This is a genomic window from Leptolyngbya sp. O-77 (genome assembly GCF_001548395.1).
GTDB lineage: Bacteria > Cyanobacteriota > Cyanobacteriia > Elainellales > Elainellaceae > Thermoleptolyngbya.
In genome coordinates, this window is sequence record NZ_AP017367.1 from 3,383,007 (window position 1) to 3,498,349 (window position 115,343).

Consider the following 115,343-nt stretch of genomic DNA (forward strand, 5'->3'; position numbering starts at 1 on the left):
GGGCCGATCGCCCAGCTCTTTGCAATAATCGGGCCAGGTTTTTGGCGCTGCCAATTTGCACGACGCGCTCCACGGGCTGAAAGTCTACACCCAAATCCAGCGATGAGGTGCAAACCACCCACTTGATGGCTCCAGTTTTCACGGCTGCTTCAATCGCCTCTCGCTCTTGCACGTCGATGGAGCCGTGGTGGAGTGCAATGCGGTCTGCGTGGTCGGGGCAGGGCAAAGGTGAGCGCCTGATACCACTTTTCTGCCTGGGGCGCGGGTGTTGGTAAAAAATTAGCGTGGGAGGTTTCGATATCCAGAGCATCTACAAGTTCCTGAAACATTCGCAGGCCCAAATGCCCCGCCCAGGGAAAAGTGTCTACCGAGTCGGGGCAGGATGCTGCGAATGATCGTTTGCCGCTGGAGGTTTGGTTTGAATCACCACGGGTTCGATATCTAGCCCCACGGCGACCTGGGCAGCTTCCTGAATATTGCCCAGCGTGGCCGACAGGGCCCAGGTTTGCAGCGACGGGCGCAATTGACGCAGTGCCGAAAGGCAGAGTTCGGTTTGGGTGCCCCGTTTGGAACTAAGCAACTCATGCCACTCGTCCAGAATCGCCGCCCGCAGGCTGCCAAAAAGCGTCTCTGCCCCGGCATAGGACAGCATTAGAGCAAGCGATTCTGGTGTGGTAATCAGAATCTGCGGCATATTTTTGAGCTGGCGGGCTTTGCGGCTAGCGCTGGTGTCGCCCGTGCGCGACTCGACCCGCAGATCCCAGCCCATGTCTTCGATAGGGCGGCGGATAGATTGCTCGATGTCGCGGGAGAGCGATCGCAGCGGGGTCAGGTACAGCAGTTGCAGCCCTGGCTTGGGGTCGTGCAGCATAGCGGCGATCGCCCCCATGACCGCTGCGTAGGTTTTGCCAGACCCAGTGGGCACCTGCACCAGCCCACTGCGCCCCGCCAAAAACGCCTCCCAGGTTTCCTGCTGAAACGACAATGGCTCCCAGCCTTGGTGCTGAAACCACGCGGCAACAGGCGCAAGACTGGGAGTGTTAAGTTGAGTCGTGCGGGGGGCGATCGCCTCTTCATAGGGCACAAAACGGGGCATAAAACGGGGCACAAGACGGGGCATAAAACAGGGCGTATCCTAGTTCTGCAAGTTTGCCCTCATCCCCCAGCCCCTTCTCCCAAAAAAAGGGAGAGGGGAGCCGGATTGGAAGTCCCTCTCCCGCCTTGGGAGAGGAATTTAGGGTGAGGGTTACAAAAGTGGGGTACACCCACAAGACGGGGCATAAACAGGATACTTTTTGCCCCACAACGGGGCGCTTCTGTCCATCAAGAATTGCCTCAAACCGTTTGCCGTCCTAGGATGCCTAACCCTAGATCGCCTTTGAACGGATCATAAATCACAGGCAATCTTAAGCTTTACACCGTTTGGCAAATCGCTGTGTAGCCGTTCCATGCAGTGATTTTCACGCTCTGTTGGTGTTTGGGGAGCATCCTTTGCCAACTATAACAGGCAACCGTTAGATTCTATTCCTTGCATCTTCAGTAATTACACGCGAATTCTCGCTGTAATTTTTCTATGAAGCACATAATTAACCGTGAGTTTCAGGACGCTAGGCCTCTACCGAAAGATAGATAGTCAAAATATGAGTTTAGGAGCGGTTTATACAAAATTGTCTTGTCTGTTTCTCGAAGGGTTCTATTGCAGCAAGTGCCTTCTGTAGCGTGTCTCGCTCTCTCTAAGGCTGAGTGGCTAAGTTAAAAATCTACTAACCGCTAGCCTTGCCGTAATTTTGTCTGGTTCGCTTCCTTAGAGCAGTTCCCATCACATCGAAGCGAGCAAGCCAAGCCGGTTTCCGATCAAAATACGCGCCTGCATCCCCGCCGCCTTGTTTCTCTGTCAAGGGGGTGCATCGTCGAGACAGTTGGCGCATTCTACAGCACACTTTCCCGTCGCCTGTTCTTGGCGCTGATTTTTGCACAGTTTGCATCTGTGTACCATACGTCTCTGCGATTGCAGAGCGGCAGAGCGCGCTGCCTCAAGCTTGCCCTGCTTTAGAGTCCAGTCCGTTGATTGGGGCTATTCATTTACCTGCTGTTTCATCCTTGCTTAGGAGCGATCTTAGCTATGTCCGCAGTTTGTCTTCCCTCCTCGGTTTCCAGATTGTCCTCATCTGCCTTGACCCACTCGACCCAGCAAGTTTTGTCGATCTCTAAGAGCGCCCACACGCTCGTCGTGTTTGATCGAGGCATTGCGGATCTAGAAACGCTGGTGGCGGGTGTTTCGGACGCTGCGGGCGTGCTGGTGCTGGATGCTCAGCAAGATGCGATCGCGCAAATTACAGCCGTTCTGACCCAATATCCACAGGTTAACCAGGTTCACCTCGTGTCTCACGGCAGCGAGGGCTGTTTGCGGTTGGGCGATCGCCCCCTCTCGCTGGAAACCCTCGACCGCTACGCCTGGGAGCTACAGTCCTGGTTTTCCGCCGCCGCAAACGCGCCGAGCCAGCCCATGCTAATCCTCTACGGCTGCCGTGTCGCAGCAGGCGAAGCCGGGGCAGAGTTTTTGCAAAAGCTGCACCAACTGACTGGAGCCACTATCGTCGCCTCCACCACCGACACGGGCAGCGCATCTCTGGGCGGCAATTGGGAACTGGAAGTCAGCTTTCCTCAAGGAACTGGAACCCTATCCCAGCCAGCCATTTCTGAAACTGCCAGACACCTCTATTCAGGAATTCTCAGTCCAGGCAACGACAACTTTGCTAATCGATTTTTCCTGAGCGGCACTAACGTCACCACTACAGGTTCCAACGTTGGCGCAACAGCAGAGATGGGTGAGCCAGCGCAAAGCGGCATCGTCAACTCTGCGTGGTGGTCTTGGACGGCTCCCACGACCGGGCAGTATGTTATCGACACCATCGGCAGTAGCTTTGACACATTTCTCTTTGTCTACACCGGATCGACGCTCGCCACACTCAATCTAGTGGCTTCGGACGACGACTCAGGGGGAAGCCTGGCAAGTCGCATCACCCTCAATACAACTGCTGGAACAACCTACCAAATTTCGGTTGATGGCTTTAATTCAAACACGGGGGCGATCGCGCTCAACATCAACCAAGTTGTGAACAATGCCCCAACGAATGTCAACCTCAGCAGCACCAGTGTTAACGAGAATGTTATCGCTGGTTTCACAGTGGGTGGACTTAGCACCGTTGACCCCGACGCAGGCAATACTCACACCTACAGCCTGGTAGCAGGGGCAGGAGACACCGATAACGCTACTTTCAGCATTGTCGGCAACCAGCTTCGGATCAACACCTCACCCGACTTTGAAACCAAGAACAGCTATAGCATCCGCGTCCGCACGACCGATCAGGGCGGATTGTTCTTTGAGCGCGTCTTCACTATCAACGTGAACGACGTGAATGAAACGCCGACCAACCTGACGCTGAGCAACACCACACGAGATGAAAATATTCCTGCCAATTCTCTAATTGGCAACTTCGGTACCGTTGACCCCGACACAGGCAACACCCACACCTACAGCCTGGTGGCAGGTGCGGGAGATACCGATAACGCTGCCTTCACGATCGTCGGCAACGAACTGCGGATCAATGCCTCCCCCGACTTTGAAACCAAGAGCAGCTACAGCATTCGGGTTCGCACGACGGATCAGGGCGGATTATTCACCGAGCGCATGTTCACGGTCAACATCAACAACCTGGAAGAAGCGCCAACCAATCTGCAACTCAGCAGCAATGAACTGTTGGAAAACGTCCCTGCCGATACCGTCGTCGGCACGCTAAGTACGGTTGACTCTGACCTGGGAGACACCCACACCTACAGCCTGGTCAGCGGCACAGGCGATGACGACAATGGTGCGTTCACGATTGTTGGCGACGAGCTGCGAATTAACACGTCACCCGATTTTGAAGCCAAGAACAGCTACAGCCTCCGGGTTCGCACGACCGACCAGACTGGGCGCTTCTTTGACCGCGTCCTGACGGTTTACGTCAACAGCGTAAATGAGGCTCCGACGGATATTATCCTGAGCAGCACCAGCGTTGAAGAAAATGTGGTGCCGGATACGGTGGTGGCCACGCTCAGCGCCGTAGACCCAGATGCAGAGGACGAGCATACCTATTTGCTGGTGGCAGGTGCGGGTGACGACGACAATGCCGCCTTTACCCTGGAGGGCAACGAGCTACGAATCAACGATATGCCAGACTTTGAAGCCAAGTCGGTGTATCGGGTTCGGATTCGCGCCATCGATCGCGATGGGCTGTTCTATGAAAAAGCCGTTCAGATCAACATCACGGATGTAGACGAGTCGGGCAATGCGCCGCCGACCAGCATTAGCCTCAGCACCGCCAGCATTGATGAAAACGTTTCTGCCAATACCGTCGTGGGCACGTTTTCGACGGTCGATCCCAACCCTGGCGATGTGCATACCTATAGCCTGGTGAATGGGGTCGGCTCGACGGATAACGCAGCGTTTACGATTGTCGGCAATCAGCTCCGAATTAACGTATCGCCTAACTTTGAGGCGAAGCCCAGCTACAACATCCGCGTGCGATCGCGCGACCAGAGTGGCGGCATTTTTGAGCGGCAGATGGTGATCACGGTTAACAACGTGAACGAAACCCCGACCGCCATCAATCTCAGCACGACGAACGTCAATGAGAACGTTCCTGCGAACAGCGCTGTTGCAATTCTCAGCACAGTTGATCCCGACACAGGCAACACGCATACCTATACGCTAGTGAGCGGCGAAGGTGACACTGACAATGCTGAATTTAGCATTGTAGGTAACCAGCTTCGGATCAATACTTCACCTGACTTTGAGACCAAGAATGGCTACAGCATTCGTCTTCGTTCGACCGATCAGGGTGGATTGTTCACCGAACGCACGGTCAACATCGGCATCAACAACGTCAACGAAGCACCGACTCAACTGGAGTTCAGCGCTACGAACGTGAATGAGAACATGCCCGCGAATAGTGTGATCGGCACGTTCACCACCACCGATCCCGATGCAGGCAATACCCACACCTACACGCTGGTATCGGGCGCTGGCTCGGCTGACAACACTGCCTTCACCATCGTTGGCAACCAGCTCCGCATCCGCAACGCTCCCGATTTTGAAACCAAGCCGAACTACACGATTCGCGTCCGCACGACGGATCAGGGCGGGCAGTTCTTTGAGCGGCAGTTTAGCATTACCGTCAACGACCTGAACGACGCACCCAGCAGCATCACCCTCAGCAACAACGCTGTGCGAGAAAACGATGCTGGCGTGGTGATTGGCCGCCTGACGGTTGCCGATCAAGATCGCAACCAAACTCACAGCTTTACGGTTAGCGATCAGCGCTTTGAAGTGGTGAATGGGCAACTGAAGCTGAAGTTTGGACAGAGTATCGACTTTGAACAGGAAAAGCAGGTCAATCTCAGCATCACGGCCTTTGACAACGGGTCGCCCAGCCTCAGCCGCACCCAGAGCTTCACGATCAACGTGCAGGATGTGCCAGAAATTGATGTGGAGAAGTTCCGCTCTGGCGTGACGGGAGCGCTGACCCAGCTAGCCGTAGTGCTGGACAACGACCTAGCGCGGAGTTCTCTGCCGATTCTGGGAACGCTGAGCGATCGCTATGTCCCTGCTTTCCTGAGGAACCTGACCAGCACCCTCGTCGGCGGCATGGCTAATGGGGAGCAACTGACCGTTAGCGAATTCCAAAACCGACTGAGCCGCAATCTGCCTGGTGTGCGAGTGCTGACCGACTTCAGTCAGGCGAAGCAGTTTGAAGTGACGCTAGACATGACCCAGACCTACAACCTGGGTTCCGTCGGGCTGAATAGCAACATGGGGCTGCCGATGCTGAGCATGAGAACCACGGGTTCTGCCAATGCCAGCGTCCTCGGCGGCATGAAGCTGACCTTTGGGTTCCATGATGACTTCGGCTTCTATTTCAACACCAACGCCAGCAAGACTTTCTTTGGGGCAGAACTGACGGCTGCGTTGTCGAACAACTTCAGCGCCCAGGCCACGCTGGGCTTCTTGCAGGCAAACCTGACCAATGATCTGTCCAATCCTACGCGGGTGACGGGCGGCTTTAAGGCGCTGTTGAAAGACATCGACAATATTCCGGGTGCGCCCAATGATGGCGATCGCCTCACCCTGACCGAACTGCGGCGACGCAACGCTAACTCCAGCTTCCGTGAACTGTTTGGCACCGAATTTGCCATCACGCCAAACCTGGGTATGAAAGCCCGCACGGGCATCGCCAACTTTGAGGGAATGCCCTCCATCAACTTTGACCTGGCGCTTAAGTGGAACGCCTTTACCTATCGCGATGGCCGCAGCTCATCGGGCAATCCCCAGCTTGAGTTCAACAACGTCACGCTAGATCTAGGTTCCTTTATCTCTGGCTTTGCCCGACCCGTCCTCACTCGCATTGACAACACCATCAGACCCTTCCGCCCGGTCATCAACTTCCTGAACGCTGACACTCGCATCCTTAGCAGCCTGGGCTTGACCGGCCCCTTTGACCAAAACCGCGACGGCCGGGCCACAGTCGTAGAAGTTGTTAGCACCCTCAGCCGCTGGCGCTTTGGCCGCGGCATCGACACTCGGTTCATCGATGCCATTAGCGCCCTGGATGCAGCCATCACTGCCCTCAACCAGCTCACCGCCAGCGACGGCAACCTGGCCATCAACTTTGGCTCCTACAGCATCGGCACTGTAGACACCAATGCTGCACCGGGCAGCCTGTCCCAGAGCAGCCCCCGCACCACCAGAGGGCAAAGCACAAACTCCCTGACCCAGGCTTCGAGCAACTCGCGCGTGCGGAACTTTATCAATGCGCTGAACCGGGTCGAAGGGCTGGGCTTCCCTATCCTGTCTGATCCCAACCAGGCGATTAACCTGCTGCTGGGCCGCACGGCGACACTGTTCCGCTACGACATGCCCGACCTGGACTTCAACCTCCACCTGGAGCAGAAGTTCCCCGTGATTTGGCCACTCGAAGGCAGGCTGTTCGGCGATCTCCGCGTGCGAAGCAATCTCGACTTTGGCTACGACACCTTTGGCTTCCAAGAGTGGCAGCGAGCGGGCTATTCCAGTTCTGCCGCCTCCAGGCTGATTGATGGTTTCTATGTCACCGACTTCCCTGGCGATGAAATTACCGTCGATGCGACGATTGGCGCAGGTTTTGGGGTGAATGTGGGCATTGCCGAAGGGCGCATTGACGGAGGTCTGCGAGGCAAGGCAGGCATCGACCTGATCGACGTAGGCGAAAATACTCGAAATCCAGTTTGGGATTCGGAGTATAGCCGAGTCTGGAACGAGATCAATCGGCAGATTGGCCATATCTCTTTTCTCCGTCCACTTGTTGGCGCACAAACGATTGCAACGCTCAATTCGCGGGGCATTCGCGAGTTTGTCAACCTTAGTGACGGCCGCATCCGCACCACTGAGATTACGTCTCGCCTGAGCAATCCGCTGAGCCTGTTCCAGATTCAGGGCGTGGTGAACGTGTTCCTGGATGCCTATGCGCGGGTTGGGGTGCGGATTTTGGGCAAGCTGATTGGCAAGGAATGGCGAAAGAACCTGGCGACGTTCAAGATTATGGAGTTCAGCGTGGGGGGCGGCGCTTCTGTAGGACGGATCAGCCAGAAATATATTTCAGGGGCCACGATCTTCCTAGATGCCAACAACAACGGCGTGCTGGACGAGAACGAGCCTTACACCATCAGCAGCTTCGACGGCTCCTACGAGCTGAAGTTTGCTACCGAACTGTTTGACAAGAATGAAAACGGTGTCATTGACCCCGACGAGGGGCAAATTCTGGCGGTAGGTGGCTACGACACGTTTACCAACGAAAAGATGGATGTGCCGCTGTCGGCTCCGGTGGGCTATAGCATGGTCACGCCAGTCACCACTATGATTAACGCGCTGGTGCGGATGGGTGATGTGGATGTAGCGACGGCCGCCGCTCAGGTGAAGGCGGCGCTGGGACTGCCTGCGGCTCTCGATCTGGGAACCTTTGATCCGATTATTGCTATGCGCGACGGCGACCCGAACGGGGCGAAAGTGATGGCGGCCCATGTGGCGATTTACACGTTAATGGATCAGGCGGCGACGCTGCTGCGGGGGGCAACGGGGCTATCGGGCGAAATGCTGAGTATGTTGGTAACAGGGGCGATCGCCGATGCGATTGAACCGGGCAAGCCGCTGGATTTGAGCAATAGCTCGGTGGTGGCGAATATCCTGAAGACGACCGTTGGCGCACTGGAAATGGTCAGCCCTGCGCCAGAGCTAGCCAAGGTGACGGCGATCGCCGATCAGGTCGCTACCATCATGGCAGAAGGCGTGCAGCGGCTCCAGGCGGTGTTGGCAAAACCGGGCAATGCGGCGGCGCTGCTGCGGGAAGTTAGCGAACTCCAGGGCTTCCTGGTCAACAACACCTCGAAGGATCTGGCGGCTGCGATCCTGGGTACGAAGACCATCGATCAGGTGCTAGATGCCAATACGGGCGATGGGCTGCTGGCCGGTCTGAAGCGCCGCGAAGCTATGAAGAACCGCGCGACCCTTCCGGGCACCAACGAAATCGACTTCCTCAAGGGCACCAACCAGAGCGAAATTTTGGTAGGTCTGAAGAAGGGCGATCGCATTCGGGCGCTGGGCGGCGACGACATGGTGGCCGGCGACCTGGGCAATGACTGGCTGCACGGTGGCACCGGCAACGACACGCTGAACGGCGGGCAGGATGACGACACCCTGATCGGCGGCGCGGGCGATGACGTGCTGATTGGTCGCAGCGGCAAGGATATGCTGATCGGCGGCAGAGGTCGCGACACCTTCCAGATCGCTGCCAACAAGAAGGGCAGCAACTTTATCCGCGACTTCAAAGCAGCAGAAGACCGCATCGAAATCACGCTGGGTCGAGAGTTTGCAGAACTGCCCACTGGCAAGGGCATCAGCGCCGACCAGTTCCGCCTGGGCAGCAGGGCAGCGACCGAAACCGAGCGGTTTATCTACAACCAAAGCAAGGGAGCGCTGTTCTTTGACCTCGACGGCAGCGGCGCGGGTCAGCAGGTGAAGATTGCTCAACTCAACGCTGGCGCGGCTCTGACCCATACTCAGATCTCGATTGCTTGAGAAAGCGTGATGGGGGACAGCGCAATGAAACGCTAGTGTAATATCAATTCTCTAAATACCCGCTACACATAGAGCATCGACAATCCAATCCCCCTGAGTCAGCGATCGCAGCGACTCAGCCGAAAGGCGACAAACCCACTGGCTGATGGCGGGCTGGAGTTGGCCAACATCATCAAAGTGAACCCAAGCTAGCTCCCGCTTGAGTTCCCGCCAGACCCGCTCAATGAGATTGACCTCAGGGCAATAAGGCGGCTGAAACACCAATTGAACCGTCAGCAGTCCGACGCGGCTCTCATCACTGCACCAATCGCGGATTCGCCCAGCATAGCGTTGTCTCAAGGCTGGCGGAAGCGACTGGCTGATCTGGGCTGCAAGGTTTGCTGAAAGGACTCGCACGCCCCAGGAGTCTGCTTCTGGGACACCGGACGGGCCACTTTGAGCTTCGCTTTGAGTCGATAGCGCACCGTCTTATGCACCGTCTTGTAGGGGACGGGTTGACCCTGCACCGCTGCAAGCCACTGCTGCACCGCTCCATAACTGCTAAAGCCTTCTGGATTTTGCAGTTCCCGCTCTAAAGATGCCAGGACTTCACCACTAATCGCTCGCGGTCGTCCACTGCGAGATGCTACCTCCACCAACCCTTCGAGTCCACTCTGTCGATACTGGCTCAGCCAACGAGACACGGTCGTCCGATGGCAACCGCTCAGTTGGGCTAACTGCTCAACACGCTTCGCTTGTCCTGTTTTTAACCACCACAACACCTGTACTTTACGGCGCTGAGATGACCGTTGCTGTTGTTCCAAGACGGCTTTTAGCTCTTCTGCTGTTTCAGCGATATCGATTTTGAGGACTCCACTCATGGCGGCTAGCTCTAACGTCTTCTTATATGTAGCAGATCTTTGGAGATTTGGTATTACGCACTTGCGATAAGGTTTCTGGGTTTTGGACGATTTCTCGCGGACGCAGCCCTCGAGAAATCGTCCAACTGCATAAGTCCTATCCCTCTGAAAATTGCTGAAAATTGCTCAATCCGACTTGCCTTCATAGCCGCGTTCCAGCGCTTCCAGGCTACGAAGCACGTTGAGCGTGGAATAGTAGGCTTCTTCGGTGAGTTCAATCTGCTCGTCGAGGTCTGTCACAATGCCATCGACCAACAGCCGCAGAGAGCCGATCATGGCGTTGAGCCGATTGCGGATTTCGTAGGAGCGGCGGGCTAGCTGGGTGGGTACGGCGCTGGCACTGGGGGCCATTTCGTCGGCAAACTGGAGGGCGCAGAGGCGGGCGTAATAGCCGTTTTGCCGCAGCAAGTCTTCGTGGGTGCCCAACTCCACCACGCGGCCCTGGTCGAGGACGGCGATTTGGTCGGCCCGCTGCACGGTGGAGAGGCGATGGGCGATGACCAGGGTCGTGCGATCGCGGCTGAGGGCTTCGATGGCGGCCTGCACGAGCCGTTCGGATACGGTGTCGAGGGCGCTGGTGGCTTCGTCGAGGATGAGGATTTCGGGATTTTGCAGCAGGGCACGGGCGATCGCCAGCCGCTGGCGCTGCCCCCCAGAGAGCAACACGCCGCGATCGCCAATCCGGGTATCCAATCCGTCTGGCAACTGCCGGATAAACTCATCGGCATAGGCGAGTTTTGCCGCCTGCCATACCTGCGCTTCGGTCGCATCGGGACAGCCATAGGCAATGTTGTCGCGCACCGAAGCGTTAAACAAAATTGTGTCCTGGCTGATAATGCCCATCGCCCGCCGCACGGTTTTCAGGTTGAACTGCCGCAGGTCGATGCCGTCTAGCTCCACGGTGCCCAGCGTCGGGTCATAAAAGCGGGGCAGCAGATCCGCCAGGGTCGATTTGCCCGCGCCAGATGCGCCCACCAGCGCCAGCGTCGTGCCCTTGGGCAGTTCCAGCGAGATGTGTTCCAGCACGAAGCAATCGGGTTCTGCGATGCTGTTGCGTTCTGGCTGTGCAACGCTAATACGATCGCTCGCTGCATAGCTAAAAGACACATCCCGAAACCGAATGCCCTGCCGCAGTCCGGTAAAGGGAATCGTGCCATTTTGCATAAACGGCTTGTCGCGGCGATTCAAAAAGGTCTGGGTCTGCTGAATGCTGGGCAGGGCATTGGCGAATTGGTTGCGGGCGGTGTTGAGCTGACCTAGCAGCGGCAGCATCCGAAACAGCAGCAGCAAAAAGGTCAGTAGCACGGTGGAAAGCGTCTGCATTTCTGTAGCCAAAAACGTGCGCCCAATCCACACGATTAAAATCAGCGCTACCACGCCGACGACTTCGCTGAGGGGGGCGATCGCCGCTGAGCTAGCCAAGGATTGATACTCGGCCCGTTCGCGATCGCGCACCCGCCGCCGCAGTCGGGCATATTCTTGGTCTTCCGTCGCCGCCGCCCGCACCAGCCGCATCCCAGTTAGCACGTCCAGCAGGGCGATTGAGTAATGCTTTGATGCTTCCGACAGGGCTTCTCCATACTGGCGCGATCGCGCGACGCTCATCTGATTTACCAGCGTCACCCCCGCCAGCAGCCCCGCCGCCACTAGTGTCAGCGGCCACGACAGCGCCAGCAGCAGCCCCAGAAAGACCAGAATCGTGATACCCGTAGTCAGGCCGCGCACCGCCGTCGCCACGGCCGTCGCCGAGCGATTCACCTCCACGTTGAGTTGGTTCATCACGTCGCCCAGACTGCTGCCTGCAAAAAAACTCAGATCCACCGACAGCAGCAGCCGCAGCCCCGCCTCGCGCCAATCCGTCACCAGCACTCGCTTCAGCGCCCCCGCCACCAGTGCATTGCCATAGGCCGCCAGATTTTTCAGCCCGATTAGCAGCACCACTGCCACCGTCATCACCCACAGCCGCTGCCCTTCCGGTAGATTTTCAAACGGACTCAGCAACCGCTGAATCGCCTCCGGCAGCCCCCGCAGCGGCACAGGCTGTCCCAAAAAATTCAGCAGCACGGGCGCAATCAGCGCCGTACTTACGCCATTAAACACGCCGCCCAACAGCCCCAGCAGCACCGTCAGCCCGATCCAGCCGGGGTATTGGCGGGCGATGTAGAAAAGGAAACGAGAGGGGGGCATGGGAGGGTGGGGGGATGGGAATGGGAGCATAGAAGGGAGAGCGACGTTCTGGGGGCTGCCTATTCTCCCTGATCTTCCCGCTCATAATCCCCTCCCGACCCATACTTCCAGGCATCTAGCCAGCGTGAGATGCGATAGCTCCAGGGGGGCGGCAGCGACTTGCTCCAGGGCCAGCGCGATATGCCTCCAAAATGCTTGTGCAACTGCCCGATTTGGTTTAGGCCCGCGTATAGCCCTAGGTTGGCATAATGCCAGAGCCAGTCCACAAGAGTGCCCAGCCCCACCTGCGGGATAATTTGCAGCACCACACGGGGATGCACCACCGAGGTTCGCAGCATGGCTTGGGCCAGCGCGGGAAACTGCACCACGTCTTGCAAAAAAGGCTTCAGCACGGGGTCGCCCAGGACTGCCATATCGGCAAAGACAGCCGAGAGTAGCTGGTTAATCTGATCGGGGGGCACAGTCTGGTTGACCCCAACGCTCATGGCGCGTTGGAACAGCCAAGTCACGGAGATGTTGGGCTGGTAGGGTTGCAACAGTGCTAGGGTGGAGCGGTGGAGTTGATCGGTTGCCAAGGCCTGGTGAATGCCGTCTGTCAGACGGGGCAGGTGGCGCAGCATCGCTCCAAAGCCGCCAAAGCTGAGGGGAGATTGGCCGCCGCTGCTGTCGCCGATGGGCAAAATCCGGCTCCACTTGGGCTGGAGCGGACTCTGGCGATAGCAGGGAAAAAAGCCATAGAGCGATCGCCCAATGTTTAGCGCCTCCAGCGCCACCCCCTGATACTGTGGCAATAGCCGAAAATACTCGTCAAACAACTGCTCCAGGCTGGGGCGGCTGGGGTGTGCATCCAGATAGGTAAAGAGATACGTCGTCCTGCCATCGCGGGCGGGAAAGGCCTCCCAAAAATACTGGCACTGATTTTCAATCGGCGTAATCGAAGCAAACAGGTCGCCCGTTTGGTTATGCGGAAAGCCCTGGGCGCAGGTGCCCACCACCATACAAACCGCGTCTGGCTTCTGCCCGCCTCTCGCCTGCTGACTAATGGGCGAAAAGTGCCCCATCGCGTCCAGCAGCAGGCGCGTTTTGAACCCGTTGCCAGCCTGTACTGCCACGCCATCCGGATGAACCGTCGCCGCCTCAAACCCGGTTTGCTCGAACAACTGCCCGCCCGCTGCCAGGAATTTTGCTTTCAGCGTTTCAAGCAACTGTCGGGGACTCACGCCCACATTCAGCACATCTCGCACCCAGAGTTCCGTGCCGCCGTGAAAGGCGATGCGGGCAGGGTTATATTCACTGGCGATCGCCCCCTCCAGTTCTGCCGGACTCAGCAGATGCCGGTTGACCAGCACCGCCAGTTCTCGCCGCGAAATATTCCACTCCTGGTCGCGCCCCTGCAAAATTCCCCGCTCCAGCAGCGCCACCCGCCAGCCCCGCCGTACGAGCGCACAGCCCATCAGCAGCCCCAGCGTGCCGCCGCAAATCACCACGTCCCACTCGGTTTCGCCCAGTGGCTCTGAGGATTCAGTTATGACAGTGGAACAGGGAATCCTGCCCTCTCGATAGGCTTGCCACAGGGCATCGGCTCGGCGCAGCCCCAGTAGCGGATTATTAGGCAAGGCAGACAGGAGGGTTTCGGCAAGTCCCATCGGTTGCTCACAGAATTAAAGTTCGCAGGAAAAAACCGTGTGCCCTTAGCCACCCGTTTTCAGATTTTCCAGCCCTGCGGTAACGCGGGCCGTCTCGATGCGATCGCCCTGCTGAATTTCGTCCACCACGTCCATCCCGCGGGTTACATAGCCAAACACAGCATACTGCCCATCCAAAAAGCCCAGATCCGCCAGGGTGAAATAAAACTGCGACGAAGCCGAGTCCGGAAACTGCGATCGCGCCATCGCCACAGCCCCCCGCATGTGTTTCAAGACCGGGGAAGTTCCAGGTTCCAGCGTTTTTCCATAAACGGGTTCTGCCGCACCCTCCGGCTTGATTTCTAGCGGAATGTAGCGCGGGCTAGAGGTGGCAGGGTCAATAAAGCTGCCCGTCCCCAGCATCCCCAAGGGCACGCTGGCATCCTTGCTCTGGGGGTCGCCGCCCTGCACCACAAATGGTTCCGGCTCACGCACCACCCGATGAAACATCAGCCCGTCATAGACCCCGCGATTCACCAAATCGACGAAATTTCCGGCGGTAATCGGCGCGTCCTGGCCATTCACCTGGATTTCAATGGGCGACCCCTTGACCCGAATTTCGACGGTTGCTTTGCCGTCCAGTCGGGCTAGGTTCGCATAGGGTGTTGTGGGACTGGGGGCGGGCGTGAGGCTAGGCGATTGGGCGATCGCCGAGTCGCTAGATACAGTACCAGAATTGGCGCTGTCCGTATTTGCCCCCGAACAGCCTCCAATTAGCATCAGGCCAACCAGCCCAATCAGGGCGAACCACCGCCCCATTTTCTGTCTCATTGCGCGTCTCCTAGCTCACTAAACTTGCTATAGCCCTTCGAGCGGCACACCCAGAAACCGCGCCAGTTCAGCACCTTCAGTTTCCAGCTCTGCCAGCGCCATTGGCTGTCCCACCCGCGTCAGGGGAATGTCGCCTTTACCCTTAATCCGCAAATAGAGCGATCGCTTCGGGTTGAGTCCTTCTTTAATCTGCACGCGAATCGCCTGCACGTCCTCTAGCCTATGGGTGATCTCAATCTTGCGGTTTTTACCCGGAAAGCCCCATCGGAAAATTGTCAGCATCCCCGTGTCCCGGTTGAATTCGTTGTAGCCACCGCCTACGTCCCACAAAATCACCAGCCACAGATAGGTCGCCAGCAGCAGTGCCGCCACGCCATAAAATCCCATCACCAATCCCTGCGGAATGAAGACGAGCTGCGTCGGATCAGAAAATGGCAGAAGATTCACTTTCAAATAGCTGGAAATGCTGGACAGCAAGAAGCCCAGTCCTCCGCCAAAAATTACCGTCGCCCACCAATAGTTGCTCAGGCGGCGAGACCCCACAACCATCTTCCGCAGCACGCGGCTCTCGGTGGACACACTGGATGCAGTCATACTCTAAGTTCCCAGATCATTTTTAATGTTTTCAGATTGATTTTGATATCTACTGGATATCTGGCTGAGAAGCAAAGCACCTCAATCTCGATTATGCTGCACATCTGGCCCATCAGCCGGAGCAAGCCTCTCCTCAGCAGCATTTGCACTAGCCTCGTCTAAATTGAGCACTTAACTCTCAAAACTCAGGCTCAGCACTAGCTCAGTTTACGACCTGCTTAATTTCCTTCCAGTCTCTCTCAGGTTTTTACAGCGTTCTTGGAGCTTCTCCGAAACCCAACATCCAGAGAAATTAAGCCATTTCGGGTTCAGCCAAGGACGCACAATCTGAAATGAGAGGTACGTATCGGATTGTAAAAATTTTCGTATGTACTTATCATATAGACAAATCTAAACTGGCTTGGTGAATTAAGAGCTGGGTACAAATACCTGCTTGGGGTTTGTTCCCCTAGAGCCAAGTTGAGTCACACCACTCCAATCGGGACGCTGATTTTGGTCAAACAGAGTCACACCGTGAGAGGATTGGATTTTGCGCCATATTAAGAGGTTATGAAATGACCATAGCAATGGGAAGAGCGCAAGCCCAGCGAGGATGGTTTGACGTTCTCGACGACTGGCTAAAGCGCGACCGATTTGTCTTCGTAGGATGGTCAGGCATTCTGCTATTCCCCTGCGCCTACCTGGCGCTGGGAGGCTGGCTGACCGGCACCACCTTCGTCACCTCCTGGTACACCCACGGCATTGCCAGTTCCTACCTAGAGGGCTGCAACTTTTTGACCGCCGCCGTATCCACCCCGCCCAACAGCCTGGGTCATAGCCTGCTGTTTTTGTGGGGCCCCGAAGCCCAGTGGAACTTCACCCGCTGGTGTCAGCTCGGCGGCTTGTGGACGTTCGTCGCCCTGCACGGGGCTTTTGGACTGATCGGCTTCATGCTACGACAGTTTGAGATTGCCCGTCTGGTTGGCATCCGTCCCTACAACGCCCTGGCATTTTCCGGTCCCATCGCCGTGTTTGTCAGCGTGTTTCTGCTGTACCCACTAGGACAATCGGGCTGGTTTTTTGCCCCCAGCTTTGGGGTTGCCGCCATCTTCCGATTCATCCTATTCGTGCAAGGGTTCCACAACTTTACCCTCAACCCCTTCCATATGATGGGAGTAGCGGGCATTTTGGGGGGTGCGCTGCTGTGCGCCATTCATGGCGCGACGGTGGAGAACACCCTGTACGAAGACGGCGACAAGGCGAACACCTTCCGCGCCTTCAACCCGACGCAGTCTGAAGAAACCTACTCGATGGTGACGGCCAACCGCTTCTGGTCCCAGATTTTTGGGATTGCCTTTTCCAACAAGCGTTGGCTGCACTTTTTCATGCTGTTTGTGCCGGTGACGGGTCTGTGGATGGCGAGCATTGGGATTGCGGGCTTGGCGCTGAACCTGCGGGCGTATGACTTTGTATCGCAGGAGATTCGCGCGGCGGAAGACCCAGAGTTTGAGACGTTCTACACCAAGAACATTCTGCTAAACGAGGGCATCCGCGCTTGGATGGCTCCGCAAGACCAGCCTCACGAACAATTTGTATTCCCTGAAGAGGTACTGCCCCGTGGTAACGCTCTCTAGTAACTCAATGGTTGCCGGAAACCGCGACCAGGAATCCTCTGGGTTTGCCTGGTGGGCCGGTAACGCTCGTCTGATTAACCTTTCTGGAAAGCTGCTGGGCGCTCATGTTGCTCACGCTGGTTTGATTGTCTTCTGGGCAGGCGCGATGACCCTGTTTGAAGTGGCTCACTTCGTGCCCGAAAAGCCCATGTATGAGCAAGGGCTAATTCTGCTGCCTCACCTGGCAACGCTGGGTTGGGGCGTGGGCCCTGGCGGTGAAGTGCTGGATACCTTTCCCTATTTTGTGGTGGGTGTGCTGCACCTGATTTCCTCTGCTGTTCTGGGTCTGGGCGGGATTTACCATGCCGTTCGTGGCCCCGAAACGCTGGAAGAGTACTCTTCCTTCTTTGGCTACGACTGGAAAGACAAGAACCAGATGACCAACATCATTGGGTATCACCTGATCCTGCTGGGTTTGGGTGCCTTCCTGCTGGTGTTTAAGGCTATGTTCTTCGGCGGTGTGTATGACACCTGGGCACCGGGTGGCGGTGACGTTCGCGTTATCACCAACCCGACGCTGAACCCAGTGACGATTTTTGGCTACCTGCTGAAGTCTCCCTTTGGCGGCGAGGGCTGGATCGTCAGTGTCAACAACATGGAGGACGTAATCGGTGGCCACATCTGGGTCGGCTTCATCTGCATTGCAGGTGGTGTGTGGCACATCCTGACCAAGCCGTTCGGCTGGGTGCGCCGCGCCTTTATTTGGTCGGGCGAAGCTTACCTGTCCTATAGCCTGGGCGCTCTGTCGCTGATGGGCTTTGTGGCTTCCACGATGGTTTGGTACAACAACACGGTCTATCCTAGCGAGTTCTTCGGTCCCACCGGCCCCGAAGCGTCGCAGGCTCAAGCTCTCACCTTCCTGATCCGCGACCAGCGTCTGGGTGCAAATGTGGGATCTGCTCAGGGCCCCACGGGTCTGGGTAAGTATCTGATGCGCTCTCCGACGGGTGAAATCATCTTTGGTGGTGAAACCATGCGCTTCTGGGATTTCCAGGGCCCCTGGTTGGAGCCGCTGCGTGGACCTAACGGCCTGGATCTGGACAAGATCAAGAATGATATTCAGCCCTGGCAGGCTCGTCGCGCCGCTGAGTATATGACCCATGCTCCGCTGGGTTCGCTGAACTCGGTGGGTGGTGTGGCGACCGAGATCAACTCGGTGAACTTTGTGTCGCCTCGTGCCTGGTTGGCAACGTCTCACTTTGTGCTGGCGTTCTTCTTCCTGGTTGGTCACCTGTGGCATGCGGGTCGCGCCCGTGCTGCGGCGGCTGGCTTCGAGAAGGGCATCGACCGCGAGTCTGAGCCGGTGTTGGCAATGCCGGATATCGACTAGTCTGCCGACTGGTATTGGCAATTAGTTGCTGACTAGTTGCTGAACTTTGTAAGCGCCCTCTGTGATTGCGGGGGGCGTTTTTTACGCTTTTCTTACTTTTTTCCTAGTTTTTTGCTATCCGCCTAATTCTCGCTGGAGTCGGTATATGACCGTGTCTTCGTCTACCTGGCTGAGGATGTCCTGAATCACTGTGTTGGGCCCGTCTGGGCCCCAGGTGCAGCCGCGCTCTAGGTAAGCTTGGGCGGCCTTGCCGACGCGGTAGGAACCGTATCCGGCGATCGCCCCTTGAGCTACCGCTGCACTGCCGTAGGCCATTAGCCCCCCGACGCTGTCGAACATCGCGCCCACCGCCGACGCACTCTTGCCCGCTCCCAAGAGCAAGCCGCTGCCCACTTCACCCAGCAGCAAACTGCCCGAACTCCACAAAATCGCCTGGAGCAGTTTGCCCGCCTCAAAGCTGGTCATGGGTAGGCCATAGAGCTTTGCCAGGTTGCGAATCATCACCAGATCGGTGACTGCACCGCCCGCCAAGTCGAGAATGGCGATCGGGTTCACGCCAACGGCGATCGCCTTCCATTTGGCAAACTTCCAGATCAGTTCCTCGGCTTGCTCTTGATTCAGCTTCAGGGCTTTGCGGGCGATGCCCTGTTCCGTTTCTCGTGCCTGCCGCAGCGCATTTAGCGCCAGCAGCGACTTGCCTTCCTTTTGGATAATGTCCACCAGCAGCGTCCGCAGTTCCTCCATCTGTGGCGGCGGTGATTCCCATTCGTGCGTCACGCTGCCGTCGGGCCACTCCACGCGCACTTGCACGGGCGCAGGTTCCGCCGACACGCGCACCACGTCTTCTGGCATGAGGAACGGCCGACCGCGATCGCCCCCCTCTGCAAACAGAATTTTCAACTTCTGGTAAATTGCGTCCCGATCCTGGTCAGGATACAAATCTGCCTTGTTAAACACTAGCAGCATGGGCTTATGGGCTGCCTGCAACTCTGCCAATGCCTGATACTCGGTGCGCGTAATATCGCCTGCAATGACAAACAGAATCAGGTCGGCCTGATTAGCCACGTCCCGCGCCATCTCAGCCCGCGTCTGTCCGCCCACTTCATCCAGCCCAGGCGTGTCGATGAGTTCCACCCGCAGGTCACTCTCCGGCAGCGCCCAATAGACCGATCGGGGATACTGCGTCACGCCGTTGATCGGCCCGGTCGGCAATAGCTTTTGCCCGATGAGTCCGTTAATCACCGCTGACTTGCCCCGGCTCACCAGACCAAACACTGCAATCCTCAGCAGGCTGCAATTCAGCTTGTCCAGCGCCGCTGAAAGTTGGTTCAAATCGGTTTTGAGGGAGGCCTGAAGCTCCACATCTCCTGCGCCTCGTCGGGGCGATCGCGCCTTTTGGGTATAGCGCCCGATGGCTTGCCGCAGGCTGGCCCGCGCCCGCTGAAAATGTGTATCTTGCATTCCCAAGGGAATCAAGCCAACATGCGGCGCAGCAGATGAGTCGCGAGGCGGAAACTGAGTCACAGCAGAAAAGAAATTCTTCAGTTATATTTTGGACGATTCTACCCATCGCAACGATCGGAGATCGGGAGCAGTGGAGGCGAAATTGCCGTATCCCCCCGACCAATCTGGAAAAATCCAGCCGAACCCATAGCCAAAGCGTCATCAAAGTCACAGCAATGTCCCAATCATCCAGGCTTCGATAACAGCATTCCGCCAGTCCTAACTCCTCGCTCGCCGCCATGCGCTATTGGATTCGCCACACAACAACTTATCGATACGATCGCCCCGTGACGCTTGCTCCGCACTGGGTTCGGCTGCGGCCCCGCAGCGATGTCACACAAATCTTACATGATTTCTCCCTGACGGTAGAGCCAGCGCCAGAGCGTATTGCTGAGAATTTAGATTTAGAGGGAAACAGCGTCCTCAAGCTGACGTTTGGCGATGAACCGCTAGAGCAGTTCCAGCTCACAACGATTTCAAAAGTAGAAACCTTTCGCACCAATCCCTTTGACTTTTTGCTAGAACCCTGGGCTAGCCGCCTGCCCATCGACTATCCCATTTCGCTACATCGACAGCTTCAGCCCTATCTAGCCACCTCGACGGCTGGACTGCCCGCCCTTGACCCGATCGCCCTCCAGTTGGCCAACGACCTGTGGCTGCAAACAGACGGAAACCCCGTTACCTTCCTTTGGCAGTTGAACCAGCAAATTCATGCCAACTGTCGCCACATCATTCGGGAGACAGGCGAGCCATTTCCGCCCAGCATCACCTGGGGCAAAGAGGCGGGGTCTTGCCGCGACCTAACGGTGCTATTTACGGAAGTGTGTCGGGCTGTGGGGTTGGCGGCACGGTTCGTTAGCGGCTATCAGGAAGCCGACGCAGGCAACGATCCCGAACTGCATGCCTGGGCAGAAGTGTACCTCCCTGGCGCGGGCTGGCGCGGCTATGACCCAACGCAGAATCTCGCAGTGGGCGATCGCTACATTGCCCTGGTGGCCAGCTCCAGCTACCGAGATGCAGCCCCTCTTAGCGGCACGCTGAAAACCGGCATCGGTGCAAGCTCAGAACTTCACACCACGTTAGAAATTGAGGCTCAGACGTAAGCCCGCAGGCATCGTTTGGAATCTGTGTCTGGCAACTGGTAGATGGAGGTGGGTCTTCTCCAGCCTACTTTTTCTACCTAAAAGGTGACACGCACCCTAGGCCAGGCTTCGCATTAGCCAGGATATTTTTACATTCTTAACATTACATGTCCTGAAACTGGGTGAGTAGCCAGCGGATGACTTCGCTTTGGGGAGTTTCGCGGGTACGGCGGAGGGTATCTTCCAGTAGGGATAAATTTAGACCAGGAAGCACTTGAGATTCGGTGATGCGCTTGCTGCCGCCGTCGGCGATCGCAAATGCCAGAATTTGCACGTTGGCAACATCGACTACCCAGTATTCGCCAACGCCCAACGCTTCGTAGAGCAGTCGTTTCTCGCCTTTGTCATCGGCTAAAGAGGTGTTGGCAATTTCAATCACCAGGGTTGGCGCGGGATATTGATCGAGGTCAATAATCGTGGTTCCCCAGGGAATTGCGCTGGCTGCATCGCCGATGTAATAGGACACGTCGGGCTGCGCTTCGCTATGCCCCGTTTTGCGGTAGGTGCAGTTGTCTCTGCCAGTGAGGGTGATGTTTCGAAGCGCTGAAAACAGCCCTACAGCGACGATAACAACAGTGTGATCGCAAGCATGGTCATTTCCAATTGGTGTCATTTCAAGTCTCATTCTGCCATCGCAGTAGTATCCTTTTGCTTTTCCTAAAGCTGGATCTTGAATGAGACATAGGTATTCATCCCAGCTTGCGGAAACCCAGGTGTTAGTTGGCAGTTTTGTTTGCATAGTGTAGGTCAGCTCGTGAGAATTGTTTGACTGGTTTGCGGGGTGAGCGGCTGCTCACCCCGCTAGTCATCTACTGCTCTGCACCTTCGATCGGAGCGAAGCCCTGCCGCTGGATGTTTTCGCTGATGTGGCGAGGCTCCAGGAATTGCAGCAGGTAGTCTGGGCCGCCCGCCTTGGAGCCAACGCCAGAAAGCTTGAAGCCGCCGAAGGGCTGACGCGCCACGATCGCCCCGGTGATGTGGCGATTGATATACAGGTTGCCCACTTCAAACTCCGCCTTGGCGCGATCGAGGTGGGACGGTGTGCGCGAATAGATACCGCCCGTCAGCGCATAAAGCGTGCCGTTGGCAATGTCCATCGCTTCGTCAAATGTCGTCGCTTTAATCACCGCCAGCACCGGGCCAAAGATTTCCTCCTGGGCAATCTTGGCGTTGGGCGAGACGTTGGTAAAGATCGTCGGGCCAACGAAATAGCCATTGTCGGGCGCAGGCATTTCCAGCGCCAGCGTGGCTTCCTCTTTGCCCTTTTCGATATAGGCTTTGATGCGGTTTTGCGCTTGCGCGTCGATCACGGGGCCGACCTTAGTATCGGGTGATTCCGCAATGCCAACGTGCAAGGATTTAGTCGCTTCGATCAGCCGATTCACGAACGCATCATAGATGGGTTCCAGCACGATCACGCGAGAGCAGGCGGAACACTTCTGACCACTGTAGCCGAACGCAGAATAGACCACGCCCTGCACGGCTTGATCCAGATCGGCGCTTTCATCGACGATAATGGCGTTCTTGCCGCCCATCTCCGCCACCACGCGCTTGAGATGGCGCTGACCCGGTTGCAGGATCGCAGCATCGGCATAAATGCGACAGCCAACTTCCTGCGAACCTGTAAACGTGATCATGTGAATATCCGGATGCTTGACCATGTGTGCGCCCACGGTGGAACCTTTGCTGGGCACGTATTGGAACACGCCAGCGGGAATGCCTGCATCAATCAAAATTTCCGTCAGCTTGGCCGCAATTACGGATGAGGTTTCCGCAGGTTTCAGCAGCGTGCAGTTGCCCGCGACCAGGGACGCAACCGTCATGCCGGTGGGAATGGCCAGCGGAAAGTTCCAGGGCGAAATGATCAGCGAAATGCCGCGCGGCTGATAATGATAGCGGTTGGTTTCGCCCACCACGTCGAAGTTTACGCCTGCGTCCAGCCGCTCCATCTCGTCGGCATAGTAGCGGCAAAAGTCGATCGCCTCCGACACTTCCGGGTCTGCCTGGCCCAGCACCTTGCCCGTTTCCAGCACCATCCAGGCGCAGAGTTCGGCGCGGCGCTGTTCCATCAGATCCGCAGCGCGGCGGAGAATAGCGGCGCGTTCCGTCGCAGGCGTGTTTTTCCAGGCAGGGAAGGCAGCTTTGGCAGCGGCGATCGCCCCATCTGCCTGCTCAATGCTCAGCAGCCCCACCTTGCCCACCACCTCCGACGGGTTCGACGGGTTCAGCGATTCGATTACTTCCAGCGTATTCAATCGCTGCCCGTTCACCAGCGGCAGATAGGTTTGCCCCAACTGCTGACGCACGGTTTGGATGGCGGCCAAGGCGCGATCGCGCTTTTCGGCAATCGAAAAATCCGTGTCGGGGGCATTGGTAAAGGCATGGGGAGATGGCGGGCTGGCGGATTGAGGCGCTTTCTGATCCCACTCATCCTTCATCTGCGGCACGGCCAGCAGTTCCTCCACCGGACGCTCCTCCAGGTTTTGGCGCAGGAAGGAGGTGTTCGCCGTATTTTCCAGCAGGCGGCGGATCAGGTACGCCATGCCGGGAATCAGGTCGCCGTAGGGGCAATAGACGCGGACGCGGTAGCCCTGATTCACCATTGCCTTGGCCAGCTTGTCGCCCATGCCGTAGAGGACTTGAAACTCGATGCGGCGGCGGGGGATGTTGAGTTCCTGGGCGATCGCCATTGCGTGGGCCTGCGATCGCACGTTGTGGCTACCAATCGCGGCGTAGAGATATTCGTGATTCTCCAGCAGCAGGCGCGTTAGTTTCTCAAAGTTGGCATCGGTCGATTCCTTATGCTGAAACACGGGTACGTCCCAATGGTGCTGGACGGCTTTGATGGTTTCCTGATCCCAGTAGGCTCCTTTCACCAGGCGAATCGTGATCGGCGTGCCACGTTCTTTTACCCACGCGATCAGCCCTTTCAGGTCGGCTTCCGTGTCCTTCAGGTATGCCTGGAGCGTTACGCCAATGTCGCTGCGGCTGCGAAACTCCTCTTCCATCAAGATTTGCTTGAGGATGGAAATCGTCAGGTCTTTGTAGGCGTATTGCTCCATGTCAAAGTGGACGGCGGCACCGAGTTCCTTGGCGCGGCGCAGCAGGGTACGAGCGCGATCGCTCACCTGCTCCTGGCTGCCCTTCGCGTCCAGCGGGTCAAACTGCGAATAAAACGCCGTCAGCTTCACCGACACCTGCACCTTGGGCAGCGCTTCGCCATCGGCCTCATCGATTTGCGGAATCGTGGGCCAAGACTTGGCGGCGGCGGTCAACTCCTCCATCAGCTCCAGATAGCGATCGAGGTAGGACTGCGCCTCCGCTTCGGTAATCACCGCCTCGCCCAGCAGATCCACGGTAAAGCACATTTTTTCTTTGCGAAGCTGCTCCAGGGTTTTGATCACCTGTTTAATGGTTTCGCCAGAAATGTACTTGTGGGCGAGGGTTTCGACAGCGGTGGAAACGGTCGTCGCGGCCACCTGGCCGGGCATCGAGTCCGGGCTGGCAAAGTTCAGCATTCCCTTCAGCGCGGCGGGCAGTTCCACATTTTCCTTGCTGAGATACTCCTGGAGATGGCGGGCAATTTCGGGTTTGCTTTGCAGGGCGGGCAGCGCGTCGATGAAGTGAAACAACTGCACCCGCAGCCCTGGGTTGCCCATCGTCCAGCCCAGCAGTTTTTCGCTCATGTTCATCTGGTCGCGCATCTGGGCAAAAAAGGAGCGGTTTTCCCGCGTGGCGCTGAGCAATTGGCGGGCGATCGCCTGGGTCTTGGTTTCGTATTGGGTTTGGGCAATATTGCTTACCACAGGTAAACACTCCTAAATAAGTTTGGTGTGAAGGCGGCGTGTCGCTTTAAGAAACCCCTCATCCCCCAGCCCCTTCTCCCAAGCGGGGAGCCGGACGGATCGGAAGTCCCTTTCCCGCTCTGGGAGAGGGATTTAGGGGGAGGGCGGTTAGGTAAAGCTACACATCAAGAACTTAAGGGTTTGTCGGGGGCTTTAGAAACGGCTATCTTTCCATTGTCTGATCTGGGGATCAAAGCGGGGGAGGGCCTTAAATTAAGGTAACGACTTTGGGGCAGGGCGAACGCGAATCAAGTTCAGAATGCCTGACGATTTTGTTAGGTCATGCTCAAACACGCTGGAAAAACCTTAGGGGCGATCGCCCTTTCCTCTACCCCGCCTGCCTTTATGGTTAGACCAGGGTGCATCGTAGCCCAGCACACAATTTTTCCTATTTGCAACCTCCTAACCTGACGATCAGCAGGTTCTTGACATCACAGGGTTCGGCAAACCGGAGGTACGTTTTGGAACAGCACTATCCCGTCATTGTGGTGGGGGGCGGTCAGGCTGGATTGTCCATGAGCTACTGCCTGAAGCAGCGGAGCATCGCCCATCTGGTGTTTGAAAAGCACAAAATCGGGCACGCCTGGCGGGAATATCGCTGGGATTCGTTCTGCCTAGTCACGCCCAACTGGCAGTGCCAGCTACCGGGGTTTCCCTACGCGGGCGACGACCCACACGGCTTTATGGTCAAAGACGAGATTGTGCAATACATCGAAGCCTACGCCGCCGCCTTCGACCCGCCAGTGCTGGAAGGCGTGGAGGTACGCCATCTGCGAAAAGAGGGCGATCGCTTCTCGATTAGTACCACCAGCGGCGACTTCACCGCCGATCAGGTCGTGGTGGCCACAGGCGGCTACCACAAGCCCAAAATTCCGGCGATCGCCCAGCGCCTTCCTGCCTCCCTCCAACAACTCCACTCGTCGCAATATCGCAACCCAGAGCGACTGCCCGACGGCGCGGTGCTGGTGGTGGGCACGGGCCAGTCTGGCTGCCAGATAGCCGAAGACCTGCACCTGGCCGGGCGAAAAGTTCACCTGTGCGTGGGCGGTGCGCCGCGATCGCCCCGTCGCTATCGTGGCAAAGACGTGGTGGACTGGCTGCACGAGATGGGCTACTACGACCTGCCCGTCGATCAGCATCCGCAAAAAGAAGCCGTGCGCCACAAGGCCAACCACTACGTCACCGGGCGCGACGGCGGCCGCGAGATCGACCTGCGCCAGTTTGCGCTCGAGGGAATGCAACTACACGGGCGCTTGAAGGACGTGGACAATCGCGGCGCGTTTCCTCAGGAAAATTGCCAGCTTTCTTTTTGGGACGACCTGAAGCAAAATCTCGACCACGCCGATGAAGTCGCCGAAAGCATCAAGAAAACCATCGACGGCTACATCGAGAAAAACGGCATCGACGCACCCGTTGAGCCTCCCTTCCGCCCTGTCTGGGAACCAAACGACGAACCGCTGACCATCGACCTGGAAGCCGCGAATATCACGTCTGTCATCTGGTGTACGGGCTACCTCTCCGACTTTAGCTGGATCGAGATTCCCATTTTTGACGGCAAGGGCTATCCGGGGCACGAACGGGGCATCGTCCTGGGGGCACGGGGGCTGTATTTCCTGGGGCTGCCGTGGCTCTATACTTGGGGGTCGGGTCGTTTTTCTGGCATAGCCCGCGATGCTCAGTATTTGGCAGAACAGATTCTCTCTCGCTACAAGATGACGCAGGCCAGCCCACCAAGCTACATGAACGTGGCGGCGTTCGGCTCCTGAGTTTAGGGGTCAGGCAGAATTTCCCCGTCCCTGATCACCTGTCTAAATCGATAGGTGCTGTCGCAAAAGCGAATAAAGCCTGACAACAAAATTTTTCGTACTACCTGTATGGATAGTCCTGGATGCTTGGTATGAAGAGATACAAACTGATCTGGCCAAAACCCCGTAACGTGGCAAGTCAAGCGCCCGGTTACTAGTGCTACGTTACGACTAGAGCTTAGGTTGGTAGTAAGCGCTTTAGCGCTGAAGCGCTTACTACGAGCCAAGGTATCACCCTAAAGCTAAACCATGACACTGCACCAGCAAAGTTTCGAGTAAATAGCTTAACAGCGGGCGATCGCCAATGGGTTCCTGCATCAGGCGAGTATAGATGCTTCACGATTTTTCTGAGGTTCGACAGCCCGCTCAACTGCGTCCTAGCCTTTCATGAGCATCTAAAGATTCCCTCTCATACCTATCTCGGATTGCGTCATACAGCCATAGCCAGCTTTTCACTGTTTTCAAGGAGGATCGTATGCCCGAAGTTACTACCCCTGCCCATCAGCCAGGCGACTATTTTGTTGATTTTGAAGAAAAAGTGTTTCCCGATGTCAAAGCTGATCCAGGGGAAAAAGCACTGGTCACGTTCCACACAGTCGCCTTTGAAGGCTCGATCGGTCTGGTGAACCTGCTGCAAGCGCTGCGGCTCCTGCGGAAGGGGTTTGAAACCTCAGTGCTGCTCTATGGGCCGGGCGTAACGCTGGGCGTACAGCGCGGTTTTCCAAAGATTGGCGACGAAGCGTTTCCGGGCCATCAAAATTTCAACAACCAGCTCAGCAAGTTCATGGCGGAAGGCGGCAAGGTCTATGCCTGCCGATTTGCGCTCCAGGCACTCTACGGACACGGTGAACCGTCGCTAATTCCTGGCATTCGCCCCATTAGCCCGCTCGACGTGCTGGATCTGATCCTGCTGCACCGCAAGGACGGCGCATTCATCCTCGATACCTGGACGGTTTAGGGATTAGGGATTGGGGGTTGGGGGTTAGGGGCGATCGGAAGATCCCCCTAAATCCCCGCGCTAACGCGCCGCTGCGCTAGAAACAAGGGGGACTTTCGAGCCGTAGCCACCCAGTTTCTCCAAGGGCGTTCCGGTTCCCCCCTTACTAAGGGGGGCCAGGGGGGATCGGGTCGGACGCTTTAAGCGCATTCACGTTCTCAAAGCAGTTTCCTGTTCTCCGGCGATTCCAAGCTTTTCTATCTCGCATTCTTTTAGAACATCGGCGCAGAGCATCGCTCCTATGCGTCTTGTTTTGGGCGGCTGAGTTTCGGACGCTGATCCAGTTTGTTGCGGCAGTGAGAGCAGCAGTTAAAACCGTGGGGTTAAAGGCAATGGATGATTCCCGCATTGTTCGAGCAGCAGCAGTACAAATCAGTCCGGTTTTGTTTAGTCGGGACGGCACGACGGAGAAGGTGTTACAGGCGATCGCCCAGGCTTCTGACGCGGGCGCACAGCTCGTTGTCTTTCCCGAAACCTTTGTCCCGTACTATCCTTACTTTTCCTTTGTGCAGCCGCCCGTGCTGATGGGCAAGGAACATATGCGGCTGTATGAGGAAGCGGTGGAAGTGCCGGGCCCGGTGACGGATGCCGTCAGCCGAGCGGCTCGCTCCTACGGCATTGTGGTGGTGCTGGGGGTAAACGAGCGCGATCGCGGTTCGCTCTACAACACGCAGTTGGTGTTTGATGCAGACGGAACCTTGCTGCTGAAGCGCCGCAAAATTACGCCGACCTATCACGAGCGGATGGTGTGGGGACAGGGCGACGGCGCAGGGCTGACGGTGCTGGAAACAGCGGTGGGTCGCCTAGGGGCGCTGGCCTGCTGGGAGCATTACAATCCCCTGGCGCGGTATGCCCTGATGGCGCAGCACGAGCAGATCCACTGTGCCCAGTTTCCCGGCTCGATGGTGGGGCAGATCTTTGCCGACCAGATGGAGGTGACCATTCGCCACCATGCGCTGGAGGCGGGCTGCTTTGTGGTGAACGCAACGGGCTGGCTGTCGCCGGAGCAAATCGCCCAGATTACGCCCGACGAAAAGCTGCAAAAGGTGCTGACGGGCGGCTGCTATACAGCAATTATCAGCCCCGAAGGCGTACCGCTGTGCCCGCCAATTACCGAAGGCGAAGGAATGGCGATCGCCGATTTAGATTTCTCCCTCATCACCAAGCGCAAGCGCATGATGGACTCGGTGGGGCATTATGCTCGTCCCGACCTGCTGCAACTCCATCTCAACGCCAGCGCTTGGTCGGTGATGCAAGGCAATGGCAGCGCAGCGCTTGCGCTGCCCGAACCGCTGTCTGCTGAGGCTGGCTCTTTCACGACGAACCATAGGATTCATGAACAAACAGCAGTTGATTACGGCGCTTCAGTCTCAGGGTCTGAAGCTGGTTGAAGACCGCGTGGGGGCATCGGGGCGCAGGGGCGGCGCGGGCCCGTCGGATCACAAAGCGGTGACGGTGGACGGCACAACCATCATGGTGCCTGTGTTCACCGATGCAGCAGCGCGATCGCCCTTCTCGGTGTCCCTGGACGACCCCGCCGACCTGCCCCTGCTGCGCGTGGATGACGAGGCGATCGCCCCGCTGCACTTTCCCCAGCAGCCCAAGTTTTATGGGCTATCCACCGCCGACGGCGTTCCCTATTGGAAAATCGCCCTGCTGCATAGCCACGACGTGCTGGCAACGACCGTCTTGCAAACCTGCCGCCGCTATCGAGATGAATCCACCGTTTGCCAGTTTTGTGCGATCGAGAAATCGCTAGAAGCTGGTCGCACCATCGCCCGCAAAACGCCCGCCCAGCTAGCGGAAGTGGCGGAAGCAGCGGTGCGACTGGATGGCGTGAAGCATATGGTGATGACCACTGGTACGCCCAACACGGGCGATCGCGGGGCGGCATACCTGGCGGAGTGTGCGCGGGCGGTAAAGCAGCGGGTGGATTTGCCGATTCAAGCCCAGTGCGAACCGCCAGACGACTTTGCCTGGTTTGCCAAGCTGCACGCGGCGGGCGTAGACAGCCTGGGAATGCACCTAGAGGCAATTACGCCGGAGGTTCGCGCCCGCATCATGCCTGGAAAAGCAGACGTGCCCGTGGACTATTACTTCCGGGCATTTGAAGCGGCGGTGAAAGTATTCGGGCGCGGGCAGGTTAGCACCTACCTGCTGGCGGGACTGGGCGACACAGTAGAAGCGTTGGTGCAGGGGTGCGATCGCCTCATCCAGCTTGGCGTATACCCGTTTGTTGTGCCGTTTGTGCCGATCACGGGAACGCCGCTGGCTCAACATCCTGCACCCAGCAGCGAATTCATGATGGCGGTCTATCAGCAGGTCGGGGCATTGCTGCGGCAAGCCGGACTGTCTTCCCGCGACATGAAAGCCGGATGTGGAAAGTGTGGCGCTTGCTCAGCGCTGTCTACCTTCGAGTAATCACCTTCGAGTAAACAGAATTCACACATCAAACGAACACCCAAAATCCAAAATCTAAAATCCAAAATCAAAGCTATCAGGAACGCAGTATGGACAGTAATCGATACCATTTTGAACTGGCGCGATCGCCCTATGAAGTGAACGAATATTTCAACCTGCGCCGCATGATCTTTTGCACAGAGCAGGGCTTGTTTCAAGATAGCGATGTGGACAGCATTGACGACATCGCCTATCCCATCATTGCAATTGAAAATGCAACGGATCGAGTCGTCGGTATTGTCCGCATCTACGAACCCGAACCGGGGCTGTGGTATGGCGGACGGCTGGGCACGCACCCCGACTATCGGCGCGGCTGGCAGATTGGCAAAGGGCTGATTTACAAAGCAGTCACCACCGCCAACACCTGGGGCTGCCATCGGTTTTTAGCGACGGTGCAACTGCAAAACGTGCGTTTCTTTCAGCGGCTGCACTGGCAAACCCTGGAGGAACTGACCCTGTGCGATCGCCCCCACCATCTCATGGAGGCTGATTTGCACCATTACCCAGCGGGAACCGAGGTGCGGCCTGCAATGCCCTACAATCTCTACAGCACGGTGCAGTACGAGCGGGCGAGCTAGGCGCGTGAGCGAGGCAGGACAGTTTCAAACGCTGATCAAAAAACTTCGAGCATCGCTGGGTATTTTGCACAAGCAAGACATCCAGGCGATCGCCCATTCGTTTCGTCTGGATGCGTCCGATATTCTCCTGGGCGACGACTGTGCCGCGATTCCCGATGGCGACGGCTATCTGCTGCTAGCGGCGGAGGGCATGATGCCATTTTTTGTGGAGAACGACCCGTGGTTTGCGGGCTGGTCTGCGGTTATGGTGAACGTCAGCGATGTGTACTCGATGGGCGGTCGCCCAATCGCCGTGGTGGACACGCTCTGGAGCCAGTCTGCCGAACGCAGTCAACCCCTGATCGACGGCATGAAAGCCGCCGCTGCCGTGTATCAAGTTCCCATTGTCGGCGGACACACCAACTGCCACAGCGTTTATGACGCGCTGAGTGTGGCGATTTTAGGACGGGCTAAGCGGCTGCTGACCAGCTTTTCGGCAACACCGGGCGATCGCCTGCTGATGGTCGTAGATCAGCGCGGCAGGGCCCATCCCCGCTATCCCTTCTGGAACGCCAGCACCGATGCCGACCCTGCCCGCCTCCGCGCCGACCTAGAGCTGCTGCCCCAGCTTGCCGAAGCGGGCCTCTGCGACACCGCCAAAGACATTAGCAACGGCGGCATCATTGGCACAATCCTCATGCTGCTGGAAACCTCCGGCTGTGGCGCGGCAATCGACCTGGATGCGATTGTGCCGCCCTGTGACATTGCGCTGGACTGGTGGCTGACCTGCTTTCCCAGCTACGGTTTCTTACTCAGCGTCCGTCCAGAGCAGGTCGGAGCAGTGCAGCAGCAGTTTGGCGATCGCCATCTCACCTGTCAAATCATTGGCGAAATCCAGCCCACAACTCAACTCGTTCTGCATTCTCAAGGAGAATCCGTCGCATTCTGGGATTTTGCCCAGCAGCCTCTCACTGGATTTTCGCCTGCGCCATGAGTCTAGATCGTCCGCTACGCATTGCCCTCTTCACCTATTCCACCAAGCCCAGAGGCAGCGTCATCCACACGCTAGAGCTGGCGGAGGCGTTGCATCAGCAGGGGCACTTTGTTTGTGTGTATGCGCTGGATAAGGATGACCAGGGATTTGATCGAGATCTATCCTGTTTGCATTATCGAATTCCATCTCTACCTGTGCAGGGAGATGTGGATAATCTGATTCGTCAGCGCATTCAAGAAGTTGTGAATTTCTTGAATGATGAGCATCTTCAGGATCATCATTGCGAGATTTATCATGCACAAGATTGCATGACAGCAAATGCGCTGATTTTGCTGCGAGATCAAGGCAAAATCTCGTCCGTTGTACGAACCATTCACCATGTCGAGGCATACAATAGTCTATACCTGCGGGAATGCCAGGATCGATCCATCTATCAGCCGGATCTGTGTCTGTGTGTGAGTCAATACTGGCAGAATGAAGTTCGGCAGCAGTACCAGATTATTCCCGATCGCGTGATGAATGGCGTGAAGGGCGATCGCTTTTCTCCCATTTCCACTGTTCGTAAAACCGAGATTAAACAGACCTTTGGGCTACACGGTTCCCCGATTTACCTAACTGTCGGCGGCATCGAACCCCGCAAGAATTCGATTACCTTACTCCATGCCTTCGCGCAGGTTTTATCTGATCAGCCCCAAGCGCAACTTGTGATTGCGGGCGGCGCAACGCTGTTTGACTATCAGTCCTATCGAGATGAGTTCTTTGCGCGGGTGCAGGCGTTGGAAATCGAAATTGGGCGATCGCTCGTCTTGCCCGGTGTGGTTTCAGATGCAGACCTACCCGCCCTCTATCGCAGCGCCGATGCGTTTGTGTTTCCTTCCACCAAAGAAGGCTGGGGACTCGTCGTGCTGGAGGCGATCGCCGCTGGGCTGCCCGTCCTCACGGCAAACCGTCCGCCCTTTACCGAATTTCTCACCGCTGAGCAGGCGCTCCTGGTTGACCCAGAGGATGCGGGGGCGATCGCCCAGGGGATGCTAGAACTCAGCCAACCCGCCGTTGCCCAGCGCCTCGTCCGGGCCAGTCAGCCCATTCTCCAGCACTATACCTGGGAGCGCTCTGCTCACCTGCATGTGGCAGCTTACCGCAAGCTGCTCCGGGCAAAGCCATAAGCTGACAAAGCCATAAGCTCAGGATCGCCGTTTTCGGGAACGAGTCGTGCGTTGTTTCGATTTCCTAGATTTTGGTGTCTTGGGCAAAAACGCCCGCCAGCCTTGCGTCTTGAACCGCTTGCTGCTAGAAACGAAATAGTCGGCAGCGGAGTGGCTCAAGGCCCCCAACTCCAGCCCGCCGCAAAACGCCAGCCAGGCCCAGGCATGTTTTTGGAGCGATCGCCCCATCACGCCACCAATGTCGCCCCACGTCCAGCCAAGCTGCCAGATTTGATTCAGCAGTGCCAGTCCGAAAAAACTGGCAAATCCCACCCATGCCAGCAGGTACAAAATCCGCAAAACAGTTCCCGTGATGGGCGCGTGCGAGAGGGGCGATCGATGCTTCAGACTGCCCCGATAGGGAATCCAAATCCACCGAAACCAGCCCCACCGCTTGAACTGCACCGAATGGATGTCTAAATCGGGCCCAAACAGCAGCCCGCCCACCAAAAAACCCGCACACAAAATCAGTGTCAGGCTGCTGCTGCGCGTCAGTCCCAGCGCCAGCCCGCCCACTACAGGCAGCGTCCAGAGGGTAATGCGATCGTGGGTGCGGCCCGACGGCATGGTGTTTGCCAGAGTTTCAGAACAGAAATACTGTTATGAATCCTAGCAGGTGTTGCGAATTCTGCTATAATTGACTTTCATGGTTGATGAAGCAATGCTGCATTGCAGCGCTTTCGTCGGGCGGTTAGCTCAGTTGGTAGAGCGCCTGCCTTACAAGCAGGATGTCACTGGTTCGAGTCCAGTACCGCCCATAGGTTTTAGGAATATGGAGTAAAAAATTTCCCAAAATATTACCCACTACTGAGGGTTGGGGAAGTTTTAAGCTTTGAGTTAGAAATTTTCCTTGTTACGTTGTTACGTTGTTACAGATTTACCCAAAAGCCTTGATATTTAAGGGTTCTGGGGTGTAACAAGACCCGTAACAAGGGTGTAACAGGACAAGTCGCTTGTTGCACTCCGTTTTGATCTAAAAAGCATCATCATCACGAACATCTAGAATCGAATTAACCCCCAGCGGGGAAGCCCTTCACCGCCCCGCTACCATCAGCAAGCTCTAATGTTGATTGAGCAGTACGTCACATCCCTGCAAGCCGAAGACCTCAACGCCGCCTATGACCGGGCTGCGAGGAACCTTTTTGTGTTCCTGCGTGAGTATGGTTGCAGCAATGATCAGATCGCGCTGGCTTGCTCAATCATTCAGCAGCACACGGGCTATTACCCTAGCCAGATCAGAACCTTGCGAGACACCGAAACCGTCACGACAGCGCTGTATGGTGCCCTCAACTCTGAGGCGTTGGGACGCAGAAAAGCACCTGACCAACTGCGAAACCCATCCCGGTGGGCAATTAAAACCGTAGACTTTGGCTTTGGTGGGGAGGTCGATCCAGATGAACAAAGCTGAGTTTTTAGCTCAAGTCGCCTATGCGCGGCGCTTCTCTGCTGAGGATGTGTTCTTTGGGGACACACACTCAGAGTATCCAGACCTGGCGATCGCCACCCTTGAGCTTCTAGAGAATGGCGAAACCGCCTGGGGTGTACCGGAATTTGAGCAGTGCCTCTATCAGGCATTTCTGGGCTGGGCATCTCAGGGGCAACTGATCCGGCTCTGGCTAACGGGCAAGTGGCTGCTAGGGTCAGCACCGCCTTCCTCGCGGGCATGGTTGCAAGACCTGTTGGCTGGCGAGTTCTGTCAACACCTGGATGGGTTTGAACTTCAGGGCGATCGCCTGGGGCCTAGCCAGGTCTACCTGTATCCGTTCAACTTCAGGATGTTGGTTCAGTCACAGTAGCGCCGCGATCGCCAGACCGATGAACGGCAGGCCAGGGCGATCGCACTTGTAGGCAAGTAGGGAGGGGCGATCATGACAGAACAAACCAGCGTCACCCGTGACGAGTCTGAGCAGATCAAGACCCTGCTGGCATCAGCGGCGCGATATACCGAGACGGCTAATGCCGGGTTGGGGCGATTGGAAGCGGCCCAGCAGCGCAGCCAGTTCCAGATCGACCAACTCACCTTGCTGATTGATCAACTCACCTTGCGGGTAGATCAGCTACTCGAAGCCCAACGCAAGACAGAGCAGCGATTTGAAGCCTTTATGTTTGCGTCGCAGCGCCTCATGACGGGCCACGCAGAACGCCTTAATAAGCTCGAAGGCATCAGCGAACGGCTGGAAGGCATCCCGTCGTGTTTGGTACGTCAAGAGGGCAGAGGGGAGTAGGGAGAATCGCCATGACGCAGACCCAAAACAAGACCCTAACGATTGCAGAATATCGAGAATTTTGCGCTCAGTCTGACGAGCGCTATGAATTGGTGCGAGGGAGACTAGCGAAATTGACCCCACTGACCTGGGCCCACATCTTCATTGCGGATTTTCTGGTAGGGATTTTCAACGCCGAATGCGCCCGCTTGCAAAATGGCGATCGCGCGATTCGCGAAGGCGGGCAACGGACGGAAGAAAACTCCGCCCGGTTGCCTGACGTGATGGTGGTGTCGTTGCGGGCGATCGCCCCCTATCTCAATGAGGTGGCGCTGCTGGAAGATGCCGCCCGGTTGGTTGTCGAGATCGTTAGCCCCAGTTCGGCGCGTGAAGACTATACCGACAAGCTGCGAGAGTATGAGGCGAAAAGCATCCAGGAATACTGGATCGTGGATTATGAAGCCTTGGGCGCTGGGCGCTATATTGGCTTGCCCAAAGCCCCAACCATCAGCATCTACAGCATGGTGGATGAGGAATATGAGGTCGCAACTTTTCGGGCGGGCGATCGCCTGGTGTCTGCGGTCTTCCCAGCGCTAGAGCTAACGGCGGATCAGGTGTTCGCGGCTGCCTATCCCAATGGATCAGGAGAATCGCCATGACGCAAGCGAAACCAAGATTTTCGAGCTTTGCAGAGTATCTCGCCTACAGCGACGGGCTGGAAGGGCGCTACACGTTGGTCAATGGGGAGCCAATTGAGTTGCCGCCAAAATCGCCAGAAAACGACTTCATCGCCCGTTTGCTACTGCTCAATCTGGCGACTAGCGGTATCGCGCCCTTGGCACTCGTCACGATCCACACACTTCAGATTCAGGTGTCGGTTTTGGAGCCAGGCGACCCAGCCAGCCGCTATCCCGATTTGGCGGTATTGCGACCCGAACATTTAGAGCTGATGCAGCGCCGCCTAGCCATCACGCTGGATATGCCGCCGCCGCGTCTGGTGGCCGAAGTGATCAGCCCTGGCAACCGCAATCGCGATTTTGAACGCAAGCGGGCGCAATATGCGGATCGCGGCATTCCTGAATATTGGCTGATCGACCCGGAAGACAAGACCGTGACGGTGCTGCTGCTGGAGGGTGATGAGTATGGGGTATTTGCGGTCTATCGGGGCAACACCCCGATCGTCTCGCCTGCCCTCGGTACGCTGGCGATCGCCCCGGCTCAACTGTTTGGAGCGGAGTAGCACCATGACCACTACGGAGTAGCACCATGACCACTACAAAGACCAGATGGACGCTTGACCAGTACCACCGGATGGTTGATGCAGGCGTACTGGAAGATGAGCAGGTTGAACTATTGAGAGGAGAGATCGTCCTGATGTCGCCTGAAGGGATTCCCCATGCCAACAAGCGCATCAAAGCGGGCGGGCACTTGCAAAAGCTGTTGGGCGATCGCGCTCAGGTGCGCCCCGCAGCCCCCATTACCCTGAGGGATGGTTCAGAGCCAGAACCCGACCTGGCGATCGCGCAAATGCCAGAGGAGCGCTATGACCAGCACCATCCCTATCCAGAAGACCTCTACTGGGTCGTGGAATACAGCAACGCCAGCTTAGAAAAAGACCTGGGCATCAAGGCAGAAATCTACGCCGCCGCCAATATCCCTGAATACTGGATCATCAACCTGCGGACAGGCGTGCTGATTGTGTTGCGAAACCCTGTGGATGGGCAATACCGCGATCGCCAGGAATTCACACAGGGGACTATTTCACCCCTAGCGTTTCCTGACCTGCTCATCCCGGTCGAACTGTTGCTCTAGCGAGGTAGAGAATCGCCATGACGGTCAAGACAGCAAAATTCACGATTGACCAATATCACCGGATGGTTGAGGCGGGCATTCTAGAAGGCTTGCCAGTCGAGCTACTGAATGGAGAAATCATCGAGATGCCCTCAGAGGGGACAGACCATGCGGATCTCAGCACCGAGACCAGAGATTACTTGATTGCACTGCTGGGCGATCGCGCCCAAGTGAGAGAGGGGCATCCCATCACGCTGCTAGATACAAACTCAGAGCCAGAGCCAGACCTGGCAATCGTGCGACGGCGGCAAGGCGGCTATCGCGATCGCCACCCGCAAGCGTCCGACATTTTTTGGCTGATTGAGTTTGCCGACAGCAGCCTGACGAAAGACCTGGAAGAAAAGAGCCGCGCCTATGCAGCTTCGGGCATCGCAGAATATTGGGTCGTAAACCTGCGACAAAGGACGCTAGTGGTGAAGCGCAACCCTTTCGAGGGAGACTACCGCTCTACCATCACGCTAGAGTCTGGCGACCTTAGCCCGCTGGCGTTCCCTGATGTAACGGTGTCGGTGGATTGGCTGCTCAGGCGCTAGGACACTCTCAGCAGGGGCGATCGCCCAACATCTCCAAAGGAGGATCACCATGAGTGACAACCGACCGAATATTGATGAACGCCTCGACCGCGTAGCCGGGCTGCTGGAAACCTCGACCCAGCAGATCGGCTATCTGTCGGAGCTAATCGTCAGCAACAGTCAGGCAGCAGCAGAGCGCGATGCCGCGCTAAATGCCAAGCTTGACCGCATCGCTGAGGCGATCGCCATGCTCACTCACCAGATGGGCGTGATGACCGAAACCCTGACGCGGGTCGATTTGCAGCTAGAGCGGCTGGCAACTGTCGTAGAGAACCAGTCGAGGATCAGCGCAGAGCAGGCAGCCACCACCGCCGCTCTCGTGCGCTTGGTCACGGTGCTGACAGAGCGCAGCGCCTAGATCAAAGCCTTCCCCATCCGCAGCGGCTCAAAGTCCTCACAAGCGGCATTATCCACCTGAATCAGATGTAAATCATCGGGGAACTGAGCCGCAAAGCTGTGCAAAAACGCCTCAAAACAGGAACTGTCGAGATGAGAGCACTCGACTCTCCACGAGGCACCGCTCAGCGGTTCCACTAGACCGTACAGCCACCGATACACAAACTCCCATTGAATTGAACCCATCGGCTGCACCCCAAAGCCCGTCAACTTGCGATGTTGAACCGTCAGCAGTCCGACGCGGCTCTCATCACTGCACCAATAGCGGATGCGCCCGGCATAGCGTTGTCTCAAGGCTGGCGGAATCGACTGGCTGATCTGGGCTGCAAGGTTTGCTGAAAGGACTCGCACGCCCCAGGAGTCTGCTTCTGGAACACCGGACGGGGCACTTTGAGCTTCGCTTTGAGCCGATAGCGCACCGTCTTATGCACCGTCTTGTAGGGGACTAGTTGACCCTGCACCGCTGCGAGCCACTGCTGCACCGCTCCATAACTGCTAAAGCCTTCTGGATCTTGCAGTTCCCGCTCCAAAGCTGCCAGGACTTCACCGCTAATCGCTCGCGGTCGTCCACTGCGAGATGCCACCTTCACCAACGCTGCGAGTCCACTCTGTCGATACTGCCTCAGCCAACGAGACACGGTCGTGCGATGGCAACCGCTCAGTTGGGCTAACTGCTCAACACGCTTCGCTTGTCCTGTTTTTAACCACCACAACACCTATACTTTACAGCGCTGAGATGACCGTTGCTGTTGTTCCAAGACGGCTTTGAGTTCTTCTGCTGGTAGTACCCTTTAATAAAGGACGGAGAAAATTAGGAGTCGATATTATAGAGATTATAGAGCAGCCCTGATTGTGTACCCACTCACGAACTTGATCCATCATGAAGCCGTATCTCCTCTGCCCGAGCTGTGATTCCGATGACATCATGAAAAATGGCACAACTCGTCGGGGCAAACAAAACTATAAATGTCGCGATTGTGGTCGTCAGTTTGTGGAGAATCCTCAATGGAAACCGAAAGACAAGGACACCTGTGCGCTGATTGATTGCATGCTGCTCGAACGCATTCCCCTTGCTGGCATTGCCCGGGTGCTGCAATTGTCCGAGAGTTGGTTGCAACAGTACGTGAATGCTAGCTATGCCGAGGTACCTCAGCAAGCGGAGGTGGTTGCCAAACCAACGTGCCGACTGGTGGTGCAGATGGATGAGTTGTGCTCATTTGTGGATGAGAAGGGCAACAAACACTGGGGCTGGCTGGCGATTGATAGAGCAAGCCGTGAAATTATCGGGTGTCATGTGGGAAACCGTTCTGCTCAATCGGCACAAGCGTTATGGCAGTCTCTACCTCGTCAATACCGTCAGTATGCACGGATTTACGCTTATAGGAGTGTACTGCCCAGTAAACGGCATTTTGCAGTGGATAAAGATTCGGGTTTAACGAGTCATATTGAGCGATTAAATAATACGTTGCGCCAGCGCATCTCCCGGTTAGTGCGACGGAGTTTGTCATTTTCAAAGAAGCTCGAAAATCACATTGGGGCGATTTGGAACTTCATCCATCACTACAACCAAAAGATTCGAGAGAAACTGCAACGAGAGCAAACAACTGATTTTTCCCCATCCTTTACCTAATGGCACTACCCTTCTGCTGTTTCAGCAATATCGATTTTGAGGACTCCACTCATGGCGGCTAGCTCTAACGTCTTCTTATATGTAGCAGATCTTTGGAGATTTGATATGACAGCATTCACAGCATGGACAGACTGAGTGAGAACCGTTTGTAAGGGCACCAACTTATGACCACCTCTGTGCTGAGTCGCCCCTACAGCACCAAAGATAAGCTGCAAGCCAAAACCCTAAATGTCCCAAAAACCTAAATGTCCAAGTCGGTAAGGTTGAGCTTCGGGCCGTAGGTTTCGATGAACTCGCGGCGGGGGGCCACGCGATCGCCCATTAGCACGGTAAAGATGCGGTCGGCTTCGGCTGCGTCTTCAATTTCTACGCGCTTGAGCGTGCGGCTGTCGGGGTTCATGGTGGTGTCCCAAAGCTGCTGCGGCATCATTTCGCCCAGACCTTTGAAGCGCTGAGTTTCCACTTTGGCGTTTTCGGGGAAACTGGCGATGAGCTGATCCCGTTCGCGATCGCTGTAGCAGTAGTAGTGGTTGCGGCCGCGCTCGATCTTGTAGAGCGGCGGACAGGCGATATAGACATAGCCTTGATCCACCATCGACCGCTGATAGCGATAGAAAAACGTGAGCAGCAGCGTGCGGATGTGCGCGCCGTCCACATCTGCGTCCGTCATGATGATGATGCGGTGATAGCGCAGTTGCGATGCGTCAAACTCTTCGCCCTTGATGCCCAGACCCAGCGCCGTGATCAGCGCCTGAATCTCCGTGTTTTTGTAGATCTTGGCATCGTCTGTTTTTTCAATATTGAGGATCTTACCCCGCAGCGGCAGAATGGCCTGAAAGCGGCGATCGCGCCCTTGCTTTGCCGATCCGCCCGCCGAATCGCCTTCCACGATGAAAATTTCTGACTCGCCCGGATCGCGAGAGCTACAGTCTGCTAACTTACCTGGCAGCGTGGAAGACTCCAGCACCGACTTGCGGCGCACCAATTCTCGCGCCCGCCGCGCTGCCTCGGCTGCATTGAAGGCCTGGATGGCTTTTTCAAGAATTGCATCTGCTACATTGGGGCGAAAGTCGAGGTATTCGCTCAGCGCCTCGCCCACCAGCGTATCCACAATGCCGCGCACTTCCGTATTGCCCAGCTTGGTTTTTGTCTGTCCTTCAAACTCCGGGTCGGGCACTTTGACGGAAATCACCGCCGTCAAGCCTTCGCGGACGTTTTCACCCGCCAGGTTGGAATCTGATTCTTTCAGCTTGTTGCGCTTGCGGGCGATCGCATTCATCGTCCGCGTCAGCACGGCCTTCAGCCCTTCCAGGTGTGTCCCGCCGTCTACTGTGCGGATATTGTTGGCAAAGCCCAGCAGATTATCGGAATAGGCATCCACGCACCATTGCAGCGCCACTTCCACTTCCACGTTGTTGCGCTCACCCTGCACGTAGATAATCTCTTCGTGGAGCGGCTGCTTTTCGTGGTTCATGTATTCCACGTATTCCCGAATGCCGCCCGCATAGTGGTAGGTTTCGACTCGCGGCTCGTCGCTTTTTAGCAACTCCAGGCGATTGTCGGTAAAGGTAATTTCTACGCCCGCATTCAGATACGCTAGCTCCCGCAAGCGGCCCGCCAGCGTGTTGTAGTCAAACTCGATGCCCGTAGTGAAGATGGCAATATCGGGCATAAACGTGACAGACGTGCCCGTGCGGTCTTCTTTGTAAGGCTGAATGTCCATTTCGCCTTTGGTCAGACCGCGCTCAAAGCGCATCTTGTGAACCTTCTTATCGCGCCAGACGGTGACCTCCACCCATTCCGACAGCGCGTTCACCACGGAAATGCCGACACCGTGCAGGCCGCCAGATACTTTGTAGCCGCCCTGTCCAAACTTGCCGCCCGCGTGCAGAATTGTTAGCACCGTTTCCAGTGCCGATTTACCCGTGCGCGGGTGAATGCCTGTAGGAATGCCCCGGCCGTCGTCAGTCACCGTAACCGATCCATCTGCGTTGAGGGTGACCTGGATATGTGTGCAATAGCCAGCCAGCGCTTCGTCTACCGAGTTATCCACCACCTCGTAGACCAGGTGATGCAACCCCCGCGGCCCCGTGCTGCCGATATACATCCCCGGACGCTTGCGAACGGCTTCCAAGCCCTCTAGGACTTGAATTTGTTCAGCATCGTAGTTGGTCGTCATGGATGAAGCGCTCCAAACGTTAGCTTAATAGAGAAACCTAGAAAGAATTTTATAGATCGAGCAGGTGATGGACTGAATCGGGCGGGCTTCCTGATGGTTTACTGATGGCTGCCTGACGGTTTGCCGATGATCTGCGTGATTAGGTGGGTTTGCTGCTTTTGGTAAACGGGTCTAAGACGCACTGGTCTAAAATAGGGATTGCCTGACTGTGGCGATCGCCCAATAAATTGACTTAAAAGGTCAGCTAGAAGCCGAAACACCAAATCTATCCAAAATTATATCACAAAAGGCTTAGATGCGCTTCCAGGGGCGACAGGAGCAAGGTTTGACTCGGCAATCCAGTTTTCCTTTTTGAGGCTTCTTCGATGCTTCTTTGGGTGTCCTCGTTTTGCCTGAATTGAGCAGCGCTTCAGAACCCTATGGCTAAGATGGCTGAGGGGCGATCGCCCTGATCGCTATTGCACCATCGAAATCACTCTCCCAAATCTAGCCAGAAGGTTTACCATCAGTCATTTTCAGCCTGCTGCATCCCCAACTTCCCACCTTGCATTATAATACCTCTGTACTAAACCCGTCTTTCCCCATTCTAATCGTAATCTGTGGGCCCACTGCCGCTGGAAAGTCGGGTTTGGCGCTAAACCTAGCGCCCCGGCTCAATGGCGTTATCCTCAACGCCGACTCCCGCCAAGTGTATCGCGAATTCGATATTGGCACTGCAAAACCTTCTTCTCAAGAACAGCAGCAAGTTCCGCACTATTTACTAGACGTTTGTGACCCCACGCACACGCTCACGGTCGCCGAGTATCAGCAGCAAGCCACCGAGTTGATTGAAGCCTTCCATTGCGGGCAGGCAGCCATCAGCGTGTCAGAGGTTGGGAGTGTTGAAGAACCTGCCACCACCGCCTCAACCCCCTTCCTGGTGGGCGGCACGGGCCTCTATATCCGCGCCATCACGCGGGGTCTCCGCATTCCTCAGGTAGCTCCCCAGCCAGACCTGCGATCGCAGTTGACCAGGCTGGGGCAGTCCTTCTGCTACGACCTCCTGAAGCAGGTAGATCCTACATCCGCCCATAAAATTCACCCCCATGATCAGGTGCGGACGCTGAGATCGCTCGAAGTGTTTTATGTCACAGGTCGCCCCATGTCGGCGCAGCAGGGCGAACAGCCGCCCGCCTACCCGATTTTGCAGCTTGGGCTGGACTGTCTGGCTACTGTTGCCAAAGGCGACCCCGACCCGCTGATGCAGCGCATTCAAACGCGCACCGCGCAGATGGTGGCGCAGGGCTTTGTGGACGAAGTGGCGGGGCTGGTGGCGAAGTATGGCGCAGACCTGCCGCTGCTGGATACGCTGGGCTATCGGGAAATGCGGCAATATCTGGCGGGAGAGATTTCGCTGGAGGAGGCGATCGCCCTCACTGCGCTGCACACGCGCCAGTTTGCCAAACGCCAGCGCACCTGGTTTCGCGCCGATCCGTCCATCCACTGGTTCGATACCGAAGATCCAGACCTGGTGGAGCGCGTCTGGTCAAAAATTCAGCAATTTATAGCGACGCTCCCCGCCCAAGCCAAAGATTCATTCTTCTGAGCGAAGCCAAGGAACAATGGCTGGAAGCCCCGCAGACGCTAAATTTCTACCCCAAAATCGCAAATCCAAAATCGCAAATCCAAAATCCAAAATCGACTGCTCCCAATTTTCGACCTGCGCTGCAAGCTCTGTGAATCCTTCGCAATATTCAGCAACCCCGCAAAGTGGCTGTGCTAGGTTGGGGGCGTTCTTGGGCGGGAGGCTTGCCCCATGGCCACCGACTATCTATTGTTTGTGCATGGCGTGAATGTTCGTCCCCAGCGGGCCGATGCAGACAGCGCCAACTACGCAGAAGCCCTAATCCACCAGATCACCCGACTCAACCAAGCTTCTGCCAGCCCGCTCACGCTCAAAATGCAGGAGTTGCAATGGTATAGCTTGATGAAGCAGGCGGAAGCAGAACTAAAAGACCTGTTTGCGCGATCGCCCGACTGGTCAAAGTTCTGGTTTCGAGACTTCCGCGAAACGCGGATCATCCCGTTTATGGGCGACGCGGCGCTCTACATCAGCCGCTACATCGGCTCGGAGGTGGCCAAGCTGCTGCTGGCCCAATCGCTGCAATTTCTGAGCGCTCGACAGGCGGGCGATCGCCTCCACCTCATTACCCACAGTTGGGGCACCGTGATCCTGTTCGACATTCTCTTTGCTGGCCGCTGGGACGATCCCAAAATCCCCGGTCACCAAGACGTGCAAACCATCCGCAGCGCCCTCTTTGGCGTGGAACCCAACCTGGCCGACGGCATTCCCATCACCAGCATCCACACAATGGGTTCCCCCATTGCCCTGGCCAACCTGATCAACCTCAAGCGCGAGGAAATGGCTCCTGCGACGCTCACGATTCAGGAAACGCGAACCGTATTTACCCACGACATCACGCTAGGACTGGAGAAGTTTCTGGCTGCGCTTTACCAACAGCGCCAGCGGCCCCTCCCCTGGAAAAACTACGCCCATCCTGGCGACCCGATCGCCTATCCGCTGGCGACGGTCATTCCCCAACTGCTGGCACCCCAGGGCGCAAAAGCAGAATACCTAAATATTCAGGACGTGCTGACCAGCGGTGGCGGCCCGATGGAGTGGGTCGCCAGCCCTTTCAAAAGCACCTTCCTCTCCCTAGCGAACGGCGGCAGCGCCCACGGCAGCTATTGGAACAGTAGGCAGGTCGCCCAGACGATTTTGGCAACCGTCAGAGAAGCGGGCTGATGCAGGATTTGGAATGCTCGGTTCGCCCGCGCCGCTCCTGCATCACTTCCTTTGCTCGCCTCCCCAATTCTCTGAGCCACTGTCTGCAAATTACGCAATACTGGAAAGAAATCTTAGAACTAGTGAAAAGTAGGGCACGATGGAGCTGCGAGGGATTAATACGCCACTGCTGGAATGGTCAGGCGATCTGCTGGTGGTGGGTCTGTTTGAAGACGGCATAGACCTGGGCGGCGACCTGGCAGCGCTGGACGAAAAGCTGGCGGGCACGCTGCAAGAACTCATTGCTGAAGTCGAGTTTAAGGGCAAACCGGACAGCAGCGCGGCAGCCCGCGTCGGGTCGAACAGTCCGGTGCGAAAAATTGGCATTGTGGGCCTGGGCAAGGCGGAGAATCTGACGCTAGACGGGCTGCGGCGGGCGGCGGCTGCGGCGGCCCGGATGGCCAAGCGCGAAAAGGCAAAGACGCTGGGGCTGAGCCTCCCGCTTTGGAACCAAGATGCGTCTGCCACGGCACAGGCGATCGCCGAAGGAATTGAACTCACCCTGCATCAAGACAGCCGCTTCAAATCGGGCGAAGACGACAAAAAAGCACCGCCGCTGGAGCGGGTCGATTTGCTGGGGCTAGAAGGGCAAGATGCCGCGCTGACTCGGGCCCGCCAGATTTCGCTGGGCGTAATCCTGGCGCGGGAGCTCGTGAGCGCCCCGGCCAATATCGTTACGCCGATCACAATGGCGGAAACGGCAGAGGCGATCGCCCGCGAGTATGGTCTGGAGATCGAAATTCTGGAGCAGGCCGAGTGCGAAAAACTGGGCATGGGCGCGTTTTTGGGCGTGGCCAAAGCCTCTGACCTGCCGCCCAAATTTATCCACCTGACCTACCGGCCCGCAGGCACACCCCGCAAGAAGCTGGCCATCGTCGGCAAAGGCCTCACCTTCGACAGCGGCGGGCTGAACATCAAGGGCGCGGGCAGCGGTATCGAAATGATGAAGACCGATATGGGCGGCGCGGCGGCCACCTTTGGCGCGGCCAAGGCGATCGCCCAAATTCAGCCAGATGTAGAAGTCCACTTCATCAGCGCCGTCACGGAAAACATGATCAGCGGCCACGCCATGCACCCCGGTGATATCCTTACTGCCTCGAATGGCAAAACCATCGAAATCAACAACACCGATGCTGAAGGGCGGCTGACGCTGGCCGATGCGCTGGTGTTTGCCGAAAAGCTGGGCGTGGAGGCGATTGTCGATCTGGCTACGCTGACGGGTGCGTGCATCGTGGCGCTGGGCGAAGACATGGCCGGGCTGTGGAGTCCTAGTGACGAATTGGCGGCGGCAATCCTGGCGGCGGCAGAACCCGCAGGCGAAAAGTTCTGGCGGATGCCGCTGGAGGAAAAATACTTCGACGGCATGAAGTCGGTGGTGGCCGACATGAAGAACACTGGCCCACGGGCGGGCGGCGCGATCACAGCGGCGCTGTTTCTAAAGCAGTTCGTCAAAGACACACCCTGGGCGCATCTGGACGTGGCGGGCCCCGTGTGGAACGACAAAGACAGCGGCTATAACAACGCGGGCGGCACGGGCTTTGGCGTGCGGACGCTGGTGAACTGGGTGTTGAGTTAGGTCACGGGAGCCATTTCGCCCATCGCCATGCTGGAACTTCACTGCCACACCACGTACTCTGACGGAACGCTGACCCCAGCGGAACTGGTGCAGGCGGCCGCAGCGGCGGGCGTAAAGGCGCTGGCGATTACTGACCACGACACGCTGGCGGGCTGGGAGGAGGCGATCGCCGCTGCCCGTCAGCATTCTCTAGAAAATTCTCTGGAAAATTCCCTGGAAATCGTCCCTGGGGTAGAGCTGAGTACGGTTTGGGGCGATCGCTCGCTGCACCTGCTCGGTTTTTACCCAAACCCCGACAGGCTTGCGCCCGTGCTGCAAGACCATATCGCTGGCCGCAAGCGCCGTGCCCAGCAGATGCTCGACAAGCTAGCCGAGTTGGGCTGTCCCATCATGCTGCCAGAACTGGGCGCGGGCATGGCTCCGGGTCGCCCCCACATTGCCAGTGCCTTGGTGAAGGCGGGCTATGTGCAAACGGCGCAGGAAGCCTTCGAGCGGTTTTTGGGCGATGACGGGCCGGCCTACGTGCAATACGAAAAGTTTTTGGCGACGGACGGCGTGCGTCTGCTGCGCGAGTGTGGCGCAGTGCCCGTGTGGGCCCATCCCTATCTGTTTCGCGGCGGGCCGCTAGAAGAGACGCTGACGGCGCTGCTGGATGCCGGACTCATGGGTCTGGAGGTGTATCACCCCGTCCCCATACGCCGGGTCAAATTGAGCGACTGGAAGCCCTGTGCGATCGCCATTCTCTCCTTAAAACTGGCGGCAGCGACTATCACGGCCCCCGGCGAGGCTGCCGACCAGCCCCTATGCCCTCAACCGCTTCAACCTGCCGCTGTGCCTGCTGTTGCCGTTGCAACGCGCTGCCCAATCCCTCGTTCCCCAGGCCCGCGAGTCTGGAGCAAGATCTGGGTCAATAGGAAAATAGTCACGCCCAGACTGGGTTTCTGGGTCTTCCTATATCTCTAGAGGTAGATTGCCCAGGTATGATGAGGCAGTTAATACTAGGGTAAGGGCGAAGTTTACAAAGCGTAACGATTGCCGGAAGGCGATCGCTCGTACCCCATGCCCGCTAATGCGCCGGGTTTGCACGGCTCAGGCTTTTTCTGCAAGCCGCCCGTGATTCGCCAACTTCACGCCCAATTCGCGCCCCGCGCTGGTCTTCCGCCAAACCTGACTCGTCGCTGACTTCCGTAGCAGTCTCCAGCCGGAATTCTGCGCCTGGGTTTCGCGTCTGCCGCCCCTGTTTGGCAAAGCGCCTCCCTCAAGCCTTTCAAGTCTCTAAAAAGATTCAGGTTCGCTGTTTGACCTCCAGCTACTTTGCCCTCAAGTCCTGTCCTCAAACTTGATATTTATGCTGCGCTCTCTCTCGTCTCTCTGGAATCGTCAGCCTGCGGAGGGCGGTCGTCTGCCTCGCGGTTCAAACCTTGCCCTGTTTCTCGCCTGTTCTCTGGTGGGGCTAGTGGCGATCGCCGGATGCCGCATTCCCTCGGAAACGGCGCAGGCGCAGCAGACCCAGCCAGGGCAACCAGGCGGCCCCAGCGGCGGGCGACCGGGCGGCGGGCCGGGTGGGCCGGGGCAAGGCGGCCCGGCTTCGGTGGAAACGGCGATCGCCCGAACTGGCTCTTTGCAGGAAGCGCCTACCTACACAGGCACAACGCAACCCGTGCGGCAGGCATCGCTGCGATCGCAGGCAGAGGGACGGCTCCTGGAATTGGGTGTAGACGTGGGCGACTCGGTGCGAGAGGGCGAGGTGGTGGGACGGCTGGATAGTCGGCTGCTGTCGGCAGCGGTCAACCAGGATCGAGCCGAGCTAGCGGCACTGGAGTCGCAGGTTGCCCAGGCGCAGGCAGAGGTGAGCGATGCCCGCGCTCAGGCGGCTCAGGCCGAGGTAGAGTTGCAACAGGCCCGGCTAGATAGCGATCGCCTGCAAAAGTTGGCCGCCGAGGGAGCCATTTCCCAGCAGCAAGCAGACCAGGCGAAAACCGCCGCCCTCTCCGCTGAGCAGGTGTTCCGCTCGGCTCAGGAGCGCATCCGCACCCGCGAACGGGCGGTCGTCGCTGCCCAGCGCCGCGTCCAGGCCCAGCAGGCCACCGTCGCCGAAACCCGCGAACGCCAGACCTTCAGCCTGCTGACCGCGCCCCTCACGGGCATTGTCCTGGAACGACTGACAGAACCAGGCAACCTGGTGCAACCGGGCAACGAAGTTCTGAAAGTGGGCGACTTCAGTGCCCTCAAGGTGGCCGTGCAGGTCTCAGAACTTGACCTGGGGCAACTCCAGGTCGGCCAGGCTGTTGAAGTCCGGCTGGATGCCTTTCCCGACGAAACCTTTGTGGGGCGCGTCAGCCGCATTTCGCCCGCCGCCGACCCCAGTTCTCGACTCGTCCCCGTTGAGGTCGTCATTCCCAACTCCGGCAGCCGCCGACTGGGGAGCGGTCTGCTGGCGCGGGTGCAGTTTCAGACGGGGCAAGCTGGCCGCGTGGTGATTCCCGAAGAAGCACTAGAAGCAGGCGGCGAAGGCAACGACTCGGTGCTGTTTGTGGTGCAAGGCGAGGGTGCAGAAGCCAGAGCCGTTGCTCGACCCGTGCAGGTGGGCGATCGCGCGAACGGTCGCATCGAAATCCTCTCCGGCCTCCAGCCTGGTGAATCCTTTGTCCTCCGCAGCAGCCGCCCCCTAGAAGACGGACAAACCGTTCGGCTGAGCATTCTGTCTGAAGGTTGAAGGGAGGGACGGAAAAAACGAAGAACGAAAAACGAAGAACGAAGAACGGAACTTCTTCTCTCTTCGTTCTTCTGTCTTCGTTCTTCTGTCTTCGTTCTTCTCTCTTCGTTCTTCTCTCTTCGTTCTTCTCTCTTCGTTCTTCTCTCTTCGTTCTTCTCTCTTCCCTCACTCCACCCCCCCTACACTCTCCCCCTCCCCCCCTCTCTATACCCATGACCTCCCTCAGCACCCTCTCCATCCGCCGCCACATCGGCACGCTCATGCTTACCCTGACGGCCATCGTCCTGGGAGTTTTCTTCTTGGTGCGGCTGCCGGTGGATTTGCTGCCGTCCATTACCTATCCGCGCATTGGGGTGCGGGTGGATGCGCCGGGGGTTGCGCCAGAAGTGGCGGTGGACGAGATTACGCGACCGCTAGAGCAGGCATTTTCGGCCACCGATGGCGTGCAGCAAATCTATTCCCAAACGCGGGAGGGGCAGGTCAGCGTAGACCTTTACTTTCGTCCTGGGGGCAATATCGATCGCGCCTTAAACGACGCAACGGCTTCCTTCAATCGTGCCCGCAGCCGATTGCCCAACACGATTCAAGAGCCGCGAATTTTTAAGTTCGACCCGTCCCAGCTTCCGGTGTATGAGTTTGCGCTGACATCCGATTCGCTCCAGTCGGTTGATCTGCGCGTGTTTGCCGACGAAGAACTGGCGCGGGAACTGTCGGTGGTGCCGGGGGTGGCCAGTGTGGATGTGTCGGGCGGCGTGCGCGAAGAGGTGCAGGTGAATGTAGACATCAATCGTCTGCAAGCGCTGGGCGTAGGCTTGACCGATCTGCTCAATACCCTGCGGGGGCGCAATCAGGACGTGTCGGGTGGGCGCTTGCGAGGCGGGGAAGCAGAAGTGCTGATCCGCACCGTCGGACGGTTCCAGTCGGCAGAGGAACTGCGGAATCTGTCGCTGCCCGTAAACGGGGCCAGCAGCGCGTCTGGCGGCGAGGTATCGACCAGCAGTTTTCCAGAAGCGCGGCGCGTCTACCTGCGAGATGTGGCGCAGGTGGTGGATGGCACTGAGGAACAGCGGATTTTTGTGACGTTGAACGGCGACCCGGCGGTCAAGGTTAGCATTCAAAAGCAGCCCGATGCCAATACAGTGTCGGTGGTAGAAGGGGTGAAGCAGCGGCTAGCAGAATTGGAGCAAGCGGGACTCTTCCCAACGGGCATGGCGGTTCGCACCACGCTGGACGAGTCGCGGTTTATTCGCAACTCGATTTCCAACGTGGCCATGTCGGGACTAATCGGGGCGCTGCTGGCGGCGATCGCCGTCCTCCTGTTTCTAGGCTCACTCCGCCAAACCCTGATCATCGTATTCGCCATTCCCCTGGCTACGCTGATTGCAATTTTGCTCATGGGCACTTTTGGGCTGACGCTGAACGTGTTTAGCCTGGGCGGTCTGGCGCTGGGCGTGGGCATTGTGGTAGACAACTCCATCGTGATGCTGGAGAGCATCGTGCAGGGCGTAGAGGCCGCCAAGCGTCGCCGCGCCGTAAACAGCATTGAGACTGCTGAATACTCCACGACCGAGGATGTGGAAATACCAGATGAATCGAACAGCGGCGGGAATGATTACGGTTACAGCAATGGACATAGCAACGGTCACGATTCCGGCAATGGACACGGCAATGGCAATGGCAACGGCAATGGCAACGGGAATGGAAGCGGAAATAGCAACGGGAATGGGAATGGCAACGGGATTTATGCCAGCCGTGGACACGACTATGACCCCAGCAGCGATGCTGACAATGTGACCCGTGGACGCACAGGCAAACAAGTCAGCGCGACGGCATTTCTCCTGCGCCAGGCGGAACTGGCCAGCCAGCAGCTAGAGTCGGCGCTGGTCGCGTCTACAACCACCAACCTGGTGTCTGTGTTGCCCTTTTTGCTGATTGGCGGTTTCTTTTCGTTGTTGTTTAGCCAGTTGATTCTGACCATTAGCTTTGCGGTGGCAGCTTCGCTGATCGTGGCGCTGACGGTGGTGCCCATGCTGACCTCGCGGCTGCTGGCGGTGCGCTGGTCGAGTCGGGTGGGCGATTCGGCTCCGCTGCGGGCGTTTCGAGCGCGGCTGGCAGATGCGACCCATACCTATGTGCGGGGGCTATCGTGGGTGCTGCGGCATCGGCTGGTGGTGATTGGGCTGGCGATCGCCCTGTTTGGCGGTACGAGCTTCTGGATGGCGGGCCAACTTCCGCAGGAGATTTTGCCCCGCATCAACACGGGCCAGGCCCGGCTCAACGCCCAGTTTGCCCCCGGCACCTCCCTAGCAGACAACCGCCGGGTGATGGAACTGGCCGACCAGATTTTGCTACAACAGCCCGAAGTGGAGTATCTCTTTTCCACCGCAGGCGGGTCGCTGTTTGGCACAAACACCAACGCCAACCCCCTGCGCGGCTCCAGCACCATTACCCTGAGGCCGGGAACCAATGTGGCTGAGTTTACTGAGCGGATGACCGCCGAACTGAATCGGCTGAACCTGGTGGGAACGCGCCTGCGGCTGAGTCCAGAATCGGTGCGGGGGTTGATTGTGAACAACTCGCCCGTGCGCGGGGCCGATGTAGATATCCTGCTCCAGGGGAGTGACACCCGTTCTCTGGAACAGGCGGGACGCGAAGTGCTGGCAGCCTTGGATTCGCAGGCCCGGCAGGCCCGCTATCGCCCCGATGCAGATCAGGCGCAGCCCGAAATCCAGGTGCGCCCAGACTGGGAGCGAGCTTCGCAGTTGGGCCTCTCCACCGAAGATATTGGCGACACGATTCAAACCGCCATTACGGGATCAGTGCCCACGCAACTCCAGCGGGGCGATCGCCTGGTAGATATCCGCGTGCAGCTTGCCGACAATGCCATCCAGCGCCCAGCCCAGCTTGCCCAACTGCCCGTCTTTACGAGCGGTGGTCAGCTTGTGCGGCTGGCCGACGTGGCGCGGATCGAGGCTGGCGAAGCGCCTGGAGAAATTCAGCGGATCAACCAGCGGCAAATTGTCCAAATCGTAGGCAACCTGGTGGATGGCGCAAACCTCAGCGATGCGATCGCCGAGTCAGACGCAATCCTGGCGAGCCTGACGCTGCCCGAAGGCGTGAGCCGCCTGCCCAGCGCCAGTGCCCAAAGCGCCCAGGAAGTCCGCTCGTCCCTAATTCTGCTGGGGGGGCTGGCCGCCTTCTTGGTGTTTGTGGTGATGGCGGTGCAATACAACTCGCTGGTTGATCCGCTGGTGATCATGCTGACGGTTCCCCTGGCGCTGGCGGGGGGCATTTTCGGCCTGTTCCTAACCCAGACGGCGATCGGCGCGACGGTGATCGTGGGCGCTGTGCTGCTGGTGGGCATTGTGGTCAACAACGCCATCATTCTGGTAGAACTGGCGAATCAAATCCGCGAAGAGCAAGGGTTAGACCACCGCAGCGCCATGCTGCAAGCCGCGCCGCAGCGCCTCCAGCCCATCCTGATGACCACCATTACCACCGTGCTGGGGATGTTTCCGCTGGCGCTGGGCATTGGCGAAGGGTCAGAATTCCTGCGGCCGCTGGGCATTGTCGTGTTTTCGGGTCTGTCGCTGGCGACGCTGCTGACGCTGTTTATCATCCCCAGCTTCTACACGCTGCTGCATGAAGTGCCCTGGGCCAAAGGCGCAAAGCTGGGCGCAAAGCGGCTGCGGCAACTCAGCGGCTCGACTCGCAAGCAGCCGCTGACCAAGTGAACGGAGGTTAGGGGTCAGGAGTCAGGGGTTAGGGGTCAGGCTTCGTGCCCCGAAGCAGCCGGATTCGAGCTACAATTTCGGGACGAATTTGGGTTGCCTGGGGGATCAGTCCAGGTAGCAGAATTGGGGAATCTATGGGGCGATCGCCCCTCGGTTTTGCCAACTCTGTGGGGAAAGTCCGGTGCAAATCCGGCGCTGTGCCGCAACTGTGAATGAGGGGTTTGAGCCTTGCCGGAGCGCATTAGGCAAAACCCGCCTCAAAGTCAGAATGCCCGCCCGATGTTGTCCATTGCGATGCCCGCGATGCACGGGTCGAGGTGAGAATGCACAATTTAGAACGGCGACAGCCTCTTTTGTCGGAGGTTGGTGCGCCTGGGGTTCGTTCGGCGATCGCCCCTGCACCGATTGCTTATCCGGCGATGGATTGCGTGGCTACGGTTTTGTGTCATCGATCGCCCTCACGCCCACAATTCAGGCGATTCGCTGCAGCTTGATCAGCAGATTTTCGGTTTTGGCCTGGGCAGTCAGTGTGGCCCCGATTTCAGCGAGACGGCAAGCAGTTCAGCAAGATTTACTCCATCGCGTCGTCGCCCTCGCGCTGCCCAGAAGTCGAACTGTGCGTGTCGCGGGTGGGCTGGAGTTCCGCCTATTTACAAGATTTACCCGTTGGCGGGGCGATCGCCCTGCGCGGCCCCTACGGCTTGATGACGCTAGCGCAAGTTCCCGATCGGCCGCGCCTGTATATTGCCCGAGGGTTCGGGCATTGCCCCGCTAAAAGCCAGATCGACTGGCTCTACGAGGAGAACTTTGACCAACCCGTGTGGCTGGTGCAGGCGAATCCAGAAACGCCGGACTGTTTGCCCTACGAGGCGTATTGGCAAGCGCTCTCGCAGCAGTGGGCAGCGTTCTGCTATTTACCCACGCGGCCGGCTCAGATCTGCCAAACGTTGACCCAGTTGGGCATTGACTGGACTGGGGTGGATGTAGACATTTGCGCGGTGGGCGATCGCCCAGCCCAGCTTCAGGATATAGCGGTGCTGCTGGGGGCTAAACTAGACCAGGTACGCTCAGAATCGTTTTACGCCTTTTAACCGCACTGCTTAGCCGCCTGCATTTTCCCATGACGACTCCGCCCGGTGACCCGCCCGCCTCAGACGCTTCGCTGCCCAATGCCAGCGAACCCAGCCCAACGGTCACTTCCCCAAGCTCACCCGAAACACTGGTGGGCGATCGCGCAAACCTGCAAACTCAGCGCAGCGCTGGCTTTTGGAAAACCCAGCGAGAGAATGGGCTGGTTTTGGCGATCGCCCTGGCGCTGGCGCTCGTGATTCGGCTATTTGTAGCGGAGCCGAGGTATATCCCATCGGACTCGATGGTGCCGACGCTGCAAGTGGGCGATCGCCTGGTGGTGGAAAAAGTGTCCTATCGGCTGCATCCGCCAGAACAGGGCGACATTGTGGTGTTTGACCCGCCCGCCCAGCTTCAGCAGTTGGGCTACACCACCGACCAAGCATTCATCAAGCGCGTCATTGCTCAGCCAGGACAAACCGTGCAGGTTCACTTGGGCAAGGTCTGGATCGACGGAGAACCCCTGACGGAACCCTACATTGCAGAGCCACCGGGCTACGAAATGCGTCCTGTGACGGTGCCACCCGGCCATGTCTTCGTCATGGGCGACAACCGCAACAACAGCAACGACTCCCACGTTTGGGGGTTTTTGCCTGTTGAAAACATCATCGGCCGCGCCGTGTTCCGCTTTTATCCGATTGCCCGCTTTGGCAAGCTAGAAACTGCTTTTCCAAAAGCAGACACATTAGAGACAGCAACAAGCGAGACATCAACAAGCGAAGCCCCAGCCAGTTAGTTGCAGATGCTATCCCTGCCATATCTGCCTTGCTGGAGTGCTTCGCTTATTTCATTCACCTGAATCGCGTCACGTAGCTCTAGATAACGCCAACCCCTTTGCTGCGGTTGTCTCCATCTTCAGTTAGCTTGCCATCTTCGTCGGTGTCGTTGATCTCGGCAAGTTCCGCCGCGCGGGCCGCTTCCTCTGCCTCTTCCTTGGCTTTCAAATCACCCGGCACTTCGTAATACATTTCCGGTTCGACCGCAAAGTTATTGATCAAACCTTCGTTATCTACGGTGTAGCCGCCTGCGGTGTCGATGTCGCCTTCTGCGGTAGGCGTTTGCTTGTAGGCATCGCCTTCGCGCTCTTTGCGAGCAGCCGTTTCCGCAGGAATAATGCCGCGATCGTAGGTATCTCGTTCGACTCGTTCGTTCGTTGACATAGCACTGTCCTCCAAATATTCCAAACAAGTGTGCAAAAAGGTTTTCAAGAAGCTTTGCATGGCGATGGAATGGCGATCGCTAAAGCGCTAAAAGCTCTCAGATAACCATTGAAAGCTATCAAAAACTTCTCGAAAAGCTTGAATTAAAACCAAGCTCAACGGCTCCGCTTGTCTCAGTAAGCTCTGATTCGGTTTTTGCCGAATTCCAATCAAATTCCAGATTAAACTTCTAGACTAAACATGGGGGTTTGGATCGACTTCGGGCACAACGTCAGGGCGCTCTTTATTTTCCCAACCCGTCGGGCGGCGCGAGTTATACCAGGCAATAGAACCCAAGCCAGCCGCTGCCAAAAAGCCGACGACAAAGACCGCAGCCAGCGATATGCCCGCCCCATCTTGGGCAGCCGATACAGCAGGTTCAACTAGAAGTAAAGCGTTAATACTCAGCACGTTCAGCACCTCAACTCAGAGATTTTTGATGCGAGATTGAGATACAAAAGCGACCCCAAATTGCCCATAAATAAGAGTTAGTCTAGGGCAGTCCTAAAAGCTCTAATCGCTGTTTCAATCTTGCTGTATCACAGCATAAATCACTGAGTTTTTGCGGGTATCCCTCACAGGTAATGCTGGGCGATCGCCCTTGGTTATAGGTTTGAGAAGGGCTTTTCCATCTACAGGAATATAAAGCACTCGTTTCCTGAGGGTGGGTGCATAGCCTCCTGTGCGATCGCCATAGGTACAGCATTTTCTTGCGGGGTGAGGCACATGCTGCCCTCACGAGGCAAGGGCTTATTGACCATCCGTGTGCCTCACTAGCTTCAAAAACGCTGTAGCGACATCAAGGCATTATAACTGCGGCAATCCCCAGGCTTCTCGCGCTATTCTGGCCTCATCTCGATTTAAGAGAAAAGGAATGCAGTTGAAAGGTTTCTGATGAGCTGCGCCTGCGAAACACGATTCAACCCCGAAATTTCCATCGCAGGCGGGTAAGTTCTGTCGGAGATGAATAAGACACTAAGGCAAGCTATAGAGATAGCTATAGAAATATGGATAGGATTCGGCGAGTACTGCTGGTCGGCGGCACACATGGCAACGAGTTGACGGGAATTTACCTGATCCGGAGATTTCAATACGCTCCCCAACTCATCTCGCGCCCCAGTTTCGAGACAATGACACTGCTGAGCAATCTGGAGGCGATCGCCGCTGGAGTGCGTTACATCGATCAGGATATGAACCGATGCTGCGATCGCGCCCATTTGGAACTACCAGACCCCGTCGATTATGAAATCCGTCGGGCGCAAGAGATCAACCGCCGCTTTGGGCCATCCGGCTCCACACCTGCCGATGTCATTCTCGATATCCACAGCACCACGTCGAACATGGGGATGACGCTAATCCTGGATGATCACCACCCGTTCAAACTGAGACTGGCAGCAGCCCTCAGCGCCCAACAGCCCGACCTGCGGATTTACAGTTCGGCCGACTCAGGGCGACAGCAAGACGCGCTGCGATCGCTCGGTCGGTTTGGTATTTGCCTGGAGGTTGGCCCGGTGGCTCAGGGCGTGCTACAGGCAGACCTGTTTCAGCGCACCGAGGCGCTGGTTCAGCAAATCCTGGATGTGCTAGACCAGCAAAACTGGGACAAACCGTTGCCTGCGGTACAACCGCTAACTGTTTATCGATATTTGGGTACGGTACCCTACCCCAGAGATGCCGAGGGACAAATCACCGCTATGATCCATCCCCAACTCCAGGGGCAGGACTACGAAAGACTGAGTCCTGGTGACCCAATGTTTCTCTCACTCACCGGAGAAACCCTGCCCTATACAGGCGAAACCGTCGCGTTTCCCGTGTTTATCAACGAGGCCGCCTACTATGAGAAAGACATTGCGATGGTGCTAACGCAGCGGCAAGAGATCCAATTGGGCGCGATAGAACCGCTATCCACAAAACCGCAGGAATAGAACCACTATGCGACAGCGCTATTGCACCCGAATGCGCGACAGAATCGCCCCGCGATAGTAGTGCGTCACGATGTCTCGATAACTAGAGCCTTGGGAAGCCATGCCAAACGCGCCGTACTGGCTCATACCAATGCCATGCCCAAAGCCCCGCCCCGTCACCTGGAAGCTGGGTGGAGCCGCTGCGCCCTGAGCGCTGGCCACCTGACCCGCCTGGGGTTGAATTGTAAACAGGGTGCTGCGGAGATTTAGCGCCTGCCGCATCTGATCGCCCGTTAGCTCTCTGCTGCCTGCATCGCCTACCACACGCACCCGCCGCAACCGCTGATTAGGCGAAGCCTGTACCAGTTCAAACCGGAGGATATTGCCAACGCCCGTAATGCGCTGCCGCATCTGCTCAGCCGTAAAGGTTTCTGTCCACTGGAACACGGGAGCTGCTTGGTCATAGTCGGGCACGCCGCGCAGGTAAGGCAGCGGACTCACCCATACATCTTCGGAGTTTTCCGTATGCCCGCCAGAGGAGGAGTGATAAACTGCGTTGATGAGTTGCCCGTTGTAGGTTAGCACTTGCCCACGGGTTGCTCGCACAGCAGCGATAGTGCTGCTGGCTTCTTTTTCTGCGCCGCCATAGGCCTGCCAGCGGGTTGTGTTCCCCACGTCGAAAACGGTGTTGCCGCTGGTTTGCCGCTGATAGAGGGCGTAGGTACGGGCAGCAACCGCCTGGGCTTTGAGGGCTTCCAGATGCCAGCTTGCGGGCATTTCGCTGCCTACCACGCTGTAGAGGTACTCCTCCAGGTCAACATAATTTACAGCAGTTAGTCCGGAGGAGGTGGGAACCACCAGCACTCGCCCGCGATAGTAACGGCCGCGCGTGTTGTCGTTGGGGTTGTCGATGTAGACAAAGCCGCCGTTTTGTGGCTCTAGCCAGACAGCACTAAGTTGCCAGTCGTTCACCCTCAGACCTGCGGTATCGGGCGTAGCGATGAGGGAGGTTCCCTGAGGAAGTTGCCCCAGCACCCGCCCAGAGCCATCTTTGAGAACAGAGGCGGTGTTGCTACCAATTTGCACGGCGGGCACGTCGCGCTCGATCGACACGCGCAGGTCAAGTTCGGCACGAGCAGGGGCGATCGCCACCAGCCACAGCACTGCCGTCAGCCACCAGGAGCGTTTGCCCAGTTTGAAACCCAGCTTGACGAGGGCTTGCAAAAAGCCTGTGTATTTCAGCGTTTGAATCACAACAACCTCACACCGACAGAGACAGATTGTTCAGGATCAGGGACAAAATTAGGGACAGATTCGGATCGGTTTTTCGGGGTTTCCTGGCGAAACAATCAAAAAATTTGTAGCAAAACCGTCGCTACGATTCTTTACAGAAGGGTATCACGGAATGTTGGGTTGAACGCAGAGTGAGGGCGATCGCCCTCGTTCTCTGTACTCACCCCCAGTTACATAGCGTTGCTCGGAGACCTACAATCCTTGAGCATCAACGCTTTGCAGGGCAACGCAAAGGCAAATCCCACTTTGTAAAGTTTCGATGAATCCCCAAAAATGCGGTCTTCCTTCGTTAGACCGCGTAATCTATCTAATTAGTTCCAGCCAGAGTCAGCTAATTCAGGAAACGTGGTGCTCAATCGACAGAGTCAGCCATCCCAGAGAGTCCGCTATCCCAGCCATTCTTATTACCGCTTGGACATATAGCGAGAAAAGAGTATCTCTAATACTTGAGACCGATCTAGATTCTAAGCGACCTCCACCGTATGCCAACCCGCACAAAAACTCGCATAACCAAAAGCGCAGCAAAGACGGCAACTTCATCTGACTCCAAATCTGGACAAAAAGCCACAAAGAGCAATTTTGTGGCTCGATCTGATTCATCGCGAAGCTCCACCGCAGTTGACAACCCAGACGATGACTACCGCGGAGCCAAACTTACACCAGAGGCACTGACGCTGATGGCAGATTTTTTCAAGGTTCTGAAATAGTATTACGCTCAAAAGCTCGGAGAATACCTGAGCTAGGTCAACCGCGATTTGCACAGGTCATGGGCTGCTTGTCCAGGATGGGTGCCAAGTCAGGCGAACTTCTCGTTTGGGAAGGGTGGCCGGGCGATCGCCTGTGGCTTTGGGGAAGGCGTAGGCGGCAGCGACTTGGGTGCCTCAGGGCTGACCAGGCATTCTCTTCTGTTCACCTCTGATTTCTCCTCTATGTGTTCTGATTCAGTGGATCAAATTTTTGTCTTCAGACCATGACAGAACACCATGAAAGAAAACGTCCAACCCGCCTCTCCACAGGAGTTTCAGCCGTCTTTGCAGAACGGGGCTGCGGGCGATTCGCAGGCGCAACTTGTGCCTGGTTTGGCATTTAATTCGTCTGTGTCTCTGTTGCGATCGCCCGTATCGTCACCAATTTTGAGGTGCAGGTAATGAACCGGATATCGCTGCCTGTGCCAGCCGCACGATCCAAGTCAGAAATGGACAAGTCGTTAGTTAGCACTTCTTCTAAGCGGCGCTGTTAAGCGGCGCTGTAGCTAACGCAACTTGGGGCGGTTGTATCTAGATGATCCGCACGATCAACCGCCTCGGCGCAACGCCGCCCAAAAAAAAGCCCACTCAGAACAAAAGCATACCACCCCGCTAGAACCCGCGAGCCGACTGACCCAGCCGTTGCCGCGAGGTGTTTCCAGGAACCGCCACATCACCAGACGGATCGTAGGTTCTAGAACTGCCGGGTTCGCAGCGTTCTTCTAGCACGCAGATGGCGTAGAGCAGGGCCCCGCGCTGGCGTTCGTGATGGTCGGCAATCCAGCCAACGCGATCGCCCGTGCTGCCTGTTGTTGCGGCTTCTACGCCGTCGCGATAGTGTCCCAGATCGGTCAGGTCGTCGATGTCCTGGGCGCTGCGATCGCGCGTGGCTCGGTCAAAACGCTCCCAATAGTCCCGCACGGCTTGCTGCTGGTCGTAGGCTTCGCGGCCGCGCCGGGCCCAGTCCCAATAGCGATCGCCCTGGGCTGTGAAAAATCCAGGCAGCGGCAGGGCGGCTGCCAGCGTCACCGGATTGCTGGCGGCGCGGCGTGGCGCGTGGGTAAAGGCCCAGCCCTGATTTTGCAACTCAACCTGTTCTGTTTGGGCGCGATTGGCGGGGTTGGGGCGAGTCAGGCGCACGGATTGAAAGGCGTAGGCAACCAGTTGCGGATCGGTGGGGTGGGGGCGAGGTGCGATGCGGTCGTCGTAGACTACTTCGCTGCGATACCCCTGGCTATCTGTGACAGATGTAATCCGCCCCAGCGTGTCTCGCGTGATGGTGTATCGATCGGGTAGCGCAAACTGAACCTTGGTGCGGCTATAGCCCGACGGGTTATAGCGAATGAACAATCCGCTGGGATGCATCGACCAGCGGCCAGTTGGAACCTCACGACTCCCCTCGCCCAACCCAACCTCGCCTGCCAGCACGGCGATGCGCTCCATCTCGGCATAGGACGCATTGCCTCGCGTCAGGAGCGATCGCAAGTTTGCCTCGGCCTGCACCACCTGGCGCACCGCAGGCGGCAGTTCGGCAAAAATGCGGCGCTGCACCTCTGGCGGAATGTTGCCTAGTGCGCCGCCGTTCAGGTCGTTGATATCTTCGCGGGTGAGCAGCCGTCGCCCCGCTGCCTGTAGGTCGCTGGACAGGTCATTGAACCGGGTGCGCGATAGAATTGCCCACAGCAGCAGTTGGATATCCCGCTGGGGGATGTCGGGATGGGCGACGGAATTTTGCAACACCCGCCGCACGATGGTTTCTCGCTTGCCCAGCAGCGGCGCATAGAGGTAGCCATCGCCCTGCCCTGGCCCGTGCGTCCCTGCATGTAGGCAATAGCTCTGTGCCTCGTATTCATACACACCGGGCACGACGACAAAGCTGCCGTGTTCGCCGCGCCGCAGTTGGCTGGCAGATGCAACACGCTGGGGATCGTAGTCGTCGAGTAGAGGCAGTTCTGTTTTGGCATCTTCCAGGCTGGTAGATACAGGAGGGCGATCGCCCATTAACTCTCCTAGTCCTGGCACGGGCGGAATCGGCACGCCACCGGGCAAACCGGGAATATTTGGCAGCCGCAACTGCGCCATCACCGGAACCGGAGCCATTGCCACCAGCCCTACCCCAACTGTTATTAAGATACGCCGCATATCCATGTCTCCAAACACACCAAGCCAAACTAAGGGTTTTAACGCTGATTGTTGATTCACACCGACGTTTGATTCGTACCAACGTTTGATTCATACCAACGTTTGATTCACACCAAAACAGCGTCGATCCGGGATACTGAATCCAGACTGTATCCAAGATCGCCTCAATTCTGGCAGAGCGATCGCTCCCGCCGCCACAGTTGATTCTAAATGTAACAAGCATTACAAAAAACAAGCTGAGGCAGTTCCCCAGAACCGCATCCCCGCCTCCACGCTCTATCCATCTAGACAAGGAAAATTCATGGTTTTAGCATCCCACCTAGCGCAAGTCATCGAACCGGAAACGAAAGACCTGGGCGGCTTTCTGGCACGGCGCGTATTACCGAGCGACACCCGCACGATGGTCGGCCCGTTTATCTTTTTCGACCACCTCGGCCCCGCTGTTTTTCCACCAGGCAAAGGGCTGGACGTGCGCCCCCATCCCCACATCAACCTGGCCACATTGACGTACCTGTTTGAAGGCGTGATTTTGCACCGCGACAGCCTGGGCAGCGTCCAGGAAATTCACCCCGGCGCGGTGAACTGGATGACAGCCGGACGTGGAATTACGCATTCAGAGCGATCGCCCGACTGGACCCGCCCCATCGAATCGACGCTGCACGGCATCCAGACCTGGATCGCGCTGCCCGATGCCCACGAGGAAACCGATCCCTGGTTTCACCACTACGCTGCCGCAGAAATGCCGTCCTGGGAAACGGGCGGTGCGTCGATCAAGCTGATTGCCGGACAATTGGGCGATCGCACCTCGCCTGTAAAAACTTTCTCGCCCATTCTCTACCTGGATGTAGAGCTTGCAGGTAACGCTGAATTTACGCTGCCTGCGCTGTATTCCGAACAGGCCGTCTACGCCGTCACACCGGGAATCGCGCTGAACCAGGAACCGCTGACCGTCCACACGATGGCGCTGCTAAAATCGGGGGAATCCGTAACCCTTTCGACGGATCAGCCCGCCCGCTGCATTGTGATTGGGGGCGAACCCGTGGGGCCGCGCCAAAAGTGGTGGAATTTTGTCTCCAGCCGTCCAGAACGTATCGAGCAGGCCAAGCGAGACTGGCAAGACTGGAAGTTCCCAGAGGTTCCAGAAGAAACGGAGTTTATTCCCCTGCCCGAAGCATAGGGTTAAACTCTGGGGTCAGGAAAATGCCGATAAAAAAATCAGGGACCGGAGGATTGCCGACCCCTGATCCTGGGTTTCTACTGTCCTAACTCATTCAATCAGTCAGCCTCAATAGGTCAGCCATTCTTCTACAGCTTCCTCCTGGGTGTTGGTGCGGCGATCGAGCGTTTCGCGGGTGAACTTCATGTGAATGTTGCGGGTTTGTTCGCCATCGGCCGCAACCGCCATAATCGGATAATCAATCAGCCCGTCCTGGAAGGACATCTGGAAGCGGAAGGTGCCGTCGGGATTGAGCTTGATGGGCTGGCCACCAATGGTAACAGTGGCATCGGGTTCCGTTGCGCCGTAGACGATCAGTTCAGCATCAGCAATCAGCCAGAACTTGCGGGGACGAATGGGCGGCGCGGAGGCAGAGAAGCCGATCCCGCTGCCCGATGCCGTGTAGGCCAGCCCCGCGCCCGATGCCATATAGCCCACGCCCGATGCCGTGTATCCCACGCCAGACATGGTGTAACCCATGCCCACGCCCGATGCCGTGATCCCCGACATCGTGGGCACGGCCCACAATCCTGCACCCGACGGGAACACATAGGAACTGACGGCTTTTTCGGCCATGTGAACCGAGCCAAACAGCGATCCTGCAACGTTCGGCACTGCGCCCATCATCGACGCATCGACCCGCTGCCCGCCAACCATCGCCTCGCCAAAGAGTTGGTCGTAGATGGAATCGGCGGCCACACCCCGCTTGGTGGGGGGCACTAGTTCCAAGAACTGCTTGCCGACCAGTTCCTCGTCCCAGCTCACAGTGATGAACTGATCATCAACCCAATCCGATGGATACACCGGAGGGACGCGCACCGGAGCAGACCGGGCCAGCACCAGCCAGCGACCATCGGTGCAGACGTAGCCAATTTCAACCAGATAGTCGCGATCGCTCACGGGAACGGGCAAGTACCACTCCCGCGCCAGTTCGTCACATTCGTACTGCTGGAGGCTGTGGGGACGCTGCACTGCTAGGTTAATATCCGTCACGTCGTAGAACCGCAGCGCCAAGCGTGAGCCACCCTGCCGACGCAACTCCTCTTTTTGGCTATTGGGAATGTCCCAGTAGGCGTAGACCCACTGCGGGTCGCGGGGCATCAACACAATGCGGCTCTCGCCGTAGCCATCGGGGAGATCGCTGAGGGGTTCATCCACTTCTGCCAAGGAAATGGGAGCGCGATCGCTCTGCCCGACATCAAACTTGGCTGCTTCGACCTCCGCCTGTGCTTCCACCAAGCGAGAGGAGGCAGGCGCATAGCCCGCAGCCCGCTGAGCGCTCAAAATGGCAGCGATAAGCTGCTCTTTCCTCATCCGGCTGTAGCGTGAGACGTTGAACTCGCTAGCCACGCGGCGCAACTGCCGGAGCGTCATCTCTTCCAGGGGTGGGCGTTCCTGTGCCATGATTTTCCTCCAGTAAAGGGATGAAGAAGTGGGTAAAGGAATGACGAATTGACACCCTGCCCAAACGGACGCCAGCCATGTTGCCTACGGGGATCACCAACGGAGCTTATAAACCTTTTGGGATCACGGGGATCGAATCGTTAAGACCTATAGTGCGTAAAAATTCCTATTCGGTCAAGGGGTGGAAAGGGTTGAATAATCGGGACTTCACGAGATTACAGGTTTTATTGGGATCGTATTGTTAGGAAAACATGACTTTTAGCTGAGTTGGGATCAGCTGTGAAATCGCCTCATTGTCAGGAATTTATGACTTGCTTTGTGCGGGCTAAAGGCAAAATTTAGGCACAAGAAAAGGGGAGCGATCGCCCCCCTTTATTCCGGTTAAATCAGGTTTTAGAACCGTACCAAACCGTTCTTGTTGCAGCCTCAGTTCTACTTGGTTTCCGAGAATTCTGCATCGATCACGTCATCGTCGCCGCTGCTAGAAGGCGTTCCCGCATCTCCACCCGGAGGCGTTGCGCCGCCGTCGCCACCGTCGCCGCTCTGATAGAGGTTGCTGCTCAGGCTATAGAGGGCCTGTTGCAGCTCGCTCATCAGCGACTTGATGCTGTCCATGTTCTCCTGGGCGATCGCATTCCGCAGATCCTTCGCCAGCCCTTCCACCTTGGTTTTGTCGGCTTCGGGCACCTTGTCGCCTTGATCAGCCAGCAGTTTCTCTGCCTGATAGGCCAGCGAGTCGGCCTGGTTCTTCAGTTCGATCTTCTCGCGGCGCTCCTTGTCGGCAGCAGCGTTACGCTCGGCTTCGTTCACCATGCGCTCCACTTCGTCCTTCGGCAGCGTCGAAGCACCCGTAATGCTGATGGACTGCTCCTTGCCCGTGCCTTTGTCCTTGGCGCGCACGTTCAAAATGCCGTTCGCATCAATATCGAAGGTCACTTCGATTTGCGGTACGCCACGGGGTGCGGGAGGAATGCCGTCCAGCCGGAAGGTTCCCAGACTCTTGTTGTCCGAAGCCATTTCGCGCTCCCCTTGCAGGACGTGGATTTCTACATTGGTCTGCCCGTCAGCAGCCGTTGAGAACACTTCCGACTTTTTGGTGGGGATTGTCGTGTTGCGCGGGATAATCTTGGTCATCACGCCACCCAGAGTTTCCACACCCAGCGATAGGGGGGTCACGTCGAGTAGCAGAATGTCCTTCACTTCGCCGGCCAGCACGCCCGCCTGAATCGCAGCGCCCACCGCCACCACTTCATCCGGGTTTACGGTTTGGTTAGGCTCCTTGCCCAGCACGCGCTTCACCACTTCCTGTACCGCAGGAATCCGGGTGGAACCGCCCACCAGTACCACTTCGTCGATATTGTCCTTCGACAGTTTCGAGTCGCGCAGCGCGGCTTCGACGGGCACGCGGCAGCGGTCGATCAGGTCGGCGCAGAGTTCCTCAAACTTGGCGCGGGTCAGCGTTATGTCGAGGTGCTTCGGCCCGTCCTGAGTCGCGGTGATAAAGGGCAGGTTGATTTCTGCCTGGGTAACGCTGGACAGCTCGATCTTGGCTTTCTCGGCCGCTTCTGTCAGGCGTTGCAGGGCTTGCTTGTCTTTGCGGAGGTCGATACCTTCGTTGCGCTTGAACTCTTCGGCCAGGTAGTCCACGATCTTCTTATCAAAGTCGTCGCCGCCCAGGTGAGTATCGCCAGCGGTGGCCAGCACTTCAAACACACCGTCGCCCACTTCCAGAATCGACACGTCAAACGTACCGCCACCCAGGTCGAATACCAGGATGGTTTCGTTACTCTTTTTGTCCAGACCGTAGGCAAGAGAAGCGGCCGTCGGCTCGTTGATAATCCGCAGCACTTCCAGACCCGCGATTTTGCCAGCGTCCTTCGTGGCCTGCCGCTGGGAGTCGTTGAAGTAAGCGGGAACGGTGATCACCGCCTGGGTCACTTCTTCGCCCAGATACTTCGTGGCATCTTCTTTGAGCTTCCGCAGCACCAGCGCCGAGATTTCTTCAGGGGCAAACTGCTTGCCTTCGGCGGGGCAGTCCAGCTTGACGTTGCCGTTGACGTTTAGCACCTTATAGGGCACCTCGGTCGTTTCGTGGGTTACTTCGTCAAACTTGCGACCGATGAAGCGCTTCACCGAGTAAAACGTATTTTCGGGGTTAATCACGGCCTGCCGCTTCGCAATCTGACCCACGCGACGTTCTTTGGTCTTGGGGTCAAACGCGACGACGGAGGGCGTTGTGCGGAACCCTTCTGCGTTTGCGATGACCGTGGGCTTGCCGCCTTCCATCACTGCCACGCAGGAGTTAGTGGTTCCCAGGTCAATTCCAACAACTTTTGCCATAGATAGTCTCCGGTTCAGATACAGTTCCAAGTCTTGATTAACCGATGTGTGCGATCGCCCCTTCTTCAGCCTCTTAACAGCTCAGAAGCGCGATCCGCTCGTCCCAGCAGCCTTGGGCCCTTGTGCCTGGGTTTAAGTACCCTCCCAAGCTGCACATACTCTGGGGCTGGAGTGCCTTCAGCCAGCACTGGCCTAACCCTTGGGCGGCAGTGGTACCCAATTTATATACTGCGTACCTTTTCCGAGTTCGATGAAGTCGTATTTCCCGAACCTGGGGTAGGGCGGTTGTGAATTCGCCACTGGTTTGCAGTCTGGGGAGCGATCGCCGCCTTGCGTGCAAACCTGCCTGACAGCAGACTCACACGAATCGAGGTAGGCGGAAATTGCTTCTAGAGGGACGGTTTCCTGACTCGTTTGCTTGAGTCGGATATTGTTACCGTTGCTAAGGGCTTGGTTATGCTGCTGTTTTTAGTGTAAGAAGCAGGCGCGATTGGGATTGACGGTGAACCGTAATGCGCTGGGGCGTGTTTACCGTCTGTCGCTGCCTAATTTTGGGTTGCTGCTATGATTGGCTTAGAAAGTTTGAGTTGGTTTCCTGATTCACTCCTGGGGCTGTAGCTCAGTTGGATAGAGCGATCGCCTCCTAAGCGATAGGTCGCGCGTTCGAGCCGCGCCAGTCCCGTTAACCTCAAAAGCTTTGATAGTAAAGGGTTTAACCGTTTTGGTGCAATTCTTGGCAAAGCCTGAAATGGCGTAAATGCGTTAGCAATTTCCAGTAATGTGGTCATACCGCTACGCTGGCTAGAAATGCCCTGACGCTTTGCCGTATTGACCAGCGAGCGCACTTGAGCGAATAACTCCGCACCCCAGATTGCTATATCTCTTCTAAATTCTCTCTACTGGAGTGATTAAAGAGGGATCAGTAGATCAGACGACTTGCCCAAATTCATCCAGCGTAATTTGGAAGACGATAGCGAACCGAGAAAAAGCGGTATGAAGAGAAGGGTGAGCGTGGCTTGGCCTTTTCTGCTTCTTTGGAGGTGGTGGTGGCAGGATTATGGACATTTCTCAGCACTCAGCCAATTCTGACGCTGTTTCTGGTGATTGCGCTGGGCTATGCGGTGGGCGAAGTGGCGATCGCCGGATTTAGTCTGGGCGTGGGGGCGGTGCTGTTTGTTGGATTGGCGATGGGTGCGGTTGCCCAGGAGGCTGCGCCGCCTGCGCTGGTGGGCACCGTTGGGCTGATTTTATTTTTCTATGGCATCGGCATTCAGTACGGCAAACCCTTTGTGGACGGGCTACTCAGCCCCAGCGGTCGCCGCCAAAATGCGATCGCCCTGCTGAGCGTGCTGGCGGCGGGGCTAGTCACGGCGCTGCTGATGTCCTGGCTGCGGCTCGATCCGGCACTGGGAGCGGGCCTATTCACGGGGGCGATGGTCAATACAGCGGCGCTACAATCTGTGACCGATAAAGTCGGGGGCGACCTGCCTGCGGTGGGCTACGGCGTGGCCTATCCATTTGGCGTGCTGGGGCCGATTTTGGGAATGTATCTGGCGCAGCGGTTACTCCGTCCGCAAGTGCAAACTCCTGTGACACGGGGCGTAGAGGAAATGGAGGCGCTGGTCAGCCATCCGTCTGCGGTGGGAAAGTATCTGTCGGAGGTGACGGCGCAATTTCCCGACGAGGTGCAGGTGGTCGCCGTGCGCCAAAATGGCCACAACCGGATGCCACGCCCCAACCTGCGGCTGCAAACGGGCGATGCGCTGCTGCTGCTGGGCGCAAAGGGCGACGCGCTCAAGCAGGTTTGCCGCGCCATCGGTGACGTTGCGCCGTCACAGATTATTCCCGACCACACCGAGCTAGATGACCTGGATGTGTATGTCTCCAAGCACAGCGTCATTGGGCATCGGCTGGGTGCATTGAACCTGGGCGAACATCCGGGCTGTACGATTCTCTCGGTGCAGCGGGGCGACGCGACGCTCTATCCGCATCCGGGGCTGGTGCTGGAGGCGGGCGATCGCATTTGGGCCGTAGCAGAGCGCGATCGCCATGCTGCCGTCCGTCAGTTTTTCGGCAACTCCGCCCGCAGCACCGCCGAAGTCAGCTATCTGGCGCTGGGGCTGGGCATGGTGCTGGGCGTGTTGTTTGGGCTGATTCCGTTTCCGCTGCCAGGACTGGGCACCTTCACCTTTGGCGCAGCCGGGGGCGCGATGATCGTCTCGCTGTTGCTGGGATGGCGCGGCCGCATCGGTCACTTGAACTGGACAATTCCACCCTCAGCCAATCTAACGCTGCGAAACTTTGGGCTGACGCTGTTTCTGGCTGTGGTGGGAATGCGGTCGGCTCCGGCATTCTTCTCCACCCTCAGCAGCACGGGCCTGCAACTGGTGGGGCGTGGGGCGCGGCCATTACCGCCGCCATCGTGGTGGCCGCCTTTGTGGTGGGCTGTGGGCTGTTTCGAGTATCCTTCGACGAGGCACTGGGCATTGTGGCTGGGGTGACGGGCAATCCGGCGATTCTGGCCTACGCTGCCAAGTCCGTTCCCTCCAACAAGCCCGAACTGGGCTACGCCATTGTCTTTCCCAGCAGCACCATCATCAAAATCATCGTGGTGCAGATTTTGCTGGTGTGGTTTGCGGCTCGTTAGCAGAAGTAGCGCTCCTGCCTGGCCCCTGCTGCATAGCGCCCACACTGCTGAATCAGCTTTGCCACCAGTCCCGTCCAGCCTGTCTGGTGGCTGGCTCCCAGACCTGCGCCATTGTCGCCGTTGAAGTATTCATAGAACAAAATGTAATCCTTCCAATAGGGATCAGTCTGGAACTGTTCTAAGCCGCCAAAGACAGAACGCTGACCGTCTGCATTTTGCAAAAATAAGCAAGTAAGACGCTCTTCCAAAGCAATCGACACATCCCACAGGTTTTTGACCTGATCTGACCCGGTGGGGCAGGCGACCTGAAACTCGTCGCCCAGGTAGTGATGAAATTTTTGCAGGGATTCAATCAGTAGGTAATTCACCGGAAACCACACCGGGCCGCGCCAGTTGGAATTGCCGCCAAACAACCGAGTGGTGGATTCTGCCGCTTCGTAGGCGACTCGATATTCGCTGCCATCGGCGTAGAAGGTATAGGGATTATCTTTGTGATAGCGCGATAGTGAGCGAATCCCGTAGGGACTGAGAAACTCCTGCTCATCCAGCATCTTATCCAGCACGCGCCGCAGCTTGTCGGGGCGCACCACCGCCAGCAGTCGCCGCCGCCCCATCCCTTCCGCTGTAAAGCTGGCAATATTGTGGCTCAGGTCTGGGCGATTGTCTTCAAACCATTCCAATCGTTCTTTGAATCCCGGTAACTTATCTAGCAACTCTGGCTCCAGCGTTTCTACGGCAAATAAAGGAACCAGCCCCACCATCGAGCGGATTTTGAGCTTGAGGCGATCGCCGTGGGGCAGGTGCAGCACGTCATAAAAGAAGCCGTCTTCCTCATCCCATAGCTCCGTCTTGCCGCCGCCGATGTGGTTCATGGCATCGGCAATATAGACAAAATGCTCAAAAAACTTGGTCGCCATGTCTTCATAGACCGAGTTTTCCTGCGCCAACTCCAGCGCAATAACGAGCATATTCAGGCAATACATCGCCATCCAGCTTGTGCCGTCGGACTGTTCCAGGAAGCCACCCGTAGGCAGCGGGGCGCTGCGGTCAAACACACCGACATTATCCATGCCCAAAAAGCCGCCCTCAAACACATTGCTGCCCGTGGTGTCCTTGCGGTTCACCCACCAGGTAAAGTTCAGCAGCAGCTTTTGAAACACGCGCTCTAAAAACTGGCGATCGCCCTCGCCCCACATCCGCTGCTCAATCTTATAAACCCGCCAGGTGGCCCAGGCGTGAACGGGCGGGTTGACATCGCCAAAGGCCCACTCGTAGGCCGGGATTTGCCCGTTGGGATGCATGTACCATTCCCGCGTCATGATATCGAGCTGGTACTTGGCAAAGTCAGGATCGATCATAGCCAGCGGAATGCAGTGGAACGCTAAATCCCACGCGGCAAACCACGGATATTCCCACTTGTCGCACATGGAAATGATGTCATCGCTATCGAGATGCGTCCACTGGCGATTGCGACCGTGTAGTCGTTCTGCGGGGGGCGTGGGCATAGTGGGGTCGCCCCGCAGCCAGCGGCTTACGTCATAGCGGTAATATTGCTTGCTCCACATCATGCCCGCAAAAGCTTGGCGCTGGATATTGCGGCGATCGCCCTCCATTGGATAGGGATTGACCTTGTGATAAAACTCGTCGGCTTCTTGAATTCGTTGGGCAAAAATTGGGTCAAACTCTGCCCCAAACGGATGGCGAATCGAAGGGTGATGACTGAGGCGCAGCCGCACACAGCGCGTTTCCCCAGGGGCAATATTTAGCACATAATGCACAGCGGCCTTAGTCCCCCGCTGCTCTGGATTAACCGCCCCCGCTTCTCCCTGAATCACCCGACGGTGAATGCCATCTTTTACATAGGGCGTAGCGTTGTCTACATCAAATAGCGCTTTGTAGTTAGTTTCGTTTTCGGTGAAGTAGACAGGCGGTGCAGCCTCGTCTGCGGTTGAGCCTTCGCAATAGAGCCAGTGTTGTCCCAGTTCGGCGTGGGTAGAGGCGATCGCCACAATGCCCTCCAGCCCCTTCTGCCCCAGATGCGACAGGTGCATTCCTGGCTTTTCAACCGCATCACCCCAACTCCAGGTATTGCGAAACCACAGTGTCGGCAGCAGGTGCAGCGGGGCGGGGTCTGATCCTCGATTCGTCACCGAGATCCGAATCAAAATATCCTCCGGTGCGGCCTTCGCATACTCCACCATCACGTCAAAGTAGCGATTTTCAGCAAAGATACCCGTGTCGATTAGCTCGAACTCCGGCGTAAACTTATCGCGCTGCTGGTTTTCTGCGACGAGTTGCTCGTAGGGAAACGCTGCCTGGGGATACTTATACAGCGCTTTGAGATAAGAATGGGTCGGCGTGCTGTCCAGGTAGAAGTAATATTCTTTTACGTCTTCTGCATGATTGCCCTGCGGCCCCGTCAGCCCAAACAGGCGCTCCTTTAGCACCGGATCTTTGCCATTCCACAGTGCCAACCCAAAACAAAGCCGCTGCTTTTCGTCCGAGATGCCCAGCAGCCCGTCTTCGCCCCAGCGGTAGGCGCGGCTATGAGACTGATGATGCGAAAAATAGTCCCACGCGGAGCCGCCTGCGCTATAGTCTTCACGGACTGTCCCCCACTGGCGATCGCTTAGATACGGCCCCCACTTTTTCCAGGGTGTCGCTTGGCTGCGCGATTCAAGCAGGCGTTGGTGTTCAGGAATCATGGGCATTAAGAGAGCAACGGCTAAACCACAGCACCTCGTGGCGTATTTTAATGCTAACTATGCTAGGCAGACTCAGGAACCGATAAAATCTGCTTTGCGACAGAAACCGTTCTATCTACAAAGACAGGCAGATCATCTGCTTTTGTAATCTGTGTCGCCTTTAGCACTGCACCTACCCAGTGATCGGTATGCCAATTGCCAGACTCCAGCGCTGGCAGGTCAGATAACTCTGGATACGGATAAGGCGAAATATACCAGTAGGGTTCGCTATAGGACGGGTCGCCTGGCGACAGCCCCACGCCGAGGTACTTGGTATCCGCTTCGGTGGGGCCAGCATAGGTCATCAGCGTGGCCATGTCAAAATGGTGGGGCCAGATGGCGATCGCCGCCGCTGCTGGGTTTTCTGCCACAATTTTTTCCAGCAGCGGTTGCGTTTGGGCAAAATAAGCCGCCACCGCCTCGCGCCCTGCTGAATTGCCGACCTCAAACGCGGCTCCGTGCGCCAGGGGGTGATCGGGGAAATCGTCGGGCGGATATTCCAGCAGCTTGATCGAGTCGGTGGCAACCCCCAGTTTTGCTAGTTCTGCTTTGTGCCAGTCGAGCGCCTGCTGCATTGTTTGTCCTGCTAAGGGCAAAGAGGCGATCGCTGCTCCATCTTTCAAAATTACGCTAGTCAGCGAACCGGGCAACAGCACCAGTTGGATTGACGTGTCGGGGATTGGTTTGCCGATAAAACCAAACAGCGCTTCGTCCCAATCCAGTGTCACCTGGCTCCCATCGGGCTGGGGTTTGCCCAGTGCTGCACCCACTGCTGCAATAAACTGCACTGCATAGTGAAGCTGAATGCGATCAGAGACAAGATCTTGAGGATTCATAGAAAGTCCAGGGATGAAGGGGCGAAGGAGAAAGGGAGCATCAGTCATTAAATTCCTGTATTTAGTGTTGTACTTAAAGTTGTACTTAAATATCTATCAATCATGTTTTATAAATCACATCGCAAATCAACTCGCGAATCGACAAGATGCCGATCACGCATTGCAAATTACGCATTGCAAATTACACATCAACACTCTTTATGGATTTCCCTCTATGGATTTCCCTCTAGAGACACTTTCTATTAAACGCGCAGAACCGAAGCGAAAAATTAGAGTACTCTGAATTCTACCTGGAAAAGTTCAAATCCAGGACTCTCTAAAAGCGCACTCAGCCAGTCGTCTTAAAAGCTAAGAAAAGCTTAAAAATTGAGAAACTCCTGAAGAAAGCTGAGATTTTGCTGAGAAATTCATGAGTGAAATCTCAGTCTTTATTGAGATGAGTTTTAGTAAAAATCGAGGTTATCATCATTTTGAATTTGAGATTCCTGTCAGAATCAGCACCATGTTATCTGAGCGTTCAACCGAGAGTTTAACCATGTCCCCTACGACCGTTGCAATTTCTGAGGCATTGCCTCCATTGCAGCACCAATATTCAGCAGTTCGTGAACTGAGCGAAACGCTCTGCCGTCCTTTAGAAATTGAAGATTATGGTATCCAGAGTATGGCAGATGTCAGCCCGCCAAAGTGGCACCTGGCCCATACAACCTGGTTTTTTGAGACGTTCTTGCTCTGTCCTTTTCTAAAGAATTACGACGTTTTCCATCCGAAATATAGCTATCTGTTTAATTCATATTACGAAGCAGTTGGAAATCGCCATCCTCGTGCCCAGCGTGGATTACTCTCGCGCCCAACTGTGGCAGAAATTTATCAATATCGGGACTATGTAGATGAGGCAATGCGATCGCTCTTGTCTAGCACCGATCTTTCGCCCCAAATCACCGAGCTGATCACCCTGGGTCTGCACCATGAACAGCAGCATCAAGAATTGCTGTTGACCGATATCAAACATATTTTCGCCACCAATCCTTTGCGCCCTGCTTATCGACCTGCCGCATCAAAAATTTCGCTGGCTTTGGTAACATCACCTCTTCGATTTATCGAATTTTCTGGTGGACTTCATACAATTGGACATCAGCAATCCGGCTTTGCCTTTGATAACGAAGGCCCTGCCCATCGCGTCTATCTTCAGGATTTTTCGCTGGCATCGCGCCTGGTAACGAATGGCGAATATCTGGAATTTATCGAAGCGGGCGGCTATGAAAAGCCAGAATACTGGCTGTCGGAGGGCTGGGCGACGGTGCAGACCCAGCGATGGAATGCGCCTTTGTACTGGGAAAAGATTGACGGGCAGTGGTGGGAAATGACGCTGATGGGAATGCAGCCGCTCAACCTGGCGCAGCCTGTGTGTCACGTCAGTTTATTTGAGGCAGATGCGTTTGCGAATTGGTGCGATCGCCGTTTGCCCACCGAGGCGGAATGGGAAGTCGCAGCCGCTCGTGTCGCAGTGTCGGGGAATTTGCTGGAGAGCGATCGCCTGCATCCCCAACCTGCCACAGATTCACAGCCGATTGAACAACTCTACGGCGACGTGTGGGAATGGACGCAGAGTGCGTACCAGCCCTATCCTGGGTTTCGCCCCGCTGCGGGAGCGGTTGGTGAATACAACGGCAAGTTTATGTGCAATCAGACTGTCTTGCGGGGCGGATCATGCGTCACACCGCCTGGACATATTCGCGCTAGCTATCGCAATTTCTTTCCTGCAAGTACGCGCTGGCAGTTCAGTGGCATTCGTCTGGCGATGTAGTCTGGCATCCTGGACAGGTTCTTTTTCAATTCTCTATTCTGATGCACTAGGATGCTCTCTTCTGTGCAGAACTGTATGTATTGTAGGATTTCGAGGAACGGTCTATGACTGCGACGCTCAACTCTCAACTGCATTATCGTCCGGTTAAGCTATACGACTTTCACCCGCCGATAGAGGACTTTCGATCGTCAGTGCTGGACGGCTTGCAGCGTTTCCCCAAGTCTATCTCGCCGCAGTTTCTCTATGACAAACGCGGATCTGAATTGTTTGATGCAATTTGCACGCTGCCGGAATATTATTTGACACGTACTGAAGTCCAGCTTTTGCAAGATCACGCGAATGAAATCGCGACGCATTTAGGAAATGGAGCGCTGGTGGAATTTGGCAGCGGCAGCAGCCAGAAAGTCCGCATTTTATTGGATGCTGCGCCCCAGGTGCAGACCTATGTTGGGCTGGATATTTCGCGTCAGCATTTGTATGAAGCCTGCACGGCGCTGGCGCAAGACTATCCTGGACTGGAGGCGATCGCCCTCTGCACCGATTACACACAGCCGCTGCCGATCGCCCAAATTCCCGAATTGCAAAACCGCCACACCATCGGCTTTTTTCCGGGGTCTTCCATCGGTAACTTGGAGCCGCTAGAAGCGGTAGCATTTTTGCAAAATGCAGCCGTGCTGGGCGACTTGATCATCGGCGTTGATCTGAAGAAATCAGCAGCAATCCTCGAACCTGCTTATGACGACGCTCAGGGGATCTCCGCTGCCTTTGCGCTGAATTTGCTGACCCGGATTAACCGAGAACTGGGCGCAAATTTTGATCTGTCGCAGTTCACCTATCGCGCTCATTACAATGCCATCGCTGGACGCATCGAGATGGAAATTGTGAGCCTTGCCGACCAAACAGTGTGCATTGGCGATGCCAAAATCCGCTTTGGCAATGGCGAAACGCTGCGAACTGAGTATTCCTACAAATACACGCCCGATGAGTTTCAAATGCTGGCAATGGCGGCTGGATTTCAACCTGTGCAGGTGTGGATTGATGCCCAGCAGCTCTTCAGCATCCATTACCTAAAGCGTCTGTAATCAACAAATTTCTGTAATCAACAAATTAAGGATGGTCAGCAGCGATCGCCCCCAGCACTTTTAGCGACGCTTTTTGAGCCGGAGTTAGCCCCGTAACTCCGGTAATGTTCATGCCTTCATAGGGGCGATCGCTTGTTAGAGTTTTCAGGCATTCGCCCGTCTGGACATTCCACAGGCGAATCGTTTCATCTTTGCCGCTGCTGGCGAGAGTATGATAAACAGGATCAAAGGCGATCGCCCAGATCCAATCTGTGTGATCTTTCAGGACGCAGATCAGTTGATGAGTTTGCGTATCCCACAGGCGAATGGTGTGATCGTTGCTGCCGCTGGCGAGAATGTCGCCCAAGGGGCTAAAGGCAACCGTCGTCACAGAGCTAGTGTGTCCATCCTCTCCCGCCAGAATCGCCAACAGTTCTCCTGTGGACACATCCCATAGCCGAATGGTGCCGTCTTCGCAGCCGCTGGCCAGTCGCTGCTCATCGGGGCTGAAGGCAACCGACCACACCCAGTGGTGATGCCCCTCCAGGACATGAATGATTTCACCAGTTTTTGCGTCCCACAGCCGAGCCGTATGATCATCGCTACTGCTGGCTAATCGCTTGCCACTGGGGCTGAAAACAACTGACGTGACCCACTGGGTATGTTCTTCTAGCACTTGGTGAAGCTGGCCAGTTGAGACGTTCCACAGCCGAATAGTCTGATCGTTGCTGGCGCTGGCGAGGAGGGGCTGTGTCGGGCTAAGGGCGACGGCCCGTATCCAGTGGCGATGTCCTTTTAGCGTTCTCAGGCATTGTCCAGTTTCGAGGTTCCACAGCTTCACTGTTGTATCATCGCTGCCAGTAGCAAGCAAGTTTTGAGACGGTTCATAGGCGATCGCCCGAATGCCCTGCGTGTGTCCTTCCAGCATTTGCTCTAGCGTTCCAGTGTTCAGATTCCACACCCGCACTGTGTAGTCTGTCTGCCCGCTGATGAGTCGCTGCGCCTGCGGAGTCGAAGCAAAGGTGACGGACTGCGCCCAGTTGATATAGCCACGAAAGGTTTTGAGGCTCTGGCTCGTTTGGGTGTCCCAAAGTCGGATCGTCTGGTCGAGGCTGCCGCTAGCCAGCATTTGCCCATTGTGAGTAAAGCAAACCGATGTTACCCAGGCGGCGTGTCCGCGAAACATTCTGAGGCTCTGCCCGGTTGTCGCGCTCCACAGGCGAATCGTGCCGTCTTCGCCGCCGCTGGCGATCGCTTGCCCGTCGGGGCTAAAGGCAACCGACCACACAGAACCAACCTGCCCTGACAAAACTTGGGTCACTTGAAATGGCTCACAGTCCCACAGCCGGATGGTTTGGTCGGTGCTGCTGCTGGCGATCACTCGCCCATCGGGGCTAAAGGCAACCGAGCAGACCGGGCCCTCGTGTTCTCGAAGCTGCGCCAGTCTCTCTCCAGTTTCGAGGCTCCACAAATCAATGCAGCCGTCGGTGCTGCCGCTGGCGAGAGTGTGCCCATCGGGGCTGATGGCCACGGTCAAAACTCTCCCTTCGTAGCCTGTTAGTGTATTGAGCAATGCTCCAGTGTCTACATCCCACAGCTTAACTGTGCGGTCTTCGCTGCCGCTGACCAGCAGGTGCCCCCCAGGGGCAAAGGCGATCGCCCAAACGGTTGTGGTGTGTCCATCCAGCGTGTTTAATAAACGCCCTGTGGCAAGATCCCATAGGCGAATGCGGCTTTCTTCTCCGCTGCTGGCCAGCAGGCGATCATCGGGGCTAAAGGCAACTGACCAGGCGGCGGTGGGGTGCCCCTCCAGCGTCAGAATTTGCTGCCCGTCAGACAATCGCCAGACGTGGATTTCGCCGTTTTTGTCGGCGGCGGCGAGCAGGGTTCTATCATGGCTGATGGCGATCGCCATCATGCTGCCAAAGACCTGACTAAACTGCGTTTTGGATAGATCCGCGCCTGCAAAATTGACCCGCGCCAGGTTGACCTGCTGCAAATCGGCGTGCCAGATTGGCAGGTTTGAGAAATTCCACCCCGTCAGGTCAACCTTGAGTCCGCTGCATAGATTCATCAGGTTGCCCGCGCCATATCCCAGCCCCGGCAAACCGCTCTGTCGGAGCGCGTCTAGCAGCCGCAAAAGCTGCGATCGCAGCGCCATTGGGTCTGGAAACGCCTGCTGAAACCGCTGGGCGATCGCCTTCAGCAAAACCCGACTCTGGCTTTCGCGGATATAGTCGCTGACAGTCACTTTTACGAGCGCATAGCGTTCCAAAAAGTTTATATTTCCCGTGATGAGTTCTGTTTCAATTCTTTCGATTAGACAATCGCTCACGTATTCCATCACCACGGGCTGTTGGGTGTAGCTGCCTGCGCGTTTCTCAATCAAATTCCGCCAGCTCAAGGATTCTAGTGTTTCTAGCAAACTGGCGCGCGAGACAGCAGGAACGATGTCTTCCTCTAGCGTGGCGATCGCCGTCCACTCGCGATTGATTGCCAGCCAATACATGACGGACTGTTCCAGATAAGATAGCCGCTCAAACTGCTGCTCCAGCAACCGCCGAACGCCATTAAACAGAAAGGTATCCTGCGTCAGAAACGGCTCGATCTCGCCTGCAAACAAATCTTGAATAGACGTGGCGACAATCTTAAGGGCGAGGGGGTTGCCGCTATAGCGATCGCACAACTGCCGCTGCTGGGCAGCAGAGCCGATTAGCCCTTTACCCTGAAGTAATGCCTGCCCCACCTCTAGGGAACCGCTCAACGCCAGCGATCGCACCGCAAACCCAATCCCTTCTGACGCGGCAATCTCTGCGGGTTTTTCTCGGCTGGTGAGAATGATGCAGCTTTGGTGAGGAGTTTCTCCAAGGGTTTGAAACAGATCGCCATAGTTTTCATAGCCATTCCGGTAATGCCCAGCGCGATCGCCCGGTTGCAAAATCGTTTCCACATTGTCGAGGATGAGCAGGCAGCGATGTTTGCGGAGCCAGTGCAACAACTGCCCTACTTCCGCTCGAATGTCTGACTGATCGGAGAGAAACGCCACCAGCGCCGCCAGCAGCGTGTCTAGCGGAGGAGCATTGCCAAGCCCGCGCCAGATAATGTACTGAAACTCCCCTGTCGCGGCCAACTCCTGCGCCAACTTAGCAGCCAGAGAGGTTTTGCCGACACCGCCCATGCCCAGGATCGCAACCAGACGGCACTGGTCTTGCACAATCCACTGACTGAGGGTGTGGAGTTCGTCGCGGCGAGCAAAGAAGTGGCGCACATCTACGGCTTCGCCCCAGTCGCAGAGCGGGCCGTGGGACATGGGCGGCGGGCTGGCGGGCGTGGGGGCGATCGCCCCGACAGGCTGCGCGGCGGCGGTGGCAGCCGTCCTCGCCCGATAGCGCTCCAGCGCCCCCTGAAAGCTAGTTTTGCTGACCTTTTCGCCCAGCGCTGCGCTGAGGCTGCGCCAGAGGACAGGGCCAATGTCCGTAGACAGATAGCTGAGGGAATATCCAGAGGCCTCGGCGATCGCCCCGTAGGTCTGCCCATTCCACGCACCGCGCACGATCGCCAGCTCGGCATCCGACAGATACTTGCCCGCCTGGGCAAACATCGCCGCATTAATCAGGTCGATCGCCTCCTGAAGTTCCATAGTCCGAACAGGAAATTTGCAAGCCGAGAGCCAACAGCTTACCCCAAATTGCCAAGCTAACCCAACCTGAGATTATCGAATAAACTCCATATTCTTCAAGGCTTCCAGGTTTTCTTAAGACTTTGTTACACCAGTCGATCCCCAAATTACCCCAATTTTCCCCAAGTTGCCCCAGTTTCAGGATGCCGCAACTCCCCAGTTTTTCTGTAATGACAGTCACGGAATGCGCCGCTATTGTGGTACTCGTGCGCCGTTTGAGACTCTTGCGATCGCCCGTTTTTCTAGATGGTCATGGCAATTGAAGGGCGATCGCTTTCCTAAACTAACGAAGAGCGAAAAACGAAAAACGAAAATTCCAAATCGCCAAACTTAAGCCCAAAATCCAAAATCTTCCTGGGGCAGCCCTGTCCTGCCCTTGGCTTCGCGATGCCAATCTTCTTCCCGATCACTCCAAAACTCCAACATCTAAAAGCCATGCAAACTCAACAAAAATTCCTGACCCAATCCCAGCTAAAACAGCTCTCCGAAATATCCCAAATCAATCGCCAAACCATGCCAAAACGCATTCTCGAACTCTGGCATACCGTATGTCGTTTCACATCCTGGCTGCTGCTCGATCCGACTCAGCCTGTGATTCAAGAAAAGCGCGATCGCCACGGTCGGCTGTATTGGAAAGTCTATGACCCGCGCACAGGGTATTGCGTTATCTGCGATTCCGAGCAGGAAGTCTGCACCTGGATCGAAGAACACTGGTTTGGCAATCGTCCGTAAACCATTTTGCAGGAGGTATCAGGATGCCGCATTCACTTTCAAAACTCTCACCCTGTCTTGGATGTAGTGCCATGGTTCCCTTTAGCAGTGGAGCAACCCATGAGTACCTGTTGGCATCTCCCGGATGTTGGGCAATGTATGGCGACGTGTTGGCACGAGAATATTCTGATGCTGCCTACGCCAGCGTTCATCGACTCACGGTTGATGCCTATGCCGTTCAGCATCCAGGCGTTCCCTCACCGCAAAGTATTCAGTCCGTTGCGCTCCATCTAATCAGTCTGTGTCTGGTTTTAGAGTGTGGGTTTGACATGGATCAGGCCACCAGAGCCATGCGACAGCACACCCACCGTAAATCTGATTTTGTCTGGCTCACCCCACCCAGCCACCTGGGCGACAAGACTGTGTTGGAGGTATGGCAAGCCCAGGATGCGGCAACCCACATCCAGGCGGTGTGGGACTGGGCCAGGTCAGCCTGGTCAGCCTGGGAATCGCATCATCAGCAAATTCGACAGTGGATCGTGAGCTGAAAGCTGGATTCTGCATCATCGCTCAGCCCTGACTTCCTGACTCGACGCGGCTTCCTTCCAATCGTCTGACCTGTTTCCGCTAAAGCCACGTAAGTCGTAACGCGATTACCCAATTCCTCAATAAAGGGAGACTCACAACGTTTGAATTGCCTGCTTCTTTCCTCGCCGTAGCAGTGGGGAGGGGGAAGGTTTGTCCCAAAAACACTCAAAGGAGAAACGTCAATGACCCGACAAATTTTTGATCGCGAAAGCAACAACCAGAGAAGCCAAGCCGTGAATGCAGGCAATGCCAATGGTGGCTTTTTTGTCCGAGATGGCAACCTCAACAGCAATGACAAGCGAGACTTTTACCAATTTCAGGTTGATCGCCCAACGCAGGTTGACCTGACGCTGCAAGCCAAACCATTCCTGGGTCGCGTGAATGCAGCGCTGCTGCTACAAGATAACAATGGCAACCTTTTGACCTTCGCTAATTCTATCAACAACCGCGCCCAACTGTTTATGCCCAATCTGCCCGCTGGGACATACTTTCTCGAAGTTTTGAATGATGGACTGGAAAGCTATAGCTATGACTTGAGTGCTTCAGGAGCGACGGTGACGAATGCTCAGATAAGTGTCACAGTCGATCGCATTCGGGCGATCGATAAGTTCGATTTCACACCGGGCGATCGGGCAGATTTTTACATTGAAGAGATCTTCATTGGTAATCAATTAACTGGAAGAAGCAGAGTATTTTGGGATCAGGATGATGTTCGCCCAAACTATACGGTTGCCAGGAGTGTGGATATCAATAGTATCGATGACTTTACTCATAATGTAGGGATTGATGTAAGGGATGACGATCCACCTTTTCCTAGATCCTTTCATGATCGAGCAGATATAGATGGTACACGAGGCAGATTTGCGGGAGGCATTTACGATCGCCGCACCAATATGTTTCGCAACGGTGAGCAAACATTTGTAGAAAATGGTAGAAGCCTGACAGAGACTGGCGACGGTTTTGCAATCGGTACTAGACTAAAACGGGCCAGCATCGAGTATCGAGTAACCTACAGCGCCTTTACCTCCTCCAGCACCTTCAACCAGCTCAACCGTTCCTCGACGCTCACGGGCGACAACCGCAGCAACACCATCGTTGGCAACAACCGCAACGGCATCCTCGATGGTGGTGGTGGCAGCGACAGTCTCTCTGGCATGGGTGGCAACGACGTGCTGTGTGGCAACAACGGCAACGACACCCTGTATGGCGGCACCGGGCGCGATATGCTGTGGGGCGGTCGCGGCAATGATACCTATTACGGCGGTGCAGGGCGCGATACGTTTGTGCTGGATCTGCTGCGCGGTGTGGATGTCATCAAGGATTTCAAAGACGGCACCGACAAGATCGGGCTGACCAACGGCATTGTTTACGAGCTGCTGGACATCAAAAAAGAAGGCAAACACTCCGGCATCTTCCTGGGCGACCAGAAGCTGGGCGTGGTGGAGAATACGCGCCCGCGCGACCTGACGGCAGACGATTTCCAGTCCATCAGCTTTGTCACCATCAAGGACATCCTCACGCCCCAGGTGATGGCGTAGGGCTGATCCCCCTAAATCCCCCTTAGTAAGGGGGACTTCCGAGCCGCTCCGACCCGCTCCAGTTCCCCCCTTATTAAGGTAGGGTTGATTCTCTACCCGGAAGAATACAGATTGGAAGAGATGAGATCAAGGCGAAGAGATGGGAGTAGAGGCATTAATTGAACAATTAGAAACGATTCCAGATTGGCGCGGGACGGAAAGTCCAATATCCCCTGTGGTTGATGCTGTTGATGACCTTGTTGGGTGTCATGAGCGGGTATAGCAGCCTCAGAGGGCTAGAAGACTTCATGAAGCGTCACCAGCAGGAGGTCGCTGAATTATTCGACTTAGCGAAAGCGAAACTCCCCAGTTACTCCACCTTGCGGGATATGACTCTGCATGTGGATGCCCTCAAGGTTACTGAAATATTCATGCGATGGGCGAACCAAGCATTGCCGACAGAACCAGGGGAGGTGATATCGCTGGATGGCAAAGCGTTAGCTAGTACCCTGAAGGACTGCTATGGCGAGCAGCAAGATTTTGTCACCGTCGTGAGTGCCTGTGTGCAACGGTGGGATGTGGTGATTGGGCAAGTGAGCTTCCATAATGGCGAAAGCAGTGAGATTGTAAGCGTTAGACACTTGCTGCAACAGCTTGATGTCAAAGGCGTGTGGGTGACCTTGGATGCGTTGCACACCCAAAAAAACGGTTTGTGAGATTATCGACGTTGGCAATCATTACTGCATTGGACTCAAAGCCAATCAACGCAAGTTGCTGGAGCAGGCACAGCAGTGCGCTCAAACTCAAGTTCCTCTGAGTTCTCACGAGTTCCTCGATACCTCTCATGGTCGGGTTGTGACTCGTCGGGTTCGAGTCTTTGCTGCTCCCCCAGACTATCCCAAGATTGGCAAGCGTTAGCGGCATTTGTCTGCGTTGAGCGTTCGGGAGTCCGTCAGCGACAGCCTTTTAAGCGACAGTCCTGGTTTATCATCTCTCAAGTCATAGACGCTCAACAGCTGAGTGGGATGATTCAAGCCCATCGGGGCACAACAGAAAACAAATTACATTGGGTTAAAGATGTCGTGCAGGGTGAAGATGCTTCCTGGATTCGCGCTGCTAACCCTGCAACGCTGATGGCACTGTTGCGCTCCTGGGCAATTTCTTTGTTTCGTAAAGCTGGCTATTCCTCCATTACAAAAGCCATTCGCTTGTTCCAGCATGATTTGCCGACTCTGATTTCTTTTATCTAGAGAATCAGCCCTACCCTTATTAAGGGGGGCTAGGGGGGATCTGCCGATCGCTTCTGCATCCGACCCGATCCCCCTAAATCCTCGCGCTACCGCGCCGCTGCGCTAGAAGCAAGGGGGACTTCCGAGCCGTCCCGGCTCCTCTTCTTCTGCGGGAGAAGGGCTGGGGATGAGGGCGATCGCTCGTTTTTCAAAAAGATCGCTGATTTATTTACGTAGCATAGGTACTTAAGGAAATGGTTCTGAATCTTGATCAGATTATTCGAGACCGATTAATTCGACTGGATAGCGGTCTGGGTGAGAATATACCCAAAACACCGTTTCAAGAGCAGACTGGTTCGGCTAATCCGTTTGCTGGGATTCAATCTGAGGTAATCGCGCCGAAGTTTGTGGATATTGACGGCGATGGGGATGCCGATCTGTTAGCCCGCACCGCATCGGGATTTAAGTTTTTCCGCAACAATGGCGGCAAGCTGCAAGGAGTGACAGGTAGCAGCAACCCCTTTCGATCGCTGCCTTTGCAAGCGGGCGATCGCCCCAATTTTGTGGATATTGACGGCGATGGTGACATCGATGCGTTTATGGGTCAGCGCGATGGAACGATCCGCTTTTTTCGGAATGACCGGGGGCAATTTCGGCAGGTCACAGGGGCTGAAAATCCGTTGAATGGGATTCGAGTTGGAAATAATTCGGAGCTGATCTTCGCGGATATCAACAACGATGGAACGCCCGAACTTTTTGTCACCAACAGTAGTGGCATTCGGTTTATCGAAAAGCAGCGGGCAGTTGACGATCGAAACGGCGATCGCAGCGAACCCGGCGGCTTTGAAGATATGACCAATACCAACCGAAATCCACTCCGGTCTTTGTCGCTCAGGGGTGCGGTGCAGCTAGCCTTTGGCGATCTGGATGGCAACGGCTTAATAGAAATGCTGGTGGGCGACCTCAGTGGCAGGGTATCTCACTTTGAGTTTGACTTTTCTAGTAACGCCTTTGTGCCAGTCAGAAATAGCCACTTTACGGGTCTTAATTTTGGTAGCCTGGCCAACCCAGAAATTGGAGATATAGATGGGGATGGAGACCTCGATGTCATCATGACTTCTGTGGTGGGCACCAACCGCCAGATGCGCTTATTTAGCAATACAGGACAAACAGCGCCCCCGATTCGTGGCACTGATGCCAATGACATCCTTAGAGGAACGCTCGTCAACGACTTGATCGATGGCGGCAAAGGCAGAGATACGATCTCAGGCTTGGCTGGTGACGATATTATCTTTGCAGGCGATGGCAATGATGTTGTGAATGGTGACAGCGGCAGGGACTTCCTCTTCGGTGAGGATGGCAACGACACGCTGCGAGGCGGCGACGGCAACGATATCTTAACCGGATCGACTTTCAAAAATTTCCAAAATGGAGTGCCTGTCAATACGGATGTCGATACGCTGATTGGCGGCAAAGGATCTGATCATTTTCGCTTACCCGTGGATGGGGCCAGGGCGATCGTTCAGGATTTTGAAGACGGTATCGATCGCCTGAGTTTATTTGGCAGAACGCGCCCATTGCGGTTTGAAGATTTGGATCTGCGTCAGCAAAATAAGGATGTAGAAATCCGGCTCGATGGCACCCTCATCGGCGTTCTGAAAAATACCGATGTCAATCGAATTACCCGCGATGATTTTATTAACCCTGACCGTTTGGGGGGCGATCGCATTGCCACGCCTGATCCATCAACTCCGCCGACCAACATTGGTGATCGCCGGGGAAATGTCATTCTGGGTCTCGAAGTTGGCGGCATTATGGATGGGCGCGGCGGCAACGACGACCTCTCTGGCATGGGCGGCGACGACATCCTGTGCGGCGGCAATGGACATGACACGTTGCGCGGAGGGCAAGGTCATGACATTTGCTGGGGCGGTCGCGGCAGAGATATTTATTACGGCGGTGCAGGACGCGACACCTTCGTTCTCGACCTGTTGAAAGGGGTCGATGTCATCAAAGATTACAAAGATGGGATCGACAAAATTGGTTTGACCAACGGCATCACTTACGAGCAGATCAGTATCCAAAAGGAAGGCAAACACTCTGGGATTTATCTGGACGATCGCAAGCTTGGCGTTGTAGAAAACACGCGCCCCGGAACCCTGAGGGCAGATGATTTTAAGTCCATCAGCTTTGTCACCGTTCAGGACATTCTCACGCCGCAAGTGACGGCATAGCGCAGGTCTTCCTGAATTCCTGAATTCTCTAAATCCTTAACGGAGAGACCTCCAAACTGAGGAGAAACAATCTACTGAAACAATCCAGTATTCTAAGGAGCAACATCATGTCACGACAGGTTTTTGATACGGAAGCCAACAACGTTACGTCAACTGCGGTAAACGTTGGAAAAATCGACATCACCAGTCAGCAAGGTGGCGCATTTGTAAGAGACGGCTTACTCTCTGGCACAGACGTAGTGGACTTTTACAAAATTGAGATCGATCGCCCGACTCAACTCAATAGCACCTTTACGGTTAAGTCTGGTGCTCTGTTCGGCAACTTTCAATTGCTTAACTCTGCGGGGCAGGTTTTACAAACTAAAACCTTGGGAGGTAGCTTGACAAACACATCCATTTTCATGAGCAACTTACCCGCTGGAACTTACTTCTTGAAAGTTAACCAGGAGCGGAACACAGAAGCTCGGTATGACCTGAGTATGTTAGGTGCGCCTGTATCGGGCGCAGAACTGCGCGTGGCAATGATCTCCGTAGCAGCAGTGGACAAATTTGATCCGCTGCCGTTCGACAGTGCAGACTTTAAGATCACGATGGATATAGAGGGAGACACCAACCCCAGACAGATTATCCGGAGCGTAACTAGCCCAGTTTTCGACAATAGAGATAACGTGCCCAACCCCCTTACTGTGCAGGCACCTGTTCCTATATCCGATCGATTTATCAATGTCTCAATTGGTGTAGTGGATACCAATAATCTGTTTTTCCCAGATAAACGTGCGGATATCAATCCCTCGGTGTCCGATTCTATCGTGCGATTCAAGTATGACACGCTGACCCATACGATTTTTGATGATAGTCTCGATGGTCGCGGCGGGCGTGTCAGAGATAAGATTCTAGGTCGGATTAACGAGATAATCGTCAGTCGGGGAGATGGAAGGGCAGGTATTTCCAGACTCGATCGCGCCGAGGTTAGATACTTTGCTGCCTATCGAGCATTTACGTCGCTGTCGGCTCTGGCATTGCAGAGTGCGCCTGCTCGAATTGGGAACGATCGCAACAACACTCTGATCGGCAGCAGCGCAAACGGCATTCTGGACGGTGGTAAGGGGCATGATGAGCTGTCGGGAATGGGCGGCAACGATGCTCTGTGCGGCGGCGCGGGCAATGACACCCTCTGGGGCGGTCGGGGAAACGATACCCTCTGGGGCGGCAAGGGCAAGGACACCTACTATGGGGGTGCGGGGCGCGATACGTTTGTGCTGGATTTTGAAAAGGGGGTGGACGTGATTAAGGACTTTCGGGCTGGTGTGGATAAGATTGGCTTGTCGAGCGGCATGATGTATGAACTGCTAGATATTAAAAGAGAAGGTAAGCACTCTGGGATCTATGTGGGTCAGCAAAAACTGGGGGTCGTCGAAAATACGCGCCCCAGAGAGCTGAAAGCAGACAGCTTTGTACACATGAGCTTTGCTACAGTTCAAGATATTCTCACGCCCTACGTAACGGGTTGAGCGTGTTGTTTGGCTATCAAGGAACTCAATTGATGAAGCGAGTGTGTGTCTACTGCGGCTCTAACTTTGGCGATCGCCCCAGCTATCTGGCGGCTGCACAGTTGCTCGGAAAAGAGCTGGCGGTGCGCGGCATTGAGCTGGTGTATGGCGGCGGCAATGTGGGGCTGATGGGGGCGATCGCCGATGCGGTGCTGGCGGCAGGCGGGCACGTCATCGGCGTGATTCCCCAGGCGCTGGTCGATAAGGAAGTGGCGCATCAGGGGCTGCCCGATCTCCGCGTTGTGCAGTCTATGCACGACCGCAAATCCCTGATGGCAGAGCTGTCGGATGCGTTCATTGCCCTGCCCGGTGGTCTGGGCACGCTGGAGGAATTCTGCGAGATCGCCACCTGGACACAGCTCGGCTTTCACCGAAAGGCGTGCGGTTTGCTGAATGTGGACGGTTTTTATGATGGGCTGCTGGAATTTTTGAACCATGCCACAGCCGAAAAGTTTATCCGTCCTGAACATCGAACGATTGTGCTGGCAGATAACGAGCCTGGCGCGCTGCTCACCAAGCTAGAAACCTACGAGTTGCCCAACGTGCAGAAGTGGATTGGTCGCGACCAACAGTAGCCCCACCCTCGCCGCAGCAAACGGTCTGAGAAACCCAAAAGCCTATTGTCCAAATCCCTCTGTCAGCGCTGGCAGAGGGTTTCAAAGTAAGAACCAAAATCTAATAGACCTCTTGTGTGAATCGTGGGGCGGCGGTGCTGCCCCACGATTCATCGCCATTACCCTAACTGCCTCTGCCGTTCAGACTTGCTCCCCACCCCTCGCTCCAGCCAGTCCGCATCGACGTACAGCGTTTGCCCGATCGGCAAAGCGTCCCAGGTTTCAGTAAAGTGCTGAAGCTGCGATCGCCCGCCCCCCAATTTACCCCAATTTACCCCAACTTTTTCAGTTTTGAGTCAGGCCAATTCCCCAGTTTTTCCCCAATGACAGCGCTGAAACGGAGCGTTATTCTGGCAGGGTAAATGGTTGAGCCGATGTTTGATGGCGATCGCCCTCGGATTGTTGCTTTGAGGGAAAGGGCGATCGCTCCTCCTCTTCGCGTTCACGCTTTGTAATCCTTTTTGTCACCATCAAGGACATCCTCACGCCCCAGGTGATGGCGTAGGGCTGATCCCCCTAAATCCCCCTTAGTAAGGGGGACTTCCGAGCCGCTCCGACCCACTCCGGTTCCCCCCCTTAGTAAGGTAGGGTTGATTCTCTACCCGGAAGAATACAGATTGGAAGAGATGAGATCAAGGCGAAGAGATGGGAGTAGAGGCATTAATTGAACAATTAGAAACGATTCCAGATTGGCGGCGGGGACGGAAAGTCCAATATCCCCTGTGGTTGATGCTGTTGATGACCTTGTTGGGTGTCATGAGCGGGTATAGCAGCCTCAGAGGGCTAGAAGACTTCATGAAGCGTCACCAGCAGGAGGTCGCTGAATTATTCGACTTAGCGAAAGCGAAACTCCCCAGTTACTCCACCTTGCGGGATATGACTCTGCATGTGGATGCCCTCAAGGTTACTGAAATATTCATGCGATGGGCGAACCAAGCATTGCCGACAGAACCAGGGGAGGTGATATCGCTGGATGGCAAAGCGTTAGCTAGTACCCTGAAGGACTGCTATGGCGAGCAGCAAGATTTTGTCACCGTCGTGAGTGCCTGTGTGCAACGGTGGGATGTGGTGATTGGGCAAGTGAGCTTCCATAATGGCGAAAGCAGTGAGATTGTAAGCGTTAGACACTTGCTGCAACAGCTTGATGTCAAAGGCGTGTGGGTGACCTTGGATGCGTTGCACACCCAAAAAAACGGTTTGTGAGATTATCGACGTTGGCAATCATTACTGCATTGGACTCAAAGCCAATCAACGCAAGTTGCTGGAGCAGGCACAGCAGTGCGCTCAAACTCAAGTTCCTCTGAGTTCTCACGAGTTCCTCGATACCTCTCATGGTCGGGTTGTGACTCGTCGGGTTCGAGTCTTTGCTGCTCCCCCAGAGCTATCCCAAGATTGGCAAGCGTTAGCGGCATTTGTCTGCGTTGAGCGTTCGGGAGTCCGTCAGCGACAGCCTTTTAAGCGACAGTCCTGGTTTATCATCTCTCAAGTCATAGACGCTCAACAGCTGAGTGGGATGATTCAAGCCCATCGGGGCACAACAGAAAACAAATTACATTGGGTTAAAGATGTCGTGCAGGGTGAAGATGCTTCCTGGATTCGCGCTGCTAACCCTGCAACGCTGATGGCACTGTTGCGCTCCTGGGCAATTTCTTTGTTTCGTAAAGCTGGCTATTCCTCCATTACAAAAGCCATTCGCTTGTTCCAGCATGATTTGCCGACTCTGATTTCTTTTATCTAGAGAATCAGCCCTACCCTTATTAAGGGGGGCTAGGGGGGATCTGCCGACCGCTTCTGCATCCGACCCGATCCCCCTAAATCCCCCTTAGTAAGGGGGACTTCCGATCCCCCTAAATCCCCCTTAGTAAGGGGGACTTCCGAGCCGACCCAGTTCTGTTTATCCAAATCACAGGAGATTTCTCATGAAGACTCAATCTCGCGCATTGCGTGCGCTCACGACCGAGCTTCTGGTCGCCGAAGACCTCGAAGCAACCGCAGAAAGCATTCTGGGCACGCTGGAACAGGCACAGCTGATCCAGCCCGCTCGCGGCAGAACCTTTAGCGGCACCAGCAAAACCGACATTTACCTGGGCGGCAGCCAGGGCAACGTGGTGGATACAAAAGGCGGCAACGACATCGTGCTGGGCAAGGGCGGCAACGACAGCGTGTTGCTGAGGCAGGGAAACGACCTCGCCTTTGGGGGCGACGGCAACGACACGATCTCAGGTGGGGGCGGCCGCGACACGATCTTCGGCGGCGTGGGCGATGACCTGCTAGACGGCGGCGCAGGCGACGACTGGCTGAACGGCGGACTCGGCAGCGACACGCTCCTGGGCAAAGGCGGCAACGATACGCTGGTAGGCGGTGACGGCGTAGACACCATGACGGGCGGACTGGGGCGCGATCGCTTCTTGTATCTGGGCAATCCCTTCGCCACGCCTGACCCCGACATCATCACCGACTACGAAATCGGGACTGATCAGTTTGCGCTGAAGGGGCGCGATCTGGGCATGACCACCCTCGCGTTTCAGAAGGGCAACGCCGCAGAAATCACCGCCGATGGCAATGCGCTGGTGCTGCTGGATGCGTTCGACAGCGCTGGCGATGCGGCAAAGGCGATCGCCGCCAACGGCAACATCACCACCAAAGAGGGTGTGTTTGTTTACCACAACCTGACGCAGGGCATCAGCCGTCTGGTGTATTCCAAAGACCTGGCGGGGGGCGGCGACTTCACTGTGCTGGCCAACCTCACCAACCAGGCAGGGCAGACGGGCATCACCAATCTGGCGGCATTTTCGGCCAGCGATTTCAGCCTGATCTAAATTGCAATTTTGGGTTTTAGATTGGCGATTTGAGATTTCGAGTCCACAAGGAGCGACAACATGGAACATAACTTTGAACGCTATTGCGAATTGGAATTAATTCCCGATTTGCGCCCTTCGCCCTACGATTTTCAGCCGCGCATTACGCGAATGTGGGACATTGGACAACTGCTTGTGTATCGCCTTGCGTCGGGGCATGAACCGATGATTCGCCAGTGCGTGAATCACAAAGGCGAGGTGAAATGGCGCGTCTATGACCCTGTGGGCGATCGCATCTATTTTTTTGATTCCGAACAGGAGGTGCGTGAGTGGCTTGAAAACCGACAAAACTAGCTTTTTTGACTTCAAATTCGTGCAAATGACTGATCTATCTTCATTCATGTCTACATTCGTTTACTCATCACACGCTAACATCACAAAAGGACTCATCATGAAACGGACTCAGATTGCAGCTACAAATCTGCTGATGGCGGCATCCCTACTGGGGCTGGTGCCAGGGGCGATCGCCTCCGAAGTCGCCGTTAATTCCGAAAACCTGCCCGCTTCCCTCAATCAAGCTGCACGGGGATGTAGCTTACTCAACGGCACCTATCACGAGATGGCTAACGGCAACTGGATTTGCTTATACGGTGCTGTGCGCCCAAATCCTAGCTTAGGGATTCACTGTAATCTGGACTACGAGTGCGATCGCCTGGTCTATCGCCCAAATGCCAATGGCAACGCCCAGTTGCAGTGGGAGCGCATCATCTCCGAAGAACGCCACGAAGACTAGCCTCGCGGTGTTCTGGCTCTATCATACTTAACCCAAAAACCAAAAACTGACTGGCTCATACTCATAGCGCGGAAATGACTTCCCCCTTAGTCCTTTCCGCCACCCCTGATTCTCCAATGCCCTCGCATCAGTGCTGTGGAGCAATCATCCCCAACCCCTTTCACAGGAGATATTCCCCCATGTCTGCATATCGTCGGCATCGAGCCTTGCAAGATCTCTATGCCCAGGCTTGCCTGTTCGATGAGTCGTCTCATCTGCCAGGTGAACCCAATACGTTCTCAGAGCTATTCTCAGAAGAATCCGTTTCACACTCAAAGTCCATGCCCAAACCAGTTCAAAAAATGCAACCTTACTCGCAAAAAGAGCGATCGCCCATCTGACTAAAACCTATCTGAATCTTGCCCGATCTCAGTCTCGACTTAGGGTTTTCTGAATCCATTTCTGATGCACTTTCTCATTCCATTGATCCAAGAGGAATTATCATGGCACGTTCTGCATTATTTCGTAAGTTTGTGAAACTACTGCACTTATCTCGTTCTAGTTCTGATTCGCCAGCACCTGCGCCAGTTTCAGTTTTTGCCGATTCAGAAAGTGAACAAACAGGCTCTCCAAAGTATTCGCGGCGGCGGTTTCTGCGATATTCTGCGCTGGCGACTGGCGCGGCGATCGCCTCCACAGCGCTTTCCGAGTTACCACGTCTGGGCAGCGTTTTGGGCTACAGTAAACCCAATGTGGCGGTCGTAGGCGGTGGCATCGCAGGACTCAATGCAGCCTATCAGCTTAAGAAACTGGGCATTCTTGCCACCGTCTATGAAGCAAAATCCTACCTGGGCGGACGCATCCAGTCACGTACTGTAGCGGGCGATCGCCTGGTGAACGACCTCGGCGGCAGCTTCATCAACACCGACCATGAAGATATCCTGGCGCTGGTGGAAGAGTTTGGGCTGGAACTGTTCAATCGGGTGGAAGATGCGGCACAGTCTGAGTTTCCTGAAACCGCCTATTACTTCAACGGCAGGGTCTTGAATGAGGAAGAACTGGTAAACCTGCTGCGGCCGCTAGCCGACCAACTGGCCACCGATCTAGCATTGCTCGACGAAGATTTCGACACCTACGCGCCGCAGTTTGATGCGCTCAGCGTCTCCGACTATCTCTATCAGCATCGAGATAAGATCCCTGCGCCCGTTGTGCGAAAACTGGCAGAAAATGCCATCCGCACCGAATACGGCGTGGAACCTCATGAATCCTCAGCATTGCAGCTTATCTACACCGCCCAACTGCTGGATGAAGATACCGTATCCATCATCGGCAGTGACGAAGCTTATTACCTCAAAAACGGCAGTGCTGATTTGATCAGAGCTTTGACCGAGGCTCTGGCAGATCAGATTCGCACCAGCCAACCGCTCACCCAGGTGCGATCGCACGGCGACGGGTTCCAGCTTACTTTCAGTACGGGGCTGACTGTAGAAACTGATTATCTGATTCTGGCAACGCCATTCACGGCGCTGCGCCAGGTCGATTTGCAGATAGAACTCCCCAACACGCTGCGCCGCTTTATCCAGGAGGTGAACCTGGGCACCAACGAAAAGCTATTCGCGGGCTTTCAGCAGCGCGTGTGGCATCAGGCGCAGGGCTTTGTGGGCGAAGCCTGGACAGATCTGGGCTATTCGGGGCTGTGGGAAGAAACCCAGCGCCAGCCAGAGCGATCGCAGGGGGTGCTGACCTTCTTTCTGGGCGGGAGCGAGGTGGCCCGCGCCAAGCGCAATCCCAATGTGCAGGGTCGCGTGTTTGTGAACCGCCTGAATTCCCTTATGCCGGGGATAAAATCCGCCGCCACAGGTCAGTTCTATCGAACTGCCTGGACCGATGATCCCTACATCCAGGGCGGCTACACCAGCTTCAAACCTGGACAATACACCGAGTTTGGCGAATATCTCTACATCGAATCCGACGACCCCGACGAGCGTCAGGATGTGGCGATCGGCAAGCTAGTGTTTGCCGGAGAACACCTCAGCGATGAATACTATGGCTACATGAACGGCGGTGCCCAGACAGGGCGATTGGCCGCAGAAGTCATTGCAGAGATGCTTCAGGCGTAATCCCTATAGGGCTACTAAGTACACACATCTCGGCGGAGAAACCCAAACCCTGATCAATCTCCCTCAATCCCCGCGTTGATGCGCCGCCGCGCCATAAAAAAGGGGATTTTGAATCTAGCCGCCCCGGTTTTGTGGCGGGCGAAGAAGGATTGCTAGACTGTGGTGTACTTAGCTAGCCTTTTGGGATAGGGCTGGAGTATAGCTGGCTCCTGCGAAGCGGTGGGTAGATTTGAGCGTTCTTATCTTCATTCGGCAATGCCCAAGACTTTCTTATTTCAGCGCGATCCTGGAATTGGCACGATATCGCTGCTAATCCCACATTCATTTGACGCACTATGAACACGTAATGTGCTGGATGGGTCAAGTGATGATGCGCTGAGTCATCAACTGGCTGCGACTCTGCGGAAATTGGGGCGATCGCCCTTTCCTGTCCTGCTCCCTGCACTTCGACCACTCCGCGAAACATATTCATGCCGCAGGTAAACTCATATCGACCGGGTTGTGTGGGGATAAACTCAATCGCTGTCGTTTGATTTAGCGGCAAAACTTGGGTAATGCGAAAATCGGGAAACCACACTTCCTCCAGGCAACTGCTAGGATCTTTGCGATCGAAATTGAGCCGCACAGGCTGACCCACCTGCACCACAATCTGACTAGGTTCATAGCCGCCATCCACCATCACGGTTACTTCCTGAACGCCGCCCTGCGTTGTGGCTTTGCGCGATTTGGGCTTGCTCAGCAAAAACCACCAAAGCTCCAGCCCGATTAATCCCAACCCGCCTGCGGTGACCGCAACTTTAGCCCACAACGGCTGTTCAATTCGTTGAAATTGTTCTGCCTTTTCGGTGGTGGAAGGCTGCATTTCTGTGTGCATTTCCTGGGCGATCGCCTGACTCGACACTGTTCCGATCAGCATTCCAATGGTCGCAACGCCAGCAATCAGTTTTTCATGGTAAATCATGTTTTTTCTCTGCATTCGCTTTGCAAATTTTGTCTTGGATCTGTGTCTAAAAGAATCCTGAAAACTGCTCTAAAACTATCTCGATAGCTTAGGCTGAAAGTTTCTGAGTCGCAGCGCATTCGTGACGACAGACACGGAACTAAAGGCCATCGCCGCTCCGGCAATGATGGGATTGAGCAGCCAGCCAAACACCGGATAGAGAATGCCTGCTGCAACTGGGATTCCGGCAACGTTGTAGACAAAGGCAAAGAACAGGTTTTGCTGGATGTTGCGGATGGTGGCGCGACTGAGCTGAATTGCGGTCACAATACCTTGCAAATCACCGGAGATCAGCGTGATGTCGCTGGCGGCGATCGCCACGTCCGTTCCCGTGCCAATTGCAATCCCCACATCGGCTTGAGCCAGTGCAGGCGCGTCGTTGATGCCATCGCCCACCATTGCCACGATGCGAGACGAGGGGGAGAGGGGGAGCGGGGGAGAGAGGGAGAAGTTTTTTGGTTTGCTGTGATGTGGGCTGAGATTGCCATCCTGTTGTAGGCGGGCGATGACGGACGCTTTTTGGTCGGGGCGCACTTCGGCAAAGACGCGATCGATGCCGACTTCACGAGCGATCACGTTTGCCGTCCGCTGGTTGTCGCCTGTGAGCATCACGACTTCCAATCCCATTCGCGTCAGCGTGCGAATCGCATTCACTGAAGACGGCTTCACAGCATCCGCAATGCCCATCAACGCTTCCACATTGCCGTTCACTGCGATCCAAATCACCGTTCTGCCCAGGTATTCCAGCTTGTCCCAGGAGGATTGCAAAGCGGTGGTATGAATGCCGAGTTCATTCATCCAGCGGTGCGTTCCAATCTGCACAAGCTGACGATCGACAGAACCCTGAACACCGCTGCCAGCAATGGCTTCAAATCCTTGCGGTTCCGTCAGCTCCACCTCTTGCGATCGCGCGTATTGCACCACAGCTTCCGCCAGGGGATGTTCGGAATTTCGCTCCAGTGATGCGGCTAACCGCAGCAGCGTCAGTTCGTTCGCGATGCCATTGACCGGAACAAAATCCGTCACCGTGGGTTTGCCTTGGGTAATCGTGCCGGTTTTGTCGAGGACGATGGTTTGCAGCTTGTGTGCCAGTTCCAGGCTCTCTGCACTTTTGATCAAAATGCCGTTTTCTGCGCCCTTGCCCGTGCCCACCATGATCGAAGTCGGCGTGGCCAGCCCCAGCGCACAGGGACAGGCGATAATCAGCACGCCGACAGTCGTGATCAGCGCCATCGTCACGTTGCCCATGAGGTTGAACCAGAGGACGAACGTGAGAATGGCGATCGCCATCACCGCAGGCACAAACCACCCCGTCACCTGATCCGCCAATCGCTGGATCGGCGCTTTGGAACCCTGCGCCTGCTGCACCAGTTTGACGATTTGCGCCAGGAACGTGTCTTTGCCGACGCGAGTAGCGCGAAACTTAAAGCTGCCCGTTTTGTTCAGCGTTGCGCCGATTACCTCATCGCCCGCCTGCTTTTTCACAGGCACACTTTCTCCCGTCACCATCGCCTCGTCAATCGTGGACGCGCCCTCCACAATCTCGCCATCCACTGGGATTTTCTCGCCCGGCCGCACCAGAATGACATCGCCCCGCACCACGTCCGAAATGGGAATGTCAAATTCCTGCCCGTTGCGAATCACCCGCGCCGTGCGGGGTTGCAGCCCGATGAGTTTGCGAATCGCTTCGGAAGTTTGCCCCTTGGCGCGGTTTTCCAGCAGTCGCCCCAGCAGCAGCAGCGCAATAATGACCGCTGCCGCCTCGAAATACACATCGGGACTCAGCCCCTGCGCCAGGAACCACTGCGGCGCAAAGGTCGGAAACAGCGAGTAAAGAAACGCTGTGCCCGTGCCCACTGCCACCAGCGTATCCATCGTAGCGGTGTGCCGCTTCAGCGCTTTCCAGGCGTTGGTGAAAAAGCGACTGCCTGCCCAGAGCATTACGGGTGTCGTTAGCACCAGTTGGAGCAGCGGATGGTGCATCCACATCGGAATAAAGGGAATCGGCAGCCCCGTCATCATGGGCAGCGAGCCAATCACGAGAATCGCGCTGACGACACCACTCAGCCACACTTTGCGCGTTAGCTGGCGCTGCTCGGTCTGTCGCTCTTGGCGTTCTTCGTCTGCTTCTGGAGCCAGCACATCGTCTTTTAGGGGCAGCGCCGCATAGCCCGCAGCATCTACCGCTGCTTGAATTGCAGCAACATCCGTTTTGTGAGCATCGTAAGTCACGGCTGCTTGCTCTGCCCCAAAGTTGACGCTGCACGCCTCGACACCAGGAACCGAGCGGATGGCATCTTCGATGTTGTTGGCGCAGGCGGCACAGCTCATGCCGCGCAATCGAAACGTTTGATTTTCCATGATGCGCCTCCTAGGCGACGGTGTACCCTGCATCGGCGATCGCCTTGCGAATGTCTGCCTCTGCCGCTTCGGTGTCCACGTTTACCTGCTTGGTCTTCACGTCGGTCTGCACGGTCGCCCCTGCGTCTATTGCGTGAATTGCTTTGGTAATGGTGTCGCTGCACGCCGAGCAAGCCATATTGGGGACGGTGAATTCATAAGCCATTGTGGAAATCCTCCTGATTTGAATCTGTTTTGATCTTGGAGTCTCCAGTGAGCTAGAGAGTCAAGCGGTAGAATGATTAAGTTTTTTGAGCCGCCATTTTTGAGCCGCCAAAATAAGTAAGGATGTGCCGCTTGGTACGCAGCACATCCTCTCTCAACGATTCGCAAAGCAAGTAAGCTAACCTGGACGTTTAACGACCGACATCGATCAGGATTTTGAACGTGCCTGGTGTGGGGGAGACGGCGCGATCGACCGCAGCGGCGAGGTCACTCAGCGGAAAGCGATCGCTCACCAGGGCATCCACATCAATGCGCTTGTTGAATACGATATCGGCGGCGAGGCTCTGCACCTTGTAGGACGAGCTATAGCTGCCCATCAGGTCAATCTCGCGGCGATAGAGAATGTTGGGATTAATGGGAATCTCCACCTCGTCGGGAAATTCCGCAAAGAAGAGAATCTTGCCGCCCTTGCGGGTGCAATCCAGCGCTTGAAAAAACGCCTTGTCGCTGGGGACGGCCAGCAGCGTCGTGTCTACGCCCATGCCGTTGGTGAGGGCGTGGATTTTGGCGGGTAGGTCGGCATCTCGCGGGTCGAAAGCGGCGTCGGCTCCGAGCTGGCGGGCTTTTTCCAGACGGGAAGGGATGAGATCAGTGGCGATCGCCCTTGCGCCAAAATACTTCACCAGCATCACAAACATCAGCCCAATCGGCCCCGCCCCCGTCACCAGCACCGTTTGTCCGGGCTGCACCTGCGCTTTTTTCACCGCCTTCAGGCAGCAGTTGGTCGGCTCCACAAAGCTGGCCTGCTCAAAGGTCACATCGTCGGGAATTTCGATCAAGCCGCCGTGCTGCACAATATGCCCCGGCACCTTCACGTATTCGGCAAAGCCGCCGCCGCTGGGCACAAACCCTGCCGTCGTGCTGATGTTCTTATACACCTCGCACATGGAGTAATTTTCATTCAGGCAATAGCCGCAATGCATACAGGGAATATGGTGCAGCACCACGACCCGCTGACCTGGCTGCCAGCCGCGCACATCGGCCCCCACCGCCGCAATCACGCCCGCCGTTTCGTGCCCAAAGATGCGCGGCGGCTCATATAGCGGATAGCGAATCTTTTTGATATCCGACTGGCACAAGCCCACCACCCGCACCTGCACCAGCACCTCGTCTGCCGCCAGTTCTGGCACGGGCACGTCTTCGTAGCTCAGTTGGTTGACCCCGCGAAATACCTGCGCCTTCATGGAAAATCCCTTTCACTCAACAAGATTAGGATACGGTGTGGCGCGGTCATCCTTGGGCTGCGGACAGCATAAAGCGGGCAAAAAATGTTACAAGGCGGCTCTTTCCCAACCCTCAGCGCGAGGAGAACTGAGCCGCTCAGGGAACTGGGGAAAGCAGAACTAGAGGGCGATCGCCCCTCTAGGCAGCCGACAGCCCATAGGCAGACATCCGCATGATGTCGCGAGTGGTGAAGCCGATGTTGCTCAGCGCTTCGCCGTAGCTAATCATGAAATCTTCTACCAGGGCTTCTTTTTCCATGCCCAGTTCCTTGGCATCGTTTTCCACTTGGTTCAGCATCCGCCATACCAGCGGCAGGTTTTGCTTGTTGGCTTCCTCTAGCTCCGCTTTGGACGCTTCAAAGTTCGCCTTCAGCCATTCTTCGCCAAAGTTCAGGTGCAGATACTCATCCTTCACCACGCCTTCGGTGATCTTGCGGGCAAAGTCATCTGCCACCGGAATGTAGATGTTGTAGGCAGAAATCGCAAAGCACTCGATAATCAGCGACTGAATCAGCAGGCAGGTCACGATTTTGCCCTGGGCTGCGGCCTCTTGAAAGTTGCGGTGCAGGTCGGCAAAAAATTCCTTGGCAAAGGCCATGTCTGGCTCAACGGATAGGTTCCGCCCACAGGCCTGGAAGCCTTTCTTATGACGGCTTTCCATTTTCGACAGGCCGATTAACTGGTCTTTGTGATCGGGCATTAGCTCCGCAAGGCGCTGGTAGTTGTCGAAGGCTTCCTCCTCGCCCTCAATCACAATGGCGTTGATGCGGCTGTAGGCATCTTTGTAGACGGCACTCTGATAGTCGAGTTCTGGGGTAAGCTCAAGCTGAGGCATAGTAGGGTCGGTCTCCTGACTGAGGGTCGAAACGGTGGAAAACAAGCTCCTGTAGGTCTGCTCGGGCAGCGCTCAGGTCGGCGGTGTCCAAACATTCAGACGAGAGCGAGTGGGCAATGGCGGCAAATCGAGCCGTGACGTTAAGCATTGCGGGGTCAGTCTGTCTGCTGGCGTGGTTTGGAGGAAAGTCTCAAACTTGCAGCAGCTTTGGGAAGAAACCAGTGTAAAGAAATCAGTGCCCTAGTTTGCTTAACTTAAAATATGCCCAAACTCTACTCTACTGGGTTTCGGCATGGAATGGTTAAACTAGAGTCCCCTTATAGCTGATATCCTGTTCAACGACATCATAGATCTATATCTATGCCCAAGCCTAAACCGTTGATCCAAACTGTATCGCACAACATTTCGCTGCTGGCTCCTTCTCTAGAATCACGTTATGCTCTCTAGTCGGTTTCCCAGCCTGTCGTTGAATCTGTGGCGCTGGCTCAACGGGCTGCTGCTGGGCCTGGGGGCGGGGCTGGTGCTGCTGCCACTGGGCGTAGTGCTGTGGACTTCGTTTCAGGCGGGAGATGGGGCGGGGCTGACGCTCGACCACTATCGCCAAGTATGGGCGCGGGGGCACTTTCTGGGGGCGATCGCCAACTCTACCTTCGTAGCGCTGGCCGTCACCGCTCTGCAAATCCTCCTCTCGGCGCTGGCGGGCTATGCGCTGGCCCGGTTTCGCTTTTGGGGACAGCAGGCGGTGCTGGCGCTGGTGCTGGCAACGTTGGTAATTCCATTTCAGCTTTTGGTGATTCCAATTTTTCTAGTGCTAAAGGCGGGGCACCTGATCAACACCTATGGGGCGCTGATCTTGCCGACGGCGGTGAATGGCTTCGGCATTTTCCTGATGCGGCAGTTTTTTCAGACCATCCCCATCGAGCTAGAGGAAGCCGCCACGCTAGATGGCGCAACCCGTCTGCAAGTGCTGTGGCGGGTGGTGCTGCCGCTGGCGCGTCCGGCGCTGGTGACGCTGTTTCTGTTCACCTTCATCGGCGAGTGGAATGATTTGTTTAAGCCGCTGGTATTCACGACGCGCCCAGAGTTGCGAACCGTGCAACTGGCGCTGGCGGAGTTTCAGGAGCAGTTCACGAATAGCTGGTCGCTGCTGATGGCGGCGGTCGTGCTGGTGACGGTGCCCGTGGTGGCGCTGTTTGCGCTGGGGCAGCGCCAATTGATTGGCGGCATTGCAACGACAGGGCTGAAGAATTAGGCACATGCTTGGAACACAACTGCCTGCAAAATGCACGGTTCCTAGCTTTGCGACAGGCGCTTGACCGCTGCGCCACCCAGCAGTTCGTGAGTCTCGGCCAGCAAGCGGGGAATCTGGTCGGCGTGGGGGCTATGGCGCAGGCAGTCGCGCAAGTCGAGGGATTGAATCTGATCGGCTTTATTGCCCGGAAACCAGTGGCTAGCCCCGCCCAGCATGTTGTAGCGGGTCTTGGCGAATTCGGTGAGGCCAAAGGCGATCGCCAAGTTTCGCAGCCACAGGATCGAGCGAATATTCACCTGGTTGGGCACGTCTCGATAGTTCGGCAGGCCCACGTCCCAGGTTTTGTACCAGTCTTCGCCCAGCGCGGCGATCGCTGCCTGTTCAAGCCGATGCAGAATAGGCGGCAGCACTTCATCAGCCCGATCGAGATAGGCTAACGTTTTCAAATGCTCATCAAAGTCGCTGGGGCGGGCTGCGCCAATGCTGAGGGTATGCACCTGCGGATGGCTGAGGCAAAAAAGATTGTTGAACACGATGGGGCTCAGCGGTTGGCAAAGTTCTACCAATCGCGGCGGCGGGTTATAGAGCATTCCGCCTTTGTCGGACGGGCTGATGATGAATACGCCCATGTCGTGGCGCTGGGCGGCTTCGATGGCGGGCCAGTTGACCTGGTTGATGTAGTACCAGTGCAGGTTGACGTAATCGAACTGGTCGGAGGCGATCGCCCGCACAATCACCTCCGTCGGCCCGTGGGTCGAAAAGCCCACAAACCGCACGCGCCCCCGCGCCTGAAACCGTCGCGCCACGTCCAGACAGCCGCCCGGCCGCAGGCTATAGTCCAGCAGTTCTGGCGTGTTGATGCCGTGCAGCCCCAGCAGATCGACGTATTCCAGGTTGAGATAAGCGAGCGATCGCTCCAGGTTTTGCTCAAAGTCTCGCGGGTCTGCCGTAGGCGACACTTTGGTCTGCACAATGATCTGGTCGCGCGGCAGTTTTGGCAACATCTGACCCAACTGCATCTCTGATGTGCCGTAGCCCCGTGCCGTTTCAATGTGGTTAATACCCACTTCGAGCGATCGCCGAATCGTGGCTTCTAAATTTTCCTGATTGTCGGCCGGAATCTGCTCCAGTGGCGTATCCTGCCACTTGTGCTGATAGCGCATTCCACCACAAGAAAAAACGGGCATCGCCAGCCCGGTTCGTCCAAACCGTCGATAGAGCATAGGAGTTTGAGAGGGGGTCTTAAGCAAAAGGGCAACCCCTTCAAAAGTAGCAACAATAGGAGTATCGTCAACTTAGTACGTTAATAAACCGACGGGCGCGATGACTAAGCAGTGTGATATCCCAAAAAAAGGGAGTTGAGGTTTTGGCAACCAAGACTCATCAAAACTCAATACTTATTTTATCAAGATAGTATTCAAGATCCGATTCGAGATAGTATGTAGGTTCTCATAGGGGGAATACTAGGTTCTTCCGAGACGTTGGTATCAACTAGATATCAACTGAATCTCAACCAAGATAGACGCATAGATGCCACTGTTGATACTACCCAATAATCGATATCACCCGATATTGGTACTGCCAGTGGGCACCAGCAATCCTTTCTTTTGACGCGACCCAATTCATAGCCCCTAAATTAATCACTTATTGCTTCGGAGAAAAACGTATGGATATTAATGATTTAGATGACTTAGAGTCATCTGTCAAAGATTTATTATCCCTAGCAAAGATAGAACTGGAAGAAAAAAGATTACAGCAGCAGCGGGATGAGCAAATTCAGCAAAAAGTTGTCGAAATTCGCCAGAGACTAGAACCGTTACTGCAAGAAACCGAGCGAATGCTCGCTAAATTTGGAGCCGGTGATTTTTCAGACAGCGTGACCCGCACCAAGCTAGAAGAAAAAGTCGCCGATCTGCGCCAGAAAATTGCCGATGCGCCAGAACTGGCGGCTCAAATGGTCGATCGCCAGATGATTTTGAACGAGGAGCGGCTGATTGATGAGCGCGTCGCGGAGCAGTCAGCCCGCTGGCGACAGGCCCTCAAAGATGACCTGCTGGAAATGATCGCAGAGCAGGAAGATTTTTATAGTGCAACCGATGCGGCGATCGCCATTCGAGGCTATGTGCATGACCTGAAGGCAATCGGAGCGCTGGAAGAGGTGGTCGATAAGCTGATCGAACAAATTAACGCCTACAGCGAAGAAGGCCCCGTCGCCCGTCTGCGCGGCAGCCACGAGCAGACCCTCACCTTTATCTACAACAAAGCCCTAGAAAACCGCTCCCGCGTCGAGCGTGCGCCCAATGTGCAGCCCCGCGTTCGCCATCGCACCTCCGAAAAGCGCCCCAACCCCTATGCCCAGCTTGAGGGCAAAGTTGTCATTTTCGGCGGGCACGACCGACTAGAAACCGCCGTGCGAAACCGTCTGCGGGAGTCCAAAGTTGAGCTAGTCTGGTGTACGGCGCAGTCAGGCCCACAGATTGCCGAACAGGCCGAAAGCCACGTCGCCAGCGCCGATTTGGTTCTTGTGATGACAGGCTACACGAGCCACAAACTCACCGATAAGGCCATGCAGGCCGCTCAGCGGGCGGGCAAGTCTCCTGAGATGATTAACACCACAGGCGTGATTCGCATTTTGGAGGCCATCGAGTATGGGCTGAAATCTCAGCTTTTTGCCCGCCAGGTGAACCACTTCTCAAAACCTGCCTAGGATTCCGCCTAACCCATCTGCCTATCCAAAAGGAATTGCCTGAAAGAATTGCCTGAAAGAATTGCCGAACTAGGAAGCGCTTTAGAGTCTCTTTTGGCAAGTCTCTTAAGTCTCTTTTAGAAAGCCTCTTTGAAAGAGACGACGGCACAAGAACTGCCCTCAAGCAGCCGGATTCCTGACTTCCATCGCCTCTTCCCCAATCGGAGCGGCTATAGCTCTCGCACCGTGGGCTGGCCCTCTTTGATTTCGCCCACCAGCACCACATCCGCCAGCCCCACGAACAAGCCGTTGTCCAGGACTCCAGGGATATTATTCAGCGTCTTCTCAAACTCGGCCGGATTAGGAATGCTGCCAAAGGTCACGTCTAGAATCATGTTGCCCTGATCCGTGATCACCGGGCCGTCCTTCTTGACACCCATCCGCAGTTCGGGTTTGCCGCCCAGCGCCTCCAGCGCCCGCGTCACCGGGGCCACCGCCACAGGCAGCACCTCGACGGGCAGCGGAAACGTAGACCCCAGCGTCTCTACCAGTTTGGTACTGTCTACGACAACGATGAACAAGTCCGCCAGAGAGTCCACAATTTTCTCGCGGGTGTGGGCTGCGCCGCCGCCTTTAATCAGCACCTTATTGGGATCGACCTCATCGGCTCCGTCAATGGCGATGTCGATCTTTTCCACATCGTCCAGCGTTACCAGGGGGATGCCGTATTTCTTAGCCAACACCGATGCCTGAAAGGAGGTCGGAATGCCTTTAATGTCTTTCAGGTCGCCCGATTTGAGGCGATCGCCCAGATGCTCAATGGCAAAGGCCGTCGTAGACCCCGTACCCAGCCCAACGATGGAGCCAGACTGCACGCGCTGCGCTGCCGCAATACCCACCTGCTGCTTCATCACCTTAACGGCATCTTCGCTCATAACGCCTCCCTCTACAACACACGTCAACTCTACAGGCTACCACTTCGAGGCGCGATCCTTGAGCAATTCAGCCGACACGATGGATACAAAGGTTCGACTCCGCAGATTCAGGGATCAGTTAGCATGACCTAAACGGGGTGCTTGAAGCCGTAGGTTACCAGTTGCAGGCAGTTGCGCCCGTCGATGTAGCGGTCATAGGACACGCGATCGGTCAACCGTCGTAGCAAAAACCAGCCATAGCCTCCCGATTGCAGCGTGCCGGGTTGGGGTTCCTTGAGCCGATCGGGATTAAACGGCCGGCCGTAGTCCCAAATGCGGATTTCGATCCAGTCTTCGTGCAGAGCCAGCGCAATCTCGATTGGTGTTTCTGGCGGCAACCCCCGGTGGGCGTGGCGCACTGCGTTAGTGAAACCTTCGGCAAGGGCTAAATTAAGGCGATCGCACTGATGGGCCAGCCAGGGATAGTGCCTTTCGTTTTGCAGGCAAAACTGTCGGAACCAGGTTTGGATTGGATTCAGAGCGGTTAGCTGGCTAGGCACCACCAATCGCTCTTGCTGCTGAATGACATCCACCACGATTAAAGATTCGGCGAAACGGCAAAGGATTGAGGCAGTCTGCGTCGAGCGCTCCGGTTCAAAGCCAGGACTATTTCACTTCACAACTTCACTTCACAATAAAGCGCCCGTACAGCAACCAGAAGAGAAAAACACACTCCCAGTAGATGCACGAGCGCCGAGTCAGCCGGAGCAAGTCGCTCCAATGAAGCTAGGAAAACATCCCTAGAACAAGCCCAGGGTCAGAGACTTGTCGATCGGGAAGGTTGCGCCGATGCCTAGCCACAGCGTCACCAGCGTTCCAAACAGGAAGACCGTCGTCGCGACCGGACGGCGGAAGGGGTTCTGGAACTTGTTCACGCTTTCGATAAAGGGAACCAGCATCAAGCCCAGGGGAATAGCACTTTGCAGCGCCACACCCAGCAGCTTGTTCGGCACAATCCGGAGAATCTGGAATGCGGGGTACAGATACCACTCCGGCAGGATTTCCAGGGGAGTCGCAAAGGGATCGGCGGGTTCACCCACCAGAGCGGGGTCTAGCACAGCCAGCGCCACTACGCAGCCAATGGTTCCCAGGATTACCACCGGGAAGATGTATAGCAGATCATTGGGCCAGGCGGGTTCACCATAGTAGTTGTGACCCATGCCTTTCTTAAGTTTCTCGCGCAATGCGGGATCGCTAAGATCCGGCTTCTTAATGGTTGCCATATGATTCAGGTTTCTCCTAAGCAGCAAGGATCGAACAGAGGGAAAGACGGTTGGGTTCCCAGCAGCTAACTGATTCCAGCAGTGTAAAGGATTGGCTGAAGCATTGAAAGGGCGATCGCCCTCTTCCAACTCAGCGACCCAATCACTGCAATTTATAAGGGGCCAGAAATGCCCTGCTTGCGGATCATCAGGAAGTGCAGCAGCATGAACACCGCAATCGACCAGGGCAGCACGAACGTGTGGAGGCTGTAGAAGCGAGTCAGGGTCGCCTGCCCCACGCTATCGCCACCGCGCATGAGTTCTACAATCTGGTCGCCGACGACGGGAATAGCACTGGGCACGCCAGACACGATCTTGACTGCCCAATAGCCGACCTGATCCCAAGGCAGCGAATAGCCCGTCACACCGAAGGAGACGGTGATGACTGCTAGAATCACGCCCGTCACCCAAGTCAGTTCGCGGGGCTTCTTGAAGCCGCCCGTTAGATAAACCCGGAAGACGTGCAGGATCATCATCAGCACCATCATGCTGGCAGACCAGCGATGGATCGAGCGGATGAGCCAGCCAAAGTTCACCTCGGTCATTAGATACTGAATCGAGGAGAACGCCTCAGTCACTGTGGGTTTGTAATAAAAGGTCATTGCAAACCCGGTGGCGAACTGAATGATGAAACAGACTAGGGTGATGCCACCGAGACAGTAGAAGATATTGACGTGGGGAGGGACGTACTTGCTGCTGATGTCATCAGCAAGTGCCTGGATTTCCAGCCGCTCCTGAAACCACTGGTACGCTTTCGAGTCAGTTACCTGCTTTGTAAACATGAAGCAAGAATTCCAAAAAAGAGATGTATTGCCATTTCTAAAGAATGTAACATAGCTACTCATCAGATTTCACGCTGTAACCAAGATCCGGCACAGGTTTCATTCAACTTTTTGGGCGGCGCTGCAATTTTTACAGAGAAGTCATAAAGACTGCGGGTTCTGCTACGATGGCTGGTTAACTCGAAGGGAGCAGGCTTGGGGCGATCGCCGCCGATCCTTTCAGAACGGGTACGCCTGGGATAGCCGCCAGTCTGAGTAGAACGTTAAGATATGTTTTATGAAGCAACATCGATTAAAACGCCTGGGGTTAGAGCGCCAGGGATTAAAGCGACTACTTGGGTTTGCGTTGGTTTGGCTCTTCACGGGGCTAATGGCGTTGCAGGTGAATACGCCGCCTGCTTATGCTTTCACTGAGGAGCAGAAGCTGCTGAATGAAGTTTGGCGGATTGTCGATCGCGCCTATGTAGACAGCACCTTTAATAATCAGAACTGGTGGCTGGTGCGCCAGAAGGTGCTGAAGCAGGCTCCGACCAACCGTGAAGATACCTACGCCGCGATTCAGCAAATGCTGGCAGGGCTGGACGACCCCTATACGCGCCTGCTGAAGCCGGATCAGTATCGCAGTCTGCAAACCAATACGTCTGGCGAACTGAGCGGCGTAGGGCTGCAAATTGCCCAAGATCCCGACACGGGCGATCTGCGCGTGATTACGCCGATTGAGGGTTCTCCCGCAGACCGGGCTGGGCTACAACCGCGCGATCGCATCTTGAAAATCGATGGCGAGGTCACTGCGAACCTAACCCTAGACGAAGCCGCCGAGCGGATGCGTGGCCCAGCGGGAAGCCGTGTGGTGCTGACGATTGGGCGCGATGAAAGCCCGAAAAGCTGGGAGGTGGAACTGGTGCGCGATCGCATCACCATTAACCCGGTCTACGCCGAACTGCGTCCCCAGCCCGACGGAACCAAGGTGGGCTACATTCGCCTCACCCAGTTCAGTGCCAACGCCGCAGAAGAGGTAGCCCATGCGATCGCCCGTCTAGAAAAGCAGGATGCCAACGCCTACATTTTGGACTTGCGGAACAATCCCGGCGGCTTGCTGCAAGCAGGCATTGATATTGCGCGGCTGTGGCTGCGCGACGGCACGATTGTCTACACGGTCAACCGCGACGGCATTCAGGATAGCTTTGAGGCCCTATCGGAGCCGCTGACGGATGACCCGCTGATCGTGCTAGTGAACCAGGGCACGGCCAGCGCCAGCGAAATTTTGGCGGGCGCACTGCAAGACAACGGACGCGCCCAGTTGATTGGTGAAAAGACCTTTGGCAAAGGGCTGATTCAATCGCTGTTTGGGCTGTCGGACGGGTCGGGTCTGGCGGTGACCATCGCCCGCTACGAAACGCCTAGCCACAGAGATATCAATCGCCTTGGCATCGAACCCGATCGCTCGGTTTCCCTCAACATTACTAGCCGCGAACAGGTCGCCACAGAAGCTGATGAGCAATATCAGGCGGCGATTGAGGCGCTGACGCGGCAGATGGTCGTGGCTGGGGCAGCGGGGTGACGGGGAAAATGGTGTGTTGGGAAGAATGATGATGGTGAGATCAGGGATTCGACCATGCAGGATCTCTTCATCTTTCTCCAACCCTAGCTCCAGACCCCCATTCCTAAATGCCCGGACGCACTTATCACGACCCGCTGCATGGGGCGATCGCCCTCGATCGCGCTGATCCGACTGAGGCATTGTTGATTGACCTAATCGATACGCCTGCGTTTCAACGATTGCGGCGGATTCGCCAGCTTGGCCCCGCCAGCCTGACGTTCCACGGGGCCGAGTCGTCGCGGTTTACCCACTCGCTGGGCGTGATGGCGATCGCCCGTCGTGCCTTTGACCGTCTGGCAACCCGTCATGCAGAACTCCAGCCCCACCGCGCAGCGGTTCTCTGTGCGGCGCTGCTGCATGACATCGGGCATGGCCCCTTCAGCCACACCTGCGAAGAGATTTTTGGTAGCCACCACGAACACTGGACGCGGCGCATCTTGGATGAGTCCGAACCCGTGCGATCGCGGCTGGATAAACACGACCCCGCATTATTGCCCCAACTCTCGCAGATTTATCTGAAAACACACCCGCTTCCTGTGGTGTGGCAACTCGTGACCAGCCAGCTAGACTGCGATCGCCTGGATTACCTGATGCGCGACAGCTACTTCACTGGCGCATCCTACGGACGGCTCGATCTGGATCGGATTGTTATGGCGATGGGCTACGATCCCACGACTCAACAGTTGGTAGTAGCGAAAAAAGGGATGGCGGCGATTGAGCATTACCTGATCGTCCGCTACTTTATGTATGCCCAGATTTATAACCATCCCAAAAACATCGCGGCGACTTGGGTCTTGCAGCAGGCGTTTCGGCGGGCACGGGAACTGCTGGCACTGGGCAAGCTATCCGCCGACGACACGGTGACGGCGTGGCTACAAGGCGACTGCAACGATCTGCCCCTGGCGCAATATCTCCAGGCAGACGACGGCGTGTTTGTGTATCACCTGCAACGCTGGCAGCAGCATGACGACCCGGTGCTGGCGGATCTCTGCCGCCGATTTGTGGATCGAGATTTATTCAAAGCAACCGATATTAGCCCGCTTTCCCCAGAGTCCCACCCAGATGTGCTAAAGCAGATGAGGCGATCGCTCTCCCATCGGGGCCTCGCTGCCGACTATTACTGCGGCATTCGGGTGGCACTGAGCCGGGGTTATACACTCTATCAGCGGGGCATCAAGCTGCAAACCGAAAACGGACTGCGAGAGCTAAGCGAACTATCCCCGCTGGTGAAAACGCTGACCCAGCCACTCCAGCGAAGCTGGCTGATTCATCCACGAGAGATTGATCCGGCGACTGGGTGGCGATGAGGCTGCCAGCCTAAACCGCTCGTTGATTTTGAGCAGGCAATCGCGTGTGGACATTCCCTCGTGCCAGTTTTTTCCCTGCCACCTGGTTTATAAACTCTTGTGAATTTTAAGGGTATGATCGGCGTGATCACTGGCACATAGGTTGCACCGGGAGGCGAGAGCCCTGTTAGGAGTCAAGTTTGGCGTGAAGGTGCGCGGCTATGGGCGAGAAACGCTGGCAGTGGCGCAGCGAATTTTGCGGGAACTGGTGCGTCGGGGGCGATCGCTCCTGTTTTGGACGCTGTTTCCGGTCACGATTTTGCTGCTCAACGGCTACCTGCTGACCGAATCTGGCAATCTCTCTGAAGCAGAAGCCTTTGAGCGCTGTGTGCCTGCGTCGCTGGTGGGCGCGGCCCTGTTCTTTAGCTGTTTGGGTGGCAGTGTGTCCACGGTGGTCGCAGAGCGCGAACAGCAGACCCTCAAGCGGCTGTTTATCTCGCCCCTCAGCGGCACATCTTATTTTCTCGGCATTTTTCTGGCGCACACTTACATTGGGCTGGGGCAAGCGCTGCTGATTTATGCCACTGCCAGCATCATGGGCGCAACGTTTGAGGGGTCGCCGCCGCTGAAGCTGCTGGTGATTTTGCTCAGCATTGCCAGCTACGTTGGCGTGGGCTTTATTCTGGGGACGCAGTTTGCCCGCCGCACGGAAGACGTGAATGCGCTGGTGGCGACCTTTGGCGTGCCGCTACTAATTTTAGGTGGCGCGTTTGTGCCGACGCAGTTTTTCCCGGACGCGCTGCTGAATCTGGCAGCGTTCAACCCAGTGTTTCACATGATTGAGGCGCTGGCCGGCGTGTCCGTGGCGGATGGGGAACGAGCTGAGGTGGGGCTACATCTGCGATTTCTGGCTGGCTTTGCGGCTGCTGTGGTTGCCGGGGGCTGGTTGGCCTATCGCCGCATGGTGCGGGTCGAGAGGAGGCTGTAGCACAGTGCTGCATCTAGAAACGCTGACCAAAACCTACGGCGATCGCCCCGTTTTGCAAAATCTAACGCTGGACGTTCGTCCCGGCGAGGTGTATGGCCTGCTGGGGCCCAACGGTGCGGGCAAAACCACCACTATCAATCTGATTTGCAACCTGCTGCAACCCGACAGCGGCCGCATTACGATCGACGGCATTCCTGTCTCGGATGCCACCAAGCGGCTGATCGGCATCGTGCCTCAGGAAAACCTGCTGTATCGATCGCTCACCTGTGCCGAAAATCTAGACTTTTTTGCGCGAATTTATGCCGTTCCCAGGGAAAAGCGGGATTTCCGGATTGCCACCTGTCTGGCGGCGGTGAACCTGCTCGATCGCGCTAACTCCCCTGTAGAAACCCTCAGCGGCGGGATGCAGCGGCGGCTGAGTCTGGCGATCGCCCTGGTGCATCAGCCCAGACTCGTGATTTTGGATGAACCCACCACCGGACTCGACATCGAAGCCCGCTATGAACTGTGGGAACTGATCCGTCGTCTGCGCGACCAGGGCATTACCACCCTGCTGACCACCCACCTGCTGGAAGAGGCCGAACGCCTCTGCCATCGCATTGGCATTCTCAAAGGCGGCCGCCTGTTGGCCGAGGGAACCCTGGCAGAACTGCGGCGCTACGTACCAGCCCAGGAGGTGGTGCTGGTGCAAACAACGGAGGAAGAGAGGGCGATCGCCCGCGCCCAGCAACTCGGCTTTCCCTGCCGCCGCTACGGCAACGACCTCACCTTCTGGCTGCCCGCCTACCTGGACATGCAGGATATCATCGCCTGCTTTGAGGGCATTTCCCTCGATTCGGTCTGTCGGCAACCCGTGGGGCTATCGCACATTTACATGGAAGTGACCCAGCTTGGCGCAGCGCCTCTGAACTGAAGAAAAAGGAAGAAGGAAGAACGAAAAAGGAAGAACGAAAACCTGCTCTTCTCTCTTCGTTTTTCTCTCTTCTCTCTTCGTTTTTCTCTCTTCTCTCTTCTCTCACCTACTTACCTCACGGCCTGCTTCTGGTTGGCAATCAGCGCATGGGCGATCGCAAAGTCTTCCTGCGTAATGTGGAGCGCACTCGGATCAGGGTTTCCGGCTGCTCGGTGGCGGCGAATGGCTTGCAGGGCGGCTTGGTTGCTCAGCAGCGCTAGGTCTGCGCCGTTCCAGCCATCCGTTTGGGCGGCCCAGTGGGATAGATCGACGTGCAACAGGGGGCGATCGCCATTATGCACCGTCAGAATTTCCAAACGGCTGGCGGCATCGGGCAGGTCAATCTTGAGCTGGAGATCCAGCCGTCCAGACCGCATCAGCGCTGGGTCGAGGGCATCGGGTCGATTCGTCGCTGCCACCAGCAGGACATTGGTGCAGCTCTGCAAGCCGTCGAGTTCGGTCAAGAGCTGACCCACGACGCGATCGCCCACGCCCGAATCGCCCTGGAAACTGCCCCGCACCGGAGCCAGCGTGTCGATCTCGTCGATAAACACCACGCAGGGAGCCGCCTGCCGCGCCTTGGCAAACAGTTCCCGGACGGCTTGCTCGGCCGCGCCGACCCACTTGCTCAGGAGTTCGGGCCCGTTCACTGCAATGAAGTTGGCGCGGGCCTGGGTGGCGATCGCCTTTGCCAGCAGGGTTTTCCCGGTTCCTGGCGGGCCCCACAGCAGGATGCCCCTCGGAGCCGTCGCCCCCGTGCGCCGATACAGATCGGGATAGAGCAGTGCGCCCTCCACCGATTCTTGCAGGGTTTGCTTGACGCTCTCTAGCCCGCCGATGTCGTCCCAGCGCACGTCCGGTGACTCCACCTCCACTGACCGCAGCACCGAGGGACGAATCTCCTGCGCCGCCTGCAAAAAGTCTGCCTGGGTAATATGCAAATCGGCGGGAACCGGGGCACTGAGGCTGGGCACTTGCCGCCGCAGGGCCAGATAGGCAGCCTTCTGGCACAGCGCCTTCAGGTCTGCCCCCACCATGCCCACCGAAAGCTCGGCGATCGCCCCCAAGTCCACGTTTTGCAAGGGCATGGCGCGGGTCTGGATCTGTAAAATCTCCAGCCGTCCATCGCGGTCGGGCACGCGAAACTGCACTTCTCGGTCAAATCGGCCGGGTCGCCGCAGGGCCGGGTCGAGGTGATCGGGTCGATTCGTCGCCGCCAGCACGATCACGCCTTGCGACTTGGCAAAGCCGTCCATCAGGCTCAACAACTGCGCCACCAGCCGCTTTTCCACCTCGCCTTCCACTTTGGCCCGGTCGGGCGCGAGGCTGTCGATTTCGTCGATAAACACAATGCAAGGCGCGGACTTTGCCGCTTTCTCAAATACGCCCCGCAGTCGCGCCTCTGCCTCGCCGTAGTATTTCCCGATCACCTCCGGCCCGACTAGGGCGATATAGCTCACCCCCAGTTCCTCCGCCAGCGCCCGCGCCGTCAGGGTTTTGCCTGTGCCCGGTGGCCCCACCAGCAGCACGCCCCGCGTCGGCTCCAGCCCCAGCTTTTGCAGCAGGTCAGGGCGCTTCAGCGGCAGTTCCACCTGCTCGCGCAGTTCCCGCAGCACCTCGCCTAGCCCGCCCAGGTCTTGCAGCGATGCGGTTGGCGCTTCTCCCGGTGCTTCCACGGGCGGCGTGTCGGGGGCAGCATCGGATGCGGCATTGGGTGCGGCATTGGGGCGGACACGGCTGGTTCCAACTCCCGCTCCCCCGGTCGGACTGCCCGTGCGGGGAATGTTGCCCTGGCGCGGAATATTCCCCAGCGGACGGCTATGGATCTGCACGTCGGTCTTGAGTTCGCCGCTGGCGGCTTTTGCTTCGAGGGCTTTGGCCAGTTCTAGCAGTTGCTCAAATCCCTTAAACAGGTCGCTCATGGTTGCGATCGCCCCAATTTGGCGAATGGGTCACGTTTCTTCATTTAGTCATCCCAGCGGGTGGGGAACCCTAACGAGTGGGGCACAAGCGTAATACGGCGTTACGTTCGATCCCCCCTAACCCCCCTTAAGCAAGGGGGGAACCGAGCCGCCCTCCGGAAGTCCCCCTTAGTAAGGGGGATTTAGGGGGATCGGCTCGGATGCGAGGCACTTGGAGATCCCCCCTAGCCCCCCTTAAGCAAGGGGGGAACCAACCTGCTCCGGAAGTCCCCCTGACTAAGGGGGATTTAGGGGGATCGAGCCTTTCAGACCTAACCCCCAACCCCTAACCCCCAACCCCTAACCCCTAATCCCCAACCCCTAACCCCTGCTATATGTATCCATTTGACTCTGTGCGTCTGCTGATGGTCAGCGGCAAGGGCGGCGTGGGCAAGACAACGCTTTCCTGTGCGATCGCCCGCCATTGGGGCAAGCGATTTCCCGACGAGCGCGTGCTGCTAATTTCCACCGACCCAGCCCATTCCCTGGGCGATGTGCTGCTGACGGAGGTGACAGACGAAGCGCGATCGCTCGCTGATTTGCCAAACGTCCAGACCCGCGCCCTGGATGCGGCAGCCCTGCTGGCAAAGTTTAAAGCCCGCTACGGGTCGGTGCTGGAGCTATTGGTGGAACGCGGCAGCTTTGTCGAAGGCGCAGACCTCAGCCCCGTGTGGGATTTGGGCTTTCCGGGGCTGGACGAACTCATGAGTTTACTGGAAATTCAGCGCATTCTAGAAGACGGCGAGAGCGACCGAATTGTAGTAGACATGGCCCCCAGCGGACACACGCTCAACCTGTTTGGGCTAATGGACTTTTTGGATCAGTTCCTGGCCGCCCTCAGCCTGTTTCAGGAAAAGCATCGAGTCATGCAGCAGACCTTCACCGGAGCGCACACCGCCGACGCAGCCGATGAGTTTTTGGCAGAGATGCAAACGCGCCTATCCCACGGTCGCGCCCTGCTGCAAGATGCCACCCGCACTGCCTGCCTTGCTGTCGCCATCCCGGAACCGATGAGCTACCAGGAAACCCGACGGTTTCTGGAGTCCCTCGACACGCTCCGCATTCCCATTGGCGGCCTTGTTGTCAATCGCGTCTTGTCCGACAGCCAGCCCAGTGAGGGCGATTCGCGTAGCGATTCCTATGGAAATCGCCTCTGCGAACAGGCTGACCTCCTGGAAAAGTTCGCCGCCCTCTGCCCCGATCCTCCGCTGCTCATCCTGCCCCAGCAGCCCACCGAACCCGTCGGCCTCGAAGCCCTCGACAGGCTCCTGCCCCAACTCCTGCCCCACACCCTCGCGCCACTGCCCCCGGTTTCGCTACCCGTCGCGCCATCGACCCTTCACCCGATTCCGCCATCGCTTCCCGATTTTTTAGACCTCCACCGTCGTCTTCTGATCATCGGCGGCAAGGGCGGAGTCGGGAAGACAACCCTCTCAGGGGCGATCGCCCAGGGCATGGCCCAACGCCATCCCCAGCAGCGGGTGCGGGTCATCTCCATCGACCCGGCCCATTCCTTGGGCGATGCCTTTGGAACCGTGCTGGGGCATGATCCGACTGATCTTTTGCCCAACCTCAGCGCCCAGGAAATCGATGCAGACACCCTGCTACATCAGTTTCGGGAAGATTATCTGTGGGAATTGGCGGAGATGATGAGCGGCGACACGGGCGACGACGCGCTGCAAATCGCCTACGGGCCGCAGGCCTGGCGACAGATCGTGTCCCAGGCGCTCCCCGGCATCGACGAGATGCTGGCGCTGATCGCCGTGATTGACCTGCTGGAGGAGGGCAGCCAGGATTTGGTGATTTTGGACACGGCCCCGACCGGGCATCTGCTGCGCTTTTTGGAAATGCCGACAGCGCTGAATGACTGGCTCGGCTGGATTTTCAAGCTCTGGCTGAAATATCAGGACGTGGTGGGGCGGGTGGATTTGATGAGCCGTTTGCGGACGCTGCGGCAGCGCGTGGTGAAGGCGCAAAAGCTGCTGAAAGATCCCAGCTTTACGGAATTTATCGGCGTGGCGCAAAATCAGTCGGCGATCCTGGCAGAAGCGGCCCGCCTGACGGATTCGCTCAGGGCGCTGGGCATTCAGCAGACCTATCTAGTGCATAACCGCTACGTGCCGGGTCAGGAGATTCCTGCGGCGCAGTTTCCGGGGCAAACCATTGTGCGGCTGGCCAGTCTGCCCAGGGGAATTCCGCCGCAGGAGCTAATTCAGCTTGCCGCCACGCTCCTCTTCGAGCCGTTGCCATCAATTAATTTGGGTTAGCTTGGATAATTTAGGGGCTGCGGCTAGCTACCCCCGACCCCCCGCAGCGCCAAGTCTGCACAAAAATGGGCCAGCATTGCCGCCTCTAGCCCAAGCTTCCAGTAAAGCGCCCCAAAGACGAGTCCCAGCAGCCCGTTTAGCAGCAGCGATCGCCCAATCACCACCCCCGTCAGCGGCCAGACTGCGGCGGCGGCAGGCAAATGCCCCAGTCCAAACAGCAGCGACGAGAGGGCGATCGCCATCCCAAATATCCAACTGGGTGGCGACGCGGGACGTGCTGCCAGCCGCCACAGTGTCCAGGCAATCAGGGTCATTAGCCCCAGCCGCAGCCACAGTTCTTCAGTGATTCCGCCGTAAATGCTGGCCAGTAGCCCTTTCCACAGATCCACCTGGGGCAGGGCGGCGGCAGAACCCGCCAGCGGGTCTGGCATCCACGGCTGAAACAGGATGTCCAGTCCCAGAATTGCCAGCCCGCCCAAACAGCCGAGGAGGGCAACGCCGAGCCAGCGATGACGGGGCACAGGGGGCGCGGGACTGCCCGTTAGCCAGGCGCGAGCCAGTGGTGAATCCAATTCTAGCGATCGCCCCAGCCGCAGCCCCAGCCAGCCCAACGGCCACAACACCAGGCCGGTTTGGACAGCCTGCCCCAGGGCGACGACCGACAGCGGCACCGCCAGATCCTTAGGCAGAGGGGCGATCGCCATCAGGTAGGGAAAAGCAGCCAGCACCCCCAACGCGCCCAGGATGGCCCAAAATAGAGCAATTTTTGTGTTTGGCTTGGTCTTCCAGGTTCTTTGCATGTAAACTGCGCCCGACCGTGGGCATGAATTTTAGTAGGACTTACGCAGTTGGACGATTTCTCGCGGGCTGCGCCCGCGAGAAATCGTCCAAAACCCAAAAAGTTTAATCGCAAGT

At 56.5% G+C, this 115,343-nt stretch carries 89 protein-coding genes, 2 tRNA genes, 2 pseudogenes and 1 riboswitch (1 of these 94 only partly in view); of the genes and pseudogenes, 56 read left to right on the forward strand and 37 right to left on the reverse strand.

What is annotated here, in order from left to right; all coding sequences use genetic code 11:
• A protein-coding gene (locus O77CONTIG1_RS26980) for a helicase-related protein (RefSeq protein WP_286132328.1) crosses the window boundary here: on the reverse strand, positions 1–226 show its 5' portion. It extends 143 nt beyond the left edge of the window; the window shows 226 of its 369 coding nt (coding positions 1–226); the start codon lies at positions 224–226; its stop codon lies off the left edge, out of view.
• A gap of 138 nt (positions 227–364) precedes the next feature.
• The gene (locus O77CONTIG1_RS26985) at positions 365–1,096 is read right to left on the reverse strand and encodes a DEAD/DEAH box helicase (RefSeq protein ID WP_286132329.1); all 732 of its coding nucleotides are present in this window, start codon (positions 1,094–1,096) and stop codon (positions 365–367) included.
• Positions 1,097–2,197: 1,101 nt separating this feature from the next.
• Here O77CONTIG1_RS26985 and O77CONTIG1_RS14410 point away from each other — a divergent pair.
• Positions 2,198–9,151, forward strand: coding sequence for a DUF4347 domain-containing protein (locus tag O77CONTIG1_RS14410; protein WP_172799695.1), 6,954 nt, complete (start codon positions 2,198–2,200; stop codon positions 9,149–9,151).
• Positions 9,152–9,202: 51 nt separating this feature from the next.
• Here the strand turns inward: O77CONTIG1_RS14410 and O77CONTIG1_RS14415 are convergent, their stop codons facing one another.
• The 6 genes from O77CONTIG1_RS14415 to O77CONTIG1_RS14440 form a co-directional block, all read right to left on the reverse strand.
• A complete protein-coding gene (locus O77CONTIG1_RS14415) occupies positions 9,203–9,490 on the reverse strand; it encodes a transposase (RefSeq protein WP_068511718.1) in 288 nt (95 codons plus the stop codon).
• Complete coding sequence (locus tag O77CONTIG1_RS14420) at positions 9,487–10,011, reverse strand: helix-turn-helix domain-containing protein (protein WP_068511721.1); 525 nt, start codon at positions 10,009–10,011, stop codon at positions 9,487–9,489. Before O77CONTIG1_RS14420 ends, O77CONTIG1_RS14415 begins: the two co-directional genes overlap by 4 nt.
• Positions 10,012–10,176: 165 nt before the next feature.
• On the reverse strand, positions 10,177–12,237 hold the full coding sequence (locus O77CONTIG1_RS14425; protein ID WP_068511723.1) for an ABC transporter ATP-binding protein: 2,061 nt from the start codon (positions 12,235–12,237) through the stop codon (positions 10,177–10,179).
• 59 nt (positions 12,238–12,296) lie between these two features.
• Positions 12,297–13,883 (reverse strand): FAD-dependent oxidoreductase, encoded by a 1,587-nt coding sequence (locus tag O77CONTIG1_RS14430; protein ID WP_068511726.1) that lies wholly within the window; start codon positions 13,881–13,883, stop codon positions 12,297–12,299.
• 45 nt (positions 13,884–13,928) lie between these two features.
• Positions 13,929–14,693, reverse strand: coding sequence for a peptidylprolyl isomerase (locus O77CONTIG1_RS14435; protein WP_068511730.1), 765 nt, complete (start codon positions 14,691–14,693; stop codon positions 13,929–13,931).
• 27 nt (positions 14,694–14,720) lie between these two features.
• Positions 14,721–15,287, reverse strand: coding sequence for a photosystem I assembly protein Ycf4 (locus O77CONTIG1_RS14440; protein ID WP_068511732.1), 567 nt, complete (start codon positions 15,285–15,287; stop codon positions 14,721–14,723).
• A 554-nt stretch (positions 15,288–15,841) separates the two neighbouring features.
• Here O77CONTIG1_RS14440 and psbD point away from each other — a divergent pair.
• Positions 15,842–16,900 (forward strand): photosystem II D2 protein (photosystem q(a) protein), encoded by a 1,059-nt coding sequence (psbD, locus tag O77CONTIG1_RS14445; RefSeq protein ID WP_068508400.1) that lies wholly within the window; start codon positions 15,842–15,844, stop codon positions 16,898–16,900.
• A 7-nt stretch (positions 16,901–16,907) separates the two neighbouring features.
• Complete coding sequence (gene psbC / locus O77CONTIG1_RS14450; RefSeq protein WP_306466986.1) at positions 16,908–18,269, forward strand: photosystem II reaction center protein CP43; 1,362 nt, start codon at positions 16,908–16,910, stop codon at positions 18,267–18,269.
• A gap of 114 nt (positions 18,270–18,383) precedes the next feature.
• On the opposite strand, the gene O77CONTIG1_RS14455 is transcribed toward psbC, so the two are convergent.
• Positions 18,384–19,793 (reverse strand): GTP-binding protein, encoded by a 1,410-nt coding sequence (locus tag O77CONTIG1_RS14455; RefSeq protein WP_286132330.1) that lies wholly within the window; start codon positions 19,791–19,793, stop codon positions 18,384–18,386.
• 218 nt (positions 19,794–20,011) lie between these two features.
• Here O77CONTIG1_RS14455 and O77CONTIG1_RS14460 point away from each other — a divergent pair, with 218 nt between their 5' ends.
• A complete protein-coding gene (locus tag O77CONTIG1_RS14460; RefSeq protein ID WP_068511739.1) occupies positions 20,012–20,875 on the forward strand; it encodes a transglutaminase N-terminal domain-containing protein in 864 nt (287 codons plus the stop codon).
• A 142-nt stretch (positions 20,876–21,017) separates the two neighbouring features.
• Here O77CONTIG1_RS14460 and O77CONTIG1_RS14465 read toward each other — a convergent pair whose 3' ends face one another.
• Complete coding sequence (locus tag O77CONTIG1_RS14465) at positions 21,018–21,653, reverse strand: Uma2 family endonuclease (protein WP_068511742.1); 636 nt, start codon at positions 21,651–21,653, stop codon at positions 21,018–21,020.
• A 70-nt stretch (positions 21,654–21,723) separates the two neighbouring features.
• A complete protein-coding gene (gene pruA, locus O77CONTIG1_RS14470; RefSeq protein ID WP_084782671.1) occupies positions 21,724–24,720 on the reverse strand; it encodes an L-glutamate gamma-semialdehyde dehydrogenase in 2,997 nt (998 codons plus the stop codon).
• Between the two features lie 500 nt (positions 24,721–25,220).
• Here pruA and O77CONTIG1_RS14475 point away from each other — a divergent pair, with 500 nt between their 5' ends.
• The 7 genes from O77CONTIG1_RS14475 (at position 25,221) to O77CONTIG1_RS14505 (ending at position 32,738) form a co-directional block, all read left to right on the forward strand.
• Positions 25,221–26,525: an MSMEG_0569 family flavin-dependent oxidoreductase gene (locus O77CONTIG1_RS14475; protein ID WP_084782673.1), complete on the forward strand. Its 1,305-nt coding sequence runs from the start codon at positions 25,221–25,223 to the stop codon at positions 26,523–26,525.
• Between the two features lie 514 nt (positions 26,526–27,039).
• Positions 27,040–27,522 (forward strand): MSMEG_0572/Sll0783 family nitrogen starvation response protein, encoded by a 483-nt coding sequence (locus O77CONTIG1_RS14480; protein ID WP_068511745.1) that lies wholly within the window; start codon positions 27,040–27,042, stop codon positions 27,520–27,522.
• Positions 27,523–27,809: 287 nt separating this feature from the next.
• Complete coding sequence (locus O77CONTIG1_RS14485) at positions 27,810–28,952, forward strand: Nit6803 family nitrilase (protein WP_286132331.1); 1,143 nt, start codon at positions 27,810–27,812, stop codon at positions 28,950–28,952.
• Positions 28,897–29,982, forward strand: a complete 1,086-nt coding sequence (locus O77CONTIG1_RS14490) for an MSMEG_0568 family radical SAM protein (protein ID WP_068511748.1) — start codon at positions 28,897–28,899, stop codon at positions 29,980–29,982. The genes O77CONTIG1_RS14485 and O77CONTIG1_RS14490 overlap by 56 nt, the downstream gene beginning before the upstream one ends.
• An 89-nt stretch (positions 29,983–30,071) precedes the next feature.
• Positions 30,072–30,599 carry an MSMEG_0567/Sll0786 family nitrogen starvation N-acetyltransferase gene (locus tag O77CONTIG1_RS14495; RefSeq protein ID WP_068511751.1) on the forward strand — a complete coding sequence of 176 codons (528 nt, stop codon included), beginning with the start codon at positions 30,072–30,074 and terminating at the stop codon, positions 30,597–30,599.
• A 4-nt stretch (positions 30,600–30,603) separates the two neighbouring features.
• Positions 30,604–31,572 carry a sll0787 family AIR synthase-like protein gene (locus O77CONTIG1_RS14500; protein ID WP_068511755.1) on the forward strand — a complete coding sequence of 323 codons (969 nt, stop codon included), beginning with the start codon at positions 30,604–30,606 and terminating at the stop codon, positions 31,570–31,572.
• The gene (locus O77CONTIG1_RS14505; protein ID WP_068511758.1) at positions 31,569–32,738 is read left to right on the forward strand and encodes an MSMEG_0565 family glycosyltransferase; all 1,170 of its coding nucleotides are present in this window, start codon (positions 31,569–31,571) and stop codon (positions 32,736–32,738) included. The genes O77CONTIG1_RS14500 and O77CONTIG1_RS14505 overlap by 4 nt, the downstream gene beginning before the upstream one ends.
• 18 nt (positions 32,739–32,756) lie before the next feature.
• Here the strand turns inward: O77CONTIG1_RS14505 and O77CONTIG1_RS14510 are convergent, their stop codons facing one another.
• Positions 32,757–33,344: a metal-binding protein gene (locus tag O77CONTIG1_RS14510; protein ID WP_068511761.1), complete on the reverse strand. Its 588-nt coding sequence runs from the start codon at positions 33,342–33,344 to the stop codon at positions 32,757–32,759.
• Between the two features lie 118 nt (positions 33,345–33,462).
• Between O77CONTIG1_RS14510 and O77CONTIG1_RS14515 the strand changes: the two genes are divergently transcribed.
• The 9 genes from O77CONTIG1_RS14515 to O77CONTIG1_RS14555 all read left to right on the forward strand — a co-directional run bounded on the left by O77CONTIG1_RS14515 (position 33,463) and on the right by O77CONTIG1_RS14555 (position 37,762).
• Positions 33,463–33,535, forward strand: a tRNA-Val gene (locus tag O77CONTIG1_RS14515).
• A 305-nt stretch (positions 33,536–33,840) separates the two neighbouring features.
• Positions 33,841–34,185, forward strand: coding sequence for a hypothetical protein (locus O77CONTIG1_RS14520; RefSeq protein WP_068511764.1), 345 nt, complete (start codon positions 33,841–33,843; stop codon positions 34,183–34,185).
• The gene (locus tag O77CONTIG1_RS14525; RefSeq protein ID WP_068511768.1) at positions 34,172–34,573 is read left to right on the forward strand and encodes a hypothetical protein; all 402 of its coding nucleotides are present in this window, start codon (positions 34,172–34,174) and stop codon (positions 34,571–34,573) included. The genes O77CONTIG1_RS14520 and O77CONTIG1_RS14525 overlap by 14 nt, the downstream gene beginning before the upstream one ends.
• A 72-nt stretch (positions 34,574–34,645) precedes the next feature.
• The gene (locus O77CONTIG1_RS14530; RefSeq protein ID WP_068511771.1) at positions 34,646–35,002 is read left to right on the forward strand and encodes a hypothetical protein; all 357 of its coding nucleotides are present in this window, start codon (positions 34,646–34,648) and stop codon (positions 35,000–35,002) included.
• 11 nt (positions 35,003–35,013) lie between these two features.
• Positions 35,014–35,640, forward strand: coding sequence for a Uma2 family endonuclease (locus tag O77CONTIG1_RS14535; protein WP_068511774.1), 627 nt, complete (start codon positions 35,014–35,016; stop codon positions 35,638–35,640).
• Positions 35,637–36,221, forward strand: coding sequence for a Uma2 family endonuclease (locus O77CONTIG1_RS14540; protein WP_068511778.1), 585 nt, complete (start codon positions 35,637–35,639; stop codon positions 36,219–36,221). Before O77CONTIG1_RS14535 ends, O77CONTIG1_RS14540 begins: the two co-directional genes overlap by 4 nt.
• Before the next feature lie 26 nt (positions 36,222–36,247).
• On the forward strand, positions 36,248–36,793 hold the full coding sequence (locus O77CONTIG1_RS14545) for a Uma2 family endonuclease (RefSeq protein ID WP_068511781.1): 546 nt from the start codon (positions 36,248–36,250) through the stop codon (positions 36,791–36,793).
• Positions 36,794–36,810: 17 nt separating this feature from the next.
• Positions 36,811–37,365: a Uma2 family endonuclease gene (locus O77CONTIG1_RS14550; RefSeq protein ID WP_068511784.1), complete on the forward strand. Its 555-nt coding sequence runs from the start codon at positions 36,811–36,813 to the stop codon at positions 37,363–37,365.
• A 49-nt stretch (positions 37,366–37,414) separates the two neighbouring features.
• The gene (locus O77CONTIG1_RS14555; protein WP_068511785.1) at positions 37,415–37,762 is read left to right on the forward strand and encodes a hypothetical protein; all 348 of its coding nucleotides are present in this window, start codon (positions 37,415–37,417) and stop codon (positions 37,760–37,762) included.
• Here the strand turns inward: O77CONTIG1_RS14555 and O77CONTIG1_RS14560 are convergent.
• Both O77CONTIG1_RS14560 and O77CONTIG1_RS14565 read right to left on the reverse strand, forming a co-directional pair.
• Complete coding sequence (locus O77CONTIG1_RS14560) at positions 37,759–38,094, reverse strand: hypothetical protein (protein WP_068511788.1); 336 nt, start codon at positions 38,092–38,094, stop codon at positions 37,759–37,761. The genes O77CONTIG1_RS14555 and O77CONTIG1_RS14560 overlap by 4 nt on opposite strands.
• Complete coding sequence (locus tag O77CONTIG1_RS14565; protein ID WP_084782675.1) at positions 38,091–38,516, reverse strand: helix-turn-helix domain-containing protein; 426 nt, start codon at positions 38,514–38,516, stop codon at positions 38,091–38,093. Before O77CONTIG1_RS14565 ends, O77CONTIG1_RS14560 begins: the two co-directional genes overlap by 4 nt.
• Positions 38,517–38,680: 164 nt before the next feature.
• Here O77CONTIG1_RS14565 and O77CONTIG1_RS14570 point away from each other — a divergent pair, with 164 nt between their 5' ends.
• The gene (locus O77CONTIG1_RS14570) at positions 38,681–39,430 is read left to right on the forward strand and encodes an IS1 family transposase (protein ID WP_068511793.1); all 750 of its coding nucleotides are present in this window, start codon (positions 38,681–38,683) and stop codon (positions 39,428–39,430) included.
• Positions 39,431–39,671: 241 nt separating this feature from the next.
• Here O77CONTIG1_RS14570 and gyrB read toward each other — a convergent pair whose 3' ends face one another.
• Entirely contained in the window at positions 39,672–41,609 is a 1,938-nt protein-coding gene (gene gyrB / locus O77CONTIG1_RS14575; protein ID WP_068511796.1) for a DNA topoisomerase (ATP-hydrolyzing) subunit B, read from the reverse strand.
• A gap of 628 nt (positions 41,610–42,237) precedes the next feature.
• On the opposite strand from gyrB, the gene miaA reads away from it, so the two are divergent.
• The 8 genes from miaA to lepB all read left to right on the forward strand — a co-directional run bounded on the left by miaA (position 42,238) and on the right by lepB (position 54,323).
• Entirely contained in the window at positions 42,238–43,194 is a 957-nt protein-coding gene (miaA, locus tag O77CONTIG1_RS14580) for a tRNA (adenosine(37)-N6)-dimethylallyltransferase MiaA (protein ID WP_286132332.1), read from the forward strand.
• Positions 43,195–43,404: 210 nt separating this feature from the next.
• Positions 43,405–44,394, forward strand: coding sequence for a hypothetical protein (locus O77CONTIG1_RS14585; protein WP_068511799.1), 990 nt, complete (start codon positions 43,405–43,407; stop codon positions 44,392–44,394).
• Between the two features lie 139 nt (positions 44,395–44,533).
• Entirely contained in the window at positions 44,534–46,009 is a 1,476-nt protein-coding gene (locus tag O77CONTIG1_RS14590) for a leucyl aminopeptidase (RefSeq protein WP_068511802.1), read from the forward strand.
• 27 nt (positions 46,010–46,036) lie between these two features.
• Positions 46,037–46,972, forward strand: coding sequence for a PHP domain-containing protein (locus O77CONTIG1_RS14595; RefSeq protein ID WP_286132333.1), 936 nt, complete (start codon positions 46,037–46,039; stop codon positions 46,970–46,972).
• Positions 46,973–47,357: 385 nt separating this feature from the next.
• Positions 47,358–48,725: an efflux RND transporter periplasmic adaptor subunit gene (locus tag O77CONTIG1_RS14600; RefSeq protein WP_084782677.1), complete on the forward strand. Its 1,368-nt coding sequence runs from the start codon at positions 47,358–47,360 to the stop codon at positions 48,723–48,725.
• A 212-nt stretch (positions 48,726–48,937) separates the two neighbouring features.
• Positions 48,938–52,459 carry an efflux RND transporter permease subunit gene (locus O77CONTIG1_RS23615; protein ID WP_084782679.1) on the forward strand — a complete coding sequence of 1,174 codons (3,522 nt, stop codon included), beginning with the start codon at positions 48,938–48,940 and terminating at the stop codon, positions 52,457–52,459.
• 120 nt (positions 52,460–52,579) lie between these two features.
• Positions 52,580–52,754: riboswitch (cobalamin riboswitch) on the forward strand.
• Between the two features lie 232 nt (positions 52,755–52,986).
• The gene (locus O77CONTIG1_RS14610; protein ID WP_068511805.1) at positions 52,987–53,550 is read left to right on the forward strand and encodes an FAD-binding oxidoreductase; all 564 of its coding nucleotides are present in this window, start codon (positions 52,987–52,989) and stop codon (positions 53,548–53,550) included.
• 29 nt (positions 53,551–53,579) lie between these two features.
• Positions 53,580–54,323 (forward strand): signal peptidase I, encoded by a 744-nt coding sequence (gene lepB, locus O77CONTIG1_RS14615; protein WP_084782680.1) that lies wholly within the window; start codon positions 53,580–53,582, stop codon positions 54,321–54,323.
• 79 nt (positions 54,324–54,402) lie between these two features.
• On the opposite strand, the gene O77CONTIG1_RS14620 is transcribed toward lepB, so the two are convergent.
• Positions 54,403–54,747, reverse strand: a complete 345-nt coding sequence (locus O77CONTIG1_RS14620) for a hypothetical protein (RefSeq protein ID WP_068511808.1) — start codon at positions 54,745–54,747, stop codon at positions 54,403–54,405.
• 234 nt (positions 54,748–54,981) lie between these two features.
• Positions 54,982–55,206, reverse strand: a complete 225-nt coding sequence (gene psb35 / locus O77CONTIG1_RS14625) for a photosystem II assembly protein Psb35 (RefSeq protein WP_197673488.1) — start codon at positions 55,204–55,206, stop codon at positions 54,982–54,984.
• Between the two features lie 587 nt (positions 55,207–55,793).
• On the opposite strand from psb35, the gene O77CONTIG1_RS14630 reads away from it, so the two are divergent.
• On the forward strand, positions 55,794–56,711 hold the full coding sequence (locus O77CONTIG1_RS14630) for an aspartoacylase (RefSeq protein ID WP_068511811.1): 918 nt from the start codon (positions 55,794–55,796) through the stop codon (positions 56,709–56,711).
• Between the two features lie 18 nt (positions 56,712–56,729).
• Here O77CONTIG1_RS14630 and O77CONTIG1_RS14635 read toward each other — a convergent pair whose 3' ends face one another.
• On the reverse strand, positions 56,730–57,944 hold the full coding sequence (locus O77CONTIG1_RS14635; RefSeq protein ID WP_225894587.1) for a SpoIID/LytB domain-containing protein: 1,215 nt from the start codon (positions 57,942–57,944) through the stop codon (positions 56,730–56,732).
• A gap of 1,397 nt (positions 57,945–59,341) precedes the next feature.
• Complete coding sequence (locus O77CONTIG1_RS14645; protein WP_156435288.1) at positions 59,342–60,871, reverse strand: hypothetical protein; 1,530 nt, start codon at positions 60,869–60,871, stop codon at positions 59,342–59,344.
• A gap of 301 nt (positions 60,872–61,172) precedes the next feature.
• On the opposite strand from O77CONTIG1_RS14645, the gene O77CONTIG1_RS14650 reads away from it, so the two are divergent.
• The gene (locus tag O77CONTIG1_RS14650) at positions 61,173–62,048 is read left to right on the forward strand and encodes a pirin family protein (protein ID WP_068511820.1); all 876 of its coding nucleotides are present in this window, start codon (positions 61,173–61,175) and stop codon (positions 62,046–62,048) included.
• Positions 62,049–62,156: 108 nt separating this feature from the next.
• Here the strand turns inward: O77CONTIG1_RS14650 and O77CONTIG1_RS14655 are convergent, their stop codons facing one another.
• Together O77CONTIG1_RS14655 and dnaK are read right to left on the reverse strand one after the other, a co-directional pair.
• Positions 62,157–63,491 (reverse strand): DUF4912 domain-containing protein, encoded by a 1,335-nt coding sequence (locus tag O77CONTIG1_RS14655; RefSeq protein ID WP_068511822.1) that lies wholly within the window; start codon positions 63,489–63,491, stop codon positions 62,157–62,159.
• A gap of 432 nt (positions 63,492–63,923) precedes the next feature.
• The gene (gene dnaK / locus O77CONTIG1_RS14660) at positions 63,924–65,831 is read right to left on the reverse strand and encodes a molecular chaperone DnaK (protein WP_068511826.1); all 1,908 of its coding nucleotides are present in this window, start codon (positions 65,829–65,831) and stop codon (positions 63,924–63,926) included.
• Positions 65,832–66,439: 608 nt separating this feature from the next.
• On the opposite strand from dnaK, the gene O77CONTIG1_RS14665 reads away from it, so the two are divergent.
• Both O77CONTIG1_RS14665 and O77CONTIG1_RS14670 read left to right on the forward strand, forming a co-directional pair.
• Positions 66,440–66,513, forward strand: a tRNA-Arg gene (locus O77CONTIG1_RS14665).
• A gap of 448 nt (positions 66,514–66,961) precedes the next feature.
• Positions 66,962–68,478, forward strand: a pseudogene (locus O77CONTIG1_RS14670) (aspartate:alanine exchanger family transporter).
• Here the strand turns inward: O77CONTIG1_RS14670 and O77CONTIG1_RS14675 are convergent.
• Together O77CONTIG1_RS14675 and O77CONTIG1_RS14680 are read right to left on the reverse strand one after the other, a co-directional pair.
• Complete coding sequence (locus O77CONTIG1_RS14675) at positions 68,475–71,183, reverse strand: MGH1-like glycoside hydrolase domain-containing protein (protein WP_068511829.1); 2,709 nt, start codon at positions 71,181–71,183, stop codon at positions 68,475–68,477. The pseudogene O77CONTIG1_RS14670 and the gene O77CONTIG1_RS14675 sit on opposite strands and share 4 nt — an antisense overlap.
• 62 nt (positions 71,184–71,245) lie before the next feature.
• Positions 71,246–72,058 (reverse strand): hypothetical protein, encoded by an 813-nt coding sequence (locus O77CONTIG1_RS14680; RefSeq protein WP_068511831.1) that lies wholly within the window; start codon positions 72,056–72,058, stop codon positions 71,246–71,248.
• A 535-nt stretch (positions 72,059–72,593) separates the two neighbouring features.
• Here O77CONTIG1_RS14680 and egtB point away from each other — a divergent pair.
• Positions 72,594–73,862 carry an ergothioneine biosynthesis protein EgtB gene (gene egtB / locus O77CONTIG1_RS14685; RefSeq protein ID WP_068511832.1) on the forward strand — a complete coding sequence of 423 codons (1,269 nt, stop codon included), beginning with the start codon at positions 72,594–72,596 and terminating at the stop codon, positions 73,860–73,862.
• A gap of 104 nt (positions 73,863–73,966) precedes the next feature.
• Positions 73,967–74,944 carry an L-histidine N(alpha)-methyltransferase gene (gene egtD, locus O77CONTIG1_RS14690; protein WP_068511836.1) on the forward strand — a complete coding sequence of 326 codons (978 nt, stop codon included), beginning with the start codon at positions 73,967–73,969 and terminating at the stop codon, positions 74,942–74,944.
• 25 nt (positions 74,945–74,969) lie between these two features.
• Here egtD and O77CONTIG1_RS14695 read toward each other — a convergent pair whose 3' ends face one another.
• Positions 74,970–78,563, reverse strand: a complete 3,594-nt coding sequence (locus O77CONTIG1_RS14695) for an NB-ARC domain-containing protein (protein ID WP_068511838.1) — start codon at positions 78,561–78,563, stop codon at positions 74,970–74,972.
• 474 nt (positions 78,564–79,037) lie between these two features.
• On the opposite strand from O77CONTIG1_RS14695, the gene O77CONTIG1_RS14700 reads away from it, so the two are divergent.
• From O77CONTIG1_RS14700 to O77CONTIG1_RS14735, 8 genes are all read left to right on the forward strand, one after another.
• Positions 79,038–79,334 (forward strand): hypothetical protein, encoded by a 297-nt coding sequence (locus O77CONTIG1_RS14700; protein ID WP_068511841.1) that lies wholly within the window; start codon positions 79,038–79,040, stop codon positions 79,332–79,334.
• A gap of 71 nt (positions 79,335–79,405) precedes the next feature.
• A complete protein-coding gene (locus O77CONTIG1_RS14705) occupies positions 79,406–79,861 on the forward strand; it encodes a DUF5946 family protein (RefSeq protein ID WP_156435289.1) in 456 nt (151 codons plus the stop codon).
• A 222-nt stretch (positions 79,862–80,083) separates the two neighbouring features.
• Positions 80,084–81,439, forward strand: coding sequence for a calcium-binding protein (locus tag O77CONTIG1_RS14710; protein ID WP_068511845.1), 1,356 nt, complete (start codon positions 80,084–80,086; stop codon positions 81,437–81,439).
• Positions 81,440–81,660: 221 nt separating this feature from the next.
• A complete protein-coding gene (locus O77CONTIG1_RS14715) occupies positions 81,661–82,134 on the forward strand; it encodes an ISAs1 family transposase (protein ID WP_068511260.1) in 474 nt (157 codons plus the stop codon).
• Positions 82,135–82,443: 309 nt separating this feature from the next.
• Positions 82,444–82,668 carry a hypothetical protein gene (locus tag O77CONTIG1_RS14720; protein ID WP_068513960.1) on the forward strand — a complete coding sequence of 75 codons (225 nt, stop codon included), beginning with the start codon at positions 82,444–82,446 and terminating at the stop codon, positions 82,666–82,668.
• Positions 82,669–82,901: 233 nt separating this feature from the next.
• The gene (locus O77CONTIG1_RS14725) at positions 82,902–84,881 is read left to right on the forward strand and encodes a calcium-binding protein (protein ID WP_068511848.1); all 1,980 of its coding nucleotides are present in this window, start codon (positions 82,902–82,904) and stop codon (positions 84,879–84,881) included.
• 107 nt (positions 84,882–84,988) lie between these two features.
• Complete coding sequence (locus O77CONTIG1_RS26995) at positions 84,989–86,392, forward strand: T9SS type A sorting domain-containing protein (RefSeq protein ID WP_068511853.1); 1,404 nt, start codon at positions 84,989–84,991, stop codon at positions 86,390–86,392.
• 32 nt (positions 86,393–86,424) lie between these two features.
• The gene (locus O77CONTIG1_RS14735) at positions 86,425–87,006 is read left to right on the forward strand and encodes a TIGR00730 family Rossman fold protein (protein ID WP_068516625.1); all 582 of its coding nucleotides are present in this window, start codon (positions 86,425–86,427) and stop codon (positions 87,004–87,006) included.
• Between the two features lie 384 nt (positions 87,007–87,390).
• On the opposite strand, the gene O77CONTIG1_RS27000 is transcribed toward O77CONTIG1_RS14735, so the two are convergent.
• Complete coding sequence (locus O77CONTIG1_RS27000; RefSeq protein ID WP_286132334.1) at positions 87,391–87,516, reverse strand: hypothetical protein; 126 nt, start codon at positions 87,514–87,516, stop codon at positions 87,391–87,393.
• 174 nt (positions 87,517–87,690) lie between these two features.
• Between O77CONTIG1_RS27000 and O77CONTIG1_RS26210 the strand changes: the two are divergent.
• From O77CONTIG1_RS26210 to O77CONTIG1_RS14765, 6 genes and pseudogenes are all read left to right on the forward strand, one after another.
• Positions 87,691–88,783: pseudogene (locus tag O77CONTIG1_RS26210) on the forward strand (ISAs1 family transposase).
• A 181-nt stretch (positions 88,784–88,964) separates the two neighbouring features.
• Positions 88,965–89,864: a calcium-binding protein gene (locus O77CONTIG1_RS14750; RefSeq protein ID WP_068511854.1), complete on the forward strand. Its 900-nt coding sequence runs from the start codon at positions 88,965–88,967 to the stop codon at positions 89,862–89,864.
• Between the two features lie 60 nt (positions 89,865–89,924).
• Positions 89,925–90,197, forward strand: a complete 273-nt coding sequence (locus tag O77CONTIG1_RS14755; protein ID WP_068511857.1) for a hypothetical protein — start codon at positions 89,925–89,927, stop codon at positions 90,195–90,197.
• A 97-nt stretch (positions 90,198–90,294) separates the two neighbouring features.
• The gene (locus O77CONTIG1_RS14760) at positions 90,295–90,636 is read left to right on the forward strand and encodes a hypothetical protein (RefSeq protein WP_068511858.1); all 342 of its coding nucleotides are present in this window, start codon (positions 90,295–90,297) and stop codon (positions 90,634–90,636) included.
• A gap of 179 nt (positions 90,637–90,815) precedes the next feature.
• Positions 90,816–91,016 (forward strand): hypothetical protein, encoded by a 201-nt coding sequence (locus O77CONTIG1_RS24640; protein WP_156435291.1) that lies wholly within the window; start codon positions 90,816–90,818, stop codon positions 91,014–91,016.
• 102 nt (positions 91,017–91,118) lie between these two features.
• The gene (locus O77CONTIG1_RS14765; protein ID WP_068511861.1) at positions 91,119–92,735 is read left to right on the forward strand and encodes a flavin monoamine oxidase family protein; all 1,617 of its coding nucleotides are present in this window, start codon (positions 91,119–91,121) and stop codon (positions 92,733–92,735) included.
• A 172-nt stretch (positions 92,736–92,907) separates the two neighbouring features.
• Here O77CONTIG1_RS14765 and O77CONTIG1_RS14770 read toward each other — a convergent pair whose 3' ends face one another.
• The 5 genes from O77CONTIG1_RS14770 to O77CONTIG1_RS14790 all read right to left on the reverse strand — a co-directional run bounded on the left by O77CONTIG1_RS14770 (position 92,908) and on the right by O77CONTIG1_RS14790 (position 98,418).
• Entirely contained in the window at positions 92,908–93,651 is a 744-nt protein-coding gene (locus O77CONTIG1_RS14770) for a cupredoxin domain-containing protein (RefSeq protein WP_225894589.1), read from the reverse strand.
• 120 nt (positions 93,652–93,771) lie between these two features.
• Entirely contained in the window at positions 93,772–96,096 is a 2,325-nt protein-coding gene (locus O77CONTIG1_RS14775; protein ID WP_084782684.1) for a heavy metal translocating P-type ATPase, read from the reverse strand.
• Between the two features lie 10 nt (positions 96,097–96,106).
• On the reverse strand, positions 96,107–96,301 hold the full coding sequence (locus O77CONTIG1_RS14780) for a heavy-metal-associated domain-containing protein (protein ID WP_068511864.1): 195 nt from the start codon (positions 96,299–96,301) through the stop codon (positions 96,107–96,109).
• A 190-nt stretch (positions 96,302–96,491) separates the two neighbouring features.
• On the reverse strand, positions 96,492–97,544 hold the full coding sequence (locus O77CONTIG1_RS14785; protein ID WP_068511870.1) for a zinc-dependent dehydrogenase: 1,053 nt from the start codon (positions 97,542–97,544) through the stop codon (positions 96,492–96,494).
• A gap of 178 nt (positions 97,545–97,722) precedes the next feature.
• Complete coding sequence (locus tag O77CONTIG1_RS14790) at positions 97,723–98,418, reverse strand: aldehyde oxygenase (deformylating) (RefSeq protein WP_068511873.1); 696 nt, start codon at positions 98,416–98,418, stop codon at positions 97,723–97,725.
• Positions 98,419–98,854: 436 nt separating this feature from the next.
• On the opposite strand from O77CONTIG1_RS14790, the gene O77CONTIG1_RS14795 reads away from it, so the two are divergent.
• Positions 98,855–99,670, forward strand: a complete 816-nt coding sequence (locus tag O77CONTIG1_RS14795; protein WP_068511876.1) for a carbohydrate ABC transporter permease — start codon at positions 98,855–98,857, stop codon at positions 99,668–99,670.
• A 41-nt stretch (positions 99,671–99,711) separates the two neighbouring features.
• Here the strand turns inward: O77CONTIG1_RS14795 and O77CONTIG1_RS14800 are convergent, their stop codons facing one another.
• Complete coding sequence (locus O77CONTIG1_RS14800; RefSeq protein ID WP_068511879.1) at positions 99,712–100,893, reverse strand: aldo/keto reductase; 1,182 nt, start codon at positions 100,891–100,893, stop codon at positions 99,712–99,714.
• Between the two features lie 443 nt (positions 100,894–101,336).
• Here O77CONTIG1_RS14800 and O77CONTIG1_RS14805 point away from each other — a divergent pair, with 443 nt between their 5' ends.
• Complete coding sequence (locus O77CONTIG1_RS14805) at positions 101,337–102,377, forward strand: DUF2325 domain-containing protein (protein WP_068511882.1); 1,041 nt, start codon at positions 101,337–101,339, stop codon at positions 102,375–102,377.
• 209 nt (positions 102,378–102,586) lie between these two features.
• Here the strand turns inward: O77CONTIG1_RS14805 and rpiA are convergent, their stop codons facing one another.
• The 4 genes from rpiA to petB form a co-directional block, all read right to left on the reverse strand.
• On the reverse strand, positions 102,587–103,291 hold the full coding sequence (gene rpiA / locus O77CONTIG1_RS14810; protein WP_068511885.1) for a ribose-5-phosphate isomerase RpiA: 705 nt from the start codon (positions 103,289–103,291) through the stop codon (positions 102,587–102,589).
• 128 nt (positions 103,292–103,419) lie between these two features.
• Positions 103,420–103,866: an ATP-binding protein gene (locus O77CONTIG1_RS14815; protein WP_286132335.1), complete on the reverse strand. Its 447-nt coding sequence runs from the start codon at positions 103,864–103,866 to the stop codon at positions 103,420–103,422.
• Between the two features lie 204 nt (positions 103,867–104,070).
• The gene (gene petD / locus O77CONTIG1_RS14820; protein ID WP_068511887.1) at positions 104,071–104,553 is read right to left on the reverse strand and encodes a cytochrome b6-f complex subunit IV; all 483 of its coding nucleotides are present in this window, start codon (positions 104,551–104,553) and stop codon (positions 104,071–104,073) included.
• Positions 104,554–104,705: 152 nt separating this feature from the next.
• Entirely contained in the window at positions 104,706–105,374 is a 669-nt protein-coding gene (gene petB, locus O77CONTIG1_RS14825; protein WP_068511890.1) for a cytochrome b6, read from the reverse strand.
• A gap of 346 nt (positions 105,375–105,720) precedes the next feature.
• On the opposite strand from petB, the gene ctpA reads away from it, so the two are divergent.
• The 4 genes from ctpA (at position 105,721) to O77CONTIG1_RS14845 (ending at position 110,161) form a co-directional block, all read left to right on the forward strand.
• On the forward strand, positions 105,721–106,935 hold the full coding sequence (ctpA, locus tag O77CONTIG1_RS14830) for a carboxyl-terminal processing protease CtpA (RefSeq protein WP_317134110.1): 1,215 nt from the start codon (positions 105,721–105,723) through the stop codon (positions 106,933–106,935).
• A 107-nt stretch (positions 106,936–107,042) separates the two neighbouring features.
• On the forward strand, positions 107,043–108,281 hold the full coding sequence (locus O77CONTIG1_RS14835; RefSeq protein ID WP_068511897.1) for an HD domain-containing protein: 1,239 nt from the start codon (positions 107,043–107,045) through the stop codon (positions 108,279–108,281).
• Positions 108,282–108,465: 184 nt separating this feature from the next.
• Positions 108,466–109,248: an ABC transporter permease gene (locus tag O77CONTIG1_RS14840; RefSeq protein ID WP_317134111.1), complete on the forward strand. Its 783-nt coding sequence runs from the start codon at positions 108,466–108,468 to the stop codon at positions 109,246–109,248.
• Between the two features lie 4 nt (positions 109,249–109,252).
• Positions 109,253–110,161, forward strand: a complete 909-nt coding sequence (locus O77CONTIG1_RS14845; protein WP_068511900.1) for an ABC transporter ATP-binding protein — start codon at positions 109,253–109,255, stop codon at positions 110,159–110,161.
• A gap of 110 nt (positions 110,162–110,271) precedes the next feature.
• On the opposite strand, the gene O77CONTIG1_RS14850 is transcribed toward O77CONTIG1_RS14845, so the two are convergent.
• Positions 110,272–112,122 carry an AAA family ATPase gene (locus O77CONTIG1_RS14850; protein ID WP_068511903.1) on the reverse strand — a complete coding sequence of 617 codons (1,851 nt, stop codon included), beginning with the start codon at positions 112,120–112,122 and terminating at the stop codon, positions 110,272–110,274.
• Positions 112,123–112,496: 374 nt separating this feature from the next.
• Here O77CONTIG1_RS14850 and O77CONTIG1_RS14855 point away from each other — a divergent pair, with 374 nt between their 5' ends.
• Positions 112,497–114,428 (forward strand): ArsA family ATPase, encoded by a 1,932-nt coding sequence (locus tag O77CONTIG1_RS14855; protein ID WP_068511907.1) that lies wholly within the window; start codon positions 112,497–112,499, stop codon positions 114,426–114,428.
• A gap of 23 nt (positions 114,429–114,451) precedes the next feature.
• Here O77CONTIG1_RS14855 and O77CONTIG1_RS14860 read toward each other — a convergent pair whose 3' ends face one another.
• Entirely contained in the window at positions 114,452–115,228 is a 777-nt protein-coding gene (locus tag O77CONTIG1_RS14860; protein ID WP_068511909.1) for a CPBP family intramembrane glutamic endopeptidase, read from the reverse strand.
• Between the last annotated feature and the right edge of the window lie 115 nt (positions 115,229–115,343).

Coding starts and splice junctions, on each gene's coding strand:
- O77CONTIG1_RS26985 (WP_286132329.1), bottom strand. CDS start 1,096: ATGCCCCGTTTTGTGCCCTATGAAGAGGCGATCGCCCCCCGCACGACT.
- O77CONTIG1_RS14420 (WP_068511721.1), bottom strand. CDS start 10,011: ATGAGTGGAGTCCTCAAAATCGATATCGCTGAAACAGCAGAAGAGCTA.
- O77CONTIG1_RS14425 (WP_068511723.1), bottom strand. CDS start 12,237: ATGCCCCCCTCTCGTTTCCTTTTCTACATCGCCCGCCAATACCCCGGC.
- O77CONTIG1_RS14430 (WP_068511726.1), bottom strand. CDS start 13,883: ATGGGACTTGCCGAAACCCTCCTGTCTGCCTTGCCTAATAATCCGCTA.
- O77CONTIG1_RS14435 (WP_068511730.1), bottom strand. CDS start 14,693: ATGAGACAGAAAATGGGGCGGTGGTTCGCCCTGATTGGGCTGGTTGGC.
- O77CONTIG1_RS14440 (WP_068511732.1), bottom strand. CDS start 15,287: ATGACTGCATCCAGTGTGTCCACCGAGAGCCGCGTGCTGCGGAAGATG.
- psbD (WP_068508400.1), top strand. CDS start 15,842: ATGACCATAGCAATGGGAAGAGCGCAAGCCCAGCGAGGATGGTTTGAC.
- psbC (WP_306466986.1), top strand. CDS start 16,908: ATGGTTGCCGGAAACCGCGACCAGGAATCCTCTGGGTTTGCCTGGTGG.
- O77CONTIG1_RS14460 (WP_068511739.1), top strand. CDS start 20,012: ATGCGCTATTGGATTCGCCACACAACAACTTATCGATACGATCGCCCC.
- O77CONTIG1_RS14465 (WP_068511742.1), bottom strand. CDS start 21,653: ATGCAAACAAAACTGCCAACTAACACCTGGGTTTCCGCAAGCTGGGAT.
- O77CONTIG1_RS14480 (WP_068511745.1), top strand. CDS start 27,040: ATGCCCGAAGTTACTACCCCTGCCCATCAGCCAGGCGACTATTTTGTT.
- O77CONTIG1_RS14490 (WP_068511748.1), top strand. CDS start 28,897: ATGAACAAACAGCAGTTGATTACGGCGCTTCAGTCTCAGGGTCTGAAG.
- O77CONTIG1_RS14495 (WP_068511751.1), top strand. CDS start 30,072: ATGGACAGTAATCGATACCATTTTGAACTGGCGCGATCGCCCTATGAA.
- O77CONTIG1_RS14505 (WP_068511758.1), top strand. CDS start 31,569: ATGAGTCTAGATCGTCCGCTACGCATTGCCCTCTTCACCTATTCCACC.
- O77CONTIG1_RS14510 (WP_068511761.1), bottom strand. CDS start 33,344: ATGCCGTCGGGCCGCACCCACGATCGCATTACCCTCTGGACGCTGCCT.
- O77CONTIG1_RS14520 (WP_068511764.1), top strand. CDS start 33,841: ATGTTGATTGAGCAGTACGTCACATCCCTGCAAGCCGAAGACCTCAAC.
- O77CONTIG1_RS14525 (WP_068511768.1), top strand. CDS start 34,172: ATGAACAAAGCTGAGTTTTTAGCTCAAGTCGCCTATGCGCGGCGCTTC.
- O77CONTIG1_RS14530 (WP_068511771.1), top strand. CDS start 34,646: ATGACAGAACAAACCAGCGTCACCCGTGACGAGTCTGAGCAGATCAAG.
- O77CONTIG1_RS14535 (WP_068511774.1), top strand. CDS start 35,014: ATGACGCAGACCCAAAACAAGACCCTAACGATTGCAGAATATCGAGAA.
- O77CONTIG1_RS14540 (WP_068511778.1), top strand. CDS start 35,637: ATGACGCAAGCGAAACCAAGATTTTCGAGCTTTGCAGAGTATCTCGCC.
- O77CONTIG1_RS14545 (WP_068511781.1), top strand. CDS start 36,248: ATGACCACTACAAAGACCAGATGGACGCTTGACCAGTACCACCGGATG.
- O77CONTIG1_RS14550 (WP_068511784.1), top strand. CDS start 36,811: ATGACGGTCAAGACAGCAAAATTCACGATTGACCAATATCACCGGATG.
- O77CONTIG1_RS14555 (WP_068511785.1), top strand. CDS start 37,415: ATGAGTGACAACCGACCGAATATTGATGAACGCCTCGACCGCGTAGCC.
- O77CONTIG1_RS14570 (WP_068511793.1), top strand. CDS start 38,681: ATGAAGCCGTATCTCCTCTGCCCGAGCTGTGATTCCGATGACATCATG.
- gyrB (WP_068511796.1), bottom strand. CDS start 41,609: ATGACGACCAACTACGATGCTGAACAAATTCAAGTCCTAGAGGGCTTG.
- O77CONTIG1_RS14585 (WP_068511799.1), top strand. CDS start 43,405: ATGGCCACCGACTATCTATTGTTTGTGCATGGCGTGAATGTTCGTCCC.
- O77CONTIG1_RS14590 (WP_068511802.1), top strand. CDS start 44,534: ATGGAGCTGCGAGGGATTAATACGCCACTGCTGGAATGGTCAGGCGAT.
- O77CONTIG1_RS14595 (WP_286132333.1), top strand. CDS start 46,037: ATGCTGGAACTTCACTGCCACACCACGTACTCTGACGGAACGCTGACC.
- O77CONTIG1_RS14600 (WP_084782677.1), top strand. CDS start 47,358: ATGCTGCGCTCTCTCTCGTCTCTCTGGAATCGTCAGCCTGCGGAGGGC.
- O77CONTIG1_RS23615 (WP_084782679.1), top strand. CDS start 48,938: ATGACCTCCCTCAGCACCCTCTCCATCCGCCGCCACATCGGCACGCTC.
- lepB (WP_084782680.1), top strand. CDS start 53,580: ATGACGACTCCGCCCGGTGACCCGCCCGCCTCAGACGCTTCGCTGCCC.
- O77CONTIG1_RS14620 (WP_068511808.1), bottom strand. CDS start 54,747: ATGTCAACGAACGAACGAGTCGAACGAGATACCTACGATCGCGGCATT.
- O77CONTIG1_RS14630 (WP_068511811.1), top strand. CDS start 55,794: ATGGATAGGATTCGGCGAGTACTGCTGGTCGGCGGCACACATGGCAAC.
- O77CONTIG1_RS14645 (WP_156435288.1), bottom strand. CDS start 60,871: ATGCGGCGTATCTTAATAACAGTTGGGGTAGGGCTGGTGGCAATGGCT.
- O77CONTIG1_RS14650 (WP_068511820.1), top strand. CDS start 61,173: ATGGTTTTAGCATCCCACCTAGCGCAAGTCATCGAACCGGAAACGAAA.
- O77CONTIG1_RS14655 (WP_068511822.1), bottom strand. CDS start 63,491: ATGGCACAGGAACGCCCACCCCTGGAAGAGATGACGCTCCGGCAGTTG.
- dnaK (WP_068511826.1), bottom strand. CDS start 65,831: ATGGCAAAAGTTGTTGGAATTGACCTGGGAACCACTAACTCCTGCGTG.
- O77CONTIG1_RS14675 (WP_068511829.1), bottom strand. CDS start 71,183: ATGATTCCTGAACACCAACGCCTGCTTGAATCGCGCAGCCAAGCGACA.
- O77CONTIG1_RS14680 (WP_068511831.1), bottom strand. CDS start 72,058: ATGAATCCTCAAGATCTTGTCTCTGATCGCATTCAGCTTCACTATGCA.
- egtB (WP_068511832.1), top strand. CDS start 72,594: ATGTCCCCTACGACCGTTGCAATTTCTGAGGCATTGCCTCCATTGCAG.
- egtD (WP_068511836.1), top strand. CDS start 73,967: ATGACTGCGACGCTCAACTCTCAACTGCATTATCGTCCGGTTAAGCTA.
- O77CONTIG1_RS14695 (WP_068511838.1), bottom strand. CDS start 78,563: ATGGAACTTCAGGAGGCGATCGACCTGATTAATGCGGCGATGTTTGCC.
- O77CONTIG1_RS14700 (WP_068511841.1), top strand. CDS start 79,038: ATGCAAACTCAACAAAAATTCCTGACCCAATCCCAGCTAAAACAGCTC.
- O77CONTIG1_RS14705 (WP_156435289.1), top strand. CDS start 79,406: ATGGTTCCCTTTAGCAGTGGAGCAACCCATGAGTACCTGTTGGCATCT.
- O77CONTIG1_RS14710 (WP_068511845.1), top strand. CDS start 80,084: ATGACCCGACAAATTTTTGATCGCGAAAGCAACAACCAGAGAAGCCAA.
- O77CONTIG1_RS14715 (WP_068511260.1), top strand. CDS start 81,661: ATGCTGTTGATGACCTTGTTGGGTGTCATGAGCGGGTATAGCAGCCTC.
- O77CONTIG1_RS14720 (WP_068513960.1), top strand. CDS start 82,444: ATGATTCAAGCCCATCGGGGCACAACAGAAAACAAATTACATTGGGTT.
- O77CONTIG1_RS14725 (WP_068511848.1), top strand. CDS start 82,902: ATGGTTCTGAATCTTGATCAGATTATTCGAGACCGATTAATTCGACTG.
- O77CONTIG1_RS26995 (WP_068511853.1), top strand. CDS start 84,989: ATGTCACGACAGGTTTTTGATACGGAAGCCAACAACGTTACGTCAACT.
- O77CONTIG1_RS14735 (WP_068516625.1), top strand. CDS start 86,425: ATGAAGCGAGTGTGTGTCTACTGCGGCTCTAACTTTGGCGATCGCCCC.
- O77CONTIG1_RS27000 (WP_286132334.1), bottom strand. CDS start 87,516: ATGGTGACAAAAAGGATTACAAAGCGTGAACGCGAAGAGGAGGAGCGA.
- O77CONTIG1_RS14750 (WP_068511854.1), top strand. CDS start 88,965: ATGAAGACTCAATCTCGCGCATTGCGTGCGCTCACGACCGAGCTTCTG.
- O77CONTIG1_RS14755 (WP_068511857.1), top strand. CDS start 89,925: ATGGAACATAACTTTGAACGCTATTGCGAATTGGAATTAATTCCCGAT.
- O77CONTIG1_RS14760 (WP_068511858.1), top strand. CDS start 90,295: ATGAAACGGACTCAGATTGCAGCTACAAATCTGCTGATGGCGGCATCC.
- O77CONTIG1_RS24640 (WP_156435291.1), top strand. CDS start 90,816: ATGTCTGCATATCGTCGGCATCGAGCCTTGCAAGATCTCTATGCCCAG.
- O77CONTIG1_RS14765 (WP_068511861.1), top strand. CDS start 91,119: ATGGCACGTTCTGCATTATTTCGTAAGTTTGTGAAACTACTGCACTTA.
- O77CONTIG1_RS14770 (WP_225894589.1), bottom strand. CDS start 93,651: ATGCTGATCGGAACAGTGTCGAGTCAGGCGATCGCCCAGGAAATGCAC.
- O77CONTIG1_RS14775 (WP_084782684.1), bottom strand. CDS start 96,096: ATGGAAAATCAAACGTTTCGATTGCGCGGCATGAGCTGTGCCGCCTGC.
- O77CONTIG1_RS14780 (WP_068511864.1), bottom strand. CDS start 96,301: ATGGCTTATGAATTCACCGTCCCCAATATGGCTTGCTCGGCGTGCAGC.
- O77CONTIG1_RS14785 (WP_068511870.1), bottom strand. CDS start 97,544: ATGAAGGCGCAGGTATTTCGCGGGGTCAACCAACTGAGCTACGAAGAC.
- O77CONTIG1_RS14790 (WP_068511873.1), bottom strand. CDS start 98,418: ATGCCTCAGCTTGAGCTTACCCCAGAACTCGACTATCAGAGTGCCGTC.
- O77CONTIG1_RS14795 (WP_068511876.1), top strand. CDS start 98,855: ATGCTCTCTAGTCGGTTTCCCAGCCTGTCGTTGAATCTGTGGCGCTGG.
- O77CONTIG1_RS14800 (WP_068511879.1), bottom strand. CDS start 100,893: ATGCTCTATCGACGGTTTGGACGAACCGGGCTGGCGATGCCCGTTTTT.
- O77CONTIG1_RS14805 (WP_068511882.1), top strand. CDS start 101,337: ATGGATATTAATGATTTAGATGACTTAGAGTCATCTGTCAAAGATTTA.
- rpiA (WP_068511885.1), bottom strand. CDS start 103,291: ATGAGCGAAGATGCCGTTAAGGTGATGAAGCAGCAGGTGGGTATTGCG.
- petD (WP_068511887.1), bottom strand. CDS start 104,553: ATGGCAACCATTAAGAAGCCGGATCTTAGCGATCCCGCATTGCGCGAG.
- petB (WP_068511890.1), bottom strand. CDS start 105,374: ATGTTTACAAAGCAGGTAACTGACTCGAAAGCGTACCAGTGGTTTCAG.
- O77CONTIG1_RS14835 (WP_068511897.1), top strand. CDS start 107,043: ATGCCCGGACGCACTTATCACGACCCGCTGCATGGGGCGATCGCCCTC.
- O77CONTIG1_RS14850 (WP_068511903.1), bottom strand. CDS start 112,122: ATGAGCGACCTGTTTAAGGGATTTGAGCAACTGCTAGAACTGGCCAAA.
- O77CONTIG1_RS14855 (WP_068511907.1), top strand. CDS start 112,497: ATGTATCCATTTGACTCTGTGCGTCTGCTGATGGTCAGCGGCAAGGGC.
- O77CONTIG1_RS14860 (WP_068511909.1), bottom strand. CDS start 115,228: ATGCAAAGAACCTGGAAGACCAAGCCAAACACAAAAATTGCTCTATTT.